Annotated in this window: 62 protein-coding genes, 2 tRNA genes and 3 rRNA genes (1 of these 67 running past the window's edge); 28 read left to right on the top strand and 39 right to left on the bottom strand. The window is 40.3% G+C overall.

Annotated elements, in window-relative coordinates; all coding sequences use genetic code 11:
* The 8 genes from ACZ5V8_RS00335 to ACZ5V8_RS00300 form a co-directional block, all read right to left on the bottom strand.
* Nucleotides 1-992: the 5' portion of a hypothetical protein gene (locus ACZ5V8_RS00335; protein WP_464217909.1), read on the bottom strand. The gene continues 238 nt to the left of window position 1, outside the view; only the first 992 of its 1,230 coding nucleotides appear in the window; its start codon is at nt 990-992; its stop codon lies off the left edge, out of view.
* Nucleotides 993-1,170: 178 nt separating this feature from the next.
* A complete protein-coding gene (locus tag ACZ5V8_RS00330) occupies nt 1,171-2,436 on the bottom strand; it encodes a hypothetical protein (protein ID WP_464217908.1) in 1,266 nt (421 codons plus the stop codon).
* A gap of 165 nt (nt 2,437-2,601) precedes the next feature.
* On the bottom strand, nt 2,602-3,663 hold the full coding sequence (locus tag ACZ5V8_RS00325; RefSeq protein WP_464217907.1) for a hypothetical protein: 1,062 nt from the start codon (nt 3,661-3,663) through the stop codon (nt 2,602-2,604).
* A gap of 147 nt (nt 3,664-3,810) precedes the next feature.
* Nucleotides 3,811-6,789 (bottom strand): hypothetical protein, encoded by a 2,979-nt coding sequence (locus tag ACZ5V8_RS00320; RefSeq protein ID WP_464217906.1) that lies wholly within the window; start codon nt 6,787-6,789, stop codon nt 3,811-3,813.
* Between the two features lie 106 nt (nt 6,790-6,895).
* The gene (locus ACZ5V8_RS00315) at nt 6,896-8,524 is read right to left on the bottom strand and encodes a hypothetical protein (RefSeq protein ID WP_464217905.1); all 1,629 of its coding nucleotides are present in this window, start codon (nt 8,522-8,524) and stop codon (nt 6,896-6,898) included.
* Nucleotides 8,525-8,625: 101 nt separating this feature from the next.
* Entirely contained in the window at nt 8,626-9,117 is a 492-nt protein-coding gene (locus ACZ5V8_RS00310; RefSeq protein ID WP_464217904.1) for a hypothetical protein, read from the bottom strand.
* A gap of 134 nt (nt 9,118-9,251) precedes the next feature.
* On the bottom strand, nt 9,252-10,640 hold the full coding sequence (locus ACZ5V8_RS00305) for a hypothetical protein (protein ID WP_464217903.1): 1,389 nt from the start codon (nt 10,638-10,640) through the stop codon (nt 9,252-9,254).
* Nucleotides 10,641-10,909: 269 nt separating this feature from the next.
* The gene (locus ACZ5V8_RS00300; RefSeq protein ID WP_464217902.1) at nt 10,910-12,541 is read right to left on the bottom strand and encodes a hypothetical protein; all 1,632 of its coding nucleotides are present in this window, start codon (nt 12,539-12,541) and stop codon (nt 10,910-10,912) included.
* A 291-nt stretch (nt 12,542-12,832) separates the two neighbouring features.
* On the opposite strand from ACZ5V8_RS00300, the gene ACZ5V8_RS00295 reads away from it, so the two are divergent.
* The 7 genes from ACZ5V8_RS00295 (at nt 12,833) to ACZ5V8_RS00265 (ending at nt 21,273) form a co-directional block, all read left to right on the top strand.
* Nucleotides 12,833-14,038, top strand: coding sequence for a hypothetical protein (locus tag ACZ5V8_RS00295; protein ID WP_464217901.1), 1,206 nt, complete (start codon nt 12,833-12,835; stop codon nt 14,036-14,038).
* 176 nt (nt 14,039-14,214) lie between these two features.
* Nucleotides 14,215-15,309: a hypothetical protein gene (locus tag ACZ5V8_RS00290; RefSeq protein ID WP_440617576.1), complete on the top strand. Its 1,095-nt coding sequence runs from the start codon at nt 14,215-14,217 to the stop codon at nt 15,307-15,309.
* Nucleotides 15,310-15,568: 259 nt separating this feature from the next.
* Entirely contained in the window at nt 15,569-16,879 is a 1,311-nt protein-coding gene (locus tag ACZ5V8_RS00285; protein ID WP_464217900.1) for a sensor histidine kinase, read from the top strand.
* 327 nt (nt 16,880-17,206) lie between these two features.
* Nucleotides 17,207-17,473 carry a helix-turn-helix transcriptional regulator gene (locus tag ACZ5V8_RS00280; RefSeq protein WP_440617574.1) on the top strand — a complete coding sequence of 89 codons (267 nt, stop codon included), beginning with the start codon at nt 17,207-17,209 and terminating at the stop codon, nt 17,471-17,473.
* A 140-nt stretch (nt 17,474-17,613) separates the two neighbouring features.
* The gene (locus tag ACZ5V8_RS00275) at nt 17,614-18,834 is read left to right on the top strand and encodes an MFS transporter (protein ID WP_464217899.1); all 1,221 of its coding nucleotides are present in this window, start codon (nt 17,614-17,616) and stop codon (nt 18,832-18,834) included.
* 89 nt (nt 18,835-18,923) lie between these two features.
* Nucleotides 18,924-20,321: an MFS transporter gene (locus tag ACZ5V8_RS00270; protein WP_464217898.1), complete on the top strand. Its 1,398-nt coding sequence runs from the start codon at nt 18,924-18,926 to the stop codon at nt 20,319-20,321.
* 196 nt (nt 20,322-20,517) lie between these two features.
* Nucleotides 20,518-21,273, top strand: coding sequence for a class I SAM-dependent methyltransferase (locus ACZ5V8_RS00265; RefSeq protein WP_464217897.1), 756 nt, complete (start codon nt 20,518-20,520; stop codon nt 21,271-21,273).
* Here the strand turns inward: ACZ5V8_RS00265 and ACZ5V8_RS00260 are convergent, their stop codons facing one another.
* Genes ACZ5V8_RS00260 through ssb form a run of 3 tightly spaced genes read right to left on the bottom strand, consistent with a single transcriptional unit; the run spans nt 21,274 to nt 23,166 of the window.
* Nucleotides 21,274-21,996, bottom strand: coding sequence for an ester cyclase (locus ACZ5V8_RS00260; RefSeq protein ID WP_440617570.1), 723 nt, complete (start codon nt 21,994-21,996; stop codon nt 21,274-21,276).
* Nucleotides 21,997-22,018: 22 nt separating this feature from the next.
* On the bottom strand, nt 22,019-22,621 hold the full coding sequence (locus ACZ5V8_RS00255; protein WP_464217896.1) for a M15 family metallopeptidase: 603 nt from the start codon (nt 22,619-22,621) through the stop codon (nt 22,019-22,021).
* 17 nt (nt 22,622-22,638) lie between these two features.
* Nucleotides 22,639-23,166: a single-stranded DNA-binding protein gene (gene ssb / locus ACZ5V8_RS00250; protein WP_464217895.1), complete on the bottom strand. Its 528-nt coding sequence runs from the start codon at nt 23,164-23,166 to the stop codon at nt 22,639-22,641.
* Between the two features lie 269 nt (nt 23,167-23,435).
* On the opposite strand from ssb, the gene ACZ5V8_RS00245 reads away from it, so the two are divergent.
* Complete coding sequence (locus ACZ5V8_RS00245) at nt 23,436-23,948, top strand: RipA family octameric membrane protein (protein WP_440617567.1); 513 nt, start codon at nt 23,436-23,438, stop codon at nt 23,946-23,948.
* 3 nt (nt 23,949-23,951) lie between these two features.
* Nucleotides 23,952-25,214 (top strand): aspartate aminotransferase type Ic, encoded by a 1,263-nt coding sequence (locus ACZ5V8_RS00240; RefSeq protein ID WP_464217894.1) that lies wholly within the window; start codon nt 23,952-23,954, stop codon nt 25,212-25,214.
* On the opposite strand, the gene ACZ5V8_RS00235 is transcribed toward ACZ5V8_RS00240, so the two are convergent.
* From ACZ5V8_RS00235 to ACZ5V8_RS00185, 11 genes are all read right to left on the bottom strand, one after another.
* A complete protein-coding gene (locus tag ACZ5V8_RS00235) occupies nt 25,211-26,128 on the bottom strand; it encodes a Dyp-type peroxidase (RefSeq protein ID WP_464217893.1) in 918 nt (305 codons plus the stop codon). The two genes, ACZ5V8_RS00240 and ACZ5V8_RS00235, sit on opposite strands and share 4 nt — an antisense overlap.
* A complete protein-coding gene (gene glpK, locus ACZ5V8_RS00230; protein ID WP_464217892.1) occupies nt 26,128-27,621 on the bottom strand; it encodes a glycerol kinase GlpK in 1,494 nt (497 codons plus the stop codon). Before glpK ends, ACZ5V8_RS00235 begins: the two co-directional genes overlap by 1 nt.
* Nucleotides 27,622-27,805: 184 nt before the next feature.
* Nucleotides 27,806-27,920: ribosomal RNA gene (gene rrf, locus ACZ5V8_RS00225) — 5S ribosomal RNA — on the bottom strand.
* A gap of 46 nt (nt 27,921-27,966) precedes the next feature.
* A 23S ribosomal RNA gene (locus ACZ5V8_RS00220) occupies nt 27,967-31,884 on the bottom strand.
* A gap of 165 nt (nt 31,885-32,049) precedes the next feature.
* Nucleotides 32,050-32,125: transfer RNA gene (locus ACZ5V8_RS00215), tRNA-Ala, on the bottom strand.
* A gap of 135 nt (nt 32,126-32,260) precedes the next feature.
* A tRNA-Ile gene (locus ACZ5V8_RS00210) sits at nt 32,261-32,337 on the bottom strand.
* 204 nt (nt 32,338-32,541) lie between these two features.
* Nucleotides 32,542-34,254: ribosomal RNA gene (locus ACZ5V8_RS00205) — 16S ribosomal RNA — on the bottom strand.
* Together the 16S, 23S and 5S rRNA genes with 2 tRNA genes alongside form the textbook arrangement of a ribosomal RNA operon.
* Before the next feature lie 256 nt (nt 34,255-34,510).
* Nucleotides 34,511-35,653 (bottom strand): ABC transporter permease, encoded by a 1,143-nt coding sequence (locus tag ACZ5V8_RS00200; protein ID WP_464217891.1) that lies wholly within the window; start codon nt 35,651-35,653, stop codon nt 34,511-34,513.
* A complete protein-coding gene (locus ACZ5V8_RS00195) occupies nt 35,650-36,564 on the bottom strand; it encodes an ABC transporter ATP-binding protein (RefSeq protein ID WP_464217890.1) in 915 nt (304 codons plus the stop codon). The genes ACZ5V8_RS00200 and ACZ5V8_RS00195 overlap by 4 nt, the downstream gene beginning before the upstream one ends.
* Nucleotides 36,564-37,559 carry an HlyD family secretion protein gene (locus ACZ5V8_RS00190; protein ID WP_464217889.1) on the bottom strand — a complete coding sequence of 332 codons (996 nt, stop codon included), beginning with the start codon at nt 37,557-37,559 and terminating at the stop codon, nt 36,564-36,566. The genes ACZ5V8_RS00195 and ACZ5V8_RS00190 overlap by 1 nt, the downstream gene beginning before the upstream one ends.
* A 3-nt stretch (nt 37,560-37,562) precedes the next feature.
* A complete protein-coding gene (locus ACZ5V8_RS00185) occupies nt 37,563-38,330 on the bottom strand; it encodes a hypothetical protein (RefSeq protein ID WP_464217888.1) in 768 nt (255 codons plus the stop codon).
* 98 nt (nt 38,331-38,428) lie between these two features.
* Between ACZ5V8_RS00185 and ACZ5V8_RS00180 the strand changes: the two genes are divergently transcribed.
* The 4 genes from ACZ5V8_RS00180 to ACZ5V8_RS00165 all read left to right on the top strand — a co-directional run bounded on the left by ACZ5V8_RS00180 (nt 38,429) and on the right by ACZ5V8_RS00165 (nt 42,423).
* Entirely contained in the window at nt 38,429-39,016 is a 588-nt protein-coding gene (locus ACZ5V8_RS00180; protein ID WP_464217887.1) for a D-sedoheptulose-7-phosphate isomerase, read from the top strand.
* Nucleotides 39,017-39,051: 35 nt separating this feature from the next.
* Nucleotides 39,052-39,399, top strand: coding sequence for an outer membrane protein assembly factor BamE (locus ACZ5V8_RS00175; RefSeq protein WP_464217886.1), 348 nt, complete (start codon nt 39,052-39,054; stop codon nt 39,397-39,399).
* 77 nt (nt 39,400-39,476) lie between these two features.
* Nucleotides 39,477-41,183, top strand: coding sequence for a type IV-A pilus assembly ATPase PilB (gene pilB / locus ACZ5V8_RS00170; protein ID WP_464217885.1), 1,707 nt, complete (start codon nt 39,477-39,479; stop codon nt 41,181-41,183).
* A 19-nt stretch (nt 41,184-41,202) separates the two neighbouring features.
* Nucleotides 41,203-42,423 (top strand): type II secretion system F family protein, encoded by a 1,221-nt coding sequence (locus ACZ5V8_RS00165; protein WP_464217884.1) that lies wholly within the window; start codon nt 41,203-41,205, stop codon nt 42,421-42,423.
* 9 nt (nt 42,424-42,432) lie between these two features.
* Here the strand turns inward: ACZ5V8_RS00165 and ACZ5V8_RS00160 are convergent, their stop codons facing one another.
* Entirely contained in the window at nt 42,433-43,353 is a 921-nt protein-coding gene (locus ACZ5V8_RS00160) for a hypothetical protein (RefSeq protein WP_464217883.1), read from the bottom strand.
* Between the two features lie 150 nt (nt 43,354-43,503).
* Here ACZ5V8_RS00160 and ACZ5V8_RS00155 point away from each other — a divergent pair, with 150 nt between their 5' ends.
* The 3 genes from ACZ5V8_RS00155 to ACZ5V8_RS00145 all read left to right on the top strand — a co-directional run bounded on the left by ACZ5V8_RS00155 (nt 43,504) and on the right by ACZ5V8_RS00145 (nt 45,202).
* Entirely contained in the window at nt 43,504-43,749 is a 246-nt protein-coding gene (locus ACZ5V8_RS00155) for a hypothetical protein (protein ID WP_464217882.1), read from the top strand.
* A gap of 204 nt (nt 43,750-43,953) precedes the next feature.
* Nucleotides 43,954-44,463 carry a helix-turn-helix domain-containing protein gene (locus ACZ5V8_RS00150; protein ID WP_464217022.1) on the top strand — a complete coding sequence of 170 codons (510 nt, stop codon included), beginning with the start codon at nt 43,954-43,956 and terminating at the stop codon, nt 44,461-44,463.
* Between the two features lie 64 nt (nt 44,464-44,527).
* Nucleotides 44,528-45,202, top strand: a complete 675-nt coding sequence (locus ACZ5V8_RS00145) for a transposase (RefSeq protein WP_464217023.1) — start codon at nt 44,528-44,530, stop codon at nt 45,200-45,202.
* Between the two features lie 50 nt (nt 45,203-45,252).
* Here ACZ5V8_RS00145 and ACZ5V8_RS00140 read toward each other — a convergent pair whose 3' ends face one another.
* The 3 genes from ACZ5V8_RS00140 to ACZ5V8_RS00130 all read right to left on the bottom strand — a co-directional run bounded on the left by ACZ5V8_RS00140 (nt 45,253) and on the right by ACZ5V8_RS00130 (nt 62,456).
* Nucleotides 45,253-46,947 (bottom strand): TolC family protein, encoded by a 1,695-nt coding sequence (locus ACZ5V8_RS00140; RefSeq protein WP_464217881.1) that lies wholly within the window; start codon nt 46,945-46,947, stop codon nt 45,253-45,255.
* 97 nt (nt 46,948-47,044) lie between these two features.
* Nucleotides 47,045-60,943, bottom strand: coding sequence for a hypothetical protein (locus tag ACZ5V8_RS00135; protein ID WP_464217880.1), 13,899 nt, complete (start codon nt 60,941-60,943; stop codon nt 47,045-47,047).
* On the bottom strand, nt 60,900-62,456 hold the full coding sequence (locus ACZ5V8_RS00130) for a DUF4347 domain-containing protein (RefSeq protein WP_464217879.1): 1,557 nt from the start codon (nt 62,454-62,456) through the stop codon (nt 60,900-60,902). The genes ACZ5V8_RS00135 and ACZ5V8_RS00130 overlap by 44 nt, the downstream gene beginning before the upstream one ends.
* Before the next feature lie 719 nt (nt 62,457-63,175).
* Here ACZ5V8_RS00130 and ACZ5V8_RS00125 point away from each other — a divergent pair.
* The 4 genes from ACZ5V8_RS00125 to ACZ5V8_RS00110 all read left to right on the top strand — a co-directional run bounded on the left by ACZ5V8_RS00125 (nt 63,176) and on the right by ACZ5V8_RS00110 (nt 70,787).
* Nucleotides 63,176-64,924 (top strand): AAA family ATPase, encoded by a 1,749-nt coding sequence (locus ACZ5V8_RS00125; protein WP_464217878.1) that lies wholly within the window; start codon nt 63,176-63,178, stop codon nt 64,922-64,924.
* Nucleotides 64,925-65,152: 228 nt separating this feature from the next.
* Nucleotides 65,153-66,874 (top strand): AAA family ATPase, encoded by a 1,722-nt coding sequence (locus ACZ5V8_RS00120; RefSeq protein WP_464217877.1) that lies wholly within the window; start codon nt 65,153-65,155, stop codon nt 66,872-66,874.
* Nucleotides 66,875-67,102: 228 nt separating this feature from the next.
* A complete protein-coding gene (locus ACZ5V8_RS00115; RefSeq protein WP_464217876.1) occupies nt 67,103-68,824 on the top strand; it encodes an AAA family ATPase in 1,722 nt (573 codons plus the stop codon).
* A gap of 214 nt (nt 68,825-69,038) precedes the next feature.
* Nucleotides 69,039-70,787, top strand: a complete 1,749-nt coding sequence (locus ACZ5V8_RS00110) for an AAA family ATPase (protein WP_464217875.1) — start codon at nt 69,039-69,041, stop codon at nt 70,785-70,787.
* Between the two features lie 3 nt (nt 70,788-70,790).
* On the opposite strand, the gene ACZ5V8_RS00105 is transcribed toward ACZ5V8_RS00110, so the two are convergent.
* On the bottom strand, nt 70,791-84,893 hold the full coding sequence (locus ACZ5V8_RS00105) for a DUF4347 domain-containing protein (protein ID WP_464217874.1): 14,103 nt from the start codon (nt 84,891-84,893) through the stop codon (nt 70,791-70,793).
* Nucleotides 84,894-85,355: 462 nt separating this feature from the next.
* On the opposite strand from ACZ5V8_RS00105, the gene ACZ5V8_RS00100 reads away from it, so the two are divergent.
* Nucleotides 85,356-87,095, top strand: coding sequence for an AAA family ATPase (locus ACZ5V8_RS00100; protein ID WP_464217873.1), 1,740 nt, complete (start codon nt 85,356-85,358; stop codon nt 87,093-87,095).
* 241 nt (nt 87,096-87,336) lie between these two features.
* Here ACZ5V8_RS00100 and ACZ5V8_RS00095 read toward each other — a convergent pair whose 3' ends face one another.
* Nucleotides 87,337-90,345, bottom strand: a complete 3,009-nt coding sequence (locus ACZ5V8_RS00095) for an autotransporter outer membrane beta-barrel domain-containing protein (protein ID WP_464217872.1) — start codon at nt 90,343-90,345, stop codon at nt 87,337-87,339.
* A 661-nt stretch (nt 90,346-91,006) separates the two neighbouring features.
* Between ACZ5V8_RS00095 and ltrA the strand changes: the two genes are divergently transcribed.
* Nucleotides 91,007-92,311 (top strand): group II intron reverse transcriptase/maturase, encoded by a 1,305-nt coding sequence (gene ltrA / locus ACZ5V8_RS00090; RefSeq protein WP_464217846.1) that lies wholly within the window; start codon nt 91,007-91,009, stop codon nt 92,309-92,311.
* On the opposite strand, the gene ACZ5V8_RS00085 is transcribed toward ltrA, so the two are convergent.
* From ACZ5V8_RS00085 to ACZ5V8_RS00070, 4 genes are all read right to left on the bottom strand, one after another.
* Complete coding sequence (locus ACZ5V8_RS00085; protein ID WP_464217871.1) at nt 92,308-93,636, bottom strand: DUF4347 domain-containing protein; 1,329 nt, start codon at nt 93,634-93,636, stop codon at nt 92,308-92,310. The two genes, ltrA and ACZ5V8_RS00085, sit on opposite strands and share 4 nt — an antisense overlap.
* A gap of 425 nt (nt 93,637-94,061) precedes the next feature.
* On the bottom strand, nt 94,062-95,216 hold the full coding sequence (locus tag ACZ5V8_RS00080) for an ATP-binding protein (RefSeq protein WP_464217870.1): 1,155 nt from the start codon (nt 95,214-95,216) through the stop codon (nt 94,062-94,064).
* A gap of 65 nt (nt 95,217-95,281) precedes the next feature.
* On the bottom strand, nt 95,282-96,850 hold the full coding sequence (locus tag ACZ5V8_RS00075; RefSeq protein WP_464217869.1) for a S8 family serine peptidase: 1,569 nt from the start codon (nt 96,848-96,850) through the stop codon (nt 95,282-95,284).
* Between the two features lie 108 nt (nt 96,851-96,958).
* Nucleotides 96,959-98,278: a UDP-glucose dehydrogenase family protein gene (locus ACZ5V8_RS00070; protein WP_464217868.1), complete on the bottom strand. Its 1,320-nt coding sequence runs from the start codon at nt 98,276-98,278 to the stop codon at nt 96,959-96,961.
* Nucleotides 98,279-98,476: 198 nt separating this feature from the next.
* Here ACZ5V8_RS00070 and ACZ5V8_RS00065 point away from each other — a divergent pair, with 198 nt between their 5' ends.
* Nucleotides 98,477-99,643 (top strand): ATP-binding protein, encoded by a 1,167-nt coding sequence (locus tag ACZ5V8_RS00065; protein ID WP_464217867.1) that lies wholly within the window; start codon nt 98,477-98,479, stop codon nt 99,641-99,643.
* 73 nt (nt 99,644-99,716) lie between these two features.
* Nucleotides 99,717-100,667, top strand: a complete 951-nt coding sequence (locus tag ACZ5V8_RS00060; protein WP_464217866.1) for a ligand-gated ion channel — start codon at nt 99,717-99,719, stop codon at nt 100,665-100,667.
* Nucleotides 100,668-100,785: 118 nt separating this feature from the next.
* On the opposite strand, the gene tadA is transcribed toward ACZ5V8_RS00060, so the two are convergent.
* Complete coding sequence (gene tadA, locus ACZ5V8_RS00055) at nt 100,786-101,262, bottom strand: tRNA adenosine(34) deaminase TadA (protein ID WP_464217865.1); 477 nt, start codon at nt 101,260-101,262, stop codon at nt 100,786-100,788.
* A gap of 140 nt (nt 101,263-101,402) precedes the next feature.
* Here tadA and ACZ5V8_RS00050 point away from each other — a divergent pair, with 140 nt between their 5' ends.
* From ACZ5V8_RS00050 to ACZ5V8_RS00035, 4 genes are all read left to right on the top strand, one after another.
* The gene (locus ACZ5V8_RS00050; protein ID WP_464217864.1) at nt 101,403-103,199 is read left to right on the top strand and encodes an autotransporter assembly complex protein TamA; all 1,797 of its coding nucleotides are present in this window, start codon (nt 101,403-101,405) and stop codon (nt 103,197-103,199) included.
* Nucleotides 103,196-106,486, top strand: coding sequence for a translocation/assembly module TamB domain-containing protein (locus tag ACZ5V8_RS00045; RefSeq protein WP_464217863.1), 3,291 nt, complete (start codon nt 103,196-103,198; stop codon nt 106,484-106,486). Before ACZ5V8_RS00050 ends, ACZ5V8_RS00045 begins: the two co-directional genes overlap by 4 nt.
* Before the next feature lie 70 nt (nt 106,487-106,556).
* Complete coding sequence (locus tag ACZ5V8_RS00040) at nt 106,557-107,837, top strand: DEAD/DEAH box helicase (RefSeq protein ID WP_464217862.1); 1,281 nt, start codon at nt 106,557-106,559, stop codon at nt 107,835-107,837.
* A 231-nt stretch (nt 107,838-108,068) separates the two neighbouring features.
* Nucleotides 108,069-108,221, top strand: coding sequence for a hypothetical protein (locus ACZ5V8_RS00035; RefSeq protein WP_464217861.1), 153 nt, complete (start codon nt 108,069-108,071; stop codon nt 108,219-108,221).
* 10 nt (nt 108,222-108,231) lie between these two features.
* Here ACZ5V8_RS00035 and leuB read toward each other — a convergent pair whose 3' ends face one another.
* From leuB to dnaA, 6 genes are all read right to left on the bottom strand, one after another.
* Entirely contained in the window at nt 108,232-109,335 is a 1,104-nt protein-coding gene (gene leuB, locus ACZ5V8_RS00030) for a 3-isopropylmalate dehydrogenase (protein WP_464217860.1), read from the bottom strand.
* 95 nt (nt 109,336-109,430) lie between these two features.
* Complete coding sequence (aroE, locus tag ACZ5V8_RS00025; RefSeq protein ID WP_464217859.1) at nt 109,431-110,285, bottom strand: shikimate dehydrogenase; 855 nt, start codon at nt 110,283-110,285, stop codon at nt 109,431-109,433.
* Nucleotides 110,286-110,429: 144 nt separating this feature from the next.
* Nucleotides 110,430-111,320, bottom strand: a complete 891-nt coding sequence (locus tag ACZ5V8_RS00020) for an arginase (protein WP_440617540.1) — start codon at nt 111,318-111,320, stop codon at nt 110,430-110,432.
* Complete coding sequence (locus ACZ5V8_RS00015; RefSeq protein WP_464217858.1) at nt 111,313-112,386, bottom strand: ornithine cyclodeaminase; 1,074 nt, start codon at nt 112,384-112,386, stop codon at nt 111,313-111,315. The genes ACZ5V8_RS00020 and ACZ5V8_RS00015 overlap by 8 nt, the downstream gene beginning before the upstream one ends.
* A 215-nt stretch (nt 112,387-112,601) precedes the next feature.
* Complete coding sequence (dnaN, locus tag ACZ5V8_RS00010; protein WP_464217857.1) at nt 112,602-113,714, bottom strand: DNA polymerase III subunit beta; 1,113 nt, start codon at nt 113,712-113,714, stop codon at nt 112,602-112,604.
* 14 nt (nt 113,715-113,728) lie between these two features.
* A complete protein-coding gene (dnaA, locus tag ACZ5V8_RS00005) occupies nt 113,729-115,243 on the bottom strand; it encodes a chromosomal replication initiator protein DnaA (protein WP_464217856.1) in 1,515 nt (504 codons plus the stop codon).
* Nucleotides 115,244-115,343: the final 100 nt, after the last annotated feature.

Below are 115,343 nucleotides of genomic sequence, written 5' to 3'. Positions count from 1 at the left end.
TGATTGAAAAGTGATGAGCTGTCTTCAACTTTGAGCAGCCGTTCCTTATCATGTACCACACCGTCACGAATCAATATATCTTGAGCGCCCATTTGTTTCGACATAGCTTGCTGGTGAATCTCATGAAGTTGTTTAGATGCTATTTTAATATCTTTTTGGTATTGATCTCTTGTTATTACTGTCTGCATGTATTCGTCATAACCCAAATTATCGATAAGGTTAGGGTTTGATTGAATGATAAGTTCCAATCCATGCTTTTGGCGCAATACATTTTGTAAAATCATTACAAACGTACGACAATTACAATCCCGATAAGGATGAATAAGCTCTAACGTTTTACATAAATCAAAAATTGCCTTTTCTTTTTGTTTGCCATCGACAGTGGAAACGGTTTGATTAAATCGCTGAATCGCTTCTTCCATCATTTTGTTAAGATCACCTTCATCCAACGCTCTTAAAAATCGATAAGAGTTGTTATTAATAATCATATCCATATGCTCGTTATGAACATAATTTTTAGTTTGATTCTTCATGATCTTTACGTTATCAGACATCTGACGTACAAATGCAATCCCCTCATCACTGAATTTCATCGCGCCAAAATACCCATCAGTGAGTTTTTTTTGAGTAATCACACCTTCTTCTACACCATAACATTCGCGCTCGTAATCAGGCATCTTTTTTAATTGTTCATAATTGGTCGACTCAACATTTTCATAGGTTTTTTGCTGAATTTGATCAATAAGCTTAAAACTTAGTTTCTCAGCGCTATCAATAATACGCTCCCTTGCAAACTGATAAGCATCACGCATCGCATGAAAGTATCCAGACTCTTTTGTTTCAAATGCATTTATCGTTTTATCTCTATCCACATACCGACCATGGTCGATAAACATAGGATCTAGCATCTGATCCACTTTGAATGTTTGATGCTGACTATTTTCAGAGGCGTGATCGCTCATTGATTGACTGCTATCGTTAGTGCCTGGCATATTTTCCTACCTTTATGTTATGTTTTATGTTTTTTGTTTTTTCTCAGCTTCCAACTAACCATGAGCTTGATGAATGTAATTATCCAGTGCCATTGCTTGCGCACTACCCTCCCTATTACAAATATACTGAGCACATAATATACGGATTTCAGAATAATTTGCATTCGACATAAAATTATTACATTTGATTTTTAACCACATTATCACTGGTAGATTCATAACCATTGAACATTTTCATAGATGATTGGCTGCTAGGACTATTTTTTAAGTGACCATCACTCACTGCACCATTAGGTATTAAATTTTGTGTGCTATCACTTGCGCTGTAAACTTTCACACCCAACCCTGATGCACTTGCCAAGAGCGCCGCCATTGCAGGTGTTGCAGCAAATGCAGTAGTCGCTACAGCAAATACAGCGCCTGCACTGATAGCAGCAGCTATACTGCCATAGCTGCTCCAAGAATCGCCTGCTTGTTGAGAAGTATTTTGAGAGTTGATCATCTCTTGATTGAATTTAACAGAGGCATCCTTAAAATTCTTGCCAATATCAGAGTCTGTATTGATTGACTCAGGAGCCTTGAGACCTTCACTTATAACGTTTCCTATTGCATCTTGTTTTTTCAAAATCTCATCTAAAGTTATGGCATTAGACTCTGGTGATTTCTTAAGCATTTCAGCATTTGTCTGCTTTTCTTCATTTAATGCTTGCTTCGTATTATCTAAATCACCTTGTAGTGCTTTAAGTTTATCTTGTAACTCTTTAATTAAAAGATCTTTATCAGTGCCCTCTGTACGTAAGGCGTTATTTTCCTTATTTAACTCTTCAACCTTTTTCTGGTTTAATAACACTTCTTGTTGATGCTTTTGGTTGCTGTTAGTAAGTTGATCAACTCTCTCTCCCAGAACATCAATTAACTCAGCTTTTTCTTTGAGCTTATTGTTTTTTTCCTCAATGTCTTTGATTAATTTTTTTTCTGATTTTTGGTGTTGTGTCAATAATTCTTGCCGTTCATTCTTTACTTCTGCAAGCTGAAACTCGACGGTTTCTAACTCTCCATTTTTTAAGCTAAGTACACTTTCCATTTTATTAAATTTATTTCCTATATTATTTAGCTCATCTTGTAGTTTGAAATTATTGTCTTGAAGTAGCTCATTTTCCTGATAAAAGTCTTTAATTACTTTATCAAATTGCTGTTGATTCTTAATTAAGGCTTCATTAAGATCATTTATCTGTTGATTGTCACTTTCATGTTGGCTTTTGTATTCTTCCGCAATCTTTATCGCCTCGTTAAAAGCTTCTTCTAGATCACTATTGTCCTTAGCTAAGTCCATTAACTTAGATTTATACTCTGCTTCTAACTCACCTACAGAATCAATTACCTGATTTTTAATTTCCTCATTAGCTATTGATTCAATAGCATTTAATAATTCGTTACGCCCCATATTTATCTCCTTTGATTTATAATTTCTTGATGAATGAATTTTTGATCAATTTTTAGATCACAGTGCTTAAAAAGCATGTTTTAAGTTACATATTGTTACTCAGTTTTTCAATAGATAGCCTCTTTATTGGACAAATTGATTACCTGATGAATTAGCCCCAAAAAATCACTTTGAAAAAGCCTTTTCTTTAACACTTTCCTGTTGCTTTACCCAAAAAATATTTTCATATTCATTCTCTGAAATTTTCTTCAAGCCATTAATAAAAAGATCATTGTTTGCTGCATGCGTTTTTTTAGTTTGGTCAAACTTAACCAATAAAGGTCTTGATTGCTGGTAACTCTTTTCCAGATTGTTTAGAACTTCAACCCCTTTTTCACTATCATTCGTTAACAACATAGGCTTGTAATAGTGAATGTCATATGTTTTGCCCAATGCCGTTAACGCAACAACATCAGATACTTTGCCACCTCCTGTAAACCAATTTTGCTGGTATCTTTGATCACACTCACGAATTAATTCATCCTTTGAAACCGTTGTAGCAAACACCCATTTATCATTATCCTTGCACCATTTGCCCGGTAGGTAACCCACTTTATGCGGATACAATTTTGCAATCAAAGGTACGTTAAATTTGGTCTCAAAACACGTTTTCCCTTGTGCATCTTTGCAACTTACAAATGCGTAATCTAGATTACGCGAGTTAAAAAAATCAATATCAAAAGCGTCTAAGGACGTTTTACCAAACATCAATGGATGGCTTCCTGTCACCAAATAAATCCATTCCCGAAAGTTATACAAACTCAGGGATAGGTCTATCGACCTATTTATGATGGGATATGAACCATTAATTCGCAACCCTAAGTTCACAAATAAAGCTAAACGCCTGAGACTTTCCGCATTACTAATTTCAGTTTCGTCTGTTTTATCGATATTTTTGATTGCAAAAAAATCCCCCACTATTTTATACAGTTGCGTTGCTGCCAATGGTGAGACAATACTTTCCAACAAGAATGTAAGGGTATTTTGCATCGTTTCATGTGTTGTATCACTTGGCAAATAGCCTTGAGATGCTTTTTGTATCACTTCAGAAAGAGTCCAAGCAATACCATATAGCACAAGAGGTCTTATGGCACTATTTACCAATGGTAAATTTAGTTTATTCGCATAATCCATGGTTTTTTTAACCATTTCAACGGAATTTACCTTATTTTCAAAATCATTTGGCATGAGTGGTCTCTCTCTTAAATACCTATGTAAATATTGTCATGTGTTTTTTAGATTCTCGGATCAAGTCCGAGAATGACTGCAAGTTGTCATATTCGGACTTGATCCGAATATCCATTATTACCAAGGAACTATTGTTTAGGTACTTAGTTACTGACCATTTTCTAAATTAGGGTCTTTATCAGATACACCTTGATTAAACATAGGCACCAACTCCCAACTTTCTCGTATTTCAGAATTACAGTCTTCATAGATATCACCCTCAGAGGAATCATCACCCTCCGCCTCATAGAATATCTCAATATTCCCATCGCGCTTAACAATCTTTACTTCAGCTTGATGATTGTTTGAAGCGCTCGCTAACTGATTAATATACACCCTAAAGTGTTCTAAAAGTCTGCTAATTCCATCAAGTAATGAGTTACCAACTTTACTTTTTAAATCTTGAAGGTCTTTGTTATTTTGCTCGGTTGTTTCAGAAAGCTTAAAAATATCATCAAACTTAACTTGTTCAATCGGTTTATCTTTTAATGCTTTAAGATTTTCAATAACAGCCATTGCCACCTTTATTTTATTATTATCATTCCTAAAGGTTCCATGTTGTGATTTTTCATAGGCTTGCACCTCGGTTATTATCTCATCAATCAACTGATAATACCGTGAATTGTCATAACGCATATTCTCTAAGGAAAGTTTATGATCTATCTTCTCCTTATATGTACCGAGCTTCTCTATTGCCTGACTTAGATCCACGTTATTGTGATCAGGATTGTCCTTTATATATTGCTTAATATCATTGATGGCATTTGTAATCTCCTGCTGTACTTCGTATAAATAAACGCCATATGCACCAGTACCAATAAGAATTTGATTATCTTTGATTTTTTCAATAAATTTTGCCGTTGATTCTATCGCTTTATCGAGTTTATCTATATACGCCTTCGATGCTTCAGGCATGAAATTAACCCGCTTATTATGCAATGCAAAAAGAAGCTTATCGTTATTATTCACAAATGCTTCTGCCTCTGCCGTGATAAGTGCATAAGGAGAGTAAAATCGCTTAGTATAAGCCATTGCATTGCGCATTGATTCACGCATACTTTCAAGCGTTGGATTATTGCCAGTTAACAAGGCATCAGTAAATGCTTGACTTAACAAGTCTGAATAATCAACAAATAATTTCTCTTTAAGAAAAAGATGTATTTTTGCCTTTGTTTTATCCTTTACTGATTGATTATTTGGATCAATCAACTTTGCTAATTGTTCAAGTAGTAATGTATGATAGACACTGAACTCATTACTGTATGTAAGCGCTTGTTCAAGGTGATTTTCTGCATTTAAATCAATGTCTGGTTTTTTTAATAACGAAAACAAGAAATCTCTGGATTGCGTTAAGTAATTATCGATATTATTTTCATCAATCTTTGGCAATTTCTCGTCTGCAGGCAGCGCCACAAGATGACGTAACACACTATCCCCTCTTAAAATATATGCCTGCTTGTCTAAAGAAGTCTCACCAAAGGCAGTATTGAGTTTTTTGGCAGCATCTGTTAACGCCTCATTGGTCTTAAGATCACGTATTTGTGTTAAATCATGCGCAATACCACCAAGTTCATTGACATAAAAAGCAGTCAAATACTGAGGCAACACTTTATCTTTCGGCAAAGTAGCAACAATTTCTAATATCTGATCTTTGACTTTTGCTTTCACGCCAAATTTTTCGATAAAACTGCTGTTATCACGATTATTTAAATATTCTTGAGTTTTTTGGATACACTTCTCAAATGTAGAGTCATTGATATTTGCCGCGAGCAACTTGGCAAAGTCTATCGCTTGACGATCAGCAGTCTTGGTGATTGGTTCAATCGTATTTGCACCAAGGTCGGTTTCAATGCGTTTACTATGACGATAACGCTTAGCATATTCCTGAAGCCAGGATTGCGTTGATCCAACTAGAATATAAGCATTATATATAACGCCATCACATTGATTAGAAACATAATTTTGTAATTGATTAATACTACTGTTTGAAGTAGGCATCACTTGTTTGGTTTGTCTATCAAGTTCGGTTGCTTCATCATTAATTGCTTGTGTAATTTTCTTAAGTGTTTGCCGCTCATCTTTACTATGACTATACATTAATGACTCAATATTTGACGGTAAATAATAAGCAAATACACCCATTAAAACCCCTGAAACAATTCCCGCACTTACAGGTGCAGCAGCAATTGTCAAAGCAGCGGCAGCAAGCCCTAGCGCACTTGCTGCCAAAAAGGGGTGTTGCGCATATACACTTGGCTCATCAGCTTGATTGGTAAGAAACTTGCTGACTTGAGTTAAAAAGTTTACCTGAAGCTTTTGTGTAAAATTATCTGGATCAACATCATCAAAGTAACGTTTGATGCCTCTTGTCATACCATAACTATTTTTATCATTTTGAATCTTTTCATCATGAATCTCATAAATATCTTTGAATGTATTAACAAATAGTTTATCAAGTTCAGTCAAAAAGTAGGTTTCAACAGCAATTTTATATTCATCCTTACTTGATGAGTCCTTAAACTCGGCACGCATATCAATAGGCATATTGTATTGCTTCCCAAACAGTAAAGACTCACGATAATGAAAAAGTCTAATAAATTTTTCCGTTAAGTCGTTACTCAACGCCAAGAAACCTGATTCTTCGAATTGTTGTTGAAATGCCTCTGAGTCTCTTGCTGACCTTGTTTTTTCAGGCAGGATATTATAAAACGCATTCGCAACAACACCCCCTAGTGCCACACTGATTGTATTAATTGCAAGATTTTTACCTGGTGTAAAATCAGGAATAGGGAGTATTTCATTTAGTGCAGATCGAGCAACAAGACCACTTACAACACCCGCTACACCTGATAAAACCCCTGTTTTAATCTGGCTTGACACCGATGCTCCCTCAAGCAAGGTATCTATTGATGCTGAAAACTTTGATGAAGACTGTTCAAACTGCATCATTAATAACTTGATCTTTTCATCAATTACGTTTTTCTTGCTAAACTCTCTCGTTATATTTGTCTTCATTACTTGCTCAAGGTAATTTTTATGATTCTGGGTAATATTTTTCATGGATTGAACTGCTGATTGATTGGGCATACATTTCTCCTTATTTATACATTTAACAATAAAAATAATTTAGTAATTTAGTAATTTATTATTGACTTATACAGTGCTCAAAAGCTACCTTCAGAATAAATATCAGTCATTTTGTTGGGTGTACTTCCATTTGCTTTCCTGCTTCCAACTGATTTTGAAACTGGGCATTAAACTGAATTTCAGACGTTTGTGTGAGCGTATTTTTTGCTTGATTAAAAAGTGCTGCACTTTTTGGCGCCAGCAAGTCTTTAGCATTTGGAAAAACAAACGAGACAACAAGCAGCAAAGGGTACAAAACAACCTCAACAAGTTTGCGTAAAAGCGCTTTCCCTTTTGAGGAATGTATATCTAGAATGCTTAAACCACCATTTCTCTCAATTGCATCAAACTTTTCGATCACTTGTTTGTACTTTGAGCCGTTTAGCTCATTGCTTTCCTCACTTATCAAAATATCACTAACACCATTAATCAATTGATTTAAAATATGATATTTCTTAGCCCTTAAACCAGCATCATGCACCATTTCTTTTGAAGCATTCTTACCCAGCATATGCGCATAAATCTTCATCAAACTGGTAAAAACTGCTTTTATATCATCACTCGTGTCATCTTTTTTATGTTCATAATTGCTCTTTAGTATCGCCCACAGATTGATCTCTGCGGAATTACTTTTTGCAGATAACGGCTTTTGCTCACCAACACACACTTGCCCATGAAAAGTCCTGAGTTCATACACTGGATTTTCAATGGTGTTGTACTTTTTATACGTTTTTACATTTTCTCCTGCTTCTGTTGTAACTAAGGGGCTTGTCAACCGATCGCTAATAATTGTCCCAAATTGTGATTCTCGGCGCTGTTGGTCGGCAAAATCAATACTACTATATTTGGACAACTTCTGGCACATGGCTTGATGATTGTTCAAATCAAAAAAAGTATAGCATTCGTCGAAGCCATCGTTAAAACAACGCTTAATTTTGTCTATGTCAGCCTCTGAAAACTTTTCTCTTACCTCTTCCAAAGAGGCTTTAAACCCCGGGATTCGCAAATAATACTCAAGATAGTTTTTATACCACTTTTTGTATAAGTTCACCTCATACTCATGCGGCTTAATCAAGCTCTTATTTTTTGCAAAGTCGCGGAAAGCAGCACCAAAGTCTAATTTCCCAAAGCTCAATTTGCCATCACCTTCACTTATACCAAAAACATTACCTGAGTGAACACTATAGTCACCTAGCAAAAGCGACATAAATATTACCATCGATAATCCACTATTTGCAGATTTAAAACTAGTAATCAGTTGGTATAAATATTTATTGTCAAATTTCTCTAACTTGTTACTCCTAAGCTTGGATTCCTCCCATGGGAAAAACAGCTTAAAAAGCTCTGTCACTTTCGCTTTTTTGGATGCCAAGGCTTTTGTTTCTTTATCTCCATCATAAATTGTCACCGGTTCCGCGGTAACAAACAAATGCTGATACTCTAAAGGAATCACGTTTTGTTCCTTGAATTTAGCAATAATTCGTGCCGCTAACGCTTCAAAAAAAAATTCTGTTTTATTTATTGGCACCTTGATAAAATACTCATCACCCGCCTCAAGTGATTGATCTTTTTTACTCAATCTATAAAAACCATTATAGGGATTACCAGCCCTTGAATTTTTGCCATCTATTTTTTGTGTTGGGTCTACTTTATTCGCTGTAACCCTTTCAGTCGCATGTGCAAATGCTATTTCCATAACACACTCCCCCGATGTAATGAATTGTTACAAAACAAACGAGATGTTTGCTTTGCAACCCTGTTACTTTATTTTTCTCCACCCCCTATCTTACGTGAAAACTATACAGACTTTCCTGCTACAGCTTTTTGTTCAAACATCTCTTTATTTTGCTTAAAAATCATATGATTTCCACTATCCGCCTTATCACTCTTCGTGTCTGCCAACGCATTTTCAAAAGCTGTATTAAACGCTTCATTTTTATAGCGATTTTCAGCCAAAAAAACCTTAAGATTACCTGAGCCACTTTCAACCAAATAATGATCCCTCAGTTGCTGCATTGTTGTTGAAAAATTACTTGGATTAGACTCTAAAGTATCTATTAGTTGTTTAAACCCCTCAAATGTGTTTTTCCGCGCCGCCATTGGCGATAGCCCAAACCACGCGACAAATGCGTCATCTTTTTGAACACCTTTATCTGCTAATGTCTGCACAAAACCCGACTCTTTTGTTAACAAGTATTGCTCCATTTTTGAAATGCGTTCACTAAAACCAAGCCCCGCTTTTTTCAATTGCTTGGCTTGGTTATATATTTCGCTTACTTTAACGGTCACTTTTAATCTTCCTTACTTTTGGTTGCTATTTTTTAAATTTGTTTAGTCTTAAGTTATCAGACAAACATGAAATCAAATTAGATAAACCAGATGATTGCTTTTTTGTCTATTTAAAATCATGTAATACCAATCAATTATTTACTGAATTCTGGTAGGTAACCTTGGCTCTTAGGATTAAATAAACTGAATTCATTATTATTTTTCTCGTCCTCTGCCATTATTACTTTTTCATTAAACTGTTTAGGTTCCTTCAGATATTCTGTATATTCGTTGCTTACACCATATATATTGTTATATAGCTTACCGTACATCGGTGCTTTTAATTTTTGAGCAATAATATCCGCTGAATTCGCCTGCTTCAGATCTGCCTTTAACCCTGATATAATCTTGTCATTATCATAGCTTCCAAATGTTCTTGAATCATAGGCCTGCATCAAACTCCATGGTACGTAGTATTGCTTACCCCCATACGTTAATTCATAGGTATAACGCGAATTATTGATATAATCCTTGTCAATATTCTTATCAACAAACGCTAGAAGCGATTCTAATTTCGTCGCAACCTCTCGTGCCTCTTGTTCATGATAGTATGCCTCTAGCTCTTCCTGCGTAGGTAGCCCTTCCCACGTAGGGCAATCGACACTTCCAGATTGTAGAATATTGCTCGATATATTCTCACTGGGATTATTTAATCTTTTTTCTTGATACAACGTTGCTGACTCGTTCTTAGCTTGCCGCATATCCTGTTCAAACTTAAGATCATTGTCCAAGGTCTGTAAGGTATATTGTGAATTTGAATTATCATCTAGTCTTGTTAAGGCTTCAGGATGAAACCCTGTAGCATCGAGCAATGCATCATTCACAAGGTTAACAAATGCTTGTTTGATTAATTGCTCTGGGTCAGTTGATTGATCAAATAGTTCATAATCAATTTTAGTGGGCACAATATTACTGTAATGCTCACCGTTATGAGCCATAAAATGCGGGACTTTACCTGATAATATTAAATCTCTAAACTGCTCATAAACCTGACCTGGATGAGACTCTAAGTCATTGACAGATACCAACATCAAATGTTGTTTTTTATCTTCAGGAATGGTTATAAGCAGTTCAACGTACTTTTGGAAATCTTTTTGTTGTTTTAAATGCCCCAAAAAAGCATTAACTTCTTGCCTTGCTTTGTCCTGCAACTGAGTCTCAATAATATCTTGTGATAAATTGTCAACCCCAAACGTTTGTTTCAACCTGGATTTGAATAACGCTATTGAATTATCATCATTAAAATCCAAGGAAAAATAGCTGCCAATATTCTTAATATCCATTGAATAAGCATCTTTTAGCTCGGTATACAGCATCTGTAAATCATCAAATGCCATCGTATTGACACCTTTAAGAACAGCCTGCCAACCAGCTTCAACAGCCTGTTTTTCATTTAAATCTGGATTATCCAGTCGACCGATGGCAATTAACAAACAATCATTGTTATTGTTGCCACCATTGTCTTTTAATTGATATTTAATCATATGTTTGCCTTTTTAATGTGTTAAAGATTAAGTGTTTAAAACCTATTGCATAGACTCCCAGCACTAGTGCAGGGAATAAAAAGCGTCCGAAAGATGCAATATTATTTGCTTCTTTCGCTTTGTGCGCTAAAAGCCTTTGGAGCAAATCCAAGAGTGATCTGCAAATAAAATGTACTTTATTTTTAAAATATTTAAATCATATGAAGCAGAGCTAATCCTAATTAATCGCTATTCTTCATTTCAGAAAGGTTATAAAGCTACTCTAGGAATCAGCCTACTTTTGCGCTGTTAGAGTTACTGTTTTCTAGAAGAGTTTTTTGAGCTCTCTCGAAAGCTTTGTTTGCTTCTGGATGATCCTCCACCTTTTTATTACTCTCTGAATTATTTATGCTTCCATAATTAACGACATTAGCAAGTTTATTACTATCGGATAGCATTTCCTTTAAATCAGGCTCCAAACTCTGAGTATTATAACCACCACTACTCATAAATGATTTCTTAGCATTATACTCAGTATTACTATCTTTCATATATGGAGTCAGTTTAGCAATAAAAGGACTTGGGTTTGCTATCTCCTTTCCCTCATCTATTATATCTTTTTCCATCAACCTCACCGTCTGGGCTACGTCCCAATTACCTCCTTTACTCGCGTAGGCATCCAAAATACATCTTGGTAATCTAACAGAACCGTATTCCTTTACATAAGCCTCCTTATGGTACGTGTATCCCAACTTAGACTCCTGTACTTGGATTGTATTCTTAGTTATAAAGTTCAGCAAATTAGATAATTTTGCATCCTTGCCCACATGACTTGTATTATTTTTGTTAGACGATTCTTCTTCCTTATTCCCTTCAATGGCTTTTTTAAGCTTACTTACTTTATCACTAATTTTCTTTTCATAACCACCGTCAAATTTCTCACCAACATATGTATCCTTTGCCAACTTCTTTGCTTCATCGTACGCTTTGCTGTCTTTATCTGTCATTACAGTATTAGAATACTCAATAAATTCTTTAGATAAAGATTTCGCGTCTTCATTTATTGATTTCTTAGTTGTTAAAAAACTCTCTAATGTTGTTCCTGTTGGCACAGTTCCATTAGCTAAGCCTTTTGTGTATTCAATCGCCATACTCTTTGCTGTATTAATTGAGTCTTGATTTTGCGAATTATTCGACTTTTTTAACTCTGCTGCTTGCTCTATTGCAGCACATTTAATACCTGTACTGGCAACTTTAAAAAAGGCTACTAATTTATGCCAAGCTTTAACGATAGCATCACCAATTTTTTCAAGTAAATTACGCTGCCTAGGTTGCATACCATCGATTAAAGCTTGCTTTGCTTCTTGAATTTTCGTTTTCAAATCATCGCCTTCAGATGTTATAGAAGCTAAAATGACTCGATCAAGAAATTTTTCGGCTCTACCACGTCCACCTGCCACATCATTATCAACCTGTTTAAGCAAATTACTCATTGCTTTGACAGTGTCACCAAATAGTGAGTTTTTCCCTGCAAATAAATTTCTTAAACGATTAAATGCACCATTATCCATTGTTATTGTTAAAGGTGTAATAATACCAGCCTCTTTTTCAATTTTGACATCATTATCTTTTTCAATTTTGACATCATTATCTTTTTCAATTTTGACATCATTATCTTTTTCAATTTTGACATCATTATCTTTAGCATCACCGAGATTAAGCAATGCTCTTCTAAAATTTCTGATAGGAACGCCACTATTACTCAACTTATCTGTACCTTCATGCGTTTTTAATCCAGCGCGGGAATAATCCTTTGTTGTTACCTTAAGTTGCTCAAACTCTTCCAACAATTCAAAACCTGATTGACCACTGATTTTCATCTCAGCATTATTTGCATTATTTTTGATAATAATATTTGACATACATTTCTCCTAAAATTAATTTTTAATCTTTATGTTTTAATTGTTTCACCAAAGCATCATATTGATGCCTGACACAAAAGTTACATTGTTATATTTTAAGTGACAATATTTGACGCAGTTATCGGACAGATTGATTAGTAGGGGCAATTCATGAATTTCCCCTTTAATAAAGAATCTGCAAATCACACAAAACAATCGTCCTGTCCATATCTAGCATCTGTAATTGCTTTATGTGTATCGCCCAGATATTTTTAAATATCTATTTATTTTACTCTTAAAAGGATGATGTCTATGCCAATCTTTAGCGATCAATTAGAAAAATATCGCCGTAAGCCAACTTTGGAATTTTGGCCTTTCTCTTATAAAGGGTCGGTCAATTTGCATTGGGAACATGCTTTATTGGAAATGGAAAATCTGCATACACTATCTCCTGAACTTAAGACATTCTTGCGCGCAAAATTCAATGACAGCACACATACTGATTTACATCTACTCCAAAAACTCGAATCATTGTTTGATCGATCCTCTAAAAATTCAGCCAGAAAAATTGTTGGTACTTATATATTTTATGTCGATTGGCTTAGCTTATTCCGCAATGTATATGAAATTCTAGCATTAAGCATTAAATCATTAGCTTTACAACTACCTTTTATCGGTTTAGCTTGGCAATTATTTGACACGATGATACTCAGTATAATGGCAGTAAACTCCGATCAAAAGGAGGATAAATGGGCAAGAAATCATTATTTATACAGCACGGCACAACTCACCCTCTGCAGTGGGATTGCATTAAGCGCATTAATTGTATCAACCTGTAGCTTACTAAGCACCATCAGCACGCTAGCTAGTCCTATTGGCGGTACAAGTGTTTTAGTTATTTCATGGCTCCTAAGCGAAAGAGCAGCCAAGCTGTGTGATGCACGTATTAGCTATCTAATGTGTGAGTCATTGTCGATTGATGCCTTAGCTGAATTGGTTAATCAAGAGAGCATATCTCAGGTCCAGATATCTTATCAAAAGTGGCAGAATGAAATTCAAAATGCTAACAATAGTGAAGAAAGTTATAAAAGCTTGATCAAATCCTTACAACAACTGGAAGACCGTCTTAAAGCCAACAATAAAGCAGGTGATTGTCATGAATCCATGCTCGCACTAACATTATGCACAAGTCAAATCAAGAGACGTGAATTCCTTTATCGCTTAGAAAAGCCGCTTAAGTTTTTTGCTCTAATCACTGTTGCTTTAACAGTTCTTACCGTTGTATTGTTTGCTATAGGCGCTAATATTGCAACTTTTGGGTTTGCCGCTGCCTTATTTTGTTCAGCAATCGCCATTTTCAGTAGCATCTATAACCTATATCAAAAAAATAAGCTTCTAAATACAAATAATAATGAAAATGACAAAACGACCGATAATAATTATGCGCCTACATTATTTAATTCCACATTAAATAATGCCACTGTGACCACCACCTCACCTTCAATATCAGGTATCTAACCACTCAAACTTCAGACAATCCGTCCATTTTGCTTTGACTCGTGCAGTATTTTCCTTATTTCGCATTAACAATAGTGCTGCAGAGCACAAAATCATTTATTGTATACCGACTGTAAATCATTCTACGGTGTGTATATCTCTGCAAAACTAACCAATTGAAAAACAAAGGAGATATAATGGACTTTAAGAAATTACCCACTGCCTTGACGAGCATATCACTTGCAATAACAGGCGCAAATCTATCATTTGCAAGCTCTACTCAACAAAATACTGACCAAATTAATAAAGACATCATCAGTCAGTCACTTCAAGACTTCTCAGAAGACAGCATATCCGGCAATCCAGAGAGCGTCAAACAGTTAAAGGCATTTTATAATGCAGCTAAAAGCCACTCTTATATTGAAACAATGTCAACGGGAATTTCATTTGCCGACCTACTAATCAAAGAATATCCTGCATATAAGAAGGACCCAAACATTTCTCTAGCTACCCAACAAACCAAAGTTGCTGCCACTGAGGTATATAATGCATTACAAAATGTTAGTAACATTCCTGTAATGGATAAACATTTACTAAACTATAAGGATGCTTTTGATAAGGCATGGGAAGCACGTGTTAATTTCTGGCAAAATAACGATAGCAGTGACAAAGCACAGGACTTTAATCATTTCATCAATTATATGACAATCTATGGTTTATCAAACATCCAAAAACAAGGTCTAGACCGTGCTAAAAACACATATGTCACCATTAATGCCATGGCTTATCAACTACAAATTGATGCCCAAGATGCCTACGCAAAGACCAAGCAGGAAACGATTGATAATCTTTACAATATAAAACCTGAAATGGTTGAATCAAACATTCAATTATTGCGCCAAAATGCAACCATTTCAGGTGTTACTCAGGCAATCATTGATGTTAACAATGCCCTTGAGTCAGCATTACATATCAATAAGCCAATTAAGGTTTTCGGTGTCACAATCTTTACTTTAAAGTTACCACAAAGTGTTATTGATCATGTCCACAAATCAGAAAAACAGGCAGGACTCACTGACAGCTATCAAGCATTGATGTTCATGATAAAGACAGATATATCAACAATATCTGATTACAATGCCATTGTTAAGGCAGCTAACAGCAATCTTTTTGCGAAAATGATGGTGTCATTTGCTCAAGCTCTTGCCCAGCATTTTGCCATACAACCTGAGCAAGCCTATTGGGCAATTTTAAATCAAATAGCAATACAACTAAACAAGCACATTGCTTAAAATAAAACTTGCTGACTTATTATAACTGGATATAATAGATCCAGTTTATCTCGTTAGGGATTGAAGAAAAATAAAGTAAAAGGTTAGCAAAGCAAATCTGTTTTCTATCAAGGCGTCTTAAACGCAGACATAGTAAGGCTATGATAAAGTTTAAGCAACACAGATAGAGGGAGGATAGGCAATGCAAACATTTAGTTTATTTGATGACGATTCCTTATAATCATGGATGATTTTACACAACAAAGACCAACTAAAGCTTATGATGAAATTTTATGACAATATTAAACAGTATATTAGATTTTGGTTTTTCCCGGTTCTGTTCATTATTTTTGTTATTTTAAACTTATGCTTTATCGTCCTTTCATACCAGAATTATCGTGATCATCAAGATCATAAAATAATTTACTCACTAACCAATACGATATTTCAAGTCTATTTGCGCAAGAACGAAACCTTGCAAAGCGCCCAACAACCGATTGCACATACTACTCCTAGTTACATTACCTATCTATTTACTCAAAAGCCTGTTTTTTTGCCAGTTATTGAACTGGATATGCCGGCGCAGTATAAAAAAAATAGTCACCTTTTGTATACAGACATCAGAAAGCAAATCAAAGACGGGCTAGGCTCATTACCATTTTTTTCCTCAAAACAGGTCTCTATTTGTTATGCAGACCTTAAGCAATGTGCAAATTTCACTATTGAGTTACCCAATCGTTATTATTTATATTTTCTGCTCTTATTCTTTGCCATATTTATGATAATCGTCACTCCTTTACATTTCCTGTATAAGCAAAAGTTAATTCAACCATTTTTGCAAATGCAAAAAGTTGCCAATAAACTCAACCTTAGCCATACTTCATCTGCTATGAAACCATTTAACCTAAAAAACCTAGCACAGTTGATGGAACAAACCGGTCAAAAACTTAAAGCGCTTATGGATGAAAAAATATATACCATTAAAGCAATTGCGCATGATCTAAAAACACCGCTAACAAAAGCCAAGCTCTATATGTATAACCAAATCCCTGAGGAACACCACAAGGAACTTACTCAATATTATGACGATATGGAATATCTACTTGGTCAAATTAGTACTTACACAAAAAAGTATTATCTAAATGAAAAGCAGCAAAGAATTGATTTAGTTGATTTTAGCGAATCTGTATGTCATGAATACCAATCAAATGGATTTAATGTATCGTTTTCAACAAAACTGAAGTCCGCTATTATCAAAACTCAGCATAAGGCACTCAAACGCGTCATGCAAAACCTGATTGACAATGCGCTAAAATATGCAGGTGATGTCATGGTGGAGGTTAAACAAGAGAGTGATCAATTGTACTTACTGTTTATCGATAAAGGCCCAGGTGTACCTAAAGAACACCTAGCCAAACTTTGTGATCCATTCTACCGTGTGGATTGTGCTAGAGGTCATGACCTTTCAGGCTCAGGTTTAGGCTTATCCATCGTCAAAGAGATTGTTACACACAATAAAGCAATACTTTTCATCGAAAACAATCCTCATTCTTCGGGCTTGATTGTCAAGATTATTTTTAAGGAATTATAATAACCTCACCCTGATAAAGTAAAAAAAATCGATTTTTTCAAAATAAAAGCTTGATATATTCAAAATAACGTTTTACTATTGCTATTGTTTCCTATAGGAAGATCGTGACTCTCTGAGTTGCCGTCCTTGCTGAGAACAAAGTCCATTTTCTAGGGAAGGTGGAGGAAATTCAGCTACGAACGTGTCTGGGGCGGACTACGGTTCGTCGACAACTCGGGTGGCATGATATCAGAATATGTTATATGTTACAATATTTTTGTTGAATAATATTTTTATTTTCTATAGCATCTTTCCAAAGCGTGTAGCCACTTGAGCACCCACAAAGCAATGGAAACCTCCATAGGTCGCAATGATGATGAAATTCGCAAGCTATTTATCATCGGGAAAAACATTAAACTCCTCATGTACGAAAAAGATATTAACACTGTAGAAATATCTCGCGCCTTATGCATGTCAACCGGAACCATCAGCAAAATCTGTAATGGAAAATGTAATCCTAGCATTCTAATATTAGGTCCAATCGCAAACTATCTTGGTGTTAAAGTCGATGATTTGTTATTCGACCCACCGAATCAGAAAGGGTTATTTGAATGAACAACAGACCAGAAAAAACCGATCATTTTAATTGCAGTTTATCTGCCAACACTCTAAAGTGGCTCGCTAGTTATAATAATGATAAAAAGTTGAGCACTTGCCAACTTTACTAAATGTTACTTAAATATTTGGAGTTATCAATGAAACCGGTTAACAACCGCTTATTAGTCGCTATTTTGATGCTGACTATTGTTATTGATGTCATGGGTGTGGGGCTTGTTTTTCCCGTCATTCCTGAGATCATCATGTCAAAACAAAGTCCGTTTTTTGGATCTGGCATACCTGATTCGCTGCGCAATTTTTATTATGGTCTTTCGATGGCAGTATGGCCTTTGGGGATCTTTATTGGTAGTGCGATTATCGGCAGACTTTCTGATAAATATGGACGCAAACTGATGATCATCGTCTCATTAACAGGTACGATTATTGCTTATTTACTATCTGTGAGCTCCTTAGCGTTAGGCTCATTAAGCATTTTTATACTTAGTCGTTTTATTTGCGGCTTTTTTGGTGGCAGCTTTAGTATCGCGCAAGCAGTTATCTTGGATATTTCTAACGAACAAAATCGTGTGAAAAATTTAAGTTTAATCACGCTTGCTGCCTCTATTGGCTTTGTCTTTGGTCCCCTAATAACGACAGCTGTTGGCTTATTATCACAAACGGAGTATCAAGCCATTACACTACCGTTTTGGTTTGGTGCCGGATTATCTGTAATCAACCTACTAAGTGTTTGTTTATTCCTACCTGAAACCTACACCAATCGCATCAAGAATCAAAAGCTTAAACTAATAAGCCTCATCTTTAGCTTTAAAGTAATGTTTAGCGATAAGCGTGTCAAAATACTTGCATTAGCCTTTTTGCTTTTGCAAATCGGCTGGGGCTACTACGCCCAAGGCTTGCCATTAGTGCTAGCACAAGCGTTCCAATTTGAACCGGCAAGCATTGGTTTTGTTTTTGTGATCATGAGTTTAGGCTTTGCATTTTCAACACTTTACTTTCAAAACGTCGTGCTTAAGCGCCTTAACAATCATCTTGCGATGCTGTTAAGTGGTATTATTATTGCGATATTATTGGCGCTTTGCACCTTTTTCTTAAGCCCAAGCTCGATGATTATCAGCGCATTTGTTGGCGCGTTATTAGAAATCATCTTCTACACCGCCTTATTATCAGTGATTGCCAACAAAGTTGGGAGCCATGAACAGGGTGCCATCATGGGTGGTACTACATCTGTTTTTGGTATTGCTTGGGCGATTAATGCTTTCACGCTTGGCTTATTGACAACATTCTACTTATTACTCCCCCTTTATCTAGCTGCAGTGAGTATTTTAATTGCAGTACTAGTCATTAAACTAGACAAGTAACATAAGTTATACTTATTTACTAGTGATTTGTTTTGAATTTCGCGTATCATTGCACTTTAATTTAAAGGGAGAAAATAAGGATAATTTATATGTTAATCAAAAACAAACCCGTCACACTAACGTTTTTCATTACCCTATTTCAGACAATGAGTACCGGTGTAATGTTTAGTTTAACCGTGCTATATTTAACGTTATCACTTAAGGTCAGTGAAGGTGAAGCATATATGCTCAACACCGCACTCTTTTCACTTTTTTATTGCTTGCCACTTGTCGCCGGCATTGTTGCTGATAAGCTACTTGATGCCAAACGTACACTAATCATTGGGCAACTGTTTAGTATTTTTGGCTTTTTTGCTTTAGCACAATTTGGTGAACCCTTACTTGTCACCAGTTTAAGTTGTATTGCCATTGGTGGCGCGTTTTATCTACCGAGCATTTGGAAACTACTAAATAGCTGCTTTCCTGAGCAAAATACTAAACGATCTTATTATTTCACGGTTGCCTATATTAGCTTAGCAACCGGCGGTATGATTGCAACCTTTAGCTCTGGGTTTATTGCGGATTATTTGAGCTATCAAGCGGCCTTTTATATAGGCGCTGTTTATAACGTCATTGCTTTGTTGCTTTTTCTTGGCTTCCAACACATATACCCCAAATCTAACAGCTCAGTTTCATTCAACAAATATATTTATAGCATACTCGTGTTTGTGGTTACATTTATCGTTGTGCACTATCTTATCCAACGGCCAAACACAGCTGCATTAACCATTTATATTGTCGGCATACTGCTTGTAGGCTACTTTTTCTATCTCGTTAAACAAGCACCCAACATGACTCAGAAAAAAGGGGTACTAAAGTTCCTTGTATTTTGCTTGATCAATGTTGCTTACTGGAGCATTGCAACGCTAGCCCAAACTAATATTACTCTCTTTTCTGAGTACAATTTAAATCGACATATTTTTGGTTTTGTATACCCAGCTGGATCTGTCATCACATTTTGGTATATCAGCATGTTTATTTGTGCAATTGGCGTGAGCTACTTTTGGTATCGCAAGCTTAAGCATAATGCATTTGATCAAAAGTTCTTTATTGGACTTATTGTTACCGCAATTGCAGGTGCTAGCATTCCACTAGCTATCTATTTTAGTGGTGCTGATCATCAGGTTGCCTTTTTCTGGATCGTTATATTTTTCTTCTTCTTGGGACTAGGTGAAATCCTCGTACAACCCAATGGCAATGCTGCCGCTGGAGAGTATATTAATGAGAAAAACAGAGGCTTTGCGTTAGGCGCTTGGCAGTTTGCAAGTGGTCTTGGTGTTGCCGTTTCAGGCCAACTTTCTATGCTGACTATTACCGACAACAAAGCAACAAATTTATTATTAAGCAATCAGACCTACAGCCACGTATTTTTATATATTGCGATTATTTGCCTTGCTTTTGGCATCATTACATTTCTCATTAATCGCTTTTTAAGAACCTCACATTAATACCTTAATTTTGTGGTATTCACTTATAAAACAATAGCGCTTAAAATGCCTCCATAGCATAAATAATCTTTCCACATGCTAACCTATTACGGTGGGGGCCGATTGTACAGCGCTTTTAAAGCTTAAGGGGTTATAGCTTTAAAAGCCGCTCGTACATACTTTGCAATCTAATAAACCACACAACAAGAGTAAAATAATGGCAACCATACATACAGCACAAGAATATGCTAAGATTTATAAAATCCTGCAAAAACATGATAACTCTAAGCAAATCATAGATCATATTACGAAAGAGGTTTTATCTACCATCAACTGTAATTGTTTTTTAGACATTGGTGCAGGCGAGGGTAAAATTACCAATAAGATTTCACCACACTTTAATAATACTCTGGCGATCGAACCTAATCCTACTTACGCAAGTCTATTAAAATCAATTGATGATCTAACCGTGATCAATCAAACTTTCCAAGAAACCGAATTAACCGAGCAGTATAACTTTATATTATGCTCACATGTGCTCTATCACGTTGATGAAAAAGACTGGGAGACTTTTGCATTAAAGGCATATAAAGCGCTCGCTCCAGGAGGCGTATTAATGTTTGTAGTGCCCTCTAATAAGGGTGAGCACTATGAAAAATGCATAAGTTACAACCCACAATATAAGTGCTATAAGCTTCTCAAGGCAATTGCTAACAAACATAAGATTAACTATCATCTCGAGATAACTGATGCTTTTTACAATACAACAACCTTGGATGAAATGTACCAGATTTGCCGCTTCTCAATCTTAGAGGACAGCTTCACCTATGAAATGTATCAACAACTTTTACAAAAAGGGATTGAGCCATTCAATGCAGATGTTATGGAATATGCTAAGCGTAAATATGTCGATGATAATCATTATTCACTAATCATTCACCCGGCTTTTATTAGCTTTCATAAACCCTTATAATTATCGTAACAAACGCGCATAACGGCGCATATTCTGAAATAACCCCTGTTTTTTAAACCATGCTTCAATATTCCCTGGAAAATGGCTACGATAGAGCTCCTGAATATTACGAATATGCGTGCGCACTGTGCCAACTGAACACTGCAATATTCTGGCACTTACAACTGTACTGTAACCCTCAAAATACAAAGCCAGACATTTAATTTGTTGCTTTGTCAGATAAAGTCCTTGCGCGTTAATTAAAACATAAAGCTTTGCTAACATTGCATAACAACGGCTGTTTGATTCATTCAATGCCTCTAGCGTTTTTGCAGCGGTTTTATCATCCGTAATCTGTGCAAAAACACCCGCCATATCCGGTGATAACGAATATTCTTTAATTTTATCCTCTTGCCAGCGCAACATAATTGAAGCATTAAAAACAAATTTCTTGCCTGTGGTTTCTATACCGCAAAACTCACCAATATGTTCACAGTTTTCAGAGAACTGCAATACGGTGGTGTCGGCACAATGCGCTTGTTGCAAAAAATCAAGTGATCTGACATCAACTGATTGAAAATAAAAAGAAAGATCCATGGCTATTTCATCACGACCAAAAGCAATGCCATAGTCAGTCAAAGCCAAACAATCAGGTGTTAGAAACTCACCCAACGCATTATTATCGCGCCCAATTAATAGAGCGTCTAAGAATTCTTTAGTTTCATTAACCTTGTTATTACTCATCGACATCCCTGTTCTTTTTTAATTACACAATATCAAAATCAAACATTTGATTAGCAAATGGCTCATCGAGCAATCGAAAGTGCCACCATTCTGTCGCTATTGGTTCAAACCCAGCATTTAACATTGCTTGACGCAATAATGCTCGATTGGCAATTGCTTCTTTTGAAACTTCATTATTGTCGGGGTGAGATAAGGGATCCATATAATCAAAGATCGTACCCATATCCAGCGCTTTGCCCTGTTGATTAACCAAAGTTAAGTCAACCGTACTGCCACTACAATGCTTTGATGTTTTATTAAAATAGCCTTGCCCAAATAAGTCAGCTTTACTTAAGTTAGGGTAATACTGACGTTGCGTGTGATTATCATGGGGATCCTGTGCCCATTGCCAAAAATCATCAACGGCTTTAGCAGGTCGATAAGCATCCCAAATCAATAAGCTCAACTTATGCTTAGCTACACTTTGAGCCACCTGCTGCAATGCAGCGTAACAGGCTTTAGTCATCAAGCATTTATTCGCATAATAGCCTGCTATACCCCTGCCTGCGATATTATCATCATAGCTATATTTAATATCCCAACGCATTGGGTCAGATTGGGTTAACTCAATAAACTCGCTATGCATAGGACAACTACCGAATATTAGAAAGGAATATCATCGTCATCAAAGTCATTAAGTTGACTCAAATCCGGTTGTGCTTGCGGCTTATTTTGTTGTTGTGGCGCCTGATTGAATGCACCAGCTGCAGGCTGCTGTGGTTGCGCTGATGGTTGGTTAAATTGTGGCTGCGAATAGCCTTGCTGAGGGTTAGCATTGTTTTGACTATCACTTCGCCCACCCATTAGTTGCATTTCATTGGCAACAATCTCAGTTGTATAACGCTCTTGACCGTTTTGATCTTGCCATTTATTCGTGCGAATACGCCCTTCAATATAAAGTAATGAACCTTTTTGTGTATACTGAGCAACTGTTTCTGCCTGCTTTCCAAAGACCACCACACGATGCCATTCTGTATTTTCAACAAACTGCCCTGTTTGGCGATCTTTATAGCCATCATTGGTGGCTAGTCGCAAATTCGCTACTGACATACCGCTTGGCATATAGCGCACCTCAGGATCCGCACCCAATCGTCCAAGCAAAATCACCTTATTTACTGTACCTTTAGCCATAAATCACCTTTTTATTCTGATTATTCTAAACTTTCTTTAATCTAAAATTTACCGACCTATGGTATCACAATGATTGCAGCGTTAACACGATTAGCGTGTAAGATTATTGACAAACTTCATAAGCTAATGAACTGTCATGCAATACTTTATTCCTAGAACCCAGTTCATCATTTTTTATTAAACAATACGCCATTTTGCCATAGTCCATTGCCTGCAAATCTGCTAATCTGAGTGATGTAAAACTGATAACAAATTGGAGTTAATCATTCATGAGTCGTTATGATAACATCAACATGGATAATTTATGGAATGAAGAACAAGATCATTTCAGTAATGAACAATACTATTCACTGTTGATAGAACAATATAAAATCTACGTTGAGATGGCAGATCGCGCAAGCTTCCGCCGCGTATCAATCAACCTATTTTTCCTTATCACCAATATCGCCATCGTTGGCATTATGGCGCTTGGCATTAGTCGCTCAAGCACTGAATTATCACTTGGTTTACTAGTCTTGCCTTTGTTGGGATTATTAGCCATTTGCTACTGTTGGTGGCGAGTGGTACGTTTTTATCGCCATACGGTTAACATCAAAGAACAAGTCATTGGCGCACTCGAAAAACGTCTACCTTCCAGTCCAATTTTTTCCGCTGAGCGCGTTACTGCACTGCAAAAAGGCTCTTTCACGCCACTTAAACGTATTGAAACTTATATGCCCTTTGTATTCTTCTTGTTATATATTGGCATCTACATCTATCTTTTGATTGCTTGGGGGAAATAAGTAATGACTGCAACTTTAATCAAAGATGAACTGGTACAACTAAAGACACGGCACCAATCTTTTATTGATCAGGGTTTAAAACTTGATATGACACGTGGCAAGCCATGTGTTGAGCAGCTTAATCTATCCGATGAATTGCTTAACAATCTTAACCATCAGGATGTCGTTGTTGCACCTGATTATCGCAATTACAGTCCGCCTGATTTACTTACAGGACTTCCTGAAATCAAAACACTTTTTGCTGATGTTCTTGGTATTAATACTGACCAAATAATTGTTGGTGGCAACTCATCACTTAATTTGATGTATGACACGATCATTAAAGCGCTCATTCACAAACTGCCAAATCAGGCAAAAAGTTGGTCTGAACAAGGGAAAATCAAATTTTTATGCCCAACCCCTGGTTATGATCGTCATTTTGCCATTTGTGAGTCTTTCGGCATTGAGATGATCAATATCCCTTTAACTGGCAATGGTCCAGATATGGATCAAGTGGAAAAACTTGTTGCCAATGACAGCAGTATCAAAGGCATGTGGTGTGTACCTAAGTACAGCAACCCAACGGGTGAAAGCTACAGTAATGATACGATCAAGCGTCTTGCTGCGATGACAACATCAGCAAGTAACTTTAGAATTTTCTGGGATAATGCCTATGCTGTACACCACCTAGATATGCAGGATCAAGCTGAGATCCTTGATATTCTTAGCGAGTGTAGCACAAGAGGTAATCCAGATCGTGTATTTATGTTTGCTTCAACCTCAAAAATTACCTATGCTGGCGCTGGCGTTGCCGTTATTGCCGCTAATAAAGGCAATTATGATTGGTTAGTACAACATTTAAAAACACAAACCATTGGTCATGATAAGATTAATCAGCTACGCCACTTAAGGCTTCTTCCAAATAAAGAGGCTTTTATGCAACACATGGCAAAACATGCCGCTATTTTAAAACCTAAGTTTGATATTGTGAATGAAGTGCTGAGCACTGAGCTTGGCACAAATGGTCAATTTGCACAGTGGCATGAGCCTAAAGGTGGCTATTTCATTAGTTTTGACAGCCAACCAGGACTTGCTAAGAAAATCGTCAAAATGGCGCAAGATGCGGGTGTTAAATTAACTAATGCAGGAGCCACTTATCCTTATGGCAAGGATCCAAAAGATTGCAATATCCGCATTGCACCTTCGTTGCCAACGGTCTCTGAGCTTAAAGTTGCCACTGAAGTGTTAGCCGTTGTTACCAAAATTGCGACACTAGAAGCAAATTAATTATTGATAAACTTAGGTAAAACCAACTTACCTTTAACAAAAGGTGGGCACCATAAAAACTGAGTTGACAGTACCTTTGAGAACTTAAACAATCCATCGACAATGCCATCTTCGTCACCTGCCATCCGCGCAAATTGTGCCTCAAATGGATAAAAGCTCGTGGCAAAGCACGAGAATATTAGACCTCCTTCAAGCTGATCATTAATCCATGGCATCGATCGGCGCCACATAAACGCTTCAGGATCAAAGCTCTCTTGTGCCGTGCGTTTTACATGGGCAAACGGCTTATTATCTTCAAATTCACGATTATCATCCAAGCTTCGCCCAATAAGTTCTTCTTTGACCTGTTGACTCGCTTTATCAAGCCAACTAAAGTCATGCTGCCACTTTTGAATACTCCAAAAACTCGAACCATCCAAACTTTTATCATCACTGACAACAATCGCAGTATTAAATTGCTCATCATCTTTAGGGTTCTCGGTACCATCTTCAAAGCCAGACAAATCATGATCAACCATTTTGCCTTCTTGCTCATAGGTTAAATAAGTGCAAGCACGTGATATATCGGTACACTTAAAGGCACCATTTGCAACAGCAATCATTTGACGCGCCTTATGCATTAACATACCTTGATCATTATCTCTCAACCAAAGCACTAAATCACAGTGTGTTTTAGGCGCAAGTTTTTGCTGCTTTACGGTTGGCGTATATGCTTTGAAATCATTTTTTAGCTCCGTTTTATGCATAAGCGTCTCACCTAAACCAATCACGGTAGATTGACCATCAATAAGTTGGCGTAAGCTTTGCATCACTTCATTTAATTTGCTTTTATCCTCTAAGACAAAAAATAAATAAATCGCCGATGACGGTAAATTTTCTAAAATGCCTTGCTGATATTTTGGAACTTGCATCATTATTCTTCACTCCATCCTTTTGCTCTTGTCACGGCTTTGTGCCAATAATTAGTATATTGTGTGCGTAGTTCGTTATTAAGTGAGCTTGTAAACTCCTTTTCAACTGACCATAATGATTTTAATTCATTAACATCTGACCAATAACCAACAGCAAGACCAGCTAAATAAGCAGCTCCTAATGCGGTTGTCTCTAATACTTGTGGGCGAATAACCTTAGCATTAAGCATATCCGCTTGAAATTGCATTAAAAAGTTATTTGCCACAGCCCCTCCATCCACACGCATTTCAGTCAAATGAATACCCGTATCTGAGACTTTGGCACTAACGATATCCATTACTTGATAAGCAATGCTCTCTAGTGCTGCGCGCGCAATATGCGCTTTAGAGCTACCTCGCGTTAAACCAAAGATTGAACCACGTGCTGATTGATCCCAGTGCGGCGCACCCAAACCTGCCATTGCGGGCACTAAATAAACACCACCATTATCAGCAACCGTTAATGCTAACTTTTCACTGTCAGCGGCATTCTGCAAAATTCCTAATTCATCTCTTAGCCACTGAATAACAGCACCACCCATAAAGACACTACCTTCTAGCGCATAGGTGGTTTTGCCATTTAACTGCCAAGCAATTGTTGTTAATAAGTTATTGTTTGAAACTGCTGGGGTGTCTCCTGTATTCATCATCATAAAACAACCCGTACCATAGGTTGTCTTTAACATTCCAGGTTCAGTACACATTTGACCAAATAATGCCGCTTGTTGATCTCCTGCCACACCTGCTATTGGAATTTTTGTCGCAAAGAGCGTAGTGGCAGTTTGCGAATAAACTTCACTTGAGGATTTGACCTCTGGCATCATCTCTTTAGGAATATCAAATAATTTCAATAAATCATCATCCCATTGATTGGTATGGATATTATAAAGCATTGTGCGACTTGCGTTACTTGCGTCTGTTGCATGTAGGCGTAGGTTGGTAAATTTAGCCATAAGCCAAGTATCGACCGTACCAAAGCATAATTTACCTTGCTTGGCCTTTTCACGTGCACCATCAACATGATCAAGAATCCACTTGATCTTAGAGGCACTAAAGTAGGCATCAATCACAAGACCTGTCTTTTCTTGGATCATTTTGGCATGACCTTCAGCTTTTAACTTATTACAAAAATCCGCTGTGCGTCTGTCCTGCCATACAATTGCATTATAAATCGGCTTACCTGTATCACGCTCCCAAACAATCGTTGTTTCACGTTGATTGGTAATGCCAATAGCGGCAATATTCTTACCATTAATACCCGCTTTAGTAATCGCAGTTGCAGCAACTCCAGCCTGTGTGCTCCAAATTTCCTTAGGGTCATGCTCAACCCAGCTTGGTTTTGGATAAATTTGCCTGAACTCTTGTTGTGCCATTTCAACCACTTGACCTTTTTGGTTAAATATAATCGCACGTGAACTCGTTGTACCTTGATCGAGTGTTAAAATATATTGTGACATGAATACATCTCCTTATCAGTAACTCCGACAACATGATATACGGGATGGCTGCCAAGATACAAATATAAAGAAAGCTTTTTTAAGAAACTCGGAATCCACAAAGCAAAAAGGCACCGTTAGGTGCCTTTTGATATTGTGCTATTAGTTTATTTTGCGATGTCCCATCGTCTTTCAATGTCGAATAATTTGGCGGTGTCCTACTTTCACATGGCGAATGCCACACTATCATCGGCGTTATTCAGTTTCACTTCTGAGTTCGGAATGGAGTCAGGTGGTACCTAAACACTATTACCGCCAAAATCTTAAGCTTCTTTACAGAAACCTCTAACAATCTATCATAGAGTAATAACCAAGTCTCTCGGGCAATTAGTACTGGTTAGCTTCATACATTACTGCACTTCTACAGCCAGCCTATCAACGTCGTAGTCTTCAACAACCCTTCAGATCAGAGAACAGATGACTGAAGACTGATGACAGATAATCGAATCGCTTCGCGATGATCTAATTTAAATATTAAAACCATCAAGCTTGCTTGATCCATATTCTGTCTTCTGTCCTCTGTGTTCTGTCCTCCAATAGGGAGATCTCATCTTGAGGCTGGCTTCCCGCTTAGATGCTTTCAGCGGTTATCCATTCCGAACGTAGCTACTGGGCAATGCCTCTGGCGAGACAACCCAAACACCAGCGGTTCGTTCATCCCGGTCCTCTCGTACTAGGAACAAACCCTCTCAAATCTCCTACGCCCACGGCAGATAGGGACCGAACTGTCTCACGACGTTCTAAACCCAGCTCGCGTACCACTTTAAATGGCGAACAGCCATACCCTTGGGACCTGCTTCAGCCCCAGGATGTGATGAGCCGACATCGAGGTGCCAAACTCCTCCGTCGATATGAACTCTTGGGAGGAATCAGCCTGTTATCCCCGGAGTACCTTTTATCCGTTGAGCGATGGCCCTTCCATTCAGAACCACCGGATCACTAAGACCTACTTTCGTACCTGATCGAGCCGTCACTCTCTCAGTCAAGCGCACTTTTGCCTTTATACTCTTGGTGCGATTTCCGACCGCACCGAGTGCACCTTCGTACTCCTCCGTTACTCTTTGGGAGGAGACCGCCCCAGTCAAACTACCCACCATACACTGTCCTCGGCTTCCGCCTGAGTTAGAACTCCAAAAATATCAGGGTGGTATTTCAACGTCGACTCCTCCAGAGCTAGCGCCCTGAATTCATAGTCTCCCACCTATCCTACACAAATATTTTCAAAGTCCAGTGCAAAGCTATAGTAAAGGTTCACGGGGTCTTTCCGTCTAACCGCGGGTACGCAGCATCTTCACTGCGATTTCAATTTCACTGAGTCCCAGATGGAGACAGTGTGGCCATCGTTACGCCATTCGTGCAGGTCGGAACTTACCCGACAAGGAATTTCGCTACCTTAGGACCGTTATAGTTACGGCCGCCGTTTACCGGGGCTTCGATCCAGAGCTTCTCCTACCACTTAATTACTCTGTCAATTCTTCTCTTAAGCGCTGATATAGCAAAACCCTCATTCGATTCGCTCGCTTTAACTTAGCTTCTCTCAACCTAGCAAGCTTCTCACTTGCATAAGCTTCGTAGTAGACAAGAATCCAATCTCTCGTCTGACTTGTGTATTTACTTCTACCTGACTTATGCGAATCAATTCTCCTTCTTAGGTCTTTACTATAACCCAAGTAAAAATTATCTAACGCTTTTGAATAAATCACGTATACATAATACATATCAAACTCCAAAATAATTAAGTGGTAGGATAACCCCTTCAATTAACCTTCCGGCACCGGGCAGGCGTCACACCCTATACTTCCTCTTTCGAGTTCGCAGAGTGCTGTGTTTTTAGTAAACAGTCGCAGCCACCTGATATCTGCAACCCCTTCAAGCTCCAGATGTTCATCCTTCACCCTAACGGGGCACACCTTCTCCCGAAGTTACGGTGTCATTTTGCCTAGTTCCTTCACCTGGGTTCTCTCATCGCCTTGGTATTCTCTACCCACCCACCTGTGTCGGTTTACAGTACGGTCAATCATAATCTATGCTTAGAAGGTTTTCCTGGAAGCAGAGCATCAATCTCTTGGCTAAACTCCGAAAAGTTTAGTTCCGTCTCACGCCTCAGATCAACATGTATCCGGATTTACCTAAATACACTACCTACACGCTTTCACCCGGACAACCATCCGCCGGGCAGACCTAGCTTTCTCCGTCTCTCCATCGCAATTACAATCGGTACAGGAATATTAACCTGTTTCCCATCGACTACTCCCTTCGGATTCGCCTTAGGAGCCGACTTACCCTACGTTGATTAACATTGCGTAGGAAACCTTGGGTTTTCGGCCAATAAGAATCTCACTTATTTATCGTTACTCATGTCAGCATTCGCACTTCTGATACCTCCAGCAAACTTCTCAATTCACCTTCTTCAGCTTACAGAACGCTCCCCTACCACTCAGAGGACAGATGACAGATGACTGAAAACAGATAAATCAAAACTACATCCATTTCTTATGAAGACCACTTAACATCTTTGCTATATCTCGATATTCATCACTAAATCTTTCACAATCAGACTTAGCAATATAATCCAAATCGTAACAATATCTTATCCATACTCGCATCTCTTCCGCTGACCCAATCGCTATTGCTAAATAACGCTTAAAATCAACTTTGGATATACTCTGCTTACCAAATCCTTCCGCAATATTTGCACAAATTGATTTACTCGCTCGCCTTACTTGATCTGCCAGAGCATATTGCTCAACTTTAGGCATCTCTAAACTTAGCTTGTGTATTTCCAATGAAACTTTATATGCTTTCTGAAAAACCATTAAGTCTTCAAACTTCTCTATAGCTTTCATTATTCTGTCCTCTGTCTTCTGTTTTCTGTCCTCTGAATCCGCAGCTTCGGTGTATCGCTTAGCCCCGTTAAATCTTACGCGCAAGCCGACTCGACCAGTGAGCTATTACGCTTTCTTTAAAGGGTGGCTGCTTCTAAGCCAACCTCCTGGCTGTCTATGCCTTCTCACATCGTTTCCCACTTAGCGATAACTTGGGGACCTTAGCTGGCGGTCTGGGCTCTTTCCCTCTCCACGACGGACCTTAGCACCCGCCGTGTGTCTCCTGTGATTCAACTTCGTCGTATTCTAAGTTTGCATCGAGTCGGTAAGGTCGCAAAACCCCCCTAGTCGAAACAGTGCTTTACCCCAACGAGTCATTCACAAGGCACTACCTAAATAGTTTTCGGGGAGAACCAGCTATCTCCGCGCTTGATTAGCCTTTCACTCCGATCCACAACTCATCCCATAATTTTGCAACATTACCGAGTTCGGTCCTCCAGTTGGTGTTACCCAACCTTCAACCTGGTCATGGATAGATCGCGTCGGTTTCGGGTCTACTCCTAGCGACTAGCCGCTCTATTAAAACTCGCTTTCGCTACGGATCCCTTATGCAGTTATCCTCGCCACTAAAAGTAACTCGCTGACCCATTATACAAAAGGTACGCCATCACATCTCTTAAAAATGCTCTGACTGCTTGTACGCAAACGGTTTCAGGTTCTATTTCACTCCCCTTATCGGGGTTCTTTTCGCCTTTCCCTCACGGTACTGGTTCACTATCGGTCAGTCAGTAGTATTTAGCCTTGGAGGATGGTCCCCCCATCTTCAAACAGGATTTCACGTGTCCCGCCCTACTTATTCGTATATCTAGTTCCACCTATAAATTTTCGTCTACAGGGCTATCACCTGCTATGGCCATCCTTCCCAGAATGTTCAACTAATCTATACGCTAAAATATACAAGGCTACTCCCCCTTCGCTCGCCGCTACTAAGGGAATCTCGGTTGATTTCTTTTCCTATGGGTACTTAGATGTTTCAGTTCCCCACGTTCGCCTTCAGATGACGGAAAACAGAAGACAGAAGACAGTTGTTGAATCGCTGTGCGATACCTTAAACTTTAAAAATAATTACTTAAATTTAAAATTAAATATCACGTTTCTAAAATCAACTTACTGTTTCCAATCCGCTATTTTCCGCCATCTGAATGATCAGAAGACATAAGGCATAGATAAAACAAAAAACTTCTGTCCTCTGCCCTCTGTCTTCTGATCGGGTTCCCCCATTCAGACATCTCCGGATCAATGTTTATTTGCCAACTCCCCGAAGCTTTTCGCAGGCTATCACGTCTTTCATCGCCTCTGACTGCCAAGGCATCCGCCGTTTGCGCTTATTCTCTTGGTCATTACTCTATAATAAATTGTTAAAGATCTCTGTTTCGGATGACCGAAGACTGTGGACTGATGACAGATAATTCCACGCTCACCGATGATTCAATTTAAACATTAAAACCATCAAGCTTGCTTGATTCAAACTCCGTCTTCTGTCCTCTGTCTTCCGTCATCTGGATGGTGGAGCCAAGCGGGATCGAACCGCTGACCTCCTGCGTGCAAAGCAGGCGCTCTCCCAGCTGAGCTATGGCCCCAATTCAGAGGACAGAGAGCAGATGACAGAGAACAGATCTTTGTATCGCTTCGCGATGATTCTTTAAAATAAAAATCGTGCAGCTCACTGCACTCAAAATTACTGTCTTCTGTCTTCCGTCCTCTGTCTTCTGATATGGTGGGTCTGAGTAGACTTGAACTACCGACCTCACCCTTATCAGGGGTGCGCTCTAACCAGCTGAGCTACAGACCCATGCCTGAAAACAGAAAACTGAGAACAAAGGACAGTATTCGAATCGCTTCGCGATGAATTAATTTAAATATTAACCCTTCAAGCTCGCTTGACTCAATTTCTGTCTTCTGTCTTCTGCCTTCTGTCTTCCGGACTAAAAAACATCAATTGTAAACACTTAAATACTTCTCGCACTTTCTTATATTCTTTGTACTTTCGTACCTTTAAGGAGGTGATCCAGCCGCAGGTTCCCCTACGGCTACCTTGTTACGACTTCACCCCAGTCATGAATCACAAAGTGGTAAACGTCCCCCCTACCACTTTTACCATCTCAACAGCCAACAAACAATCATCAACATATCAAAATAATAAAAGTGGTAGGGTTAGACTATCTACTTCTTTTGCAACCCACTCCCATGGTGTGACGGGCGGTGTGTACAAGACCCGGGAACGTATTCACCGCGGCATTCTGATCCGCGATTACTAGCGATTCCGACTTCATGCTCTCGAGTTGCAGAGAGCAATCCGGACTACGAACACCTTTCTGAGTTTCGCTCCAGCTCGCACCTTCGCCTCCCTCTGTAATGCCCATTGTAGCACGTGTGTAGCCCTGCCCGTAAGGGCCATGATGACTTGACGTCGTCCCCACCTTCCTCCGCCTTATCAGCGGCAGTCTCTCTAGAGTGCCCAACTTAATGATGGCAACTAAAAATAAGGGTTGCGCTCGTTGCGGGACTTAACCCAACATTTCACAACACGAGCTGACGACAGCCATGCAGCACCTGTCTCATAGTTCCCGAAGGCACAAATCCATCTCTGAATTCTTCTATGGATGTCAAGGGCAGGTAAGGTTCTTCGCGTTGCATCGAATTAAACCACATGCTCCACCGCTTGTGCGGGTCCCCGTCAATTCCTTTGAGTTTTAACCTTGCGGCCGTAGTCCCCAGGCGGAGTACTTAACGCGTTAGCTGCGCCACTAAATCTTTTACACCAGATCCAACAGCTAGTACTCATCGTTTACAGCGTGGACTACCAGGGTATCTAATCCTGTTTGCTACCCACGCTTTCGTCCCTCAGTGTCAGTTTAACCCCAGATTGTTGCCTTCGCCATTGATGTTCCTTCCGATCTCTACGCATTTCACCGCTACACCGGAAATTCCCCAATCCTCTAGTAAACTCTAGTTAAACAGTATCAAATGCAGTTCCCAGGTTGAGCCCAGGGCTTTCACATCTGACTTATCTAACCACCTACGAACCCTTTACGCCCAGTAATTCCGATTAACGCTCGCACCCTCCGTATTACCGCGGCTGCTGGCACGGAGTTAGCCGGTGCTTATTCTTTAGGTAACGTCAAATTATCTAGCTCTTAACCTAACAACCTTCCTCCCTAACTAAAGTGCTTTACAACCCTAAGGCCTTCTTCACACACGTGGTATTGCTGGATCAGGGTTGCCCCCATTGTCCAATATTCCCCACTGCTGCCTCCCGTAGGAGTCTGGGCCGTGTCTCAGTCCCAGTGTGGCTGATCTTCCTCTCAGAACAGCTATGGATCATCGCCTTGGTCAGCCTTTACCCAACCAACTAGCTAATCCAACGCAGGCTCATCGTACAGCGACAGCACATAAGTGCTACCTTTGACCCGAAGGTGTCATGCGGTATTAGCAGTCGTTTCCAACTGTTGTCCCCCACTATACGGCAGATTCCTACGCGTTACTCACCCGTCCGCCACTAGCCAGAAGACAGAGGACTGAAGACGGAGGACAGATCATTTGTATCGCTTTGCGATGATTATTTTAAATTTAAAATAATCGTGCAGCTTGCTGCACTCATAATTACTGCCTTCTGTCTTCTGTATTCTGTCTTCCGAACCCGTTCGACTTGCATGTGTTAAGCATACCACCAGCGTTCAATCTGAGCCAGGATCAAACTCTTCAGTTTAAATCCTTAGATCATTAACTCCAGTCCTAAAACAAGAACTAACAACCCGCAAAAATTCTTGCTCAAAGTATTTAAGTATCTACATTTTATATCTCTTTAAACATCTCTTAAACCTTGCTACCAAGGCATTCTCGCGAACATTCTCGCCAAGAACGAGGTGCCATTATACACACCAATTCCAACCCCGCAACCCCTTTTTTCATCTTTTTGTGTTTTTATTTAAAATCGGTCAAAACACATCCCGTTTAATAGAAATTTACAATGTTTGACGATACCGCTTAATGCATATTACGCCAACCATCAACACAAAGATGAGTATTGGCCACACACTAGAAAATACTTGGGCAAATTCATTACCCTTTAACACAATTCCTCTGATGATTCTCAAATAATGCGTTAGCGGCAATACCTCACCAATATACTGCGCCCAAACTGGCATGCCATAAAATGGGAACATAAAACCTGACAACAGCAGCGAAGGCAAAAAGAAAAAGAATGTCATCTGCATTGCCTGAAGCTGCGTCTTGGCAATGGTTGAAAAGGTAATGCCAACCAAAAGATTGGCTATAATAAACGGCAAAGTCGCTATAATCAGTAAAAGCACATTACCATAGAAAGGCACCTTAAAGAGCATTATTGCTGCGTAAAGAATCAGGCATAACTGCGCATAACCCACCAGTATATAGGGTGTAATTTTACCCAAAATAACTTCAAGCGGGCGCACAGGCGTTGCCAAAAGAGACTCCATCGTCCCAACTTCACGCTCACGCGTAATTGCAAGACCTGTCACCATTACCAATGTCATCGTTAGGATAACACCTGCCAAACCAGGCACAATATTGTACTGAGTAATCTGTTCAGGATTATATTTATTATGCACAACCACGCTGAATGCTGACTGACCTGACTGCAGATATGAGAAACCATTTTTACTAAAGTCACGCGTGAAAACTGTATTTGTTAAATCTTTAAGCGCATTAATCGCATTACCTGAAGCAGAAGGATCGCTGCCATCAGCAACTAAAAGTATTTGTGGCTTTTGACCACGCAACATCTCTTTTGTAAAACCTGCAGGAATCTCAACAACAAACTGAGCTTTGGCTTCTTGCATCAGTGTTTGCGCTTCTTCTTTGGCAATATTCACATATTTGATATCAAAATATTGACTATTTTGTAACGCCGAAACTAATTGCCTTACTTGCGGTGTGTTGTCATAAACATTCAAAACGGTAGGCAAATGCCGCGGATTGGTGTTAATCGCAAATCCAAACAAAATTAATTGAATCAAAGGAATTCCAACCACCATACCAATGGTAACCTTATCACGTAGCATATGCGTAAATTCTTTCATCATCACAGCGATATAGCGCTGCAAACTAAAACCATATTGAAACTTCATGAGAAATTATCCTGATGCTGCTGCATTAAATGAATGAACACATCTTCTAAGGAAGGTTTAATCTCTTGCCATTCATAGTGACAATTTTGCTGTAGCACATCGTTAATATCAGTATTTTTTAACGCACTAACGTGCAAATCAAGTCCAAAAGCTGAAACCTGAACAATTTTATTGTTTTGCGCTAAGTCTACACGCAACTGTGATAAATTTTTCCCGCGGACAACCCATGTTCTCAATCCCGCCAAATCTATCACTTTCGCGCATGTGCCACTAACCAACAAATCACCATAAGCAATATAAGCCAATTTATTGCAACGCTCAGCTTCATCCATATAGTGTGTACTTACCAGTGTCGTAATTCCTTGTTGAGACAATCGAAAAATTTCATCCCAAAAATCACGTCGCGCCTTAGGGTCAACACCTGCTGTTGGTTCATCTAATAACAACAACTCAGGTTCATGAATGGTTGCCACACCTAGAGCAAGTCGCTGCTTCCAGCCACCTGATAACGTCCCTGCTAATTGTTTTTTACGTGCCTGACCAATCTCTAGCTGCTCAATAATTCGCTGAACTTTCTCTTTGCGATTAGCTACATTAAAAAGTCGCGCAAAGAAATTCAGATTCTCTTCTATCGTCAAATCAGCATAAAGACTAAACCGTTGTGTCATGTAGCCAACCTTTTGCTTAATGAGACTCCCTTGAGTTTTAATATCATAGCCCAAACAAGTACCCTGACCACTATCAACCTCAAGCAGTCCACAAATCATCCGAATAGTGGTTGTTTTACCAGAACCGTTAGGTCCAAGAAAGCCATAAATATCACCCTTTTCAACTTGAAGATTGATATTATTAACAACTTTTTTGCCATAAAAGCTTTTACTGACATTTTGCACATCGATGACCAAAGACATCACGACTCCTTTGTCAAATAAACGCTCACGGGCTGTCCAGGGTGCCAGTTTTTCATCGCTTTTTTATCAATTTTTGCTTCAACTTTAAAGCTTAAGTCTGCACGTGTTGACTGACTATAAATAACCGGCGGTGTATACTCTGCTTCAGGTGAAACATAGCTTATCGTGGCACTATTATTTTGACCTAATCCATCAACGCGAAAATAAACCATTTGCCCAATCGCTATTTGATGTAGATCAGGCTCAGGCACATAGAAAATAAGTTTTATTTGCTCTGGAATTAATAGTGACACAATTGGCTTATAGCTTTGAACTTCCTCATTTGGCCAATAATAGGTATCAAAAACCATCGCATTACTTTTGGCAACAATATTTGTCTGATCAGCATACCACTGCGAAAGTGCTTGATTTTTTTGACTTGACACAACCTTTGCTTTGGCACTTTGAATCTGTTTTTCACGCGCCTTAAGCTTATAGGTTACCAATTCTGCTTTAAGTGTTTCTAATTGCGCTACTGCTTGGTTGTATTTAGAGAGATCTAAATCGTAGGCTTGTTGGGAAATACTACCATCTTTTATTAAAGTCTGTGATCGCTCATAGCTTAACCTAGCATACTCAAGATCAGCCTGTGCTTTTTTAATTTCAGCTTCAACTTGATCAATATAAGGTCTACGCTTCCCTGTAAGTAAATCCTCATAAGTATACTGATTCGCTAGCACTGACGCCTTATCCACCTCCGTTTGCAACTGATACGGCGCCTTCTCCAAGGTGAAAAGTAACTGACCTTTTTTAATCAACTGCCCCTTGTGCACATCGAGACTGACTAATCGACCTGAAACACTGGATGAAATATAACTTAAATTCGCCTCAATATAACCTGGTAAAGCTTTTGAGTCTTGGTGCGACATGCGCCAATATAGCGTCACAATGACAACAATCAAAACCAACGAAACGATCGCAATCAGCTTATACACAGACTTTATAGGCTTCATCATAATTTACCTTTGGCTTATAGGCATATCATCACGCGCATTAAGCTCATCAAATGCAGCGACCATAATCATAATGATAAGTGGCAAAGTGAGTGCATCAACAAAAACAATAACAACATGCTCAATGCCAAAGTTCATGTCACCTGCATGACCTATTGCCATAAATAACGCGTAGACAACATATTTAAGTAAAAGCACCAACATAACAATAAAGCCTAATTGCAAGGCATAAAGAAGGTTGCCTGTTAATAAGCGAAAATTCTCACGAAAGCTCATCATGACACCGACATTACCAAGAAGCACTGTGGGTAATAAGATCAACGTGAAACTTGCTGCTAACCACAGACCAAATATATTTAAGAAGCTCGCCAAGAACCATAGAAAGCCATTTAAAATGCAAACCATCAAGAATAAAGGAAAGCGCTTTTTGAAAATGATGGACGCTTTTTTGATTGTCTCTTTTTGCGCCACACCTTCTTTAAGGTAATTACCGCCAACACATACCAAAAGCCCATAAACGCACATGGTCACAAACATTGAAAATAGACCTAAAAACGCCAAGAATTGCGCATCTGGTAAGCTATCTGGCAATTTCCCTGACTGCATATAGCTTTGTATTGCCTCACCAACACCAGAATTTAGAGCATACAGTTTAAAATACTCAGCAATCGCCGCGCTGACCATTGCCAATAAAAAGCACGATTTTAGTGTTGCACGATACATCTGCCATGCACTTTTGAGTGTATTAACAATAGCACCTTTGTGTTTTAACATTGATTATTTCCGTAAAGCCATTTGACCTAAAAATGTTATTGTGGCAGATTAATCAAATCTTATAGTTATATCAATGCTTAGATGGCAGGAATTTAAATATGGAATTCTCAGATCGCGTTAAAGATCATTTCAGCAACTCAATTCAAACAAGCATCCTAATTGCCGATGGTCTAGCCGATGCCATCGCTCATGCAGGTCAAGTGTTGGTATCAAGTATTTTAGCTGGCAAGAAGATCTTAAGCTGTGGCAGTGGCGGATCTGCCGCACTTTCTAATTACTTTAGCACCCAACTGCTGCATAAATTCTCCATGGAACGCCCGGCATTACCCGCAATCTCTCTATCTAGTGATACTGCGGCATTAACTTCTATTGCCAATGATCATAGCTTTCGTTATGCTTTTTCACAACAAATTAGCGCCTTAGGTCAGCCTGAAGATATTCTATTATGCATGAGCACCTCAGGAAATGCTGAAAGTATCGTAGAAGCTATCAAAGTAGCACACGAAAAAAATATGCATATTATTAGCTTAACCGGCAAAGATGGTGGTAAGATACGTGCCATGTACAGGTCGAGTGACCTTGAGATTTGCATCCCTTCTGAGCAAGTTGCTTGCATCCACGAGGGACAATTGACAGTGATAAATTGTCTTTGTGAAGCAATCGATCATGGTCTCTTTGGCGTATAACCCAATACATAATTTGAGTGATAAAAGTTATAAATATGAAAAAACAACTTATTTTTTTTGCTACCTGTGGCACGCTTCTACTTTCGGGGTGTAGCATTTTTACTCCGTACACACCACCCATTCAGCAAGGCAAGATCATCTCTCAAGGCATCATGAAACAGATTAAACCGGGGATGACCAAAGAACAAATCAAATATATCTTAGGGACACCGGATGTAATTGATCCTTTTGCACAAGATCAATGGAATTATATCTATAGCTTCCAAAACTCATTTGATGCTCCACGCTCGGAAAAACAGCTCATTTTAACGTTCAAGGGTAACAAACTTACTCAAGTAGGTGGTGACTACTCCCCACCTGAGACCATATACATCAGCAAGTAATTCTTGCCATCACATAGAAAATTCCATTTTTTCCACCTATACTGTCTAGCATGTAATGGATAACCATTTGATTGCTTATGACTCAGCACGGAATCAGTAGTTTTTTACTTAGCCAAAACCTTATTAATAATGATGACCTTGAACACGCCATCGATGAAATAGACAATAGCAATGAGCAGCTCATCACCCATTTAATTCACAATAAACTACTTGATGCCAATGCATTTGCCATTGAATCATCACAGTTTTTCAACTTACCTCTTTTTGACCTTAATGCTTATGATTTGGACTTTTTTCCGCGCGCTTTTCTGGATGAGCGCCTGATTAATGACTACGTCTGTTTGCCGCTTTACAAAAAAGATAAGACACTACTATTAGCAACCAGTGATCCATTAAACTTAAATGCCGTACGTGAGTTTCGCTTTTTCAGTAATCTAGATATTGAACAAGTCATTGTTGATGACAGTCTACTTAGACGTTTGATCAAAGAAGTTACCGAGAATACTACTGATCATGCCATGAAAACACTTGAAGGCATGGACCTTGAGGAAATTGATCTTGATATTGTTGAGGCCGATGATTTTGAGGATGATGATGACTTTGGTGATAACGATGAACCCGTGATCAAATACATCAACAAAATTATTGTTGATGCGATTAATAAAGGAGCTTCTGATATCCACTTTGAACCCTATGCCACTAACTTTAGAATTCGTTATCGTATTGATGGTTTGCTGCAAGAGATTGCCACACCACCACTTAAAATTGCCGCACGAACCGCCGCTAGAATCAAAATCATGTCGCAATTAAATATTGCAGAAAAGCGTATCCCCCAAGATGGACGCTTTAAATTAAAAATATCTAAGACGCATGTTATTGATTTTAGGGTCAGCACCTGCCCAACCGCCTTTGGCGAGAAGGTTGTCTTAAGGATCTTGGATCAAGCCAAAACAAATCTCAGTGTTGATAAGCTTGGTTTTGAACCGCATCAACAAGAAGTTTATCTTGCGGCATTAAAGCAATCCCAAGGAATGATTCTAGTAACCGGTCCAACTGGAAGTGGTAAAACAGTCACACTTTACACAGGATTGCACATCATTAACACCGTTGATAAGAATATTTCTACCGCTGAAGACCCGGTTGAAATCAATGTTAACGGGATTAATCAAGTGCAAATTAATAACAAACAAGGACTTACATTTGCTCGTGCTTTAAAGTCTTTTTTACGTCAAGATCCCGATATTATTATGATTGGTGAGATTCGTGACTTTGAAACCGCTGATATTGCAATCAAAGCGGCGCAAACAGGGCATTTAGTATTATCAACAGTACATACCAATAGCGCGCCTGAGACACTAAACCGCTTATTGGACATGGGCATTCCCCACTACAATATTATCTCTTCTGTGTCACTGATTATTGCTCAGCGTTTGGCACGTAAGCTCTGCCCACATTGCAAAAAACCAGCCCCTGATATTACCCGTGAGCTGTTATTAAACATGGGTATTAGACCACAATATGTTGAAAAAGAATTTACCGCATACACCAATGATCCAAAGGGTTGTGCGCGTTGTTTTAAAGGGTTTCGTGGGCGTGTTGCCATATATGAGGTAATGCCTCTGAGTCTGGCAATGAGCCGTTTGATTGTCGAAGGGCGCAGCACATTAACTTTGGCTGAGCAAGCCCAGCGCGAAGGCATTGACAATCTACAACAATCAGCTTTAATCAAAGTAGTTCATGGTGTCACTTCAATTGAAGAAGCGCATCGTGTTACCTCAATCTAGTATTGATCAAGGTGAATAGATGAAAACAGTAAAAAAAACCAGTATCAAAAAGCAAACATTTCTATGGTCTGGCTATGATCGTCGTAGCATTAAGACCAATGGCATTATTGAAGCAATCAATATTGACCTTGCTAAAGCACAGATTGAACGCAATGGGATTAAAATCAGCAAAATCAAAAAACAACCAATTGAGCTATTCCCACAGCGTATTAAAGAGGCTGAAATTACTTTGCTTGCTCGACAGTTGGCAACCATGGCACATGCAGGAGTTCCGATTATTCGCGCCTTAGATACGATCATGGAATCAAGCAAAAACACCTCGTTTAAGAAGCTTCTTATTCAAATCAAACAAAACGTTGAAAGTGGTAATTCATTTAGTGATACGCTAAAAATGCACCCAAAATACTTTGATAAATTATTCTGTAGCCTGTGTGCTGCCGGTGAAGAATCCGGAACGCTTGATGTTATGCTTGATCGCGTTGCCTCGCATCGCGAATCTGTACAAAGTATTAAAAAGAAAGTTAAAAAGGCACTCACCTATCCTATTATGGTGATTTGTGTTGCCATTATTGTTACCTGGGTTTTACTTAATTATGCCGTACCCGCATTTGCCGATATTTTTATCTCCTCAGGCACTAAGCTGCCAACCATCACGCAGATCACGATTGACCTTTCAGAGTTTAGTCAGAAATACTGGTGGATTTTAGTCGTGGTCGTCGTCGCCACAATTGTGGCATTTAAAGTAGCTAAAAAGCGCTACCCTAAAGTACAAGTATGGATTGACTACACATTACTTAAACTTCCTGTCATAGGCAAAGTCATTCAAAAGTCCTCACTTGCCCGCTTTGCACGTACACTTGAAACAACCTCTTCAGCGGGGATGCCCTTGCTTGATGCATTAACAACAGTTGCTAATGCTACAGGTAATTCACGCTATGAAAAAGCGACGTTGTTTATCAAAGATGAGATCTCCAAAGGGCGAACGATGCTGCATGCTGCCTCTGAAACACATGTTTTCCCGGGACTGATGTTACAGATGATATCAGTAGGTGAAGAATCAGGGCAAGTCGAAGAAATGCTTGCCAATATCGCTAAGATTTATGAAGAAGATGTCGACGTGCTTGTCACTAATCTCAGTAGTGCTTTAGAGCCGATTATCATGATTGTTTTAGGTTGTATCGTTGGCTTTTTGGTTGTTAGTATGTATGTACCGATGTTTAGCTTGGGTGAAGCGCTTTAATGATTGAAGTTAATTAGCACAATCATCCATGCCATTTAATTTGCCCTGTGCTTTTAAATCACTTAATGCTTTCCAGCTGGCATCACTACAACCTTGCGGTTGCGTCTTTGGCATACACCATGCACTCCATGTGCCTTTATCAACGGTTTGTAAGCATTGTTTAAAACCCGCTACTTGTAAATAAGCAGGTGGTAATACTTGCGCTGTTTTCATATTTGCATCCTTTGTTGCAGCCTGTTCATCATCCTTTTGTGCCAACGTCACATAAGCATTCATCACCATTTTTTTCGAAACGCTCAGATTATCGTTATTGCTTGGCGCGGCATCTGCTAGCATATTCACTTTGGTATACATCACCGCACGCGGCTCAACAGAAGATTGACTAACACTATAATTGACTGAACGAATAAAATAATGGCTATTGGTTTTGCTATTGAAGTCATTGACATATTGTTCAATCGATTGATACATCGAAATCATCGTATTATCTTTGGCTTGATCTAACATTTCAGCGGTTGGGTCAAAATTAACGACCTCAACTTTGAAGCGGCTATTATTTGAGTTATTGTTCTTTAACTCTTTTTGCAAGGTTTTGATTTCTTCACTGGTTAAACGCGCTTGAATAACCAATCGGATATTTTGCGCACCGCTATCTGCTTGCTTTTCTTTGTAATCTACCACCTTCCAGTCAATCTTAGGTAAAACACCTGATAGATTTTGAATCGCTGCTTTTTGAATAATCGTATTATCGCCCTGCAAAGCCGTTGCATTGACAATAACATTTACCAATGCAGTCGTTGACTTAACGACGATTTCACTACTTTTAGAAAAACTAATCGTTGACTCTGAAGGTGTATTACTATCAGCATAAGCGCTAATACATAATAGCGATGCCGCACTTAACAACATGACTTTTTTTATTTGATTCATTGAATTTATCCTAAGCAATTTTTATTTAATATAACACTGGCAATTCTATCATTTTTTAAATAACAACCTCTACCATGATCCAGCATTTACTTGCAAATCGATATTTTATCTACGATACTTTGAAGATATTTGACTAAAAGGATTTATCCCATGATGACCAGAAAACAATTAATCAATGCAATATTTATCGGATCATTCGCCATCATACTAAGCGCCTGCACACATAATCAGTTTAGCGCTTTTGACTCGCCGAATGCCGATAGTCAGCCGAAAACACCGGGTTATTACAATCCAAATAATCAAAACTATGCGATGCCGCAAAACCAACAACCGATTGTTGAGAACCAATTCTACTGGAAAGAATCTCATGGCAAATCGGCGGTTGCTCCTGAGTGAACCTAATAGTATACCCATCGTAAATCATTTTGCGGGGTTAGTTGTGAAGTAGTTTGTGTTGATTTTAATTAGTTGACATTTGATAGAGGGAGTAATTGAAGCTCAACTTATTTTTGAATTATTACTACTGCTGCATATTCTAAATAAACAAAGACAAAATGTAGTATAATAAATCCTTATAAATGACTGACTATTAAAGCGACAATGGCAAAGGCTAAACAAGCAATTATTCTGACTGAAAAACAAAGACATATTCTGTCAAAACTGCATACATCAAATACGGGACAATATCGCTATAAACTAAGAGCCAAGATTATTCTTGACAGCGCAGATCATAGACGCACAAAAGATACACTTTCTGAGTTGAATATAGTAGCTAGCACGGTAGGCAAATGGCGTGATCGTTGGAATAATGCTTCAGAAAAACTTGCATGCCTTGAACGAGAAGAAATAAAAGGTATTGAGTATGAGCGAGCTATATGCGAAATACTTGATGATCTACCTAGAGAAGGAACACCTGCAAAGTTTAGCGCAGAGCAAATTTGTAAAATTATAAGCGTTGCTTGCGAAGCACCAGAAAAATCAGGGCTTCCTTTAAGTCATTGGAGTTTACCAAGTTTGGCTGCAGAGTTAGTTAAACGACAAATAGTGGACAGCATTTCAATTTCCCAACTACATGTTTTTTTAAAATCAGGCAGATATAAAGCCCCATAAGGTAAAACAGTGGATACACACACCCATTGAGGATCAAGCCACATTTGATCATGAAGTAGCGCAAGTGTGCAACACCTATCAAAAAGCATATGATGAAAAGGACAATGACATGCTTCAAGTGGTCAGTTGTGATGAGAAAACAGGGATACAGGCATTGGAGCGTCAAATCACTCCAATGAATCTGGATCATTGTGAACGCGTTGATAACAGCTATGAACGCCATGGCACACAATGTTTAATTGCAAATTTTGATATTGCTTCAGGTAAAATAATTGCTCCAACCATAGGTGATACCAGAACGGAAGAAGATTTCAAGAATCATGTCGAGCAAACAGTGCAAACGAAGCCTAAGGCTAATTGGGTTTTCGTTGTTGATCAATTAAATACGCACATGTCTGAAGCGTTGGTTTTGCTAGTGCTTAATTTGTGTGGTATTACTGGGGTGGATATTGGTGAAAAAGGCAAACATGGCGTGTTGAAAAACATGCAAACACGTAAAGCGTTTCTTGAAGATAGTTCACATCGTATTCGGTTTGTATATACACCGAAACATGCTTCATGGCTTAATCAAGTTGAGATATGGTTTAGCATTTTGGTTAAGCGATTACTTAAACGTTTATCTACGAAGTCAACAGTTGAGCTTAAAGATAAAATAACGGCATTTATTGGGTACTTTAATGATGTATTGGCTAAGCCATTTAAATGGACATATAAGGGGAGAGTTCTACAGGCGACATAATATTTACTTATTTAAAGGATGAGGTACTACGGTGGTTAATTGCGCTATTTCTATTCTTTTATCTTGGCGTTATCCTTAGCCGATGCATCTTCTTTATTATCTAGCACTTTTGGTTTTTCTTGATCTTCTGATTTGTCTTTCTCTGATCTTTCTAACAACATATCACTTTTGATCTTATCTAAAGTTGGCTTAATATCCGCATAGGCTTTATCAATCTGATGATTAAACTCACCTTGGCTTTGTGCTTTGAGCACCGAGGTGACTTTTTTCTCAAGCTCAGCTAACGGCATATTGCGCGCTTCAGCAGGCATGATATCTAAACCAATTGATTGATAGAGTTTAGAGAGCGCTTCATGCGCACGCGCTAAGGTGACATCTTTGTCAAACTGTGCCGAAATCGCTTCAATACCTCGACGTATGGTGATTTGCTCATTGCCTTGATTGGCTTTTTCAAGTTTTTCAGCATGTTCAAAAAGCGACATCGATACTTTGGCCTCTTGCACTGCATAGTGAGCATCTTCTTGCCATAATAAATAGTTCGTATAGGCAATACGCACTTGGGTTAATACCGTAATCGTAGTTGCAATTTGTTTTAACTGTTCAAAGCTATGCGTTTGATTGGCAAGATTAATGGCATATGGACCGGTTAATACCGTTTGAATCAAATTAAGCGAGGCACCGATGTTGCCTCCCAACCAGTATTGGTTTTTCATAAACTCATTATTTGTAGCATTATAGCCAAAGGTAAAATCAATACCCGGCAGCATATTGATAATTGCCGCTTGAATCCCTTTTTTGGCAATCTCGGCTTGATATGAAGCTTGGCGTAATTCCGGGCGATATATCAATGCTAAAGTATCCATTTTTTCAAACTGTGGATTAATATCTGGCAGTTGCGCCAAATCAGTCCCTGGATTGGTTAGCTCAAATTCACTGCCTAAAGAGGCATTCATTAAACGCGCTAAAGTGGCTTTCGCATCCGCAATTTGTGCATTTAATTGATTGATTTTACGAATCGCTTTAATTAGTACTTGTTGATAATCAAGCTCAATTTGCGGGGTGTTGGCTTTGCTGCTGGCTGCCTCTTTGGAGCGCTTCAAGGCTAATTCTGCTTTTTCCTTAAAGCGAGTCACTTCAGAAATCATCGTTTGTGCCGTCCACGCCTTCCAGTAAGCGGAAACCACTTCCTGAATCAATTGTTGAGTGATCTTACGACGCTCTTCTTCGGCTATCATCACACGATTAGCTTGTTGTTGCGCTCTGGTGTAACTCAAACCAAGATCCAACAAACTCCATTGCAAACCGTATGATTGATTAATCACCTCGCGCGGGGTGAAGCTCTGATCTCCCGATACGACTTGACCATTGGAGTCTACGAGGTTTTGGATTAAATCATTATTTCTAAAGCTGTAATCAACACCCATATTAAGGGCCGGTAGCATTTCCATATAGGCTGCTTTTAAATTACCCGATTCGAGCATTAATTGTGCTTGTTGCACTTTATGGTCAAGGTTATATTTCAACGTGCGCGCAATCGCTTCAGATAATGTAATCTTATGATTAATCGCCTGTTGCGCATTGAACGCATTATGTAATCCTTTATAGGTATTATTCAATTGCGTTTCATGATCAACTGCTGTTGGCGTAATGCTACAACCGGCCATGATTAACGGCACAAATATCAAAGCAATTTGTTTGACACAAGTGCCTTTCCTGCATCCTAGTTCCTTTTTATAAATACCCATAATAACTTTCTCCTTCTTTAAATGATTCAAGCTCATTGCATATACCCACCACCAACCATTTGACTGCCCTGATTTATGAAGGGTATAGGTTTAATCCTTACAACTTGTCTTGTTTTGTCTTATCCTTTTCCTTACTAACCATAGTCAATAACTGTGCCTTTGCAAGCTGAATGTTATATTTTTGTTGACTTTCATCGTATTGCGCTAAATCAATGTCTTGATAGTCATCTTTTCCTTTTAAAATAACCGCTTTAAGCTTAGCCAATAGACCTTGTTTTTTATCTTTTTCAAATGGGTTAATGTGATTACTTGCATCTTGTGGATTTGCATTAACAGAAGATGATTGCAGCTCTTGGGCGAACACCTCAGCCAACGCTGGATTTTGTGCTTGCAAGTAATTAAAGACTTGCTCAATATGTTCTGGACTTAACTGTGTTTCATTGGCAATTGAACGCACCACATCGATACGCTCACTCTCATCTGTCTCTAATATCATCTGGGTTAACACTTCGGCAACTTCTGCAGCATTATAACCTGACGCAATGGTTTGCTCGACAACGCCTTTGACCACAAACTGTGTGTTACTACTGACATCAAGCGCGCCATTAACCATACCTGCTGCAATCTTACCAACATCTTGCAGTTTAATAACCTCATTTTGCTGCGCTGCAACTGCATCACGCACGATTTGTTTAACCATATCTTGCGTATTATCTTGTGTGCTTGCTGTATCTAATAAGCTTTCCTTGATCGTATTACTAGCAATCTCGGTTAATACTTCCACTCTTTGACCTTGATCAACTGCTGCTTTAAAATTTACCTTAACTGCTGTTTGCTCAATCTCAATCGGTTTACTTGATAAAACTTCGGTTTCAGCAATCTTCGCCACAGCAGAGGCTTTTGCTTCGACATTCACATTGCTTGTTATACGTGTATTATTTGCTGCATTATTATCTGAACTTAATACATCTGGGGTTTGAATAACTTTCAAGGTAAAGTGATGTTTATCAACCAAAACCCCATTTTGATGGACATCAAGTACCATATCAACTTGACCCGAGAAAGTAGGGTTTGCAACAAATATAATATCAATCTTATTACCATTTAGTACGGTTTCTATTTGACCTTGCTCAGGTGTCACACCCGTTATGCGTGCCTCAACATTATCACTACTTAACAAGCTAGCAATTGTGGCTTTTGTCCCACCTTGGAACTCTGCACTAAACGGAGCATCAATCGTACCAGAACCACTTGCAAACGTCTCCTGATTAAGCGTTATGACTGTGTTTTTAGCAAAGCCTGAAAACGCAGCACTAAAGTCAACAGGTGTGGAGCGATCAGCAATATTGACAGTAGCATTATCAATATTCCCTCCGCCAATACGGTATTCACCTTGCGCATTAGGTTGCACCGCGATTACTGAACGATCTAAATAAACGTTAACCGCAGGCACAGTAATATCTGATTGCGAATCCTTTTGAACATTGATCGTATCACCTGATAGTGTCTGAACTATGAGGCTTTGACCTGCTGTTGTAATCATAGAACCATCAGGCACCTTGACATCATAAACCCCGTTATAACCGAAGTCTATGATTGCTAGTCCAGTCGCCGGATCATCTTGGATTGCAACCTGTTCATTTGCCGGAACAGATACAGCAATACCATTAGGTGTAGTGACATTTATCACATCATTATCAACAACAACTTGGGTATTAGCATCACCAATGATATCAACAATGCCATCATTGCCAACATCAAAGTTAATGGTGCCATCCGGATTATCGCTAATCGCTATATTTTGGTTTGCAGAAATTTGAACCTCACCATTTTCTGTGTTAACCGTAACTGTACCATCATCATTGTTAATAACTGTCGAGCCTTGTGGAATAACGGCATCTATACCATCTCCACCAAAATCAATATTGACACTATCATCAGGGTTCGTCGTGATATGTGCGTTCTCATTGTTATTAATCGTGGCATCTGCTGTACCATCACCATCGGTGTCAATAGAAATGGTGCCATCATTATTATCCGTCACGGTGACATTATCATCTTCATTGATCGTTGCATCCATCGTGCCATTACCATCAATATCGATGCCAATAGTGCCATCGGCTTGATCAACGATAGTTGAGCCACTTGGGGCAGTAATCTCCGGTGTTCCATCACCGTCAATGTCTACGATAATCTGACCATTATTCTCTATAATGTTGGCACCAGTATCGTCAGGTAACGTAACAGTGCTACCATCGGTTGTTGTCACCGTTAAAGTACCATCAGAAGCATTAGTGGCAATACTGCTGCCTGATGGGACGGTGATATCTGTTGTCCCATCACCATCTAAATCAACAGTGATTTCACCTGCATTCGCTGTGCTGATAATGGCATTACTATTGATTGGTATCGTAACACTATCACCATTAGGGTCAGTAATGGTTTGGGTGCCATCGCCATTATCAACCACACTTGAGCCGTTGACTACGGTCACATCATTGGTACCATCATTATCTAAATCAACTTCAAGTGTGCCGGCTGCTCCCTCAGAAACGGTTGCATCACTATTTGCCGGTAAGATCACACTGTCATTATCCGCATCGGTGACAATGATATTGCCACCACCGGCATCGGCTACCGTCATGCCACTACTGATGATCGCATCGGTTGTGCCATCACCGGTTAAATCCACAGCAATCTCAGAACCATCGCTATTGGTAACCGTAACACTATTGCCTCCATTATCAGTAATCACCGCACCACTATTAACATCTGTGGTGATTTGCTCGCCACCAGCTAATGTCGTCACAACCTCATCACCATCACTGACCATCGTTGCTCCGCTTGGCGCGGTGACATCGGCTGTCCCATCGCCATCAGTATCTAAAGAAGCCGTCGTGCCATCATCGGTAATGATCGCTTGTGTCTCTTTAGGGATGGTGAATACACTGCCATCGTTTGTTGTAATCGTTACGGTATCATCAGGTGTATTATCAACAATACCGCTGCCTGATGGCACGGTGACATCCGTTGTACCATCACCATCTAAATCAACGCTGATTTCACCTGCATTCGCTGTGCTGATAATGGCATTACTATTGATCGGTATCGTAACACTATCACCATTAGGGTCAGTAATGGTTTGGGTGCCATCGCCATTATCAACCACACTTGAGCCGTTGACTACGGTCACATCATTGGTACCATCATTATCTAAATCAACTTCAAGTGTGCCGGCTGCTCCCTCAGAAACGGTTGCATCACTATTTGCCGGTAAGATCACACTGTCATTATCCGCATCGGTGACAATGATATTACCACCACCGGCATCGGCTACCGTCATGCCACTACTGATGATCGCATCGGTTGTGCCATCACCGGTTAAATCCACAGCAATCTCAGAACCATCGCTATTGGTAACCGTAACACTATTGCCACCATTATCAGTAATCACCGCACCACTATTAACATCTGTGGTGATTTGCTCGCCACCAGCTAATGTGGTCACAACCTCATCACCATCGCTGACCATCGTTGAACCACTTGGTGCGGTAACATCGGCTGTGCCATCACCATCAGTATCTAAAGAAGCCGTCGTGCCATCATCAGTAATGACCGCTTGTGTCCCTTTAGGGATGGTGAATACACTGCCATCGTCTGTTGTAATCGTTACGGTATCATCAGGTGTATTATCAACAATACTGCTGCCTGATGGCACGGTGACATCGACTGTCCCATCACCATCTAAATCAACGCTGATTTCACCTACATTCGCTGTGCTGATAATGGCATTACTATTGATCGGTATCGTAACACTATCACCATTAGGGTCAGTAATGGTTTGGGTGCCATCACCATTATCAACTACACTTGAGCCACTTGGGAAGGTGACATCATTGGTACCATTATTATCTAAATCAACCTCAAGTGTGCCGGCTGCTCCCTCAGAAATGGTTGCATCACTATTTGCCGGTAAGATCACGCTGTCATTGTCCGCATCGGTGACAATGATATTGCCACCACCGGCATCGGCTACCGTCATGCCACTACTGATGATCGCATCGGTTGTGCCATCACCGGTTAAATCCACAGCAATCTCAGAACCATCGCTATTGGTAACCGTAACACTATTGCCACCATTATCAGTAATCACCGCACCACTATTAACATCTGTGGTGATTTGCTCGCCACTAGTTAATGTCGTCACAACCTCATCACCATCGCTGACCATCGTTGAACCACTTGGTGCGGTAACATCGGCTGTGCCATCACCATCAGTATCTAAAGAAGCCGTCGTGCCATCATCGGTAATGATCGCTTGTGTCCCTTTAGGGATGGTGAATACACTGCCATCGTTTGTTGTAATCGTTAAGGTATCATCAGGTGCATTATCAACAATACTGCTGTCTGACGGCACGGTGACATCCGTTGTACCATCACCATCTAAATCAACGTCAAGTGTGCCGGCTGCGCCCTCAGAAATGGTCGCATTGGTATTCAGTGGCAACGTCACACTGTCGCCTTCATTATCTGTAACGGTGTAGGTACCATCACCATTATTGGTAAGGTGCGCATCATCAGGGATGACGACATCAATCGTTCCATCATTATTTGCATCGACAGTGACCGTGTTATTGCCATTATCTGTGATTTGCATATTTTGATTAACGGGTGTCGTATATTGCCCCCCTGCAACCGTCGCTACCGTCACTGTTGTGCCATCGCTCACCATCATTGAACCACTTGGCGCGGTGACATCGGCTGTGCCATCGCCATCAGTATCTAAAGAAGCCGTCGTGCCATTATCAGTAATGATCGCTTGTGTCTCTTTAGGGATGGTGAATACACTGCCATCGTCTGTTGTAATCGTTAAGGTATCATCAGGTGTATTATCGACAATACCGCTGCCTGATGGCACGGTGACATCGTCTGTACCATCACCATCTAAATCAACCGTGATTTCACCTGCACTTGCTGTGCTGATAATGGCATTGCTATTGATTGGTATCGTAACACTATCACCATTAGGGTCAGTAATGGTTTGGGTGCCATCGCCATTATCAACCACACTTGAGCCATTCGGTAAGGTGACATCATTGGACCCATTATTATCTAAATCAACCTCAAGTGTGCCGGCTGCTCCCTCAGAAATGGTCGCATCGGTATTCAATGGCAACGTCACGCTGTCGCCTTCACTATCTGTAACGGTGTACGTACCATCACCATTATTGGTAAAGTGCGCATCATCAGGGATGACGACATCAATCGTTCCATCATTATTTGCATCGACAGTGACCGTGTTATTGCCATTATCTGTGATTTGCATATTTTGATTAACGGGTGTCGTATATTGACCCCCTGCAACCGTCATTACCGTCACTGTTGTGCCATCACTGACCATCGTTGAACCACTTGGTGCGGTAACATCGGCTGTGCCATTGCCATCAGTGTCTAAAGAAGTCGCAGTACCATTATCAGTAATGATCGCTTGTGTCTCTTTAGGGATGGTGAATACACTGCCATCGTTTGTTGTAATCGTTAAGGTATCATCAGGTGTATTATCGACAATACCGCTGCCTGATGGCACGGTGACATCGACTGTCCCATCACCATCTAAATCAACAGTGATTTCACCTGCATTCGCTGTGCTGATAATGGCATTACTATTGATCGGTATCGTAACACTATCACCATTAGGATCAGTAATGGTTTGGGTACCATCGCCGTTATCAACCACACTTGAGCCATTCGGTAAGGTGACATCATTGCTACCATTATTATCTAAATCAACGTCAAGTGTGCCGGCTGATCCCTCAGAAATGGTCGCATCGGTATTCAATGGCAACGTCACACTGTCGCCTTCACTATCTGTAACGGTGTAGGTACCATCACCATTATTGGTAAAGTGCGCATCATCAGGGATGACGACATCAATCGTTCCATCATTATTTGCATCGACAGTGACCGTGTTATTGACATTATCTGTGATTTGCATATTTTGATTAACGGGTGTCGTATATTGACCCCCTGCAACCGTCGCTACCGTCACTGTTGTGCCATCACTGACCATCGTTGAACCACTTGGCGCGCTGACATCGGCTGTGCCATTGCCATCGGTGTCTAAAGAAGTCGCAGTACCATTATCAGTAATGATCGCTTGTGTCTCTTTAGGGATGGTGAATACACTGCCATCGTCTGTTGTAATCGTTAAGGTATCATCAGGTGTATTATCGACAATACCGCTGCCTGATGGCACGGTGACATCGTCTGTACCATCACCATCTAAATCAACCGTGATTTCACCTGCACTTGCTGTGCTGATAATGGCATTGCTATTGATTGGTATCGTAACACTATCACCATTAGGGTCAGTAATGGTTTGGGTGCCATCGCCATTATCAACCACACTTGAGCCATTCGGTAAGGTGACATCATTGGACCCATTATTATCTAAATCAACCTCAAGTGTGCCGGCTGCTCCCTCAGAAATGGTCGCATCGGTATTCAATGGCAACGTCACGCTGTCGCCTTCACTATCTGTAACGGTGTACGTACCATCACCATTATTGGTAAAGTGCGCATCATCAGGGATGACGACATCAATCGTTCCATCATTATTTGCATCGACAGTGACCGTGTTATTGCCATTATCTGTGATTTGCATATTTTGATTAACGGGTGTCGTATATTGACCCCCTGCAACCGTCATTACCGTCACTGTTGTGCCATCACTGACCATCGTTGAACCACTTGGTGCGGTAACATCGGCTGTGCCATTGCCATCAGTGTCTAAAGAAGTCGCAGTACCATTATCAGTAATGATCGCTTGTGTCTCTTTAGGGATGGTGAATACACTGCCATCGTTTGTTGTAATCGTTAAGGTATCATCAGGTGTATTATCGACAATACCGCTGCCTGATGGCACGGTGACATCGACTGTCCCATCACCATCTAAATCAACAGTGATTTCACCTGCATTCGCTGTGCTGATAATGGCATTACTATTGATCGGTATCGTAACACTATCACCATTAGGATCAGTAATGGTTTGGGTACCATCGCCGTTATCAACCACACTTGAGCCATTCGGTAAGGTGACATCATTGCTACCATTATTATCTAAATCAACGTCAAGTGTGCCGGCTGATCCCTCAGAAATGGTCGCATCGGTATTCAATGGCAACGTCACACTGTCGCCTTCACTATCTGTAACGGTGTAGGTACCATCACCATTATTGGTAAAGTGCGCATCATCAGGGATGACGACATCAATCGTTCCATCATTATTTGCATCGACAGTGACCGTGTTATTGACATTATCTGTGATTTGCATATTTTGATTAACGGGTGTCGTATATTGACCCCCTGCAACCGTCGCTACCGTCACTGTTGTGCCATCACTGACCATCGTTGAACCACTTGGCGCGCTGACATCGGCTGTGCCATTGCCATCGGTGTCTAAAGAAGTCGCAGTACCATTATCAGTAATGATCGCTTGTGTCTCTTTAGGGATGGTGAATACACTGCCATCGTCTGTTGTAATCGTTAAGGTATCATCATCAGGTGCATTATCGACAATACCGCTGCCTGATGGCACGGTGACATCGACTGTCCCGTCACCATCTAAATCAACCGTGATTTCACCTGCACTTGCTGTGCTGATAATGGCATTGCTATTGATTGGTATCGTCACACTATCATTATTAGGATCGGTAATCGTTTGGGTACCATCGCCATTATCAACGACACTTGAGCCATTCGGCAAGGTGACATCATTGCTACCATTATTATCTAAATCAACGTCAAGTGTGCCGACTGCTCCCTCAGAAATGGTCGCATCGGTATTCAATGGCAACGTCACGCTGTCGCCTTCATTATCTGTAACGGTGTACGTACCATCACCATTGTTGGTAAAGTGCGCATCATCAGGGATGACGGCATCAATCATTCCATCATTATTTGCATCGACAGTGACCGTATTATTGCCATTATCTGTGATTTGCATATTTTGATTAACGGGTGTCGTATATTGCCCCCCTGCAACCGTCGCTACCGTCACTGTTGTGCCATCGCTAACCATCGTTGAACCACTTGGCGCGGTGACATCGGCTGTGCCATCGCCATCAGTATCTAAAGAAGCCGTCGTGCCATCATCGGTAATGATCGCTTGTGCCTCTTTAGGGATGGTGAATACACTGCCATCGTTTGTTGTAATCGTTAAGGTATCATCAGGTGTATTATCGACAATACCGCTGCCTGATGGCACGGTGACATCGTCTGTACCATCACCATCTAAATCAACCGTGATTTCACCTGCACTTGCTGTGCTGATAATGGCATTACTATTGATCGGTATCGTAACACTATCACCATTAGGATCAGTAATGGTTTGGGTGCCATCGCCGTTATCAACCACACTTGAGCCATTCGGTAAGGTGACATCATTGGTACCATTATTATCTAAATCAACGTCAAGTGTGCCGACTGCTCCCTCAGAAATGGTCGCATCGGTATTCAATGGCAACGTCACACTGTCGCCTTGACTATCTGTAACGGTGTACGTACCATCACCATTATTGGTAAAGTCGGCATCATCAGGGATGACGACATCAATCGTTCCATCATTATTTGCATCGACGGTTACCGTGTTATTGCCATTATCTGTGATTTGCATATTTTGATTAACGGGTGTTGTATATTGCCCCCCTGCAACCGTCGCTACCGTCACTGTTGTGCCATCGCTGACCATCGTTGAACCACTTGGCGCGGTGACATCTAATGTACCATCACCATCTGAGTCTAATGTCACAATGGTGCCATCATCCGTCACACCGGCATTGGCATTAAAAGAAACGGTCACTGTACTTTCCAAAGTGCCATCACCATTTGGATCTGTTGTGATCGTTATCTCTGAGTCATCCGTATTAATATTTGCAAGCGTTGATCCACTAGGCACGGTGGCATCTACGCCATCACCATTAACATCAATCATCAAACTACCTGCTGCGTCCTCGGTGATAATGGTTGCTGTATCCCCTAAACTTAACTCAGGCAGCGTTAACACATTACCCAGTGGCGTGGTAATCGTGAAATCAGTACCATTGTCAACATATATTGTGCCATAAGGCACAACAGCATCTGCTGTACCATCGTTGTTGACATCCAATGTCTCTGGCATATTCATCGTCATTGTATATTCTTGAGAAGAATCAAACGTGCCATCATTTACTTTAAAGTCAAAGGTATCTTGCGCGCTTCCTAGTGCAATCACACCATCAAAGGTAAGGTTTCCAGCGCTAATATCTGCTACAGAAATGCTATCATTTTGACTAATGGCACTACCATTAAGTTTCAAAGTTCCACTTGCTGGCAATGTCGTGATCTTAACTGCTTGTAAGCTATTACCGGTATCATTATCGGCAAAGGTAAAATCACTGATCTGGAAGGTGTAGTTAGCGTCTGAATCGGTTGCTTTAGTGGCGTTATCTGAGAACGGTCTATGCACAAACTCACCGGCTTCAAGTAAGCCTTTACTGGTAAAATGATCCGTTTCAAAATTACGTGCCCAAGTATTATTACTTTGGCGTTTTAACACACCGGCATTATCATCTGTGTGATACACTTCTATCATATTAGAGACATAATTGATGCCGTTGAAGTTACTTTGCACAGGACCTTCGACACTTACAAATTCAATCAAATTATCACTGGCATCGGTTAATGCAAAGCCTTGCGGCCCATCAACTAACCAGTTGGCACTACTACTGGTAAATGCCACGGCATTGAAGCCTGCTTCATGCATTTGATCTGCCACATCCAAAGTGAAACCCGTCTCAGCTACCCAAACACCTGTGCTAAAGGTAGCAATATGCTGACCATTGGCATCATCTGCGGTGATATTAGCATAGAGCTTCGTGCCATCCGTGACTTGTCCATCGCGATATATCAGCTCAATAAACTCCTCAGAGCTGCCGGCACCTTGCGCATTCGGATGATAACTTAATGCACTGATAAATAGACCTGATGTCTGATAATCGGTGGTTGGCGAGACTGTTGTCGTTGATAACAAGTAATCAGGTAGATCAACGCGATGATCTATTTCAACGCGATCATCGACGCCATTAGCCCCCGCTCTGATGCCATCGCTTTCAGATAGATCAAATAATGGAATAAAGCTTGAATCCGCTGTGCGCATAAACACAAAATCTTCATTGGTTTGCTCACCGGCAATTAAGCTGCGATATAGATCACTGCCAAAGGTCACCTCAAACTCATGCGCATAACTGATGAAGTCCACCGGTTTATCATTGGCATCTAAGAGCACAAATGCACCTTCATTATTACTTAGATCCTCACCATACACTGCATATACGGTATAGCCCTCAGCTGGATAAGCTAAGCTTTCAACAGAATAGCCATTTTCTGCACTCCAAACATTGGCAGTATTATCCAATATAACGGTACCATTAACACCACTGCTATAAGTACCATCTGCCAATTCAGTGACCAGTTTATAGCCACTGAAATCAACATCACCCTTGACAACGATTGAGACGAAGTTATTTGCACCCGAAATAGGTCCGCCTGCCGGATCATATTGAAACATCGAAATAAACGCATCGGCTTGCAACGGATTGGCAACTGCTTCATGCACGCTATCATTAATCCATAATGGTAACGCACCACGCTCAGCATAGAAATTACTATCACGATTGATTTGCCAGTCATCATTGAATACATTCCGTTTAAGCGATACATTCGAGTTCGTTGTGACAATATCAGTTGCATTTGAACGTGACAACAAACCAATATCAGTCGACAGATATGAGCTGCCTTCGTAATCAAAAGAGATATTGCCTTTGTAGCTTAATAGCTCTAATACATTACTGCCACTGACCAAGGCAATAGCATGGGCTTCGGTATGTTTTAACCAATCACTGCCTGCCTCAATCACCACCGTACTATAGTTGCTACCTGCTTGGCTTTGTGTGGCATTAATGCTGGCGCCATTTTGAGCCACCCAATTGCTGCCGTCAAACTGAGCCACAACCGTACCGCTTAGATTATCACTCTCATTAATATTAATCAGCAATTGTGTACCCGTTGCAATCGTTGCACTATTTTTAACTAACAGTGTCACAAAATTACTTTCATCAAAACCGGGATCATCAATATTGAGCTCAACAATGCTAAGATCAGCCACGGCATTGACGTTAATACTCACATCTTGAGTAGCCGTTAATGAGCCACCACCAGTACTACCTAGATCATCAATACTAAGCGATAACGTGTCAAGTCCTGTAAAGGTTGTCGTTGGTGTGTAAATCAGATTGGACAAGGCATTATTAATGTCACTAAGCGTTCCTTGTACAGTAATCAATGATTCATTATTATTCGTCCCATCTTGATACGTTAACCCGCTATCTTGTGACAATGTCAAAATACCATTAGTCACTGAAATCGTTAATTCAATATCATTGCTACCGGCATCAATATCACTTAGTTGAATAAGACCTTGACCGGCATCAAAGCTTAGCGAGGTTGCTTGTAATAAAACAGCTTCACTTGGCGCTTTAATGCTTGGTGCATCGTTGATTGCAGTCAGACTAATCACGACCGCTTCATTGACATTAACTGTATCAACACCACCATTTCCAGTGCCGCCATTATCTCGAATGCTAACCAACTCAACCGTACGGTTTACCCCTGTTGGATGATCACTGCTATTGGCATATTGCACGTTATCGATTAGGTTTTGCGCATCAGCAACCGCTATATCACCGAGTTGATCAATGGTAATTGTCGCAACACCAGCGCTTTCAGTAATAGTATAAGCATAGCTATTAGCCGATGTTGTTCCGCTACTATTGACAAGATCTAAAGCTTCACCATCGATATAAAGCTTCTCATCTTGGGCATTTTCCAAACCGCTTACCGTAAAAATAATGGTTTTAACTTTGTCACTTGTTTCAACCAAATTAATATTCGTACTGCTAAAGATATTTTGAGCTGCTGCTCCTTCTGTATACACAGGAGTGACTACTGGCGTGACACTGACAACGGGCGCATCATTAACCGCGGTTAAGGTTACCGTTGATATGATATTTACATCATCAAGGTCATCACCATCATTTGCTGTAGCGCCATTATCTTGAAGGCTGACTAACTCAACCGTGCGTGTACTGCCCAATGGGTCGTCACTGGTGTTCTCGTATTGCAAACCGTTAATCAAACTCTCGGCATCAATAATTTCAATATCACCTACTTTAGTAATGGTAATGGTTGCCGTACCACCACTTTCAGTAATGCTATAGTCATAACCATTCGCAGTCGTTGTGCCTGTGTTGGCATCCACTAAATCAATTGCTTGACCATCGATATAAAGCTTCTCATCTGCGCCATTTTGCAGTGAATTGACACTTAAGGTAATGGTTTTTACTTTATCTGCTGATTCAACCAAATCAATACTAGTGCCACTAAATACGTTTTGCGCACTAGCGTTTTCTTGGAAACTTGGGCTAAGTCCAGTGCTGCTAACAACAGGTTCATCATTCACCGCATTAATGGTTACCACCGATTGCAAATTAAATGTCCCGACATCACTACCGCCATTGGCTGTACCCCCTGAGTCTTGTATGCTCACCAGCTCAACCGTGCGTGTACTACCCAATGGCTCTTCACTGGTGTTTTGATATTGTAAGCCATTGATGAGTGCATCAATGTCGGCTTTAGTAATATTCGCGGCACGGTTAATGGTAATGGTTGCCGTCGTTGCATTAATAGCAACAGCATAATCATAGCTATTGGCTGTTGTTGTCCCTGAACCTGCAACCAGATCGATCGCTTCACCATCAATATAAAGCTTCTCATCGCTGCCATTGGCTAAGCCACTAACCTCAAAAATTATCTCAAGCGCATTATCAGTACCCTCAACAAAGTCAATATCCGCACCACTAAAGACATTCTGTGGACTGCCATTTTCTTGGAAAGTCGGGGCAACTGCAGTTAATGCGGTGATAACAGGGGCGTCATTGACGGCATTAACGGTTAAGCTTGCCGTTGCTGTAGCGGCACTAAAAGAAGTAGACCCTCCATTAACCGACACATCAACACCTGTATCACCGTTGCTGCCTGATGTTTGATCCCACGCCCGATAAGTAATATCACCACTGGCACCATAATAATTACTATTTGGGACAAAGCGAATTTTGGTACTCGCATCGTCTGCCGCAAGCAACAGCGCATTCGTTTCAGAAAGAGCGCTTATATTATTCCAATTAACGCCATTATTTATGGTGTACTGCCATTGACCATGCGTGTTATCAACAGCAATAAGCGCAATTCCCTCAGGATCTGAATTAGCATCGGTAACCGTATCACCTAATATTTCGGCAATGGTATTACCTACAGAGGTGATATTATCCTCATCTATATCGCTTAATGCGCCAGGTCCACTAACAACCGGAGCTGCCGGTGGTGGCGCAGCGTAATATACTCTAGCACTATTAGCTGAGTTTCCTACCACCATTGAGCTGCCATCGGCACTTAATGAAATGGCAATTCCTGATTGCTCTCCTGGAGCGCCATCAACATCAGATCCGACCTGAATCCAGACACTACCATTGTAGTCATAAACCCTTACATGCCCAGAATTAGGACCACCACCATCATTAAAATTAGAACCTGCTGCAACTCTAGTACCATCAGCGCTTAGCGCTAGTCCCCAACCAAAAAAGTCCCCTGCAAATTCACCATCAATATCTGCTCCCATTTGTACCCAAGAGCTGCCATTATATTCATAAACCCTAACATGACCTGAATCAGTACCATTGCCATCGTTTAATCTACTCGATATTGCGACTATATTACCGTCTGCACTTAGTGCAACCTTATAGCCAAAGTTATCTTCTGCCGCTTCACCATCAATATCAGCCCCAGCTTGTATCCAAGCACTACCACTCCAGCCATAAATCCTTACATGTTGCGCTACCATCATTGTAAGGAGCACCTATCGCTACCCTATTGCCATCAGCACTTAGTGATACTGAAAAGCCTGATTCGTCAATTGCAGCTTCACCATCGATATCAGCACCCATTTGATTCCAAGCAAGAGTGTCAGTATCCCATTCATAAATCCTTACATGGCCTGCACTAGTTCCGTTACCATCATTTCGATTAGCGCCTATGGCGACCCGAGTGCCATCGCTGCTCAGTGACAGTGAACAGCCTGATTGATCATCTACAGCCTCACCAACAATATTTGTACCCATTTGATTCCAAGTGAGAGTATCAGTATCCCATTGATAAATTTTTACATACCCTACATTATAACCACCATCGTCATTTAAACGAGAGCCTATTGCCACAATAGTACCATCGGCATTTATTGAGACTTGTTCTCCAAAATAATCATTTGCATTTTCCCCATCAATATCCGCACCCATTTGTTCCCAAGAACCATCACTGTATTCATAAACCCTTGCGTGACCTGCATTAGTAGCAACTTCGTCATTAAAACTCCCGCCAATAACAACTCTAGTGCCATCTTCATTTATTGCAACCGGATCACCAAACCAATCACCTGAATTTTCACCAACAATATCAACTCCTCGTTGTGTAAATTCCAATTGATGGTTATAGTGCTCTAAATCAATAATCTCGTCCGCTTCAACAAGTTGGCTTTCTTCTAAAATACTGTCACCATCTACAAGCTCACCTCCTGTAATATCAATCGATGCGGCTATATCGGCACTGGTTAGTGCTTTTAACTGATCAACAAAAGCTTGACCTTGATCGCCTTCAGCGACATTACAACCGTAGAATAATATATCGCCCGTATCCGTTAACGCTTGCCCCCATTGTTGTAATTGCGCTTGATAATCCGTGAGATTGCTGGCATTAAGGTTAACATCACCGAGTTGTAATTGCGCAGTATCACCATGCGAGACAATATGAATGGCATCAAGACTTTGGTATTTTTGTAATAATTCCGCTATTTTATCCACGCCATTTTGCTCAGGTAAGATCACCTCAACCGCCGCATCACGTGAGATGCTGTTGATAATCACATGTGGGTCTTTGACTCGCGCATCAATAATTATCACTTCACTAAATTGACTATAATCAGCGGCAAAGCCCTCACTATCAGCCTCAATCGCAGCCAGTAAGCTATCGGCAGCATAGGCATTGTCATTATCATTGATCGCACTTAAGACATACGCTTGTTCATCTTGCGACACACCATCGGCTAAATCAACCGTTTCAATCGCCGCGCCATCGAACATAAAGCGCGGTTCAAGCTCTTGCAACAGCGAAGGTTGTGCTTGATTGAGATAATCTTGTTTGGCTTGTTCTAGCTTCGCCGCTTTACTTTGTGGAGATTTCTTCAGCACTTGTAGACGCTCAAATATCGAGGGCTTAGCGCTGTTTGATTGTGTGTTGAGAATGCCTGAGTTGGCATCATCACTGGATAACTGCTTTCTGATGACTTGATAGAGCTGCTTAATCATGGCGACCACCTTTTTTAGCTTGTTTACCTTTTCGCTTCACACTTGAGCGTTTACTCGTCTTGGTATACTTATCGCCGAAGGATTGACGATGGCTGTATACTCCATTGGCTGCGGGGTTTATGGCATCCTTAAAATGGTCAAAACCACAAGGACAAACAAATACACCCTTGGATGTTGTTTACTATAGTCAAGCTTTGGCGATAGTGTTATGGCGGATCACGTTTTGTGTAGTAGGTCTTTATTAACTTCATTATCAGAGATTGTCTGATATGCGTTAGGAGATTGGCTAAAATCTAATGGCATTACTTTAAGAAGTGGCTTGTAAATATAGGCTTTGCAACGAACTTAAATCTATCATCTCTGATAAAATGGATTGCCACGCATCCATGCTCGCAATGACACCCTGTGACTTCTCATCCGTAAGGCAAGAGGGCGCGAGGATCCAATGCGAAGCTGCCATGGACGGTGAGTGATTCTCCAAGGTTGTGCCATTATGCCATTAGGCTAAAACCCCATTGTCAATTTACTTTGAGAGGATTACCATAGAGATCGTTTGATTTGACCTAGTAATGAATCAAGAATAGATTGCGACAGTTAGCACCTCTCCCCTTGCGGGATTGCTCGTGCAGCTTAAGCTGCACGGGTGAGGGGAGTTATTAAAACTCAACTTATTTTTGAATTATTACTAAGTGCAATTAATTATCTAATTGTGGTATGTTATGACAAGAAAAAAAGAAACAGCAAAAACAGCAAAAAAAATTTATATTGGTTCATCCAACTTCGCAAAAATCATTCTTGATAATGCTTTATTTGTTGATAAATCTCTTTTTATCAAAGAGATTATTGACGATGGTAGTGATGTGATACTGATCACCCGCCCAAGACGCTTTGGTAAAACACTGAATATATCAATGCTGCATCACTTCTTTGCGGATAAGATTGACTTTACCGACACACAGGGCTTATTCGATCACTTAGCAATTGCCAAAGTCGACAATGGCGCCTATGTAAAGGCACATCAAGGCAAGTATCCGGTGATTTTTGTCAGCTTTAAAGACATTAAGGCACGTAATTTTGACACCGCACGTGAGCAGCTTTCTTATCTTATGCGCGAGGTTTTTAATGCACATTATTATCTATTAGAATCCAAGCATTTAAACGCAACCGAAAAAAAAGCATTTGAAGCGTATCTTGAATTCACTATGTTTAGCGCATCCCAAATTGATGTCAGTTTACGTTTTTTAAGTCATATGCTTTATAAACATCACCAACAGCGCGTGGTGATCTTATTAGATGAATATGACACCCCTTTAAATGCAGCTTATGTTGAGAACTATATCGAGGACTTAACGCCTTTGATGCGTAATCTAATGAGTAATACCTTTAAAGATAATAATGCATTACATAAGGGTGTGATGACTGGCATCTTACGCGTATCTAAAGACAGCATGCTCTCAGGGCTCAATAACCTGCAGGTTTACACACTCCTTGATGCTAAATATCGCCAGTATTTTGGTTTTACCAATGATGAATTAGATGCGCTATACAGCATACAAAATATGGACAATGACAAAATCAATGCTCAGAAATGGTACAACGGCTACAATTTCGCAGGACTAGAAATCTATAATCCATGGTCAATATTGAATTGTTTAAAGAATGATGGACAGTTTGATGACTACTGGATACATACCTCCAATAATCAAATGATTGAGGACTTGCTATTAAAGTTTCGGCAAGACGTACATCCGGCATTAACTCAACTAATGGAAGGTGAAAATGCTGACGTCATTATCGATCGCCATGTCACCTATGATACCTTATCCTATCAAAGCAGCAGCTTATGGAGCTTGTTGTTGTTTGCTGGTTACTTAACCACTTCAAAAGTCAACACCACCGATGGTGTCGTTTATGATGGTATTGTGCGCTTACCGAACATTGAGATTGTCCATTTGCTTAATTATTACTTTAAATTTTGGTTGAATACCCGTTTAGGCGTCCAATACCAGTCCTTTTTAGACAATCTAGTCAATGGTCGTGTTGAGCAATTTAGTGAGCAACTAAACACCTATCTTATTGAAGCATTAAGTGTCCGAGACACCGGCTATACCGCTGAGAAGTTCTATCATGGCTTGGTATTAGGGTTAATCGCCTCATTAAGAGCGACACATATCGTCCACTCCAATCGCGAGTCAGGTGACGGCTTTGCCGATGTGCTACTGTATCCATTAGCCACCAATAAAACCAATACTTTAGGTCTTGTGATGGAATTCAAGCATGCCAAGGATGACTGCGATCATGACACCTTAGCGGCGTTAGCTGACAAAGCCTTAGCGCAGATTAATCAAAAAAATTACATCACTGAGCTAAAAGCCCAACCCCAAGTCAAAGAGATATTAACACTCGGTTTAGCTTTTAATCGCAATCAAGTTGTTGTCAAAAATCATTATGTAATGAGTCAAGAATAAGTTGCGTCAGCTAGTACCTCTCCCCTTGCGGGATTGCTCGTGCAGCTTAAGCTGCACGGGTGAGGGGAGTACAGGGATGATTGATTTAACGTCGTTGCAAAGCCTATATTCACAAGCTACTTCTTAACTGAAGTTAGTGCTATTAGGCTAAAACCCCATTGTCAATTCAATCTAAGCCGATTAACATAGAGCCAATTAATTATATTCATTATCCACCTGTAGCGTATTATGGCAAAAAAAATTTATATTGGTTCATCCAACTTTGCAAAAATCATTCTTGATAATGCTTTATTTGTCGATAAATCTCTTTTTATCAAAGAGATTATTGACGATGGTAGTGATGTGATACTGATCACCCGCCCAAGACGCTTTGGCAAAACTCTCAATATGTCGATGCTGCATCACTTCTTTGCGGATAGGATTGACTTCACCGACACACAGGGCTTATTCGATCACTTAGCAATTGCCAAAGTCGACAATGGCGCCTATGTAAAGGCACATCAAGGCAAGTATCCGGTGATTTTTGTCAGCTTTAAAGACATTAAGGCACGTAATTTTGAAACTGCACGCGAGCAACTGTCACTTTTAATTCAAGAGACATTTAGACAGAATCGCCACCTGTTGCAATCTAATGAGTTGGATGAGTTGGATAAAATCAAACTCAAAAATTACATGCAGACGGACGTTTTTAGTAGCTCACAAATTGATGTCAGTTTACGTTTTTTAAGTCATATGCTATACATGCACCACCAACAGCGCGTGGTGATCTTATTAGATGAATATGACACCCCTTTAAATGCGGCTTATGTTGAGAACTATATCGAAGACTTAACGCCTTTGATGCGTAATCTAATGAGTAATACCTTTAAAGATAATAATGCATTACATAAGGGTGTGATGACTGGCATCTTACGCGTATCTAAAGACAGCATGCTCTCAGGGCTCAATAACCTGCAGGTTTACACACTCCTTGATGCTAAATATCGCCAGTATTTTGGTTTTACCAATGATGAATTAGATGCGCTATACAGCATACAAAACATGGACAATGACAAAACCAATGCTCAAAAATGGTATAACGGCTACAATTTCGCAGGACTGGAAATCTATAATCCATGGTCAATATTGAATTGTTTAAAGAATGATGGACAGTTTGATGACTACTGGATACATACCTCCAATAATCAAATGATTGAAGACTTGCTGTTAAAGTTTCGGCAAGACGTACATCCGGCATTAACTCAACTAATGGAAGGTGAAAATGCTGACGTCATTATCGATCGCCATGTCACCTATGATACCTTATCCTATCAAAGCAGCAGCTTATGGAGCTTGTTGTTGTTTGCTGGTTACTTAACCACTGAAAAAATCAACACCACCGATGGTGTCGTTTATGATGGTACTGTGCGTTTACCGAACATTGAGATTGTCCATTTGCTTAATTATTACTTTAAATTTTGGTTGAATACCCGTTTAGGCGTCCAATACCAGTCCTTTTTAGACAATCTAGTCAATGGTCGTGTTGAGCAGTTTAGTGAGCAACTAAACACCTATCTTATTGAAGCATTAAGTGTCCGAGACACCGGCTATACCGCTGAGAAGTTCTATCATGGCTTGGTATTAGGGTTAATCGCCTCATTAAGAGCGACACATATCGTCCACTCCAATCGCGAGTCAGGTGATGGCTTTGCCGATGTGCTACTGTATCCATTAGCCACCAATAAAAACAATACTTTAGGTCTTGTGATGGAATTCAAGCATGCCAAGGATGACTGTAATCATGACACCTTAGCGGCGTTAGCTGACAAAGCCTTAGCGCAGATTAACCAGAAGCACTACATCACTGAGCTAAAAGCCCAACCCCAAGTCAAAGAGATATTAACACTCGGTTTAGCTTTTAATCGCAATAACGTCGTTGTCAAAAATCATTATGTAATGAGTCAAGAATAAGTTGCGTCAGTTAGCACCTCTCCCCTTGCGGGAGAGGTCGTGCAGCTTAAGCTGCACGGGTGAGGGGAGTACAGGGATGATTGATTTAACGTCGTTGCAAAGTCTATATTCACAAGCTACTTCTTAACTGAAGTTAGCGCCATTAGGCTAAAACCCCATTGTCAATTCCATCTAAGCCGATTACCATAGAGCCAATTAATTATATTCATTATCCACCTGTAGCGTATTATGGCAAAAAAAATTTATATTGGTTCATCTAACTTCGCAGAAATTATTACTCAAGATGGATTGTTTGTTGATAAAAGTTTATTTATTAAAGATATTATCGAAGATAGCAGCAAAGTGATACTGATCACCCGCCCAAGACGCTTTGGCAAAACACTCAATATGTCGATGCTCCATCACTTCTTTGCTGATAAGATTGACTTCACCGACACACAGGGCTTATTCGATCACTTAGCAATTGCCAAAGCAGACGATGGTGCCTATGTAAAGGCACATCAAGGCAAGTATCCGGTGATTTTTGTCAGCTTTAAAGACATTAAGGCACGTAATTTTGAAACTGCACGCGAGCAACTGTCACTTTTAATTCAAGAGACATTTAGACAGAATCGCCACCTGTTGCAATCTAATGAGTTGGATGAGTTGGATAAAATCAAACTCAAAAATTACATGCAGACGGACGTTTTTAGTAGCTCACAAATTGATGTCAGTTTACGTTTTTTAAGTCATATGCTATACATGCACCACCAACAGCGCGTGGTGATCTTATTAGATGAATATGACACCCCTTTAAATGCGGCTTATGTTGAGAACTATATCGAGGACTTAACGCCTTTGATGCGTAATCTAATGAGTAATACCTTTAAAGATAATAATGCATTACATAAGGGTGTGATGACTGGCATCTTACGCGTATCTAAAGACAGCATGCTCTCAGGGCTAAACAACCTTGAAGTCTATACCCTGTTAGATGAAGAGTATCGACAATATTTCGGCTTTACTAATGACGAATTAGATGCGCTATACAGCATACAAAATATGGACAATGACAAAATCAATGCTCAAAAATGGTACAACGGCTACAATTTCGCAGGACTGGAAATCTATAATCCATGGTCAATATTAAATTGCTTGCGTAAAAACGGAAAGTATGATGACTACTGGATACATACCTCCAATAACAAGATGATTGAAGACTTGCTGTTAAAGTTTCGGCAAGACGTGCATCCGGCATTAACTCAACTAATGGAAGGTGAAAATGCTGACGTCATTATCGATCGCCATGTCACCTATGATACCTTATCCTATCAAAGCAGCAGCTTATGGAGCTTGTTGTTGTTTGCTGGTTACTTAACCACTTCAAAAGTCAACACCACCGATGGTGTCGTTTATGATGGTATTGTGCGCTTACCGAACATTGAGATTGTCCATTTGCTTAATTATTACTTTAAATTTTGGTTGAATACCCGTTTAGGCGTCCAATACCAGTCCTTTTTAGACAATCTAGTCAATGGTCGTGTTGAGCAATTTAGTGAGCAACTAAACACCTATCTTATTGAAGCATTAAGTGTCCGCGACACCGGCTATACCGCTGAGAAGTTCTATCATGGCTTGGTATTAGGGTTAATCGCCTCATTAAGGGCGACACATATCGTCCACTCTAATCGCGAGTCAGGTGACGGCTTTGCCGATGTGCTACTGTATCCATTAGCCACCAATAAAAACAATACTTTAGGACTTGTGATGGAATTCAAACATGCCAAGGATGACTGTGATCATGACACCTTAGCGGCGTTAGCTGACAAAGCCTTAGCGCAGATTAACCAGAAGCACTACATCACTGAGCTAAAAGCCCAACCCCAAGTCAAAGAGATATTAACACTCGGTTTAGCTTTTAATCGCAATAACGTCGTTGTCAAAAATCATTATGTAATGAGTCAAGAATAAGTTGCGTCAGTTAGCACCTCTCCCCTTGCGGGAGAGGTCGTGCAGCTTAAGCTGCACGGGTGAGGGGAGTAATTGAAACTCAACTTATTCTTGATTCACTACTATGTCACCATTTCATAATAGCGCCATTAGGCTAAAACCCCATTGTCAATTTTCTTTGAGAAGATTACCATAGAGTCAATTAATCATATTCATTATCCACCTGTAGCGTATTATGGCAAAAATGGCAAAAAAAATTTATATTGGTTCATCCAACTTTGCAGAAATTATTACTCAAGATGGATTGTTTGTTGATAAAAGTTTATTTATTAAAGATATTATCGAAGATAGCAGCAAAGTGATACTGATCACCCGCCCAAGACGCTTTGGTAAAACACTCAATATGTCGATGCTGCACCACTTCTTTGCGGATAAGATTGACTTCACCGACACACAGGGCTTATTCGATCACTTAGCAATTGCCAAAGTCGACAATGGTGCCTATGTAAAGGCACATCAAGGCAAGTATCCGGTGATTTTTGTCAGCTTTAAAGACATTAAGGCACGTAATTTTGAAACTGCACGCGAGCAGCTATCACTACTGATTCGTCATGTTTTTGCTAGCCACAGAGTGCTCTTAAATTCTGATGCTTTAGATACGCTTGATAAGGATATATTCCGTCAGTATTTGCGTTTTGAAATATTGAGCATTTCAGAGATTGATCAAGCGTTAAAAGTATTGAGTGAGCTGCTTGCCAAACATTACCAACAGCGCGTGGTGATCTTATTAGATGAATATGACACCCCTTTAAATGCGGCTTATGTTGAGAACTATATCGAAGACTTAACGCCTTTGATGCGTAATCTAATGAGTAATACCTTTAAAGATAATAATGCATTACATAAGGGTGTGATGACTGGCATCTTACGCGTATCTAAAGACAGCATGCTCTCAGGGCTCAATAACCTGCAGGTTTACACACTCCTTGATGCTAAATATCGCCAGTATTTTGGTTTTACCAATGATGAATTAGATGCGCTATACAGCATACAAAATATGGACAATGACAAAATCAATGCTCAGAAATGGTATAACGGCTACAATTTCGCAGGACTAGAAATCTATAATCCATGGTCAATATTGAATTGTTTAAAGAATGATGGACAGTTTGATGACTACTGGATACATACCTCCAATAACAAGATGATTGAAGACTTGCTATTAAAGTTTCGGCAAGACGTACATCCGGCATTAACTCAACTAATGGAAGGTGAAAATGCTGACGTCATTATCGATCGCCATGTCACCTATGATACCTTATCCTATCAAAGCAGTAGCTTATGGAGCTTGTTGTTGTTTGCTGGTTACTTAACCACTTCAAAAGTCAACACCACCGACGGTGTCATGTATGATGGTATTGTGCGCTTACCGAACATTGAGATTGTGCATTTGCTTAATTATTACTTTAAATTTTGGTTGAATACCCGTTTAGGCGTCCAATACCAGTCCTTTTTAGACAATCTAGTCAATGGTCGTGTTGAGCAGTTTAGTGAGCAACTAAACACCTATATTATTGAAGCATTAAGTGTCCGCGACACCGGTTATACCGCTGAGAAGTTCTATCATGGCTTGGTATTAGGGTTAATCGCCTCATTAAGAGCGACACATATCGTCCACTCTAATCGCGAGTCAGGTGACGGCTTTGCCGATGTGCTACTGTATCCATTAGCCACCAATAAAAACAATACTTTAGGTCTTGTGATGGAATTCAAGCATGCCAAGGATGACTGCGATCATGACACCTTAGCGGCATTAGCTGACAAAGCCTTAGCACAGATTAACCAGAAGCACTACATCACTGAGCTAAAAGCCCAACCCCAAGTCAAAGAGATATTAACACTCGGTTTAGCTTTTAATCGCAATCAAGTTGTTGTCAAGTCATCTACACAACTCCATGATGCTCCGAGATCAAATGAAAAGTAAAAATCAGATTGAATCCTCATTTTTATCAACTTTATCATTCTTTTTAGCAATGGATAACAGCTCCGCCTTAGCCATTTTTACTCGGTAAGCATGCTCTGCATCAGAGTAATCTGCAGTTTCTGCAACAGCCTCAGATCCACCAAATAATTTGGCTTTAAGTCGCGCTAATAACCCAGTGGATTTCTCCTGATTATCAATACGTTGTAAGGCACTACTTCTATTATCCGTCGATTGCATTTGCTCTGAAAATACTTCAGCAACCTCTGGATCGATCTCATTGAGCTCATTAAAGATCTGCACAATATGCGCTTCACTAATTTGCTCCTCTGCAAGAATATTATCAATAACAACCGTTCTTTGGTCATCTTTTGCCTCAAGAATCATTTGTGACAATATCTGGGAAACTTCCACGGTATTGAGACTTGATTCTGTTACCTGACGAATAATGCTTTTAATAACAAGCTCAGGTGTCGCATTCGTATCTGCTGCTGCATCAACCATTCCAGCGGCAATAATACCAACATTACGTGGTGATTCTTGTGCATCAATCGCTTGTCGAACAATCTCTCTGGCGACTTGATCTGCCGTTACGCCGATATTGTTCTCAGCCATTACCGTTGATTTAATATTATTTGCGGCAATTTCTTTTAACACTTCAACCGGCGCCTTAGCAACTAAAGCGTCACTAAAGTTTAACGCTTCTGGGATAACTTTTTCCGTTGCAATCGTGGTATTTGTTGCAGTAGTTAACTGCTCCGTTGCCTCAGTCGCTACTTTACTACCAGCAGATGTCACAATTTGTTGCACGGTTTGACGAGCATCTTGTCCGTTATTATCTGTGACAACATCTGGGGTTTGAATGACTTTCAAGGTAAAGTGATGTTTATCAATCAAAACCCCATTTTGATGGACATCAAGTACCATATCAACTTGACCCGAGAAAGTAGGGTTTGCAACAAATATAATATCAATCTTATTACCATTTAGTACGGTTTCTATTTGACCTTGCTCTGGTGTCACACCCGTTATGCGTGCCTCAACATTATCACTACTTAACAAGCTAGCAATTGTGGCTTTCGTCCCACCTTGAAACTCTGCACTAAACGGAGCATCAATCGTACCAGAACCACTTGCAAACGTCTCCTGATTAAGCGTTATGACTGTGTTTTTAGCAAAGCCTGAAAACGCAGCACTAAAGTCAACAGGTGTGGAGCGATCAGCAATATTGACAGTAGCATTATCAATATTCCCTCCGCCAATACGGTATTCACCTTGCGCATTAGGTTGCACCGCGATGACTGAACGATCTAAATAAACGTTAACCGCAGGCACAGTAATATCTGATTGCGAATCCTTTTGAACATTGATCGTATCACCTGATAGTGTCTGAACTATGAGGCTTTGACCTGCTGTTGTAATCATAGAACCATCAGGCACCTTGACATCATAAACCCCATTATAACCGAAGTCTATGATTGCTAGTCCAGTTGCCGGATCATCTTGGATTGCAACCTGTTCATTTGCCGGAACAGATACAGCAATACCATTAGGTGTAGTGACATTTATCACATCATTATCAACAACAACTTGGGTATTAGCATCACCAATGATATCAACAATGCCATCATTGCCAACATCAAAGTTAATGGTACCATCCGGATTATCGCTAATCGCTATATTTTGGTTTGCAGAAATTTGAACCTCACCATTTTCTGTGTTAACCGTAACTGTACCATCATCATTGTTAATAGCTGTCGAGCCTTGTGGAATAACGGCATCTATACCATCTCCACCAAAGTCAATATTGACACTATCATCAGGATTCGTCGTGATATGTGCGTTCTCATTGTTATTAATCGTGGCATCTGGTGTACCATCACCATCCATGTCAATAGAAATGGTGCCATCATTATTATCCGTCACGGTGACATTATCGTCTTCATTGATCGTTGCATCCATCGTGCCATTACCATCAATATCGATGCCAATAGTGCCATCGGTTTGATCAACGATAGTTGAGCCACTTGGGGCAGTAATCTCCGGTGTTCCATCACCGTCAATGTCTACGATAATCTGACCATTATTCTCTATAATGTTGGCACCAGTATCGTCAGGTAACGTAATAGTGCTACCATCGGTTGTTGTCACCGTTAAAGTACCATCAGAAGCATTATTGGCAATACTGCTGCCTGATGGGACGGTGATATCTGCTGTCCCATCACCATCTAAATCAACGCTGATTTCACCTACATTCGCTGTGCTGATAATGGCATTACTATTGATCGGTATCGTAACACTATCACCATTAGGGTCAGTAATGGTTTGGGTGCCATCACCATTATCAACCACACTTGAGCCGTTGGCTACGGTCACATCATTGAACCCATCATTATCTAAATCAACGTCAAGTGTGCCGGCTGCTCCCTCAGAAACGGTTGCATCACTATTTGCCGGTAAGATCACACTGTCATTATCCGCATCGGTGACAATGATATTGCCACCACCTGCATCGGCTACCGTCATGCCACTACTGATGATCGCATCGGTTGTGCTATCACCGGTTAAATCCACAGCAATCTCAGAACCATCGCTATTGGTAACCGTAACACTATTGCCACCATTATCAGTAATCACCGCACCACTATTAACATCTGTGGTGATTTGCTCGCCACTAGTTAATGTCGTCACAACCTCATCACCATCACTGGCGATGTTTGAACCACTTGGCGCGGTGACATCGGCTGTGCCATCACCATCAGTATCTAAAGAAGTCGTCGTGCCATTATCGGTAATGATCGCTTGTGTCTCTTTAGGGATAGTGAATACACTGCCATCGTTTGTTGTAATCGTTAAGGTATCATCAGGTGCATTATCGACAATACTGCTGTCTGACGGCAGGGTGACATCCGTTGTACCATCACCATCTAAATCAACGCTAATTTCACCTGCACTTGCTGTGCTGATAATGGCATTACTATTGATCGGTATCGTAACACTATCACCATTAGGGTCAGTAATGGTTTGGGTGCCATCGCCGTTATCAACGACACTTGAGCCATTCGGTAAGGTGACATCATTGCTACCATTATTATCTAAATCAACATCAAGTGTGCCGGCTGATCCCTCAGAAATGGTCGCATCGGTATTCAATGGCAACGTCACGCTGTCGCCTTCATTATCTGTAACGGTGTACGTACCATCACCATTATTGGTAAAGTGTGCATCATCAGGGATGACGGCATCAATCGTTCCATCATTATTTGCATCGACAGTGACCGTGTTATTGCCATTATCTGTGATTTGCATATTTTGATTAACGGGTGTCGTATATTGCCCCCCTGCAACCGTCGCTACCGTCACTGTTGTGCCATCGCTCACCATTATTGAACCACTTGGCGCGGTGACATCGGCTGTGCCATCGCCATCGGTGTCTAAAGAAGTCGCAGTACCATTATCAGTAATGATCGCTTGTGTCTCTTTAGGGATGGTGAATACACTGCCATCGTTTGTTGTAATCGTTAAGGTATCATCAGGTGCATTATCGACAATACCGCTGCCTGATGGCACGGTGACATCGTCTGTACCATCACCATCTAAATCAACCGTGATTTCACCTGCGCTTGCTGTGCTGATAATGGCATTGCTATTGATTGGTATCGTCACACTATCATTATTAGGATCGGTAATGGTTTGGGTACCATCGCCATTATCAACCACACTTGAGCCATTCGGTAAGGTGACATCATTGCTACCATTATTATCTAAATCAACGTCAAGTGTGCCGGCTGATCCCTTAGAAATGGTCGCATTGGTATTCAATGGCAACGTCACGCTGTCGCCTTCATTATCTGTAACGGTGTACGTACCATCACCATTATTGGTAAAGTGTGCATCATCAGGGATGACGGCATCAATCGTTCCATCATTATTTGCATCGACAGTGACCGTGTTATTGCCATTATCTGTGATTTGCATATTTTGATTAACGGGTGTCGTATATTGCCCCCCTGCAACCGTCGCTACCGTCACTGTTGTGCCATCGCTCACCATTATTGAACCACTTGGCGCGGTGACATCGGCTGTGCCATCGCCATCGGTGTCTAAAGAAGTCGCAGTACCATTATCAGTAATGATCGCTTGTGTCTCTTTAGGGATGGTGAATACACTGCCATCGTTTGTTGTAATCGTTAAGGTATCATCAGGTGTGTTATCGACAATACCGCTGCCTGATGGCACGGTGACATCGACTGTACCATCACCATCTAAATCAACCGTGATTTCACCTGCACTTGCTGTGCTGATAATGGCATTGCTATTGATTGGTATCGTCACACTATCATTATTAGGATCAGTAATGGTTTGGGTGCCATCGCCATTGTCAACCACACTTGAGCCATTCGGTAAGGTGACATCATTGGACCCATTATTATCTAAATCAACGTCAAGTGTGCCGGCTGCTCCCTCAGAAACGGTTGCATCACTATTTGCCGGTAAGATCACACTGTCATTATCCGCATCGGTGACAATGATATTACCACCAGCGGCATCGGCTACCGTCATGCCACTACTGATGATCGCATCGGTTGTGCCATCACCGGTTAAATCCACAGCAATCTCAGAATCACCGTTATTGGTAACCGTAACACTATTGCCACCATTATCAGTAATCACCGCACCACTATTAACATCTGTGGTGATTTGCTCGCCACCAGCTAATATGGTCACAACCTCATCACCATCACTGACGATGTTTGAACCACTTGGCGCAGTGACATCCGCTGTACCATCAGTATTTAAAGAAGCCGTCGTGCCATCATCGGTAATGATCGCTTGTGTCTCTTTAGGGATAGTGAATACACTGCCATCGTTTGTTGTAATCGTTAAGGTATCATCAGGTGTGTTATCGACAATACCGCTGCCTGATGGCACGGTGACATCGACTGTACCATCACCATCTAAATCAACCGTGATTTCACCTGCACTTGCTGTGCTGATAATGGCATTGCTATTGATTGGTATCGTCACACTATCATTATTAGGATCAGTAATGATTTGGGTACCATCGCCATTATCAACTACACTTGAGCCACTTGGTAAGGTGACATCATTGCTACCATTATTATCTAAATCAACATCAAGTGTGCCGGCTGATCCCTCAGAAATGGTCGCATCGGTATTCAATGGCAACGTCACACTGTCGCCTTCATTATCTGTAACGGTGTAGGTACCATCACCATTATTGGTAAAGTGTGCATCATCAGGGATGACGACATCAATCGTTCCATCATTATTTGCATCGACGGTTACCGTGTTATTGCCATTATCTGTGATTTGCATATTTTGATTAACGGGTGTCGTATATTGACCCCCTGCAACCGTCGCTACCGTCACTGTTGTGCCATCGCTAACCATTATTGAACCACTTGGCGCGGTGACATCGGCTGTGCCATCGCCATCAGTATCTAAAGAAGCCGTCGTGCCATCATCGGTAATGATCGCTTGTGTCTCTTTAGGGATGGTGAATACACTGCCATCGTCTGTTGTAATCGTTACGGTATCATCAGGTGTGTTATCGACAATACCGCTGCCTGATGGCACGGTGACATCGTCTGTACCATCACCATCTAAATCAACCGTGATTTCACCTGCACTTGCTGTGCTGATAATGGCATTGCTATTGATTGGTATCGTAACACTATCACCATTAGGGTCAGTAATGGTTTGGGTGCCATCGCCATTATCAACCACACTTGAGCCATTCGGTAAGGTGACATCATTGGACCCATTATTATCTAAATCAACCTCAAGTGTGCCGGCTGATCCCTCAGAAATGGTTGCATCGGTATTCAATGGCAACGTCACGCTGTCGCCTTCATTATCTGTAACGGTGTAGGTACCATCACCATTATTGGTAAAGTGCGCATCATCAGGGATGACGGCATCAATCGTTCCATCATTATTTGCATCGACAGTTACCGTATTATTGCCATTATCTGTGATTTGCATATTTTGATTAACGGGTGTCGTATACTGACCACCCGCAACCGTCGCTACCGTCACTGTTGTGCCATCGCTGACCATCGTTGAACCACTTGGTGCGGTGACATCGGCTGTGCCATCGCCATCAGTATCTAAAGAAGTCGCAGTGCCATTATCAGTAATGATCGCTTGTGTCTCTTTAGGGATGGTGAATACACTGCCATCGTCTGTTGTAATCGTTAAGGTGTCATCAGGTGTATTATCGACAATACCGCTGCCTGATGGCACGGTGACATCGACTGTACCATCACCATCTAAATCAACCGTGATTTCACCTGCACTTGCTGTGCTGATAATGGCATTGCTATTGATTGGTATCGTCACACTATCATTATTAGGATCGGTAATGGTTTGGGTGCCATCGCCATTGTCAACCACACTTGAGCCATTCGGTAAGGTGACATCATTGCTACCATTATTATCTAAATCAACGTCAAGTGTGCCGGCTGATCCCTCAGAAATGGTCGCATTGGTATTCAATGGCAACGTCACACTGTCGCCTTCATTATCTGTAATGGTGTACGTACCATCACCATTATTGGTAAAGTGCGCATCATCAGGGATGACGACATCAATCGTTCCATCATTATTTGCATCGACAGTGACCGTGTTATTACCATTATCTGTGATTTGCATATTTTGATTAACGGGTGTTGTATATTGCCCCCCTGCAACCGTCGCTACCGTCACTGTTGTGCCATCGCTAACCATCGTTGAACCACTTGGTGCGGTGACATCGGCTGTGCCATCGCCATCAGTATCTAAAGAAGTCGCAGTGCCATCATCAGTAATGATCGCTTGTGTCTCTTTAGGGATGGTGAATACACTGCCATCGTTTGTTGTAATCGTTACGGTATCATCAGGTGTGTTATCGACAATACCGCTGCCTGATGGCACGGTGACATCGACTGTCCCATCACCATCTAAATCAACCGTGATTTCACCTGCATTCGCTGTGCTGATAATGGCATTACTATTGATCGGTATCGTAACACTATCACCATTAGGATCAGTAATGGTTTGGGTACCATCGCCGTTATCAACCACACTTGAGCCATTCGGTAAGGTGACATCATTGGTACCATTATTATCTAAATCAACGTCAAGTGTGCCGGCTGATCCCTCAGAAATGGTTGCATCGGTATTCAATGGCAACGTCACACTGTCGCCTTCATTATCTGTAACGGTGTAGGTACCATCACCATTATTGGTAAAGTGCGCATCATCAGGGATGACGGCATCAATCGTTCCATCATTATTTGCATCGACAGTTACCGTATTATTGCCATTATCTGTGATTTGCATATTTTGATTAACTGGCGTCGTATACTGACCACCCGCAACCGTCGCTAACGTCACTGTTGTGCCATCGCTCACCATTATTGAACCACTTGGCGCGGTGACATCGGCTGTGCCATTGCCATCAGTATCTAAAGAAGTCGTCGTGCCATCATCAGTAATGATCGCTTGTGTCTCTTTAGGGATGGTGAATACACTGCCATCGTTTGTTGTAATCGTTACGGTATCATCAGGTGTATTATCGACAATACCGCTGCCTGATGACACGGTGACATCGACTGTACCATCACCATCTAAATCAACCGTGATTTCACCTGCACTTGCTGTGCTGATAATGGCATTGCTATTGATTGGTATCGTAACACTATCACCATTAGGGTCAGTAATGGTTTGGGTGCCATCGCCATTATCAACCACACTTGAGCCATTCGGTAAGGTGACATCATTGGACCCATTATTATCTAAATCAACCTCAAGTGTGCCGGCTGATCCCTTAGAAATGGTTGCATCGGTATTCAATGGCAACGTCACGCTGTCGCCTTCATTATCTGTAACGGTGTAGGTACCATCACCATTATTGGTAAAGTGCGCATCATCAGGGATGACGGCATCAATCGTTCCATCATTATTTGCATCGACAGTGACCGTATTATTGCCATTATCTGTGATTTGCATATTTTGATTAACTGGCGTCGTATACTGACCACCCGCAACCGTCGCTACCGTCACTGTTGTGCCATCGCTGACCATCGTTGAACCACTTGGTGCGGTGACATCGGCTGTGCCATCGCCATCAGTATCTAAAGAAGTCGCAGTGCCATTATCAGTAATGATCGCTTGTGTCTCTTTAGGGATGGTGAATACACTGCCATCGTCTGTTGTAATCGTTAAGGTGTCATCAGGTGTATTATCGACAATACCGCTGCCTGATGGCACGGTGACATCGACTGTACCATCACCATCTAAATCAACCGTGATTTCACCTGCACTTGCTGTGCTGATAATGGCATTGCTATTGATTGGTATCGTCACACTATCATTATTAGGATCGGTAATGGTTTGGGTGCCATCGCCATTGTCAACCACACTTGAGCCATTCGGTAAGGTGACATCATTGCTACCATTATTATCTAAATCAACGTCAAGTGTGCCGGCTGATCCCTCAGAAATGGTCGCATTGGTATTCAATGGCAACGTCACACTGTCGCCTTCATTATCTGTAATGGTGTACGTACCATCACCATTATTGGTAAAGTGCGCATCATCAGGGATGACGGCATCAATCGTTCCATCATTATTTGCATCGACAGTGACCGTATTATTGCCATTATCTGTGATTTGCATATTTTGATTAACGGGTGTCGTATACTGACCCCCTGCAACCGTCATTACCGCCACTGTTGTGCCATCGCTCACCATCGTTGAACCACTTGGTGCGGTGACATCGGCTGTGCCATCGCCATCAGTATCTAAAGAAGCCGTCGTGCCATTATCAGTAATGATCGCTTGTGTCTCTTTAGGGATGGTGAATACACTGCCATCGTTTGTTGTAATCGTTAAGGTATCATCAGGTGTGTTATCGACAATACCGCTGCCTGATGGCACGGTGACATCGACTGTACCATCACCATCTAAATCAACCGTGATTTCACCTGCACTTGCTGTGCTGATAATGGCATTGCTATTGATTGGTATCGTCACACTATCATTATTAGGATCGGTAATCGTTTGGGTGCCATCGCCATTGTCAACCACACTTGAGCCATTCGGTAAGGTGACATCATTGGACCCATTATTATCTAAATCAACGTCAAGTGTGCCGGCTGATCCCTTAGAAAGGGTCGCATCGGTATTCAATGGCAACGTCACGCTGTCGCCTTCATTATCTGTAACGGTGTAGGTACCATCACCATTATTGGTAAAGTGCGCATCATCAGGGATGACGACATCAATCGTTCCATCATTATTTGCATCGACAGTGACCGTGTTATTACCATTATCTGTGATTTGCATATTTTGATTAACTGACGTCGTATATTGCCCCCCTGCAACCGTCGCTACCGTCACTGTTGTGCCATCACTGACCATCGTTGAACCACTTGGTGCGGTGACATCTAATGTCCCATCACCATCTGAGTCTAATGTAGCAATTGCCCCATCATCCGTCACACTGGCATTGGCATTAAAAGAAACGGTGACTTCACTTACAAGACTACCATCACCATTTGGATCTGTTGTGATCGTTATCTCTGAGTCATCCGTATTAATATTTGCAAGCGTTGATCCACTAGGCACGGTTACATCAATGCCATCACCATTATTTGCATCAATATTGAATGTACCAATCGGTGATTCAGTGACAATAACTGGATCATCACCAGAATCTAAAAAAGGTAAAGTCAATGTACTGCTATTACTGCTGGTTATCGTATAGTCGCTACCGTTGTTAACAAATGTGCTACCTGGTTCTAATAGCGCATCTATCACGCCATTATCGTCGGCATCAATGGGTACCAAACCTGATAAATTAGCAACCAAGGGTGTTTCGCTACTGAGTATATTTTCATTAGTACCCGCGCCATCAAGATAACTTGCCCTGACCGAGATGGCATGACCTGCATCATCTGCCGTTAACGTATAGGTTTCTGACGTTGCACCTGTAATGTCAACACCATCACGCAACCATTGATAAGTAATATCACCAACAATACCATCATCATCGCTAATCGTATTGGATGCTGTTAATATCTGTGCTTGTTGATAAGTCCCTGATATTGTGACGTCACCTGTAGGTCCATCATTGGTGGCGTTTATAGTAATCGTCAGCTCCGCTTCACTTGCATCAGCGCCAGAGCCGTCTTGCTGACTAAATCTTAACGTATCTGTACCACTATAATTACTATTAGGCTGATAGACCAAGGTTGCCAAGGTGGCATTTATCTCACTAATATTAGTCCCATTGATGGTAACCGAAGACGTTCCATTATTGGCAACAGTTATACTTCCCTGCTCGGTCATGGTTAGCACACCATTGTCAACACTTAGGCTGACAGCAGTAATACTATGTTCAGCAGGTCCTGTCGCCTCATCGACATCACTGACAGAGAGATCCGTAATCGCTAAAGATGTATCCTCATCCATAGTAAAAGAAAATGTGCCGATATACCTCATGGCAAAGTCATTAGCTGCTAGCACCTCTATATTAATAATATCGGTATCAGTTTTTGCGCCACCTGCACCGCTATTGCCTAAGTCATCTGTTGTGATTGTTAAGGTGGCAGTACCGTTATAATTTACATTAGGTGCATAAGCCATGCCATCTAAAGCGCTATTGATATTGCTTTGCGTACCACGAATATGAATGACATTTTGGTTATTGGCAGTACCATTTATATAAGTAAGCCCTGTTTCTTGTGACAGTGTTAAGACTCCTTCAGTCACTATTAATAAAACTTCTAACAATGCGCCACCTTGATCAACATCCATAATCGATATTTTGTTGTCTCCATTGCCCCAAAAGTCATCATTTTGATCAAAAATAAGCGGATTATCCTCTGTCACCATTTGAGTGGCAGTTGGTATATTATTTACTGGCGCATCATTCACTGCCTGATAATCCAACACTATTGATTTAGATATCTCAAGCATACCACCCGAGCCTGTTTGCCCGAGATCGCTAACACGCACATTGACATAGACACTATCTGTATAATTTGGGCTATCTGGATCATTAGGATTTCTATAAGCTCTTAGCGTCTGTAAAGTAGCATTAACATCAGCAATTGGGCCTTTAAATAATAAACTATTAGTATTATTACCTAATATTGAAGATAAATTTGCCGTTTGCGTCACCTCAAAATAAATTTTTCCCTGTCCATCAGACACTCTTACTTCAAGTTCCGTTGCATCAACATCACCAACGGTAATCGCATTTCCATTGGCATCATTAAATAAAACATCATCACCTTCATTGACTAGCTGAGTTCCAGGGACGCTTAGCGTTGGTGCATCATTGACAGGGTTAACAGTAACATCAATTGTCTTCTCTGTAGTTAAGGTACCACCAGCACCTGCTTCACCGAGATCACTCACTGAAATAATGATTGTAAAATTGGTATTATTGTCTTCATAACCTGGCGCCATATAGGCTTCTAATGTTTCTAGCGCATTATTAACATCACTAATTGCTCCACTAAACTGTAGATACCAAGTATCATTAACAAAGGCACCCAGTCCTGTGGTATCGTTTATTTTAAATTTAACCTTACCTTGTAAATCACCAAGTGCGGTCATTGTTACCTGCAATTGTGTTGCCTCAACATCATCAACCGTAATACTTCTACCATGCGCTGCACCAAATAATATATTATCACCTTCATCTATCGTAATCGCTGATGTTTCAAGTGTTAAAGTAGGTGCATCATTGACCGACTCAACATCAATCGTCATGGTATAGCTACTGGCTGAATCCACCGTGCCATCGTTGACACTAAAGTCAAAGGCATCATACGCAGCGCCGTGGGTATGCTCTAGCGGTGTAAATGTCAATAAATTATTGGCAATATCAGCCGCGCTAATTACTTGGTCTAAGGTGACATCATTACCATTTAATTTTAAATTACCGACGCTTTCTAAAGCGGTGATTTTGATACTTGCTAATGGATCATTATCAGCATCGTTAAAGTTAAAATCTGCAATTTGGAAGGTATATACATTATCCTCATTCAATGTAACACTGGCGTTGCTCGCAGTAGGCGGCGTATTTTGTCCAGCTAAATAGACCTCAACCCTCCCATTATAAGAATTCGGGCCATCACTCGCAGATATCGCAACATGTGAGCCATCGGCACTTAGAGCAACAGATTGACCCAAGTAATCATCATCACCATTACCCTGAATAAAATTCTCTACCTGCTCTAGAGACCTATTACCCTGACCATCATCAACCAATTTATAGAGAGCGGCTTGACCAATATCATTACCATATTCCGCCTGACCAACAACCAACATCTGACCATTACTGCTAAGCGCAATGGCCTGACCAAATCCAACATTACCAGTACCATATTCTCTATCTCCAAATTGCTGCCAATTATTGCCATCGAAATAGTGAACTTCTACATAACCACTATTATTCTGAAGATTACCCGTTCCAAAGGCAATACGCGTACCATCAGCACTAATATCTACCGATGCCCCTGCTTGCGCACCAACAGTGTTACCGAAAAAAGTCTCCTCAAGTTGCCATATACTATCACTCAACTCATAAACTTCAACCATGCCGGACTGAACCGGTTGAAAGTCTGCGCTTTCAAGATAGCTACCAATGACTAAACGTGACCCGCTATCATCCAAAGCAATTGCTTGACCAAATCCATAGCTATTGTCATTATCGTGAATTTCTTGTCCATAAAGAGACCAATCACCATTGTCATACTGATAGACCCTAACGTGATAATCTGTTATATCATCTATTTGTGTAAGACCGATAGCAACATAATTACCATTGGCAGTTATCGCGAGATTATTGCCAGTATATCCTAGAGATTGTTCCTCGCCATTTACCAACGGGATATTAAGCTCATTCCCGTGTTGCGACCAACTGGCACCATCCCAATGGTATACCTTAAAACCAAGAAAAGTTTCATTGTCGCCCAAAACTGCTAAATAGTCACCATCAGAACTAAACTCTAGCGCATTGACAGTAGCTCCAAAATCTATGGTATGCTCCGGAGCCCAGTTGCCGCTTACTTCTTCGAATGCATAAATTTTGACATCGTTAAACCCTGATCGAGTTGCAAATTTTGATCCATCATCATTCATGGCAACATCGCCACCTATCTGCGGTGGACCGGTAACATCCGCACCAACTTGTATTAAATCTAAACGGTCTTGATAGCTATCGAAATCAACAATCTCTCCTTGCTCAACGGCAACATCCACCTCCAAAATACTATCCCCACCTAAATGCTTACCCCCTGTAATATCATCTGATGCGGCAATATCGGCAGAAGTCATTGCTTTTAGCTGATCGACAAAGGCTTGTCCTTCATTACCTTCGGCGACATTACAACCATAAAACAGAATATCGCCTGTATCGGTTAACGCTTGCCCCCATTGTTGTAATTGTGCTTGATAATCCGTGAGATTGCTGGCATTAAGGTTAACATCACCTAATTGTAATTGCGCAGTATCACCATGCGAGACAATATGAATGGCACTTAAGTCTTGATATTTTTGTAAAATCTCGGCAATGGCATCGATGCCATTGTCATCACTTAAGATCACCTCAATAGATGCATCACGAGATATGCTTTCAATAATTACATGCGGATCTTTAACCCGTGCATCAATGATTACTACTTCTTTATAACGGCTATAGTCCGTCTCATACGAAGCAGCATCAGCTTCAATCGCAGCCAGCAAACTATCGGTTGCATAGGCGTTGTCATTATCATTAATCGCACTTAAGACATACGCTTGCTCATCTTGAGAGACACCATCGGCTAAATCAACCGTTTCAATGGCGGCGCCATCGAACATAAAGCGCGGTTCAAGCTCTTGCAACAGCGAGGGTTGCGCTTGATTGAGATAATCTTGTTTAGCTTGTTCTAACTTCGCCGCTTTGCTTTGTGGAGATTTCTTCAATGATTGCATACGCTGAAATATCGAGGGCTTAGGGTTGTTTGATTGCGTATTGACAATGCCTGAATTGGCATCCCCGTTAGATAACTGCTTTCTGATGACTTGGTAGAGCTGCTTAATCATGGCGATCACCTTTTTACTTTCATTTTAGCGTTTACCAGCCCTTGGGTATTTAATCTACTGTCTACTGCGAGGGCTTATGATATCTATAAGGCTTTAAATCCACAGGAACAGAACAAATAAAGCCTTGGATAGTATATTTAAATATAGTCAAGCTTTGATGATAGTGTTATGGCGAATCACGTTTTTTTGAATAAGTTTTTTTATAAGCGCATCTTCAGAGATTGTCTTATATCGCTTAGGAGATTGGCTAAAACCCCATTGTTAATTTTCTTTGAGAAGATTACCATAGAGATCGTTTGATTTGACCTAGTAATGAATCAAGAATAGATTGCGACAGTTAGCACCTCTCCCCTTGCGGGATTGCTCGTGCAGCTTAAGCTGCACGGGTGAGGGGAGTTATTAAAACTCAACTTATTTTTGAATTATTACTAAGTGCAATTAATTATCTAATTGTGGTATGTTATGACAAGAAAAAAAGAAACAGCAAAAAAAATTTATATTGGTTCATCCAACTTTGCAGAAATTATTACCCAAGATGGATTGTTTGTTGATAAAAGTTTATTTATTAAAGATATTATCGAAGATAGCAGCAAGGTGATACTCATCACCCGCCCAAGACGCTTTGGCAAAACACTCAATATGTCGATGCTGCATCACTTCTTTGCTGATAAGATTGACTTCACCGACACACAAGGCTTATTCGATCACTTAGCAATTGCCAAAGCAGACGATGGTGCCTATGTAAAGGCACATCAAGGCAAGTATCCGGTGATTTTTGTCAGCTTTAAAGACATTAAGGCACGTAATTTTGACACCGCACGTGAGCAGCTTTCTTATCTTATGCGCGAAGTGTTTAACTCACATTACTATCTGTTAGAATCCCATCATTTAAACGCAACCGAAAAAAAAGCGTTTGAAGCGTATCTTGACTTCACTATGTTTAGCGCATCCCAAATTGATGTCAGCTTACGTTTTTTAAGTCATATGCTTTATAAACATCACCAACAGCGCGTGGTGATCTTATTAGATGAATATGACACCCCTTTAAATGCGGCTTATGTTGAGAACTATATCGAAGACTTAACGCCTTTGATGCGTAATCTAATGAGTAATACCTTTAAAGATAATAATGCATTACATAAAGGTGTGATGACTGGGATCTTGCGTGTATCTAAAGATAGTATGCTCTCAGGACTAAACAACCTTGAAGTCTATACCCTGTTAGATGAAGAGTATCGACAATATTTCGGCTTTACTAATGACGAATTAGATGCGCTATACAGCATACAAAATATGGACAATGACAAAATCAATGCTCAAAAATGGTACAACGGCTACAATTTCGCAGGACTGGAAATCTATAATCCATGGTCAATATTAAATTGCTTGCGTAAAAACGGAAAGTATGATGACTACTGGATACATACCTCCAATAACAAGATGATTGAAGACTTGCTATTAAAGTTTCGGCAAGACGTACATCCGGCATTAACTCAACTAATGGAAGGTGAAAATGCTGACGTCATTATCGATCGCCATGTCACCTATGATACCTTATCCTATCAAAGCAGCAGCTTATGGAGCTTGTTGTTGTTTGCTGGTTACTTAACCACTTCAAAAGTCAACACCACCGATGGTGTCGTTTATGATGGTACTGTGCGCTTACCGAACATTGAGATTGTGCATTTGCTGAATTATTACTTTAAATTTTGGTTGAATACCCGTTTAGGCGTCCAATACCAGTCCTTTTTAGACAATCTAGTCAACGGTCGTGTTGAACAGTTTAGTGAGCAACTAAACACCTATCTTATTGAAGCATTAAGTGTCCGAGACACCGGCTATACCGCTGAGAAGTTCTATCATGGCTTGGTATTAGGGTTAATCGCCTCATTAAGAGCGACACATATCGTCCACTCCAATCGCGAGTCAGGTGAAGGCTTTGCCGATGTGCTACTGTATCCATTAGCCACCAATAAAACCAATACTTTAGGTCTTGTGATGGAATTCAAACATGCCAAAGACGACTGTGATCATGACACCTTAGCGGCTTTGGCTGACAAAGCCTTAGCGCAGATTAATCAAAAAAATTACATCACTGAGCTAAAAGCCCAACCCCAAGTCAAAGAGATATTAACACTCGGTTTAGCTTTTAATCGCAATAACGTCGTTGTCAAAAATCATTATGTAATGAGTCAAGAATAAGTTGCGCTTTAACTCCCCCTCACCCGTGCAGCTTAAGCTGCACGAGCAATCCCGCCAGAGGAGAGGTGATAGCTGATGCAACTTATTTATACCTTAATGGCACTACCTTCAGGAGGATGACTAACCATCCATGGCAGCATAGCCCTAACTATTACCTGCAATCCAGCTTGCCAAAACCTTCATAAACTACTTTGCAACCAAACACCGCAAAATGATTTACGATGGATATAGTAAGTACTTACTACCCTTTGCTATTTTGATTATTCTGCTTATTTCCAAGCTCAAGTAAATTTGACTTAGCAACAGATAATTTATGACGGTGCTTAATTTCGCTATACTCCATGGTATTATGATCAAGAACAGCATGAATACCAAAGATTTTGGCTTTTAATTTTGCAAGCAATCCTTCTGATAAAGTGTCTTGCAACTCCATACTTAGTGCATCACTGATATTCGCAGCATCATTAACAGTATCTTCATCCTTTGATTGCTTGACTTCATTTGCAAAGGCTTCTGCTAACTCTGGGCTTTGTTCCTGCAGATAATCATACATATTTGCAATATGTTCAGCGTTAAGTTTAGGCTCAGATACAATTGCTTGTATAATTTGTTTTTGCTTATCTTCATCAGAATCAAGGATCATTTTTGATAATACAAAGGCAATGTCCGAGTTTGTCATATTTGAATCAAGCGTTTGCTCAAAAACACTTCTGACAACAAGGCTAGGTGTTTTTTCTGCTTGAAGACTGACTTGAAGCATCTCGGAGGCTACTGCTGCAATGTTCGATACAGAGTTGGTTTCAATGGCTAGCTGTAGTGTATTTTTAACAATCTCACTTAATTGCTCGATTGCTTTACCCTGGTCAAGCGCTTCTTTAAACTCTGATCTAGAGATATTGATAAGTTCTCTAACCTCGGGTTTAGAGTCAACCTGATCTTTTGCTTGCACCCTGAGCATATTATCCATACTATATGCATCGCTTCCAACCGATGTATCTGCAACATCCACTCGAGTCACATGAGTTGCGATCACATCTGCACGCGCTGAAACTTCTACTTCAAAGTATTTTTCATCATAAAGCACACCGCCTTGGTATATTTTCAAAGAAAAATCAGCTGTACCAGAAAAAGCACGATCAGGACGGAAGTAGATATCAATCTTATTACCTAAACGTTCAACTTCAATGCTACCTTCATTTGCATCTAAGCCTTCGGCGAACGCTGATATTTCATCACTACTTAGCAATGATCCGACTTTAACGGGCTGGCTAAAGTTGCTCATGGTTGATAAAGGTGACTCTACTGAACCATCGCCTGAGCCATTAAACGCTGACGGTATCGTAAAAATAGTATTACTTTCAAAACCAGAAAATGCTTCTTCAAACCTCAGCGGCTGATCTGATACAAAAGCCTCAGCTTCTGCTAAAGCACTTCTGCCTGAGATGATATAACCACCGTCGACATTCGATGCCAGTATTTTTTCTTTAATCACATTAGTATATATATTAACTGAGTCAGCGAGAATAATATTACTGGAAGCACTTCCAGCGATATATTGCTGCCCTGATTTTGTGGTAATGAGCATTTCACCACTAGTTAAGATGTCTACTCGAGCATCTTTTGGTACAACCGCGCGAATAACAGGATTATTTCCGACAACAATATTAATATCACCGTCAGGGTTTGGTGTAATCGTGATATTTTGATCCGCGGGCACCGTAACATCATTATTACCATCACTGCCAATATCAATATCTAAAGCATTATCCACATTCGGCGTAATCGTGATATCTTCATCTGCCGGCACTGTCACAACATGACCATTGTCTCCTAGGTCAATATCTGTTTGATCAGCATTATCTGGGTTAGGTGTCACGATAACATCTTCATCTGCCGGCACTGTCACAACATGACCATTACCTCCTAGGTCAATATCTGTTTGATCAGTATTATCTGCGTTAGGCGTCACGATAACATCTTCATCTGCCGGCACTGTCACAACATGACCATTACCTCCTAGGTCAATATCTGTTTGATCAGCATTATCTGGGTTAGGCGTCACGATAACATCTTCATCTGCCGGCACTGTCACAACATGACCATTACCTCCTAGGTCAATATCTGTTTGATCAGCATTATCTGGGTTAGGTGTCAAGATAACATCTTCATCTGCCGGCACTGTCACAACATGACCATTGTCTCCTAGGTCAATATCTGTTGTTCCGTTGCTATTAAACTCAATGGTGGTATTGCTATCTGCTGGTACGGTGACATTGCCGCTACTGGCATTATCACTTACCGTCACAGTTGAATCGTTCGGGTTTGGTGTAATGGTCGTATTGCTAGGGACGTTGACATCAATTTGCCCATTGTTTCCAAGGTCGATACTGGCAACTCCATTACTAACGACAATTTGTGTTGTTTGATTTGCGTTATCCGCAACAGGCAGTGTCACTTGCACTTCAGGCATACTTCCAGAAATGAATGTATACGTTCCATTGCCATTATCAAGAGCTGTGTCACCAACAACACCAATAACATCAACTGTACCATCATTGTCAACATCAATTTCAACAATACCATTTGAGTTTGCAATATGAGGTGTATTTCCTAAGACATTTTCAACTGTCCCGTCACTATCTGTATAGCTTTCTACAACAGAAATGATTGTTCCCACATCAGCTTCTAAGAGCGAGTATGACGCTCCCGTTGCACCCGTAATATCTTGAGCATTGCGTTGCCACTGATAGGTAACTGCCCCCAATCCGTCGATATCTGTTATCTGTGATATGTCAACACTAATCACTTGCCCTTGCTGAAAGACTCCAGTAAAGACTAACTGACCTTGTGGCAAATCATTCACAGGCGCCACATCAACTGTTATCTGAATTGCTGTTGAGGATAACAAACCATCATTATCTTGCGCTCTCACCGTAAAGGCTGCAACCGTATCACCATTAACATTTTGCGCTGGCGTCCAATATGCTTTATTGGTTGCATTAATCGTATCGTTAGTGCCTGCTGCAAATGCTGTTGCTGTAGCTTGGGTTGCCCCTATTCTTAATGTACCACTTGTTAATGTTTGGACAGCAAAGCCATCGACCGTGCCATCGATATCTGCTTCATTACCTTGCGCTAATAATTGTGACAAGCTAATCTCAACTTCTGTGTCTTCATTAGTGGAAACAATTGCATCTGCAAAGTTTGTTAAGGTGGGCGCGTCATTGACTGATGTCACATCAATGGTCATTGTGGTGCGACTGGCATGGTCAGTATCTAGCGGGTGGAATCCCCGCCACGACCTTGGGAATAGGAACGTGTAGACGAAGGCAAGGGTGTCTGAAGAAACTCTTTGTTGTTGCCTCAAAGAGGACAAACAGTAACAAGGAGCCAATGAAGAATCTGAAGGAAGCCCTAGTCAAAACTGTGATCTAAGCTCGGTGCGAACCTGCGGTAGGCAGGCATGATGGGTAAGGTAGCCACGATTACCGAAGCCACATAATTCCCCGTAACGTCATGTCTGTATAACAGGTAGATTACAGTGATTGAGAGACTGATCTTACCCAGTGACGAGCCGTTGGCATGGGTCGCTGAAACTACGTCAGCTTAAGCCCTACGCTTTGCAGCAATGCAACGCCTATGTGCCAAGGGTTTGCAGATGAAGCCGTAGTAGTCTTAAAACGCTAAGCCTATGATAATCATGGTGACATGGTTTAGGGTAAAACTTAGCGTCAGCCATATGGACATGGAGGCGAAGGGCGGAACATGTTAATAATGATCAACGTATCATTACAATCCATGCGTAACTGATTCGCTGGAATTCCATAGAGTATCATCCAGAGCTTAAACGTATTTATGCCGCTTAAACGATGATACGCAAATCATGACCTACGTATGCAAGGAGAAGAGAAATGACACAATGCTCATTGCCATTAGGCACGCAAAGTCTCTTTGACCAAGTTTGCTACCCAAATACGCTTATTGATGCGTTTCTCGAAGTCCGTAAGAACAAAGGCTCTCACGGCTCAGACAACATAACGATACAGCAATTTGAGAACAATCTTGAAAAAGAGCTACGCCAACTAATAGATGAACTACAAAGTTGGACGTATAAACCAAAACCTGTCAGACGAGTTGAAATACCTAAACCTGACAACAAAGGGGTGCGCATTCTGGGCGTACCTTGCGTCAGGGATAGAGTCGTGCAAACGGCTATTAAAATGGTCTTGGAACCAGAACTTGACCCGAGTTTCTCATTCTATAGCTTCGGCTTTAGACCAGGGAAATCTCAACAACAAGCCGTGGAATCAGCCAGACAACAAGTTGCTCAAGGTAAAGAATTTGTCGTAGATATAGACTTATCTAAATTCTTCGACAGAATCAACCATGACCGTCTTATTGCAAAACTATCCCATGTGATTGACGATAAACGCATACTGCGCCTAATCGGCATGACATTAAGATCAGGTGCAATGAAAGGCAATACTTTTATTCCGACTGAAACTGGTACAACTCAAGGTAGTCCTCTTAGCCCATTATTAAGCAACTTCGTCCTAGACGAGCTTGATAAAGAGCTAGAAAATCGAGGCTTATCTTTCGCCCGCTTCGCTGACGACTGTAACATATTTTTACACTCCAGAAAAGCGGCTGAACGCGTTATGAAGTCAATTTCTGCATTTATCGAGAAAAGACTCAAATTAGTCATCAATCACGATAAAAGCCAAGTTGCCAAAGCCAACAAGGTAAAGTTCTTGGGGCTGACTATTATTAAAGACACCATTGCCATATCAAAACAAGCAATGGCTAAAGCCCTACACAAAGTTAAAGAACTGACACCGCGTGGCACCAACAAAACCATAGAGGAAACAATACAGGAATACAATCAATGGTTCATTGGTTGGGTTGGGTACTTCGGCATGACATACTATCCTGCTCAAATCGCCAAAATCGAAGCTCGATTCAGGCGCAGAATGAGATCACGGATAGTCGGTCAACAAAAACGCCGACGACATCTATGCTCAACACTCATTAAACGCGGCGTAAAGCCTAAAACTGCTGCTAAGGCAGCATATTCCAACAATAAAAGATGGAAACTCTCTGTCCAAAAGGCTGTCGAGATAGCATTCCCCAACAAATGGTTTATCCAACGGGGCATGGTTACTAAATCAAACGACAACCGAGAACATTGGTTTAGCTTAGCATACTGGTATGTTTAACATGAGGAGCCGTGTACGGATCCGTACGCACGGTTCTGTGGGCAGTCGGGGCTAATCCGCCCCACTGACCCGATGGCTGATGTATTATTATTTATCTCAGCCCCTAACTGGCTTAAACTACTGCCATCGTAATCAAATACTCGCACACGCCCAACATTTGACCCTCGCTGAGGCTCACCGACAATAATTCTTGAGCCATCATCACTGATTGCTACAGAGCTCCCCATCCGGTCTCCAACTGAATCACCTAAGGCGCTTGCTTTTGTCTCCCAAGCATTGCTTTGCTCACTATATTCAAGAACACGAATGGCGCCACGATTACTATTGTCTCCAGGAATGCCAACAACAGCAATTAAGCCATCTTGACTTAACGCGGTAGCGTAGCCGTAGTTATCTTGCGCATCATCACCAATAAGCGAGGCACCAAGCTGGTCAATAGACAATATATGCTGATAATTGTCAAAGGTAACAACTGTCGCGCGCTCAACATCGGTGCTTTCTTCAAATACTGTATCACCTCCAACAAGTTCACTTCCTGTAATATCTGTTGACGCCGCAATATCGGCTTCTGTCATCGCTCTTAATTCATCAACAAAAGCTGCCCCCTTATCCCCTTCGGCGACATTACAACCATAAAACAGAATATCGCCTGTATCGGTTAACGCTTGCCCCCATTGTTGTAACTGCGCTTTATAGTCCGCTAAATTACTGGCATTAAGATTAACATCACCCAATTGCAATTGTGCTTGATCACCATGCGAGATAATGTGTATCGCATCTAGATTTTTATATTTCGCTAGAATCTCAGCAATTTTGTCAACACCATCGTGATGCGCTAGAATTACCTCAACAGCCGCATCTCGTGATATTTGCTCAATCAAGATATGTGGATCTTTCACCGCAATATCAACGATCACCACTTCTTTATAACGGCTGTAGTCAGGGGCAAAGCCTTCACTATCAGCTTCAATCGCAGCCAGCAAACTATCGGCAGCATAGGCGTTTTCATTATCATTAATCGCACTTAAGACATACGCTTGCTCATCTTGCGAGACGCCATCGGCTAAATCAACCGTTTCAATGGCGGCGCCATCGAACATAAAGCGCGGTTCAAGCTCTTGCAACAACGAAGGTTGCGCTTGATTGAGATAATCTTGTTTGGCTTGTTCTAGCTTCGCCGCTTTGCTTTGTGGAGATTTCTTCAATGATTGCATACGCTGAAATATCGAGGGCTTAGCGCTGTTTGATTGCGTATTGACAATGCCTGAATTGGCATCCTCACTGGATAACTGCTTTCTGATGACTTGGAAGAGCTGCTTAATCATGGCGATCACCTTTTTACTTTCATTTTAGCGTTTACCAGCCCTTGGGTATTTAATCTACTGTCTACTGCAGGGGCTTATGATATCCTTAAGGCTTTAAGCTCACACGTACAAAAAATAAACAAAACCTCGGATACTATTTAATATAGTCAAGTTTTAATCATAGTGTTATGAAGAATGGTTGTTTTTTTGAGCAAGTATTTTATAACCGGAGCATCAGAGATTGTCTTTTACAGCTTAGGAAATTAGCTATTTTGGTCACTCTTTGCAATCTTTATTGTTTTTTGCTTGTGTTTCAACCGTATTATCCATCCTGTATTCACGACTTCCAACCAATGTGTCTACAACATCCACTCGAGTCACATCAGTTGCGACCACATCTGCACGCGCTGAAACTTCTACTTCAAAGTATTTTTATGATTATTAAATTACCAACCAACAATATCACCATCCCACAATTGCTTGAGGAATATTTCTAATGGCAAAGCTTCGATAGCATTACCATGTACTTTGTGGATCGGATCAAGACTAACTAAAATATAACGTCTTGCAATATCCTCTTCTTTAAACGCAAGTAAACCTTTGAAATGCTTATCATGAATACGTCCAGTTGCTTTGACCTCAATCGCTATTTCATCACCGATCACAAAGTCAACCTCCATCTGACTCGTTGAACGCCAATAGCTTAGAGGTTTATCAATGCGTCGATATGAGAGGTAAGCACGAATCTCAAGTCCAACAAAATGCTCCAGTGCATTACCATAAAGCGCCGTAGCTGTTGGAAGTTGCCTAATACCAGCAAGATAATGCGCCACACCCAAATCAAAGAAATAGAATTTTGCTGTACTAATCGCTTTACGTTTTTGTGTTGCAGTAAATGCCGGCAACATAAATCCTAAAAAGGTATCCTCCAAGATGTAGTAGTACTCTCTAACTGTTGATACAGGTAGCGCACAATCACTGGCAATACTGCTGAAATTCAGCATTTTGCCGTTTGTCAAAGCACACATCTTTAGAAAGTTGCTAAATCCTGGAATATTTCTCACCAACGCCTCTGCTTGAATTTCATCTTTCATGTAAGTATTAACATATGCTGATAATTCTTCATAAGGCTCATCACTTAAATAGACCATTGGCAATCCACCAACATGCAAATAATGATTTAAGTTAAATTCCGGAATCTCCGCACTCACTAATGGAAAAAGTTCAGCCTTGCGCGCACGTCCTGCCAGTAGATTAGTGTGCTTTCTTTTAAGACTACGCGCACTTGAACCTGTTAGCAAAAAGTGAATTTGACGTTCCTCAATGAGCCGATGTACTTCATTTAGTAACATTGGAACACGTTGAATTTCATCGATAATAACGATTGTTTGGTCTTTTGCACTATTGATCATAGCCTCTAACGATTGTGGTGATTGACTAAGCTCCATATAATATTCATTTCTTAATAGGTTAATTACCAAATATTTATCAGCAAGCTGTTGTCGAATCAATGTTGACTTGCCCGTTGCTCGTGGACCAAATAGAAAAAATGACTTCTTTGTTAAAAGGGTAGTTAAATCTAGTATTCGTGTTAAATTCATGATAATCAGCAGTAGACTTGTAAATTATCATGATATTTTACAGGATCGTTGTTAATTATCAATATTCATATGAATAATATAAGTGCTAATGCTGAAGCAAGGGCACCGGCACCAGCAGCAATAGCGACACCGGTACTATTAGCACCACCGCCGCCTTCTGACTGCGCGTCATTGCTTTGCTCAGCGACAACTGTTTGCCGCACTGCCTCTTGGGCGTTAACCACATTATTTCCCCATGTGGATTGGGATAGTTTTGTTTTGACATAATTAAAATCAGCATTAGGATTTAAGGCATAGATCATAGCAGCAATACCAGCAACATGCGGAGCGGACAAAGAAGTTCCTTCTAAATAGTAATACAAGCAAGCTTCATTTCGACTCAAAATAATACAAAAACCCGGTGAGATAATACCTTTGCTCAAGTCAAGATCGGCATCTTCACCCCCGGGAGCGGCAAGTACCAGACTCTGCACAGGCCAATCACTCACTGCATAGTTAGAATAGTCTGCCTTTACACCATTATTATTTGTTGCTTCTACCACAATCGCATTGATATTAGGACAACCTGCCGGTGCAATATCCCACAGTGGTTGACCATAGTTTCCTGCAGCAATTACAACCGTCACACCCAGTGCATTTACTTTATCTATTGATACTCCAAATTCATCACAATAAGCTGGTAACAATTCATTTTTCCACTTAACTTCAGTTGCAGCAGCCAAGCCATCTTTACCAACTCTTGATATCCCTAGGCTCAAATTAATCACTTTTGCTGGCGTTTGATTGGGCTGAAGTAGCCCTATACTTGCCATATCCTCACTATAAATGCCTGCTGCCCACTCAATTGCCATCGTAATCGCTGCTGTTTTTGCACCTCCGGCATGCCCAAAGACTTTAATTGGCAACACCATAATCTCATCCACATCTCCGGCAACGCCTGTTACTCTTGGTCCTTGCGCGGCAATGACACCGGCTATTGTTGTGCCATGCGGTCCTTGCGTTAAATCAGTATCAATAACTGAAGCAATCACATCCACTTCACCTTGATCATCGACATAAAAATAATAAGGTTGTGACATTTCCAAACGTCCTTGTAAATCTTCCGGTATAAATGCTGCAACACCGGAATCAATCACCGCAACATAAGTCTTATTAAGCCCTGTAAATCTTAATTGTGCCCACGCCCCTTGTGCAGCAACACCCACGCCAATATGGTTATGCATATTCCATTGCTGCGACCATTGTCGAACATTTTCAGCTTGTAAAAACGCCTTTTGTATATCTGTCAATACTTCAGGCACAACCGACTCAACTTGAAATGGCAAACGGTCAATATGAATGGCTTGCGCATTTCCCATTGCGTAAGATTTAGCATTTGTAGGTAAGACTGAGCAAACTTCATCATGCGTATTTCGATAATCATTAGCTGCTTTAAAGTGCGCTAACGGCGCACCAAAATGATCAATAAATCGCTGATCTGAAATGCCATTATTATCTGTATATTCAACAGTAATAACTTCACTCTTGCGTGCTGTATCGCAATAACGAACCTGCAACTCAACGGCAAAAGACGATAATGGTAAACAAAATATGGCAATACATGCCAATGGCTTAATACTACGATAACTGTTCATAACTGACCCCACCAAGATAACTTAATATTACAAAGTCAACTATAGATCAGTTATTTATTTTATCCATATAAAGGACATTATTTATACTTATAATCCCAGCAGTTTTTGTTATCTGCCGATGGAAATATACTCAAAACCTAAATCCTTCATCCGTGATTTATCATATAAATTGCGTCCATCAAAAATAACGGGGTTATTTAATCGCGCTTTGATCTTACTAAAATCTGGACTTCTAAAACTTTGCCACTCAGTCACCACAAATAACGCATCAGCATTATGTAATGCATTATACGCTTCATCAACAAGCTCATAATCATCACGCTGACCATAACTATTAGCAAAATTCTCCATTGCTTCAGGGTCATAGGCTTTGACTTTAACACCGTGTTGCCACAGTGTTTCAATTAATACACGCGCTGACGCTTCACGAATATCATCGGTATTTGGCTTGAATGCAAGTCCCCAAATGGCAACCGTTTTGCCTGCAATGTCGCCATTGAAATAATCATTAAATTTAGTAAAAAGCACTTCTTTTTGCGCATCGTTAACATCATGCACAGCGTTTAAAATGCGCGCAGTATAACCATATTCACGTGACGTTTGCCCCAAAGCACGCACATCCTTAGGAAAACATGAGCCACCATAACCACACCCTGCGTAAATAAAATGGTAACCAATACGTCGATCTGCACCAATACCAATGCGTACTTTCTCGATATCTGCGCCAACGCGCTCTGCAATCTGACTCATCTCATTCATAAAACTAATTTTTGTGGCTAGCATTGCATTAGCTACGTATTTGGTCATTTCAGCAGAGCGCACATCCATGATCATCAAGCGATTTTGGTTAGGATCAAATGGTGCGTAAAGCTCACGCATCACATCAGCTGCACGCTCGGAGTTCGCACCCACGACAATACGATCCGGATGCATACAATCACTTATAGCATCACCCTCTTTGAGAAACTCAGGATTAGACACCACATCAAAGTCAAGCTTTACACCACGTTCACTTAACACATTAGAAATTGCTTCGGTTACTTTATATTCAGTGCCAACAGGCACGGTTGATTTATTAACAATGACCTTATATTCATTCATTTCTTTAGCAACTGTTTTAGCCACTTGCAACACATACTGCAAATCAGCCGACCCATCTTCATCAGGTGGCGTCCCCACTGCGATAAAGATGACTTGAGCTTCATCAATCGCTTCTTTTGCGTCAGTGCTAAAACGCAAACGTCCTTTTGTCACATTGCGCTTAATCAGCTCATCTAAACCAGGTTCATAAATCGGTGAAATACCCTTTTTTAGGTTATCAACTTTAACTTGATCAATATCAACACAACAAACATGATTGCCCATTGCCGCAAAACAGGTTCCCGTTACGAGTCCAACATAGCCCGTACCAAAAATCGCAATCTTCATAAAATCTCACTTTTAGCTACTCAAATCGCCATTGATCATATCAGAAATAATGCCCAAATTCAGCGAATATTATTTTATGAAATGTGATTATTGTTGCTTGATGTTGTTGGTTGGAGTGAAAAAATATCAAAAATCGCTATCGGCAATCTCTATTTTTGTGCAAAATGGAGATTATCGATAGCTAATTGCAATTATATTATGTTTAAACGACTGCTCAATATTGACCCCGACTCACAACAAAGCTACTTTTTGTTTGGTCCAAGAGGCACTGGCAAGACATCTTGGTTAAGATACCACTTCAAAAATAGTCTTTATTTTGATCTATTAAAGGAAGATACTTACACCTATCTACTGGGTGATGCCACCCGCTTGGATGCCAGTATTCCAGAGGATTATAAACAATGGATTATTATTGATGAAATTCAGAAAATTCCCGCGTTACTGGATGAAGTGCACCGCCTCATTGAAGGACGTAAATTACGATTCATCTTAACAGGCTCTAGCGCTCGCAAGCTCAAACGAAGCGGAGTTAACCTACTTGCAGGGCGCGCGCTAATCAAACATATGCACCCAGTTACTGCTATTGAACAGGCTGATGATTTTGATATTGCTAAATCTTTACATACCGGTCATTTACCAACAGCATTACTGACATCACAGCCCGATGAATACTTAAAAAGCTATGTGGCAACTTACCTTAAAGAGGAAGTATTGCATGAGAGCTTAACGCGAAACATTGCCTTATTTGCACGTTTTTTAGAAACAGCAAGCTTTTCACAAGGTGAAACACTCAACTACACCGAAATTGCCAGAGAAATTGGCAGTTCAAGGCATACTGTTGAGAACTTTTTTACTATTTTAGAAGATCTCCTTATTTCAATTCGATTACCTGTTTTTACAAAAAGGGCTAAACGCGAAGTTGTCATGGCGCCTAAATTTTATTTTTTTGACGTTGGTGTGTATAGAGCAATACGTCCTATTGGCGTACTTGATTCACCAGAGGAAATTGATGGCGCTGCACTTGAGACACTGTGTTTGCAAGAGTATAGAGCCTGTAATGACTATTATAATTTAGGATATCAATTTTATTATTGGCGAACACGCACTCAGCAAGAGGTAGATTTTATTTTATACGGAGAGCATGGGTTAATTGCCATTGAGGTTAAGCGCAAAAAGAAAATTAGTCGTAAAGATCTCAAAGGGCTAATAACCTTTAAAGGTGACTACCCAATGGCAAGCTGTTACCTACTCTACGGAGGAAATGAAAAACAAAACTTAGATGGTGTTACTTTACTGCCCATATCACTTGCATTAAAAGATGCTAACCTGCTTTTAAAATCGCCAACGGATTACGCACATAGCTAACAAGTTCTATTAGGTGCGAATATTATTTTTTAAACTATACTTTTGTCACGTATGAAAATTTGATGGATCAAATATGGCAAGGTTCTTAATAGTGCTTTTAAGTTTTTTATTTTGTGCACAAACTGCTTTCACTCATGACAAGGCACAGAATGCACCAGCTAAAGTCACCATTGGTACTTATATCACGCATGTTTATGATATTAACTTGCAGAAAAAAACAGTTTCTGCCATTTTTTGGTTGTGGTTTATTTACCCTGATCAACTGAGTATCGAAAACAATGAGTTTGACATTATTAATGCTGAAAAATTTTCAGTACTCTATAGTGGCACGCAAAAACTTGCAGATAATAAGACACTGAAGCAATATAAAATTCGTGCTACCTTATCACAGAACTGGAATTTTGAGAACTTCCCCTTTAGCACAAAACCACTATCTATCGTTATCGAAGACGCTGATTTTAATGCACACATGATTGTATTTAAGACCGATGACATTAACTCTGACGTTGATCGTGAGATACCTTTAAGCGGTTGGCGATTAGGGGCTGATCACTGGCGTAGTTATATTCATCATTATGACACCAATTTTGGTAACCCTAATAACCCAACTAATACTGCCTATGCCCGAGCGATTTATTCTGTCGAGATGACACACACTAATATTCGCATGTTTATCCATATCTTTGGGATGTTATATCTTGCTTGTATCTTAATTTTGGGTATGTTCTTTATTCCAATCAAAGACATCAAAAGTCGTCTGGCACTCAATTCTGCCGCTATTTTTGCCGTTGTCGGTAGTAAGATTTCCACTGACTCAATACTACCGCCATCAAATACGATTAATCTTATTGATAAAATTCAATTGAGCGTGCTGATATTTATGGTGGTTACACTCATCACTGTTGTGTTGAATTATTACCTTTGTGAAAAACATATTAAGCTTGCGCATACTGTTAATGTAGGCTTTGCCATATTGACGGTATTAATGATCGCACTCAGTAATTTATTTTTTATGCTCGCTTAACCTTAAGTTATTAATATTAATAATGAAACAGCGAATTGCCTAGCGATTTACCTCTCCCCTTGCGGGAGAGGTCGTGCAGCTTACGCTGCGCGGGTGAGGGGGAGCAATAAAACTCAGCTCATTTATTATGCTTTTTCTGCAACCGACGCTTATTAAAAAATGTCTTAAGCATATCACTAGCCTCATCTGCTAATATTCCGCCTTCAACATTCAAGCGATGATTTAAAAATGGCTGTGTATGTAAGAGTGCTTGTGAACAGGCAACACCTGCTTTTGGCTCTTTGGTCGCAAAATAAAGTGTTCTGATACGCGCGTGCACCATCGCCCCTAGGCACATCATACACGGCTCTAAAGTGACATAGAGATCACATTCAGGTAAGCGGTAGTTTTGCATTGCTTGTCCTGCATGACGCAATGCAACCATCTCAGCATGTGCGGTTGGATCATGACGCATAATCATCTGATTAAACCCCTGACCAATGATTTGATTGTCTCTGACAATAATCGCACCAACGGGGATTTCATTATGCTCTTGAGCTTTTTTTGCCTCTAATAGCGCATACGCCATCCACTGCTCTTTATTTATTAACGTCATATTAATACTCATTACACACTATTTCGCCACTTAATACTGTTAAATATTTTCTGATCGCGTAGTTTATTTATCTACACCACAAGTTAGCCTATACTATACTACACTTTATCAACAACTTGACCTTGTAGAGTAATATTAAGATGTTAAGGAAGACTATTCTTTGTATATTTTTTATATTTTACATATTTAGCCTTAGCTTCTTGTACGCTGCTGATGACAATAAAAGTGATTCAAACCCCCCAACTCTCGATATTGTCATTAATGGCATTAGTGATAACAAAATCACATCAAGCATTGTTGATAATATCAGCTTATCGCGCTTTAAGACATTTGCTGTTTCTCACCCTAACCAAATGCAGTTATTACTTAAAAAAAGTGATAATGAAATCAAGACTTTACTTGAGCCCTATGGTTACTACAAACCAATCATTACCACAGATTTTAGTGTCAAGGACAACCTTTGGATTGCTACCTTTGATGTCAAACTCAATGAGCCAATACATATTGACAAATTGACAGTTAATATCAATGGCTCGGGTAAAGACTCTAAAATCGCTCACAATACACTCAATAACTTACCGCTTAAACAAGGCGATATTTTAACGCAAACTGCCTATGAAAAATCTAAAGCGTTACTGACTGACAACTTTTTTAATGCCGGTTTCCTAGATAGCAAACTCACAGAACATGAAATTCGTATTAATATGCTTAAATACACTGCTGAAGTTATCCTAACCGTAAATACGGGAGCACGTTACAAAATCGGTACTATTAATATCAAGCAACAGCGTTATGATTATGCTGAGCGTTTTATCAACGATATTATCAACATCAGCATTGGTGATAACATGTCACAAAAAAAGATCACCAAAGCCAATAAACGCCTACAAGATAGCGGCTATTTTAGCAATGCTCAGTTGGTACCTAAAATCTCCAAACGTGACAAAGTGAATAAAACGGTTCCCGTGGATTTAAACCTAACCGCAGGACATGCACGCACCTATACTTTTGGGGTAGGTTATGGCACATTTACAGGTCCCAGAGTGAGTTTTGGTACGCTTTTTCGCCATGTCACCGACACGGGGCAACAATTCTCATTTAATGTCTCCGCCTCACCTGCTAACAGCACGTTTAGTAGTAGCTATGTTTTTCCAGGCAAGGATCCATTGCATGATAACTGGAGTCTTATTGCCGAGCAAAGCTATATTGAAACGGATACATACAATGAACGTCAAACCAATTTTGGCATTGCACGCACCCATAAATATGGTCATTGGCAAACCACCGTTAGCTTACAGCAATATCTTACCAATTATGACACCGTCGCTAACCCTAATAATACCAATGGTAAATATCTCGTTCCCGCTTTAACCCTTCTCTACGACGGCAGCTGGCAAAATGGCTTTTGGCGTCAAGGCTTGGTGTGGAATGAACTATTGCAAGCTTCCATCAAATCGCCACTTTCGGATCAAGATTTTATTCGCAATAGCATGAGCATTTACTATTCATTACCCATTAACCCTCAATGGAATCGCTTATTATTTGGTGCCAATTGGGGATTTATTACCGTTGATAATATCCAAAATGTCGCCCCTAATTTTCGTTTTTATGCCGGTGGTGTGAGTAACCTCTTGGGCTACCCTTTCTTAAGTCAAGGTCCGACGGTCAATGGCAATGTCACAGGGGGGCGCTATCTTGCCACAGGAATTGCCGGCATTGAGCAACGTATTTATGGCAACTTCAGCTCAATGCTTTACTACAACTTAGGTAACGCTGCCAATAAACCTAACTTTAGTGATGTTGATATTTTACGTGCCGCGGGTATCGGACTTAGCTACAAAACACCACTTGGCCCCTTTATGGTATTTTTCACACGCACACTGAATCACAACAATGAACACTGGCGCTTTGATTTAAGTATTGGGATAAGCCTATGAGAAGCTTACGTAAAACAATTAAATGGTGTTCAATCACACTCTTAAGCCTAATATTAACCCTTGCATTGGCACTTGGTTTTTTATTATTCACCACGCCAGGTTTGCAAATCACGCAAAAAATCACCAACCATTTTTTGCAGCCCCTTGGTATTAGTCTTAAGGGCAATATTTCAGGTCAAATTAATAGGCTTAAACTTGATGAGCTTGATATTAAAAATGACATCGTGGATATTCGCTTAAGCCAAGTTGAACTGTCGTTATCATTATGGTCTTTGATCAGCCTTCAAACGCTTGATGTTAAGCATTTATCCTTAGATAAAGTCTATGTTGACGTCAATACACAATCACCCAGTAACGAGAGTGATAGTCAAACACATAAAGATAATAGCCCTTTTAGCATGCCGCTTGATCTTTATGCCAAAAACATCAAGGTCAGCGATGTCGCGTACCTGATGAATAAGCAATTAATCGTCCATGCTACGAACGTCAGTGCAAATGGTATTAATTTAGTTAATGATAAACTAGCGCTTAGCAAGGTCGCTGCTAATGTTCCTGCGTATTCAGCCAGCACGGCAGTGAATAGTGGTTATATTATATTAAACGCGCCTTTTAAAACGCACTTAAAAGTCACCCTATCTGCTGAGCAAAGTGGTGCCGATATTAGCAGCACACAGACTCAAGTTATCGGTAATTTTGCAGATAAATTTAGTATCATGAGCGATGGTGTTATTCACTACAAAACGAGACCCTATCCTTACTCACTTATTTCAAGCTTTGACCAAAGGCAAATAGTCAACCAACTGAAACTTGATCATCTTGCCGTGATCAATAATACATTGCTATTTAACGACCAACTGGATTGGTCAGTTAACCTCACCTCTTTAAATCCGTCTGTGTCGCTTAAGTTTAATATCGGTGGCAAGCTTAATACCACTGACCATGATTTTCGACTTAAAACCAGTTTTTGTGATATTTTCACCCACAATGATGAGTTACGTTGCCATGCAAATTTATCTAGCAGCAATGGCGCTTTTCACTTAAACCAATTTAAGTTGATTAATCCAAGCAATGATGATCACGTGCAAATCAAACTCACGCAATCCAAACAGAACATCAAAGCGCAGTGGGAAGTTTTTGTGAATAATCTTAATGCTTACCCTTTTAATGTCAGTGGTAATATCTACTCACAAGGAAACATTGATATCGATGACAAGGCAACAAAAGCACTCACAATGACGCTTGATGTGCATGATTTTATCTACAAGCAATTTGACCTCTCCAAGCTTATGTTGGCTGTTGATAATCATGCACTAACACTCAATGCCGATTCTAATAAAATCTCAACACTACTTAAAATGCAATTACAACAATTGTCTCTCTCACAGGTTGTCGCAAAAATCGATACTTTAGATTTCACTAGCAAAACCTTCAAGCAAAACTGGCACTTAACTAAAGCCGTTGATCTATCTGTTAGTCCTGATAAAAGCAACATCAGTGATCTTTGTCTTTTGGCATCAAATGACAATCATTTTTGCATCAAGGCCTCACTGGCAGCGAATGCCATTGCGATTCAAACAGCAGGTGAGATAACGCCTGCGCAGTTTATTCCTAATCTGCCTTATGGCGGTGATAGCTTTGCTTTAAGCTTTAAGGGAGACTATTTACAAAACCCTAACAGTGATCCTAAAGCAAATTTCAGTATTTCTGGACATGGCTTATTCTTTGCCAACAACATCTCATGGTTCAAACAATTGCAACAAATTGTGCCAATCCATCAGTTATCCTACACCACCAATATCAATACCAACTTATCACTTGAGCATCAAAAGTTGGTTTTAAAAAACCATATTTCTTTTCCGCATAATACGCTAGCACTTAATCTCAATAGTGATAACTTTGATTTATATAATTTGAGCAAAGCCAATTTAAATGGCGCGCTTGATCTAACATCAACCCGTCTTGATTGGGTCAGTAATTTTATCCCGCAATTCCCGACATTGATTAATAAAGGGAATTTAGATAGCCGTTTGCAAATCACAGGTACTTTGTTTGACCCACACATTGATGGTAATATTGCACTTAAAGATGCGCAAATTGAGCTACTACCTTTAAATACTACGCTAGATAATATCAATGCAAAGATCGCTGTAAGAAACCCACTAAATGCCAAGCTTAATCTTACGGCAAACATCCAAAAATCACCCTTAACCGTCAGTGGGTTTGTCGATCTTCACGGCGCCACACCAAATACCAATATTAATATCAATGGCAAAAGACTATTAGTGCTTAACACGCCTGATATGGAAGTAACGGTAAGTCCTAGTTTGAATTTCAATCAGAGCAATGGCAATAGCAGTTTAAGTGGTAATATTTTTATTGATAAGCTAATTGTTAATCTTGCTGATATGAAAAGTAGCAGTCTACAAAATACCATTCAAAACGATGTTATCTATGTCAACAATAGTAATCAGGCGATACAAACGCAAAAAAACACACCATTTAGCATGAATCTCAATATTGACATGGGTAAAAGTGCCCACATCTCAGGTCTTGGCATTGATACCAAAATTCAAGGTAATTTAAACATCATCAGCCAACCGAATCAACCAATGCTTGGTGTTGGCACGCTACAACCAGTTAATGGTGTATTTAGCGCTTACGGTAAAACTTTTAGTGTAGATCCTAAATCAACTATCCAATTTAATAACTCGCCAGTTGATAATCCGATGCTAGCAATTACCACATTTTATAACATTCCAACCTCTGTCAAGCTAACACAATCAAATGCGCCTGATACCATAGGCATTGAAATCACTGGCATGGCAAATAATCCAAAAATTCAACTGTTCTCAGATCCGAGCATGTCGCAAACAGATATTCTTTCTTATATTTTATTTGGTCAAGTGCTAAGCAATGCCAATAGCAGTCAAACATCATCAGATGCATTATCGCAAGCCGCTCTTTTAATTGCGATTAACGAAGGTGGCAGTGGCGTCATTGATGAGCTTAAAGATAAGCTCTCTCTTGCTGAGTTTTCACTCGGGAATTTAAGCAACAACCCAACCAATACGACAAACAACACAACAACAGCGCAAAACAATACAGCCGTTTTTATTGGCAAACAGGTTACTTCCAGACTTTATTTAAGCTATGGCGTCGGGGTGTTTACCGGTGAGCAACAAGGTATTGCGACCTTCTCGCTCACGCCACAATGGAAACTCAAAGGTGAGGTAACAAGCTTTGATCGAGGTGGTGACATTCTTTATCAAACGCATTCTGAAAATTAAAAAATAACTATCCATTCTCTGTCAATATGTCTATGCTTAGCACAAATCTATTCAATGTTTGTAAATATCAATGTCATTCTCCTCATTAGGCTTAAGCACTGCCATTTTAAATGCGCTGACGGAACAGGGTTATAAATCGCCATCTCCCATCCAACAAAAGGCCATTCCTGCCGTTTTAAGTGGGCGTGATGTACTTGCTGCAGCACAAACCGGTACTGGCAAAACAGCCGCCTTTACTTTGCCCATTTTAGAAATGTTAGCACAAGGACCTAAAGCAGTAACCAATCAAACACATGCGCTTATCTTAACGCCAACGCGTGAACTTGCAGCGCAAATAGAAACAAACATCCAAGCATATAGTGCAAACTTACACTTACGCTCTTGTGTGGTATTTGGTGGCGTTAAAATCAATCCACAAATGATGCGCTTACGTAAAGGCGCTGACATTCTCGTGGCAACGCCTGGGCGACTTTTGGATTTATATGAGCAAAATGCCATACGCTTTGATCGCTTGAAATTTCTCGTCCTTGATGAGGCCGACCGCATGCTTGATATGGGCTTTATTCATGCCATTCGCAAAATTCTAACCCTTGTCCCCAAAAAGCGCCAAAACTTGATGTTCTCAGCAACCTTTAGTCCTGAGATCAAAGAGCTTGCTAAATCTATTGTCCATAATCCTTTAGAAATCTCAGTAAGTCCACCCAACCAAGCAGCACCCAAAGTAAAACACTGGATAGTTCCAGTTGATAAAAAGCAAAAAACCAACTTACTCATCAAACTCATCAAAACTCATAACTGGGCACAAGTATTAGTTTTTTCACGCACTAAACACGGTGCCAACCACCTTGTCGGCAAGCTAGAGAAAGCGAATATCAAGAGTGCTGCCATTCATGGCAACAAAAGCCAAGGTGCACGCACCAAAGCATTAAGTGATTTTAAAGACAATGAAGTTCAAGTATTAGTAGCAACAGATATTGCTGCTCGCGGCTTGGATATCAGCCAGCTGCCTTGCGTGATTAATTTTGATTTACCCAATGTGCCTGAAGATTACGTTCATCGTATTGGACGCACCGGGCGCGCAGGTGCCGCAGGTGAAGCAATCTCTTTGGTGAGTGCCGATGAATTTCCACAATTAGCTGACATTGAAAAACTCTTAAAAAGAGCGCTCGAGCGCGTTATTATTGAAGACTTTGATCCTGTACACAGCCTACCGCAATCTAATCCGCATAATTATAAGACCATCAAGAAAGTATCTCCTAACAAGCCCAAGGTTGAACATCGCGATGGGCAAAACGCTAAGCGTCATCCTAAAGGCAATCGTCAAAGACAGAATCGCTCAGGCAATAAGTGATTAATTGAATATTGTAATAATTCAAAAATAAGTTGAGCTTTAATTACTCCCCTCACCCGTGCAGCTTAAGCTGCACGAGCAATCCCGCAAGGGGAGAGGTACTAGCTGACGCAACTTATTCTTGATATTACATTGCAGTTTATTAAATATCTCTTTTATTCCACGCATTCACAACGCGATTAATAGGTTAACGCTTAATGGCACTACCTTTAGGAGGATGACTAACCGTCCATGGCAGATCCGCATTGGATCCTCACGCCATCTTGCCTTACGGATGACAAGTCAGAGGCTGTCATTGCGAGCATGGATGCGTGGCAATCCATTTTATCAGGGATGATTGATTTAACGTCGTTGCAAAGCCTATATTTACAAGCTACTTCTTAAGGTAGTGCCATTAGGTTAATGCTGATTCTGTCAGTGCTGTGACAATCTTTTGGGTGATTTCTTTACTGCCTATGCTTGCAGCACCATTAGCAATATCCGCCGTTCTATAGCCTTGCGCTAAGACTTGATCAATTGCCTGATCAATCGCTGCAGCCTCCTTATGCATAGCAAATGAATAAGATAACATAAGTGCTGCTGATAGAATTTGTGCGATTGGATTGGCAATATCCTTACCCATAATATCAAAGGCTGAACCACCTGCGGGTTCATATAAACCAAAGCCTTCTTTATTTAAGCTAATTGATGGCACAAGCCCTAACGAGCCGGGTAACACAGAAGCCAGATCCGATAAGATATCACCGAATAAGTTACCCGTTACAATCACATCAAATTGCGCAGGGTTTAACACCAGCTGCATTGCTGCATTATCAACATACATATGCTTTAATGTGACATCTGGAAAATTTCTCGCCTCTTCATTAGCAATATCGCGCCAAAGTCTTGACGTATCTAAGACATTAGCTTTATCGATGGAGGTCAGGATTTTGCGTCTTTCGCCAGCACGTTTAAAAGCAGCTCTGACAATATGTCGAATTGTTTGCTCATCATACTCTGCAACATCGGTGGCACAGCGGATACCCTCTTTATTCACAAAGCGCTTATGCTCACCAAAATAAATATCTCCTGACAATTCACGAAAGATCTCAATATCCGCACCATTGGCAATGCGCTCATTCTTAATAGGGCTATTATCTTTTAATGCCGGAAACATTTTAATCGGGCGAATATTCACCCCAAAATCAAAAGTTTTGCGCAAAGCTAATATACTTTTGGTCTCACAACCCTGCCATTTAGGATCATTTTGCGCATCAACAGGACCACCCACTGAGCCAAATAAAATGGCATCTGCAGATTTGCAAATATCAATGGTCTGTTTAGGGCAATGCTCAGCATAAACATCAAAGGCAGCACCACCAATTAAAGCCTCTTTATACGTAAATTCGTAGTGGTATTTTTTAGCCACTGCATTTAATACATCAATGGCACACGCCATCACTTCAGAACCAATACCGTCCCCTGCTAAAATTGCGATTGTTTTTTTTGTTTTTTTCATTTTTTAATCACCTTCTACTTTTCTATAATTCATCATTCCATAACCGCTGTAACAACACTTGCCAAGGCAGAATTGAAATTCCACTTAGTAAAGTTCTAACTTCCCAATCCAAGCTTACCACATATACTCTGAAATTTAGATGTGTCATTTAGCACCCTAATTAACCCGCGCCAGTGTTGAAAAGCAATCTTGCTTAGTTCTAACAACATTCCCTTGCCATCTGTTGCCTGAATATTATTTGACTGACACCAAGTGGTAAAAACCGTGCCATTTGGTGCATACATCAAGTCGTACGCCAATGCACCACTTGTGAAGTTATCAGGCTTTAGCGGTAAGTTTTCCTTAGCAACGCTCGCTGAAGTTGCATTGATTACAATATCAAATGCATCGGTAATTTCATCTAAAGCACAGGCGCTCAGCTTAACCGCACTATTTGTTGAGCGCTCTGCTAGGTTCTGCGCTTTTTCTTTGGTGCGATTAGCAATCGTGATACTTTCTGGGGTTTCACGCACTATAGCACCTAGAATGCCCTTAGCTGCGCCACCAGCACCTAAGATTAAAATTCGCTTATTTTGCAGACTAATATTTAAATTATTCTTAATATCATTCACAAGTCCGACACCATCAAGGTTTAACCCAATAAACTCGCGCTTATCATTAATAATGACATTACTCACTGCTTGTGCTTCTTGCGCTAGATCATCTAGTTTATCGCAATAGCGGTATAATTCTTCTTTAAATGGCAAGGTAACACTCAAGCCTTTCACTGTATGATCAAGGCGCAATATATTAAGCGTTTGTTCTAGATTATCAGGACAAATCTCCAAAGCTTCATAGCACATCTTCTGCCCCGTTTGAGCGGCAAACTCCGTATGTATCTTAGGAGATAAACTATGTTTGACAGGGTTACCTATCACATAATATTGATCTATTGGTTGCTCAACAGGCATCTATGCCATCCTTTGTTATCTTAGATATCAATAGCCTATTGAAGCATTTTCAGAGATAACAAAGAAGTGTTTTATTAGCAAGTCTATCGCATTGTTTAAATGATCTTCAGACAATAATATTAAAAGTTAAGATCAATGACATACTCAAACTGATAACGATGTAGCTTCACCGTTATCTTCTGACAAAAAACCATCATTCTCCGTGATAGCTGTAATAATATTTGCAATGACATCAACCCCTTTATCATTATGATCTAAGGTTGGGTTATATTCAGTAACTTCAATGCCTAGCAATTGCTCTTTAGGCATTTCTTGAAAGCTTGATAATACCTCGGGTAGCAAAATCCCATCCTCTACCGGCGTACCTAATGCTTCAATATACTGAGGGTCCAAACCATCTAAATCAAAACTAATGCCAAAAGGAATATCTTTTGATTTGAAGTGATCTATTGCTGAGTCAAAACAATGCTTAAAGCCAAATGCATGAACATCTTCCATCATAAACACTTTAACGCCTAAGCTTTTCAAAATTGCTTGCTCTGGTTCCTCAAATGAACGAATACCTATTAAAACAATATTTTCAGGTTTAAGTTTAGGATTGTCTGATAATATCTTTGTCATTTTATCATTACCATAACCCATTAGTGCTGCCACTGGCATGCCATGTAAATTACCACTATGAGAACTCTCCGTAGTATGTGCATCCATATGCGCATCTATCCAAACAAGTCCAAACTCACCCATCGCAGCATAAACACCTGACCACGTGCCCACCGCACAACTATGGTCACCGCCAATGGTAATAAACTTATCACCCTGCTCAACGATATTTTTTGTTGCATGAGCAAGTTCGGTTGAAAATGTATTTAATGCATTAAGTGCTGAAAGACGTCTTTCCTCTCCCTCAAAATAAACTGTTTTTTGCCATAACAACTCTAATTTCAACTTACGCTTCACGTGATCAGGCGCCTGCTCACAGCCAATAATACCAGCGCAATTGCCAACACTAGCCCCTAAAAAGCGATAATTAGACATTCGCATGCACCTCTTTAATTTGTAGTGCGCTATTATCTGTGTTGTTATTTAATACGGAGAACAAATCCTTAGGATCTTTTAATGCCGGAATCATATTCATGGGCACGCCGATATTATATTTCTCAGCCAATTGATATGTCAGCTTCAGTGCTGAGAAGTCTTCTAAAGCAAAACCAACTGAATCAAATACAGTAATCTCATCTTGGCTAGTGCGCCCTTTTTTCTCACTTGAGATAAGTTGCCATAATTCAGCATAAACAACTTTCTTTGCTTCTTCTTCAGTGAAATGTTGAATCTCACCTTCAATAAACGACTGCTCAAAGAACTCAACCACCACTTTAGCGCGTGGCAAAATGGCTTGATCTAACTCTGTTTTGCCCGGGCAATCACCTCCTAAACCATTGATATGTACACCTTCTTTGATCCAGCTATTTTCAATCACAACAGCATGTGCTTTGCAGGCAGTACACACTGTAATAATATCAGCACCCTTGACCGCTTCTTCATTGTTAGCACAAGGAATGAGTTCAAAATCATAAGCTTGCATGTTTTTCTCAAAACGACGCATTGCCTGTGGATCAATATCATGGTAACGAATCGTTTTAATATCACGCACAATGGCTGCTGCTAATGCTTGGAAGTCACTTTGCGCACCTGTACCGATTAACGCCAAAGTGTTGGCATCTTTTCGTGCTAAATAGTCTGTCGCCAACGCTGAAGTAGCCGCTGTGCGTAAACCTGTTAACACCGTCATTTCTGAAATTAACAATGGATGACCATCAGAGACTTTTGATAACTGCCCTGTCGCTACAATCGTTTGCTTATTCTGCAATGGATTCTTTGGATGTCCATTGACATATTTATAGGCAAATAACTCTTTATCTGCCGTTGGCATTAATTCAATTACACCATCGGGCACATGAAATGCTGGACGTGGAATCTTATCAAATTCTTGCCAACGCAGAAAATCACTCTTCAAGGTTGTCATTAAGTCAACTAAATACTGTCTTAGACCATGTTTATGAATAAGCTCAGCTAACTTTTCCACTGAAATTACTTTGATCATTATATTTCTCCTATCCCACATATTTTATATAGCTAAAGTTATATAAGATTATAAAACTTTATACTGAATATATTTTTAACAATATCACATGCATTTACCTATAGATAAATAGATCATGTTTTACTGTAGATTTTCAACAAGAGGTAATATAAATTTAATAATCAAAAATAGCAAATGGATTTATGCACAGATTTCTAAGCCCGCCATTAGCTCTTTTAAAGCTTAATCGGGCTCACCACATACGTGCTACGGCTATCATTGTCCTTAATGAGTAAGCTCATTTGCGGGCTATCAAAATAAAAGTCAATATGCTCTGAATCCAACACATCAACGATATTCAAAAGGTAATTTACGTTAAAACCAATTTCCATCGGTTGATCGCTATATTTTACTTCCATTTGATCTTGCGCTTCTTCATGCTCTGGATTATTTGCTGATAAAAGCAAAGCATTATCCTGAAGCTCTAAGCGTACGCCGCGATATGTTTCATTCGATAAGATCGCCGTACGTAATAATGCTTGTTTTAATTCAACTCGATTTGCCACTAATAACTTGGTATTATTCGGCGGAATCACTCTTGTGTAATCAGGAAAACGCCCTTCAATAAGTTTTGATGTAAACTGAAAATCAGGCAGAATTATTCTGAAATAATTCTTACCAATTTGCACTTCAATTTCAGCATCTTCAGGCGCTGATAACGTGCGTTCTAATTCTTTAATTGCTTTGCTTGGCACAATAATCTGAACAGCATCTAGGAAGGTATCTTCTATTAATACTTCAGAACTTGCCATACGATGACCGTCAGTCGATACAGTTCTAAACCGATCATTGTTGACTTCCCATAACATACCATTTAAGAAATAGCGTACATCATTATTTGCCATGGCAAATTTTACACGCTTGATTGCCGAATTAAGCTGAGCATATGATAACTTAAACATCGCTCTACCGGTATCTTCATTCATCACAGGAAAAGATGAAGCTTTCAAGATTGACATAGTAAACTTACTGCGATTACACGCAATTAATACACGATCATTTGCTTCTTCTGTTATTTTGACAGATGCACCCTCTGGTAGATTACGTATAATATCATGAAGCTTTTTGGCAGGAATAGCGATACTACCATCATCAGATGCTTCTTCAAGCTCAACATAACTGACAATTTCAGTCTCTAAATCAGAGGCCTTTAGGCGTAGCTTACCCTCTTCAATAATAAATAATACGGAGCTTAGCACTGGTATCGTATGCTTTTTATCAGCAATTGATACTAAACCTTGTAATGGCTTTAACAATGCATCGCGAGAAAGTGTAAATTGTAACATCATATCTCCCCTGGGAATTAATGCGCTAATTTGCGCGATAAATTTTGATAATCATCCTGTATATCAACATTATTGACAATCAGTTTCTTTATAGTCCTTACTGCATGTAAGACCGTGGTGTGATCTCTACCACCAAAAAAGCCACCAATTTCCGGTAAACTATGGTTGGTAAACTCTTTAGCTAACGCCATTGCCATCTGCCTTGGACGCGCGACATCACGACTTTTTTGCTTTGATAGTAAGTCTGTTATTTTAATATTATAATAATCAGCAACAACACGTTGAATATTGTCTACTTTGACAATTTTATCCTGTATTGAAATAACATCTTTTAAGCATTCATAAGCAAGCTTCTCATCAATTGCTTTTTTATTAAACTGAGCATAGTTAAGCACGCGCCTTAGCGCACCTTCCAGTTCTCGCACATTAGAGCGAATATGTTTTGCCATAAAAAGCGCTACATTTTGATCAATTGGTCGACCAAATTGGCTCGATTTATGCAATAAAATTGCACTGCGTGTTTCAAGATCAGGAATATCAATTGTTACGGTCAAGCCATAACCAAAGCGCGAAACTAAACGCTCTTCAAGTTTAGGGATTTCCTTGGGATACTTATCACAAGATAAGACAACTTGTTTACCATTTTCAAGCAAGGTATTAAATGTATGGAAAAACTCCTCTTGAGAGCCTGCTTTACCGGCAATAAACTGGATATCATCAACTAATAATACATCAACAGAGCGATAAAAGTTTTGAAATTCATCGCCTGAGTGTAAACGTACCGCATCAACATAATCTTTGACAAAGCGTTCAGATGTTACATATAACACTTTTGCTGTTGGGTTATTATGTAATACATAGTTACCAATAGCATGCATTAAATGTGTTTTACCTAACCCACTACCGCCATAGATAAACAATGGGTTATACGCCAATCCTGGATTGATAGAAACCTGCATAGCCGCAGCGCGAGCTACTTCATTTGCTTTACCAACAACAAAGTTATCAAAATTATATTCTTTTTTTAATGGTGAACCAAAATCAACACGCTTTTGATCTTTAGGAACGGATAATGCTTCATCAAAACCATAAAGCTCACTGGAAATACCTGAATTTTTATCCACTTCAAATTCATTTTTTTCATCCGCTAAATCATTATGCTCAATTAAAGTATCTACAACTACTGGCGTAATAGCCACGTTTTGGTTGAAAAGATCAGTCTGTGGACCAACACTACTTTTAACTGTTTGAGTTTGCATTGCTGTGGTTTGTGTTTCCACATTTTGAGTGTTGTTGCCCTTTTTTACTGAAAACTCAACGATTAAATGATTATTTTGTTTGTACTTTTTCAAGGTATCCACAAGAACCTGTTGATATTTGGTCTTAACCCAACCAAGAAAATAATTATTCGGTGCATAAATTGTGAATAAACTACCTTGATCATTTGTTTTTAACGGTGTTATCCATATTCTATACTCTTGTTCAGACAAGTTGTCTTTTAAATAATCCAAACATTCTGACCAAACATTCATATTTACAATGCATCCTATATATATCAAGGGTTTCTAGCATTTATTAAAGGCTTTAAATAGACTAGAAAAAGTTTATATTTTTAAATTAGCTTCGGATTAT

The sequence above is a fragment of the Cysteiniphilum sp. GTC20157 genome (genome assembly GCF_055396795.1).
Note: the sequence above shows the minus strand (reverse complement) of the source record. Positions and strands in the feature narration are given on the sequence as shown.

Coding starts and splice junctions, on each gene's coding strand:
- ACZ5V8_RS00330 (WP_464217908.1), bottom strand. CDS start 2,436: ATGGGGCGTAACGAATTATTAAATGCTATTGAATCAATAGCTAATGAG.
- ACZ5V8_RS00325 (WP_464217907.1), bottom strand. CDS start 3,663: ATGCCAAATGATTTTGAAAATAAGGTAAATTCCGTTGAAATGGTTAAA.
- ACZ5V8_RS00320 (WP_464217906.1), bottom strand. CDS start 6,789: ATGCCCAATCAATCAGCAGTTCAATCCATGAAAAATATTACCCAGAAT.
- ACZ5V8_RS00315 (WP_464217905.1), bottom strand. CDS start 8,524: ATGGAAATAGCATTTGCACATGCGACTGAAAGGGTTACAGCGAATAAA.
- ACZ5V8_RS00305 (WP_464217903.1), bottom strand. CDS start 10,640: ATGATTAAATATCAATTAAAAGACAATGGTGGCAACAATAACAATGAT.
- ACZ5V8_RS00300 (WP_464217902.1), bottom strand. CDS start 12,541: ATGTCAAATATTATTATCAAAAATAATGCAAATAATGCTGAGATGAAA.
- ACZ5V8_RS00295 (WP_464217901.1), top strand. CDS start 12,833: ATGCCAATCTTTAGCGATCAATTAGAAAAATATCGCCGTAAGCCAACT.
- ACZ5V8_RS00290 (WP_440617576.1), top strand. CDS start 14,215: ATGGACTTTAAGAAATTACCCACTGCCTTGACGAGCATATCACTTGCA.
- ACZ5V8_RS00285 (WP_464217900.1), top strand. CDS start 15,569: ATGATGAAATTTTATGACAATATTAAACAGTATATTAGATTTTGGTTT.
- ACZ5V8_RS00280 (WP_440617574.1), top strand. CDS start 17,207: ATGGAAACCTCCATAGGTCGCAATGATGATGAAATTCGCAAGCTATTT.
- ACZ5V8_RS00275 (WP_464217899.1), top strand. CDS start 17,614: ATGAAACCGGTTAACAACCGCTTATTAGTCGCTATTTTGATGCTGACT.
- ACZ5V8_RS00270 (WP_464217898.1), top strand. CDS start 18,924: ATGTTAATCAAAAACAAACCCGTCACACTAACGTTTTTCATTACCCTA.
- ACZ5V8_RS00265 (WP_464217897.1), top strand. CDS start 20,518: ATGGCAACCATACATACAGCACAAGAATATGCTAAGATTTATAAAATC.
- ACZ5V8_RS00260 (WP_440617570.1), bottom strand. CDS start 21,996: ATGAGTAATAACAAGGTTAATGAAACTAAAGAATTCTTAGACGCTCTA.
- ACZ5V8_RS00255 (WP_464217896.1), bottom strand. CDS start 22,621: ATGCATAGCGAGTTTATTGAGTTAACCCAATCTGACCCAATGCGTTGG.
- ssb (WP_464217895.1), bottom strand. CDS start 23,166: ATGGCTAAAGGTACAGTAAATAAGGTGATTTTGCTTGGACGATTGGGT.
- ACZ5V8_RS00245 (WP_440617567.1), top strand. CDS start 23,436: ATGAGTCGTTATGATAACATCAACATGGATAATTTATGGAATGAAGAA.
- ACZ5V8_RS00240 (WP_464217894.1), top strand. CDS start 23,952: ATGACTGCAACTTTAATCAAAGATGAACTGGTACAACTAAAGACACGG.
- ACZ5V8_RS00235 (WP_464217893.1), bottom strand. CDS start 26,128: ATGATGCAAGTTCCAAAATATCAGCAAGGCATTTTAGAAAATTTACCG.
- glpK (WP_464217892.1), bottom strand. CDS start 27,621: ATGTCACAATATATTTTAACACTCGATCAAGGTACAACGAGTTCACGT.
- ACZ5V8_RS00200 (WP_464217891.1), bottom strand. CDS start 35,653: ATGAAGTTTCAATATGGTTTTAGTTTGCAGCGCTATATCGCTGTGATG.
- ACZ5V8_RS00195 (WP_464217890.1), bottom strand. CDS start 36,564: ATGTCTTTGGTCATCGATGTGCAAAATGTCAGTAAAAGCTTTTATGGC.
- ACZ5V8_RS00190 (WP_464217889.1), bottom strand. CDS start 37,559: ATGATGAAGCCTATAAAGTCTGTGTATAAGCTGATTGCGATCGTTTCG.
- ACZ5V8_RS00185 (WP_464217888.1), bottom strand. CDS start 38,330: ATGTTAAAACACAAAGGTGCTATTGTTAATACACTCAAAAGTGCATGG.
- ACZ5V8_RS00180 (WP_464217887.1), top strand. CDS start 38,429: ATGGAATTCTCAGATCGCGTTAAAGATCATTTCAGCAACTCAATTCAA.
- ACZ5V8_RS00175 (WP_464217886.1), top strand. CDS start 39,052: ATGAAAAAACAACTTATTTTTTTTGCTACCTGTGGCACGCTTCTACTT.
- pilB (WP_464217885.1), top strand. CDS start 39,477: ATGACTCAGCACGGAATCAGTAGTTTTTTACTTAGCCAAAACCTTATT.
- ACZ5V8_RS00165 (WP_464217884.1), top strand. CDS start 41,203: ATGAAAACAGTAAAAAAAACCAGTATCAAAAAGCAAACATTTCTATGG.
- ACZ5V8_RS00160 (WP_464217883.1), bottom strand. CDS start 43,353: ATGAATCAAATAAAAAAAGTCATGTTGTTAAGTGCGGCATCGCTATTA.
- ACZ5V8_RS00155 (WP_464217882.1), top strand. CDS start 43,504: ATGATGACCAGAAAACAATTAATCAATGCAATATTTATCGGATCATTC.
- ACZ5V8_RS00150 (WP_464217022.1), top strand. CDS start 43,954: ATGGCAAAGGCTAAACAAGCAATTATTCTGACTGAAAAACAAAGACAT.
- ACZ5V8_RS00140 (WP_464217881.1), bottom strand. CDS start 46,947: ATGGGTATTTATAAAAAGGAACTAGGATGCAGGAAAGGCACTTGTGTC.
- ACZ5V8_RS00135 (WP_464217880.1), bottom strand. CDS start 60,943: ATGATGGTAGCGCAACATGTAAGGATTTATGGCTGGAGTGGTAGTGCT.
- ACZ5V8_RS00130 (WP_464217879.1), bottom strand. CDS start 62,456: ATGATTAAGCAGCTCTATCAAGTCATCAGAAAGCAGTTATCCAGTGAT.
- ACZ5V8_RS00125 (WP_464217878.1), top strand. CDS start 63,176: ATGACAAGAAAAAAAGAAACAGCAAAAACAGCAAAAAAAATTTATATT.
- ACZ5V8_RS00120 (WP_464217877.1), top strand. CDS start 65,153: ATGGCAAAAAAAATTTATATTGGTTCATCCAACTTTGCAAAAATCATT.
- ACZ5V8_RS00115 (WP_464217876.1), top strand. CDS start 67,103: ATGGCAAAAAAAATTTATATTGGTTCATCTAACTTCGCAGAAATTATT.
- ACZ5V8_RS00110 (WP_464217875.1), top strand. CDS start 69,039: ATGGCAAAAATGGCAAAAAAAATTTATATTGGTTCATCCAACTTTGCA.
- ACZ5V8_RS00105 (WP_464217874.1), bottom strand. CDS start 84,893: ATGATTAAGCAGCTCTACCAAGTCATCAGAAAGCAGTTATCTAACGGG.
- ACZ5V8_RS00100 (WP_464217873.1), top strand. CDS start 85,356: ATGACAAGAAAAAAAGAAACAGCAAAAAAAATTTATATTGGTTCATCC.
- ACZ5V8_RS00095 (WP_464217872.1), bottom strand. CDS start 90,345: ATGACCATTGATGTGACATCAGTCAATGACGCGCCCACCTTAACAAAC.
- ltrA (WP_464217846.1), top strand. CDS start 91,007: ATGACACAATGCTCATTGCCATTAGGCACGCAAAGTCTCTTTGACCAA.
- ACZ5V8_RS00085 (WP_464217871.1), bottom strand. CDS start 93,636: ATGATTAAGCAGCTCTTCCAAGTCATCAGAAAGCAGTTATCCAGTGAG.
- ACZ5V8_RS00080 (WP_464217870.1), bottom strand. CDS start 95,216: ATGAATTTAACACGAATACTAGATTTAACTACCCTTTTAACAAAGAAG.
- ACZ5V8_RS00075 (WP_464217869.1), bottom strand. CDS start 96,850: ATGAACAGTTATCGTAGTATTAAGCCATTGGCATGTATTGCCATATTT.
- ACZ5V8_RS00070 (WP_464217868.1), bottom strand. CDS start 98,278: ATGAAGATTGCGATTTTTGGTACGGGCTATGTTGGACTCGTAACGGGA.
- ACZ5V8_RS00065 (WP_464217867.1), top strand. CDS start 98,477: ATGTTTAAACGACTGCTCAATATTGACCCCGACTCACAACAAAGCTAC.
- ACZ5V8_RS00060 (WP_464217866.1), top strand. CDS start 99,717: ATGGCAAGGTTCTTAATAGTGCTTTTAAGTTTTTTATTTTGTGCACAA.
- tadA (WP_464217865.1), bottom strand. CDS start 101,262: ATGACGTTAATAAATAAAGAGCAGTGGATGGCGTATGCGCTATTAGAG.
- ACZ5V8_RS00050 (WP_464217864.1), top strand. CDS start 101,403: ATGTTAAGGAAGACTATTCTTTGTATATTTTTTATATTTTACATATTT.
- ACZ5V8_RS00045 (WP_464217863.1), top strand. CDS start 103,196: ATGAGAAGCTTACGTAAAACAATTAAATGGTGTTCAATCACACTCTTA.
- ACZ5V8_RS00040 (WP_464217862.1), top strand. CDS start 106,557: ATGTCATTCTCCTCATTAGGCTTAAGCACTGCCATTTTAAATGCGCTG.
- ACZ5V8_RS00035 (WP_464217861.1), top strand. CDS start 108,069: ATGGCAGATCCGCATTGGATCCTCACGCCATCTTGCCTTACGGATGAC.
- leuB (WP_464217860.1), bottom strand. CDS start 109,335: ATGAAAAAAACAAAAAAAACAATCGCAATTTTAGCAGGGGACGGTATT.
- aroE (WP_464217859.1), bottom strand. CDS start 110,285: ATGCCTGTTGAGCAACCAATAGATCAATATTATGTGATAGGTAACCCT.
- ACZ5V8_RS00020 (WP_440617540.1), bottom strand. CDS start 111,320: ATGTCTAATTATCGCTTTTTAGGGGCTAGTGTTGGCAATTGCGCTGGT.
- ACZ5V8_RS00015 (WP_464217858.1), bottom strand. CDS start 112,386: ATGATCAAAGTAATTTCAGTGGAAAAGTTAGCTGAGCTTATTCATAAA.
- dnaN (WP_464217857.1), bottom strand. CDS start 113,714: ATGATGTTACAATTTACACTTTCTCGCGATGCATTGTTAAAGCCATTA.
- dnaA (WP_464217856.1), bottom strand. CDS start 115,243: ATGAATGTTTGGTCAGAATGTTTGGATTATTTAAAAGACAACTTGTCT.